This window comes from Telluria sp. ZB4P37 (assembly GCF_059685855.1).
This window is the reverse complement of the sequence record NZ_JCASID010000010.1, coordinates 57152-172121: the sequence shown is the minus strand read 5'-3', so window position 1 is coordinate 172121 and position 114970 is coordinate 57152. Positions and strand designations below refer to the sequence as shown.

The 114970-nt window shown below is 65.7% G+C and carries 97 protein-coding genes and 5 tRNA genes (2 of these 102 cut by a window edge); 54 read left to right on the top strand and 48 right to left on the bottom strand.

Translation table 11 applies throughout. The annotated features are described in order from the left end of the window. The 5 genes from AC56K1_RS16465 to AC56K1_RS16445 all read left to right on the top strand — a co-directional run. On the top strand, nt 1-338 hold the 3' portion of the coding sequence (locus AC56K1_RS16465; RefSeq protein ID WP_497158872.1) for a type VI secretion system Vgr family protein. Its footprint begins 2494 nt before the window's first position; only the last 338 of its 2832 coding nucleotides appear in the window; the start codon falls outside the window, past its left edge; the stop codon is at nt 336-338. Next, nucleotides 335-2041, top strand: a complete 1707-nt coding sequence (locus AC56K1_RS16460; RefSeq protein ID WP_497158871.1) for an esterase/lipase family protein — start codon at nt 335-337, stop codon at nt 2039-2041. The genes AC56K1_RS16465 and AC56K1_RS16460 overlap by 4 nt, the downstream gene beginning before the upstream one ends. A gap of 119 nt (nt 2042-2160) precedes the next feature. Next, entirely contained in the window at nt 2161-3744 is a 1584-nt protein-coding gene (locus tag AC56K1_RS16455; protein ID WP_497158870.1) for a T6SS immunity protein Tli4 family protein, read from the top strand. A 92-nt stretch (nt 3745-3836) separates the two neighbouring features. Next, nucleotides 3837-4973, top strand: a complete 1137-nt coding sequence (locus AC56K1_RS16450; RefSeq protein ID WP_497158869.1) for a T6SS immunity protein Tli4 family protein — start codon at nt 3837-3839, stop codon at nt 4971-4973. A gap of 39 nt (nt 4974-5012) precedes the next feature. After that, a complete protein-coding gene (locus AC56K1_RS16445) occupies nt 5013-7367 on the top strand; it encodes a DNA internalization-related competence protein ComEC/Rec2 (protein WP_497158868.1) in 2355 nt (784 codons plus the stop codon). Here AC56K1_RS16445 and AC56K1_RS16440 read toward each other — a convergent pair. From AC56K1_RS16440 to AC56K1_RS16430, 3 genes are all read right to left on the bottom strand, one after another. After that, nucleotides 7364-8800 (bottom strand): sensor histidine kinase, encoded by a 1437-nt coding sequence (locus tag AC56K1_RS16440; protein ID WP_497158867.1) that lies wholly within the window; start codon nt 8798-8800, stop codon nt 7364-7366. The two genes, AC56K1_RS16445 and AC56K1_RS16440, sit on opposite strands and share 4 nt — an antisense overlap. 1 nt (nt 8801) lies before the next feature. Continuing rightward, nucleotides 8802-9488: a response regulator transcription factor gene (locus AC56K1_RS16435; protein ID WP_497158866.1), complete on the bottom strand. Its 687-nt coding sequence runs from the start codon at nt 9486-9488 to the stop codon at nt 8802-8804. 119 nt (nt 9489-9607) lie between these two features. Continuing rightward, nucleotides 9608-11749 carry a DUF4214 domain-containing protein gene (locus tag AC56K1_RS16430; protein WP_497158865.1) on the bottom strand — a complete coding sequence of 714 codons (2142 nt, stop codon included), beginning with the start codon at nt 11747-11749 and terminating at the stop codon, nt 9608-9610. 195 nt (nt 11750-11944) lie between these two features. Here AC56K1_RS16430 and AC56K1_RS16425 point away from each other — a divergent pair, with 195 nt between their 5' ends. The 3 genes from AC56K1_RS16425 (at nt 11945) to AC56K1_RS16415 (ending at nt 14123) form a co-directional block, all read left to right on the top strand. After that, a complete protein-coding gene (locus tag AC56K1_RS16425) occupies nt 11945-12781 on the top strand; it encodes an alpha/beta hydrolase (RefSeq protein ID WP_497158864.1) in 837 nt (278 codons plus the stop codon). 37 nt (nt 12782-12818) lie between these two features. Continuing rightward, entirely contained in the window at nt 12819-13385 is a 567-nt protein-coding gene (dcd, locus tag AC56K1_RS16420) for a dCTP deaminase (RefSeq protein WP_171088110.1), read from the top strand. Nucleotides 13386-13463: 78 nt separating this feature from the next. Then, entirely contained in the window at nt 13464-14123 is a 660-nt protein-coding gene (locus AC56K1_RS16415; protein ID WP_497158863.1) for a cation efflux transmembrane domain-containing protein, read from the top strand. An 86-nt stretch (nt 14124-14209) separates the two neighbouring features. Here the strand turns inward: AC56K1_RS16415 and AC56K1_RS16410 are convergent, their stop codons facing one another. The 13 genes from AC56K1_RS16410 to wrbA all read right to left on the bottom strand — a co-directional run bounded on the left by AC56K1_RS16410 (nt 14210) and on the right by wrbA (nt 28574). Continuing rightward, complete coding sequence (locus tag AC56K1_RS16410) at nt 14210-16471, bottom strand: Orn/Lys/Arg family decarboxylase (protein WP_497158862.1); 2262 nt, start codon at nt 16469-16471, stop codon at nt 14210-14212. 185 nt (nt 16472-16656) lie between these two features. After that, nucleotides 16657-17295, bottom strand: coding sequence for a DUF4337 domain-containing protein (locus AC56K1_RS16405; RefSeq protein WP_497158861.1), 639 nt, complete (start codon nt 17293-17295; stop codon nt 16657-16659). Further along, nucleotides 17296-17796 (bottom strand): dihydrofolate reductase, encoded by a 501-nt coding sequence (locus tag AC56K1_RS16400; RefSeq protein ID WP_497158860.1) that lies wholly within the window; start codon nt 17794-17796, stop codon nt 17296-17298. It lies immediately after the preceding gene. 138 nt (nt 17797-17934) lie between these two features. Next, on the bottom strand, nt 17935-18729 hold the full coding sequence (thyA, locus tag AC56K1_RS16395; RefSeq protein WP_497158859.1) for a thymidylate synthase: 795 nt from the start codon (nt 18727-18729) through the stop codon (nt 17935-17937). Between the two features lie 76 nt (nt 18730-18805). Next, nucleotides 18806-19891: a threonine aldolase family protein gene (locus AC56K1_RS16390; protein ID WP_497158858.1), complete on the bottom strand. Its 1086-nt coding sequence runs from the start codon at nt 19889-19891 to the stop codon at nt 18806-18808. 67 nt (nt 19892-19958) lie between these two features. Continuing rightward, nucleotides 19959-20108, bottom strand: coding sequence for a hypothetical protein (locus AC56K1_RS16385; RefSeq protein WP_497158857.1), 150 nt, complete (start codon nt 20106-20108; stop codon nt 19959-19961). A 107-nt stretch (nt 20109-20215) separates the two neighbouring features. Further along, on the bottom strand, nt 20216-22051 hold the full coding sequence (locus AC56K1_RS16380; protein WP_497158856.1) for an ABC transporter transmembrane domain-containing protein: 1836 nt from the start codon (nt 22049-22051) through the stop codon (nt 20216-20218). Nucleotides 22052-22088: 37 nt separating this feature from the next. Then, nucleotides 22089-23159, bottom strand: coding sequence for a lipocalin-like domain-containing protein (locus AC56K1_RS16375; RefSeq protein WP_497158855.1), 1071 nt, complete (start codon nt 23157-23159; stop codon nt 22089-22091). Next, entirely contained in the window at nt 23159-25708 is a 2550-nt protein-coding gene (locus AC56K1_RS16370; RefSeq protein WP_497158854.1) for an FtsX-like permease family protein, read from the bottom strand. Before AC56K1_RS16370 ends, AC56K1_RS16375 begins: the two co-directional genes overlap by 1 nt. Continuing rightward, nucleotides 25696-26130, bottom strand: coding sequence for a DUF4124 domain-containing protein (locus AC56K1_RS16365; RefSeq protein ID WP_497158853.1), 435 nt, complete (start codon nt 26128-26130; stop codon nt 25696-25698). The genes AC56K1_RS16370 and AC56K1_RS16365 overlap by 13 nt, the downstream gene beginning before the upstream one ends. Nucleotides 26131-26159: 29 nt before the next feature. Then, nucleotides 26160-27569 (bottom strand): FAD-binding oxidoreductase, encoded by a 1410-nt coding sequence (locus AC56K1_RS16360; protein ID WP_497158852.1) that lies wholly within the window; start codon nt 27567-27569, stop codon nt 26160-26162. Continuing rightward, nucleotides 27562-27963 (bottom strand): DUF2069 domain-containing protein, encoded by a 402-nt coding sequence (locus AC56K1_RS16355; RefSeq protein ID WP_497158851.1) that lies wholly within the window; start codon nt 27961-27963, stop codon nt 27562-27564. Before AC56K1_RS16355 ends, AC56K1_RS16360 begins: the two co-directional genes overlap by 8 nt. Continuing rightward, the gene (gene wrbA, locus AC56K1_RS16350; protein ID WP_497158850.1) at nt 27960-28574 is read right to left on the bottom strand and encodes an NAD(P)H:quinone oxidoreductase; all 615 of its coding nucleotides are present in this window, start codon (nt 28572-28574) and stop codon (nt 27960-27962) included. Before wrbA ends, AC56K1_RS16355 begins: the two co-directional genes overlap by 4 nt. 73 nt (nt 28575-28647) lie before the next feature. Here wrbA and AC56K1_RS16345 point away from each other — a divergent pair, with 73 nt between their 5' ends. Continuing rightward, a complete protein-coding gene (locus tag AC56K1_RS16345) occupies nt 28648-30021 on the top strand; it encodes a YihY family inner membrane protein (RefSeq protein WP_497158849.1) in 1374 nt (457 codons plus the stop codon). A gap of 9 nt (nt 30022-30030) precedes the next feature. Here the strand turns inward: AC56K1_RS16345 and AC56K1_RS16340 are convergent, their stop codons facing one another. From AC56K1_RS16340 to AC56K1_RS16330, 3 genes are read right to left on the bottom strand one after another with little or no spacing between them, the layout of a single operon-like run. Next, complete coding sequence (locus tag AC56K1_RS16340; RefSeq protein ID WP_497158848.1) at nt 30031-30336, bottom strand: Mpo1-like protein; 306 nt, start codon at nt 30334-30336, stop codon at nt 30031-30033. Between the two features lie 15 nt (nt 30337-30351). Then, the gene (locus AC56K1_RS16335; protein WP_497158847.1) at nt 30352-31161 is read right to left on the bottom strand and encodes an alpha/beta fold hydrolase; all 810 of its coding nucleotides are present in this window, start codon (nt 31159-31161) and stop codon (nt 30352-30354) included. 1 nt (nt 31162) lies between these two features. Then, on the bottom strand, nt 31163-32473 hold the full coding sequence (locus AC56K1_RS16330; RefSeq protein ID WP_497158846.1) for an O-acetylhomoserine aminocarboxypropyltransferase: 1311 nt from the start codon (nt 32471-32473) through the stop codon (nt 31163-31165). Between the two features lie 181 nt (nt 32474-32654). Between AC56K1_RS16330 and AC56K1_RS16325 the strand changes: the two genes are divergently transcribed. Continuing rightward, nucleotides 32655-33107, top strand: coding sequence for a CBS domain-containing protein (locus AC56K1_RS16325; RefSeq protein ID WP_497158845.1), 453 nt, complete (start codon nt 32655-32657; stop codon nt 33105-33107). Nucleotides 33108-33132: 25 nt separating this feature from the next. Here the strand turns inward: AC56K1_RS16325 and AC56K1_RS16320 are convergent, their stop codons facing one another. Continuing rightward, the gene (locus tag AC56K1_RS16320) at nt 33133-35448 is read right to left on the bottom strand and encodes a GGDEF/EAL domain-containing response regulator (protein ID WP_497158844.1); all 2316 of its coding nucleotides are present in this window, start codon (nt 35446-35448) and stop codon (nt 33133-33135) included. 216 nt (nt 35449-35664) lie between these two features. Between AC56K1_RS16320 and aroC the strand changes: the two genes are divergently transcribed. Next, nucleotides 35665-36759, top strand: a complete 1095-nt coding sequence (gene aroC, locus AC56K1_RS16315) for a chorismate synthase (RefSeq protein WP_497158843.1) — start codon at nt 35665-35667, stop codon at nt 36757-36759. Nucleotides 36760-37068: 309 nt separating this feature from the next. On the opposite strand, the gene AC56K1_RS16310 is transcribed toward aroC, so the two are convergent. Both AC56K1_RS16310 and AC56K1_RS16305 read right to left on the bottom strand, forming a co-directional pair. Beyond that, nucleotides 37069-38562, bottom strand: a complete 1494-nt coding sequence (locus tag AC56K1_RS16310; protein ID WP_497158842.1) for an HDOD domain-containing protein — start codon at nt 38560-38562, stop codon at nt 37069-37071. After that, complete coding sequence (locus AC56K1_RS16305) at nt 38559-40304, bottom strand: putative bifunctional diguanylate cyclase/phosphodiesterase (protein ID WP_497158841.1); 1746 nt, start codon at nt 40302-40304, stop codon at nt 38559-38561. The genes AC56K1_RS16310 and AC56K1_RS16305 overlap by 4 nt, the downstream gene beginning before the upstream one ends. 361 nt (nt 40305-40665) lie before the next feature. Here AC56K1_RS16305 and AC56K1_RS16300 point away from each other — a divergent pair, with 361 nt between their 5' ends. The 4 genes from AC56K1_RS16300 to AC56K1_RS16285 all read left to right on the top strand — a co-directional run bounded on the left by AC56K1_RS16300 (nt 40666) and on the right by AC56K1_RS16285 (nt 44008). After that, the gene (locus AC56K1_RS16300; protein ID WP_497158840.1) at nt 40666-42348 is read left to right on the top strand and encodes an isovaleryl-CoA dehydrogenase; all 1683 of its coding nucleotides are present in this window, start codon (nt 40666-40668) and stop codon (nt 42346-42348) included. A gap of 115 nt (nt 42349-42463) precedes the next feature. Continuing rightward, nucleotides 42464-43114 (top strand): uracil phosphoribosyltransferase, encoded by a 651-nt coding sequence (gene upp, locus AC56K1_RS16295; protein ID WP_497158839.1) that lies wholly within the window; start codon nt 42464-42466, stop codon nt 43112-43114. Nucleotides 43115-43116: 2 nt separating this feature from the next. After that, nucleotides 43117-43464 carry an Hpt domain-containing protein gene (locus AC56K1_RS16290; RefSeq protein WP_497158838.1) on the top strand — a complete coding sequence of 116 codons (348 nt, stop codon included), beginning with the start codon at nt 43117-43119 and terminating at the stop codon, nt 43462-43464. A gap of 340 nt (nt 43465-43804) precedes the next feature. Next, entirely contained in the window at nt 43805-44008 is a 204-nt protein-coding gene (locus tag AC56K1_RS16285) for a cold-shock protein (RefSeq protein ID WP_027867533.1), read from the top strand. 116 nt (nt 44009-44124) lie between these two features. On the opposite strand, the gene AC56K1_RS16280 is transcribed toward AC56K1_RS16285, so the two are convergent. Continuing rightward, nucleotides 44125-45030 carry a LysR family transcriptional regulator gene (locus tag AC56K1_RS16280; RefSeq protein WP_497158837.1) on the bottom strand — a complete coding sequence of 302 codons (906 nt, stop codon included), beginning with the start codon at nt 45028-45030 and terminating at the stop codon, nt 44125-44127. Between the two features lie 157 nt (nt 45031-45187). Here AC56K1_RS16280 and aceB point away from each other — a divergent pair, with 157 nt between their 5' ends. Further along, complete coding sequence (gene aceB / locus AC56K1_RS16275) at nt 45188-46777, top strand: malate synthase A (RefSeq protein ID WP_497158836.1); 1590 nt, start codon at nt 45188-45190, stop codon at nt 46775-46777. 60 nt (nt 46778-46837) lie between these two features. Here aceB and gloB read toward each other — a convergent pair whose 3' ends face one another. After that, nucleotides 46838-47638, bottom strand: a complete 801-nt coding sequence (gloB, locus tag AC56K1_RS16270; RefSeq protein WP_497158835.1) for a hydroxyacylglutathione hydrolase — start codon at nt 47636-47638, stop codon at nt 46838-46840. A gap of 23 nt (nt 47639-47661) precedes the next feature. Between gloB and AC56K1_RS16265 the strand changes: the two genes are divergently transcribed. The 5 genes from AC56K1_RS16265 to AC56K1_RS16245 all read left to right on the top strand — a co-directional run bounded on the left by AC56K1_RS16265 (nt 47662) and on the right by AC56K1_RS16245 (nt 50144). Beyond that, nucleotides 47662-48435, top strand: coding sequence for a class I SAM-dependent methyltransferase (locus AC56K1_RS16265; RefSeq protein WP_497158834.1), 774 nt, complete (start codon nt 47662-47664; stop codon nt 48433-48435). Beyond that, entirely contained in the window at nt 48432-48905 is a 474-nt protein-coding gene (rnhA, locus tag AC56K1_RS16260; protein ID WP_497158833.1) for a ribonuclease HI, read from the top strand. Before AC56K1_RS16265 ends, rnhA begins: the two co-directional genes overlap by 4 nt. Nucleotides 48906-48990: 85 nt before the next feature. Further along, nucleotides 48991-49698 (top strand): DNA polymerase III subunit epsilon, encoded by a 708-nt coding sequence (gene dnaQ, locus AC56K1_RS16255; protein ID WP_497158832.1) that lies wholly within the window; start codon nt 48991-48993, stop codon nt 49696-49698. 37 nt (nt 49699-49735) lie between these two features. Continuing rightward, nucleotides 49736-49810 (top strand) — tRNA-Val (locus AC56K1_RS16250). A gap of 259 nt (nt 49811-50069) precedes the next feature. Next, nucleotides 50070-50144, top strand: a tRNA-Val gene (locus tag AC56K1_RS16245). Nucleotides 50145-50241: 97 nt separating this feature from the next. Here the strand turns inward: AC56K1_RS16245 and AC56K1_RS16240 are convergent. Together AC56K1_RS16240 and AC56K1_RS16235 are read right to left on the bottom strand one after the other, a co-directional pair. After that, on the bottom strand, nt 50242-51291 hold the full coding sequence (locus AC56K1_RS16240) for an AI-2E family transporter (protein ID WP_497158831.1): 1050 nt from the start codon (nt 51289-51291) through the stop codon (nt 50242-50244). A gap of 288 nt (nt 51292-51579) precedes the next feature. Further along, nucleotides 51580-51831, bottom strand: coding sequence for a helix-turn-helix domain-containing protein (locus AC56K1_RS16235; protein ID WP_497158892.1), 252 nt, complete (start codon nt 51829-51831; stop codon nt 51580-51582). Between the two features lie 349 nt (nt 51832-52180). On the opposite strand from AC56K1_RS16235, the gene AC56K1_RS16230 reads away from it, so the two are divergent. Further along, nucleotides 52181-53140, top strand: coding sequence for a diguanylate cyclase domain-containing protein (locus AC56K1_RS16230; RefSeq protein ID WP_497158830.1), 960 nt, complete (start codon nt 52181-52183; stop codon nt 53138-53140). Between the two features lie 243 nt (nt 53141-53383). Next, a complete protein-coding gene (locus AC56K1_RS16225) occupies nt 53384-55375 on the top strand; it encodes an MHYT domain-containing protein (RefSeq protein WP_497158829.1) in 1992 nt (663 codons plus the stop codon). 30 nt (nt 55376-55405) lie between these two features. Here the strand turns inward: AC56K1_RS16225 and AC56K1_RS16220 are convergent, their stop codons facing one another. Further along, nucleotides 55406-57466, bottom strand: coding sequence for a GGDEF domain-containing protein (locus AC56K1_RS16220; RefSeq protein ID WP_497158828.1), 2061 nt, complete (start codon nt 57464-57466; stop codon nt 55406-55408). A gap of 340 nt (nt 57467-57806) precedes the next feature. Between AC56K1_RS16220 and bcaP the strand changes: the two genes are divergently transcribed. The 4 genes from bcaP to cphA (AC56K1_RS16200) all read left to right on the top strand — a co-directional run bounded on the left by bcaP (nt 57807) and on the right by cphA (AC56K1_RS16200) (nt 64286). Continuing rightward, on the top strand, nt 57807-59207 hold the full coding sequence (gene bcaP, locus AC56K1_RS16215; RefSeq protein WP_497158827.1) for a branched-chain amino acid transporter BcaP: 1401 nt from the start codon (nt 57807-57809) through the stop codon (nt 59205-59207). A 142-nt stretch (nt 59208-59349) separates the two neighbouring features. Further along, nucleotides 59350-59967 carry a nicotinamidase gene (locus AC56K1_RS16210; RefSeq protein ID WP_497158826.1) on the top strand — a complete coding sequence of 206 codons (618 nt, stop codon included), beginning with the start codon at nt 59350-59352 and terminating at the stop codon, nt 59965-59967. 163 nt (nt 59968-60130) lie between these two features. Next, nucleotides 60131-61579, top strand: coding sequence for an iron-containing redox enzyme family protein (locus AC56K1_RS16205; RefSeq protein ID WP_497158825.1), 1449 nt, complete (start codon nt 60131-60133; stop codon nt 61577-61579). A gap of 79 nt (nt 61580-61658) precedes the next feature. Continuing rightward, nucleotides 61659-64286, top strand: coding sequence for a cyanophycin synthetase (cphA, locus tag AC56K1_RS16200; RefSeq protein ID WP_497158824.1), 2628 nt, complete (start codon nt 61659-61661; stop codon nt 64284-64286). Nucleotides 64287-64403: 117 nt separating this feature from the next. Here cphA (AC56K1_RS16200) and AC56K1_RS16195 read toward each other — a convergent pair whose 3' ends face one another. The 5 genes from AC56K1_RS16195 to AC56K1_RS16175 all read right to left on the bottom strand — a co-directional run bounded on the left by AC56K1_RS16195 (nt 64404) and on the right by AC56K1_RS16175 (nt 70100). Further along, nucleotides 64404-64934 (bottom strand): porin family protein, encoded by a 531-nt coding sequence (locus AC56K1_RS16195; RefSeq protein ID WP_497158823.1) that lies wholly within the window; start codon nt 64932-64934, stop codon nt 64404-64406. Nucleotides 64935-65138: 204 nt separating this feature from the next. Beyond that, nucleotides 65139-67727 (bottom strand): cyanophycin synthetase, encoded by a 2589-nt coding sequence (cphA, locus tag AC56K1_RS16190; RefSeq protein WP_497158822.1) that lies wholly within the window; start codon nt 67725-67727, stop codon nt 65139-65141. Next, nucleotides 67724-68605 carry a cyanophycinase gene (locus tag AC56K1_RS16185; RefSeq protein WP_497158821.1) on the bottom strand — a complete coding sequence of 294 codons (882 nt, stop codon included), beginning with the start codon at nt 68603-68605 and terminating at the stop codon, nt 67724-67726. The genes cphA (AC56K1_RS16190) and AC56K1_RS16185 overlap by 4 nt, the downstream gene beginning before the upstream one ends. Next, nucleotides 68602-69513, bottom strand: coding sequence for an isoaspartyl peptidase/L-asparaginase (locus AC56K1_RS16180; protein WP_497158820.1), 912 nt, complete (start codon nt 69511-69513; stop codon nt 68602-68604). Before AC56K1_RS16180 ends, AC56K1_RS16185 begins: the two co-directional genes overlap by 4 nt. A gap of 155 nt (nt 69514-69668) precedes the next feature. Next, nucleotides 69669-70100 carry a DUF2244 domain-containing protein gene (locus tag AC56K1_RS16175; protein ID WP_497158819.1) on the bottom strand — a complete coding sequence of 144 codons (432 nt, stop codon included), beginning with the start codon at nt 70098-70100 and terminating at the stop codon, nt 69669-69671. Between the two features lie 174 nt (nt 70101-70274). Here AC56K1_RS16175 and AC56K1_RS16170 point away from each other — a divergent pair, with 174 nt between their 5' ends. The 8 genes from AC56K1_RS16170 to AC56K1_RS16135 all read left to right on the top strand — a co-directional run bounded on the left by AC56K1_RS16170 (nt 70275) and on the right by AC56K1_RS16135 (nt 79678). After that, on the top strand, nt 70275-71540 hold the full coding sequence (locus tag AC56K1_RS16170) for an Hsp70 family protein (protein ID WP_497158818.1): 1266 nt from the start codon (nt 70275-70277) through the stop codon (nt 71538-71540). Nucleotides 71541-71583: 43 nt separating this feature from the next. Continuing rightward, nucleotides 71584-72273: a 3'-5' exonuclease gene (locus tag AC56K1_RS16165; RefSeq protein WP_497158817.1), complete on the top strand. Its 690-nt coding sequence runs from the start codon at nt 71584-71586 to the stop codon at nt 72271-72273. A 21-nt stretch (nt 72274-72294) separates the two neighbouring features. Continuing rightward, nucleotides 72295-72636: a hypothetical protein gene (locus tag AC56K1_RS16160; RefSeq protein WP_497158816.1), complete on the top strand. Its 342-nt coding sequence runs from the start codon at nt 72295-72297 to the stop codon at nt 72634-72636. Between the two features lie 79 nt (nt 72637-72715). Then, entirely contained in the window at nt 72716-74095 is a 1380-nt protein-coding gene (locus tag AC56K1_RS16155; protein ID WP_497158815.1) for a putative porin, read from the top strand. Between the two features lie 10 nt (nt 74096-74105). After that, complete coding sequence (locus AC56K1_RS16150) at nt 74106-75032, top strand: metal ABC transporter substrate-binding protein (protein WP_497158814.1); 927 nt, start codon at nt 74106-74108, stop codon at nt 75030-75032. A gap of 2 nt (nt 75033-75034) precedes the next feature. Then, nucleotides 75035-75799: a metal ABC transporter permease gene (locus tag AC56K1_RS16145; protein WP_497158813.1), complete on the top strand. Its 765-nt coding sequence runs from the start codon at nt 75035-75037 to the stop codon at nt 75797-75799. Nucleotides 75800-75946: 147 nt separating this feature from the next. Next, nucleotides 75947-77329 carry a tetratricopeptide repeat protein gene (locus tag AC56K1_RS16140; protein WP_497158812.1) on the top strand — a complete coding sequence of 461 codons (1383 nt, stop codon included), beginning with the start codon at nt 75947-75949 and terminating at the stop codon, nt 77327-77329. Between the two features lie 180 nt (nt 77330-77509). Further along, nucleotides 77510-79678: a prolyl oligopeptidase family serine peptidase gene (locus AC56K1_RS16135; RefSeq protein ID WP_497158811.1), complete on the top strand. Its 2169-nt coding sequence runs from the start codon at nt 77510-77512 to the stop codon at nt 79676-79678. A gap of 224 nt (nt 79679-79902) precedes the next feature. On the opposite strand, the gene AC56K1_RS16130 is transcribed toward AC56K1_RS16135, so the two are convergent. Next, the gene (locus tag AC56K1_RS16130) at nt 79903-80478 is read right to left on the bottom strand and encodes a helix-turn-helix domain-containing protein (RefSeq protein WP_497158810.1); all 576 of its coding nucleotides are present in this window, start codon (nt 80476-80478) and stop codon (nt 79903-79905) included. A 191-nt stretch (nt 80479-80669) separates the two neighbouring features. Here AC56K1_RS16130 and AC56K1_RS16125 point away from each other — a divergent pair, with 191 nt between their 5' ends. From AC56K1_RS16125 to AC56K1_RS16115, 3 genes are all read left to right on the top strand, one after another. Then, nucleotides 80670-81875, top strand: a complete 1206-nt coding sequence (locus AC56K1_RS16125; protein WP_497158809.1) for a glycine C-acetyltransferase — start codon at nt 80670-80672, stop codon at nt 81873-81875. 24 nt (nt 81876-81899) lie between these two features. Then, on the top strand, nt 81900-82856 hold the full coding sequence (locus tag AC56K1_RS16120) for an NAD-dependent epimerase/dehydratase family protein (protein ID WP_497158808.1): 957 nt from the start codon (nt 81900-81902) through the stop codon (nt 82854-82856). 63 nt (nt 82857-82919) lie between these two features. Further along, entirely contained in the window at nt 82920-84308 is a 1389-nt protein-coding gene (locus AC56K1_RS16115) for an L-serine ammonia-lyase (protein ID WP_497158807.1), read from the top strand. Nucleotides 84309-84403: 95 nt separating this feature from the next. Here AC56K1_RS16115 and AC56K1_RS16110 read toward each other — a convergent pair whose 3' ends face one another. Next, nucleotides 84404-85945, bottom strand: coding sequence for an alpha/beta hydrolase family protein (locus tag AC56K1_RS16110; protein WP_497158806.1), 1542 nt, complete (start codon nt 85943-85945; stop codon nt 84404-84406). Nucleotides 85946-85948: 3 nt separating this feature from the next. On the opposite strand from AC56K1_RS16110, the gene thrC reads away from it, so the two are divergent. Genes thrC through moaD form a run of 3 tightly spaced genes read left to right on the top strand, consistent with a single transcriptional unit; the run spans nt 85949 to nt 88914 of the window. Then, complete coding sequence (gene thrC / locus AC56K1_RS16105; RefSeq protein ID WP_497158805.1) at nt 85949-87424, top strand: threonine synthase; 1476 nt, start codon at nt 85949-85951, stop codon at nt 87422-87424. Nucleotides 87425-87437: 13 nt separating this feature from the next. Beyond that, complete coding sequence (locus AC56K1_RS16100) at nt 87438-88649, top strand: molybdopterin molybdotransferase MoeA (protein WP_497158891.1); 1212 nt, start codon at nt 87438-87440, stop codon at nt 88647-88649. A gap of 7 nt (nt 88650-88656) precedes the next feature. Continuing rightward, on the top strand, nt 88657-88914 hold the full coding sequence (gene moaD / locus AC56K1_RS16095) for a molybdopterin converting factor subunit 1 (protein WP_497158804.1): 258 nt from the start codon (nt 88657-88659) through the stop codon (nt 88912-88914). 33 nt (nt 88915-88947) lie between these two features. Here the strand turns inward: moaD and dctP are convergent, their stop codons facing one another. The 5 genes from dctP to AC56K1_RS16070 form a co-directional block, all read right to left on the bottom strand. Beyond that, entirely contained in the window at nt 88948-89988 is a 1041-nt protein-coding gene (gene dctP / locus AC56K1_RS16090) for a TRAP transporter substrate-binding protein DctP (protein WP_497158803.1), read from the bottom strand. Nucleotides 89989-90152: 164 nt separating this feature from the next. Next, complete coding sequence (locus AC56K1_RS16085; RefSeq protein WP_497158802.1) at nt 90153-90383, bottom strand: hypothetical protein; 231 nt, start codon at nt 90381-90383, stop codon at nt 90153-90155. Between the two features lie 11 nt (nt 90384-90394). Then, nucleotides 90395-91318 carry an alpha/beta fold hydrolase gene (locus AC56K1_RS16080; RefSeq protein ID WP_497158801.1) on the bottom strand — a complete coding sequence of 308 codons (924 nt, stop codon included), beginning with the start codon at nt 91316-91318 and terminating at the stop codon, nt 90395-90397. Beyond that, a complete protein-coding gene (locus AC56K1_RS16075) occupies nt 91315-91518 on the bottom strand; it encodes a helix-turn-helix transcriptional regulator (protein WP_497158800.1) in 204 nt (67 codons plus the stop codon). Before AC56K1_RS16075 ends, AC56K1_RS16080 begins: the two co-directional genes overlap by 4 nt. Beyond that, nucleotides 91515-91901: a hypothetical protein gene (locus AC56K1_RS16070; RefSeq protein ID WP_497158799.1), complete on the bottom strand. Its 387-nt coding sequence runs from the start codon at nt 91899-91901 to the stop codon at nt 91515-91517. The genes AC56K1_RS16075 and AC56K1_RS16070 overlap by 4 nt, the downstream gene beginning before the upstream one ends. A gap of 130 nt (nt 91902-92031) precedes the next feature. Between AC56K1_RS16070 and AC56K1_RS16065 the strand changes: the two genes are divergently transcribed. Beyond that, the gene (locus AC56K1_RS16065) at nt 92032-93279 is read left to right on the top strand and encodes a TIGR03862 family flavoprotein (protein WP_497158798.1); all 1248 of its coding nucleotides are present in this window, start codon (nt 92032-92034) and stop codon (nt 93277-93279) included. On the opposite strand, the gene AC56K1_RS16060 is transcribed toward AC56K1_RS16065, so the two are convergent. The 6 genes from AC56K1_RS16060 to hpnC form a co-directional block, all read right to left on the bottom strand. Next, a complete protein-coding gene (locus tag AC56K1_RS16060) occupies nt 93263-94069 on the bottom strand; it encodes a GIN domain-containing protein (protein WP_497158797.1) in 807 nt (268 codons plus the stop codon). The two genes, AC56K1_RS16065 and AC56K1_RS16060, sit on opposite strands and share 17 nt — an antisense overlap. Before the next feature lie 2 nt (nt 94070-94071). Beyond that, nucleotides 94072-94863, bottom strand: coding sequence for a DUF1700 domain-containing protein (locus AC56K1_RS16055; RefSeq protein ID WP_497158796.1), 792 nt, complete (start codon nt 94861-94863; stop codon nt 94072-94074). Nucleotides 94864-94882: 19 nt separating this feature from the next. Continuing rightward, nucleotides 94883-95032, bottom strand: a complete 150-nt coding sequence (locus AC56K1_RS16050; protein WP_497158795.1) for a hypothetical protein — start codon at nt 95030-95032, stop codon at nt 94883-94885. Between the two features lie 48 nt (nt 95033-95080). Next, nucleotides 95081-96490, bottom strand: a complete 1410-nt coding sequence (hpnE, locus tag AC56K1_RS16045; RefSeq protein WP_497158794.1) for a hydroxysqualene dehydroxylase HpnE — start codon at nt 96488-96490, stop codon at nt 95081-95083. After that, nucleotides 96477-97310 (bottom strand): presqualene diphosphate synthase HpnD, encoded by an 834-nt coding sequence (hpnD, locus tag AC56K1_RS16040; RefSeq protein ID WP_497158793.1) that lies wholly within the window; start codon nt 97308-97310, stop codon nt 96477-96479. The genes hpnE and hpnD overlap by 14 nt, the downstream gene beginning before the upstream one ends. An 81-nt stretch (nt 97311-97391) precedes the next feature. Beyond that, nucleotides 97392-98201, bottom strand: coding sequence for a squalene synthase HpnC (gene hpnC, locus AC56K1_RS16035; RefSeq protein WP_497158792.1), 810 nt, complete (start codon nt 98199-98201; stop codon nt 97392-97394). Nucleotides 98202-98304: 103 nt separating this feature from the next. Here hpnC and AC56K1_RS16030 point away from each other — a divergent pair, with 103 nt between their 5' ends. The 11 genes from AC56K1_RS16030 to AC56K1_RS15980 all read left to right on the top strand — a co-directional run bounded on the left by AC56K1_RS16030 (nt 98305) and on the right by AC56K1_RS15980 (nt 111938). Continuing rightward, entirely contained in the window at nt 98305-99459 is a 1155-nt protein-coding gene (locus AC56K1_RS16030) for an efflux RND transporter periplasmic adaptor subunit (RefSeq protein ID WP_497158791.1), read from the top strand. Beyond that, a complete protein-coding gene (locus tag AC56K1_RS16025; RefSeq protein ID WP_497158790.1) occupies nt 99456-102554 on the top strand; it encodes an efflux RND transporter permease subunit in 3099 nt (1032 codons plus the stop codon). The genes AC56K1_RS16030 and AC56K1_RS16025 overlap by 4 nt, the downstream gene beginning before the upstream one ends. A 275-nt stretch (nt 102555-102829) precedes the next feature. Then, nucleotides 102830-102916: transfer RNA gene (locus AC56K1_RS16020), tRNA-Leu, on the top strand. 31 nt (nt 102917-102947) lie between these two features. Beyond that, nucleotides 102948-104288 carry a trigger factor gene (tig, locus tag AC56K1_RS16015; protein WP_497158789.1) on the top strand — a complete coding sequence of 447 codons (1341 nt, stop codon included), beginning with the start codon at nt 102948-102950 and terminating at the stop codon, nt 104286-104288. 63 nt (nt 104289-104351) lie between these two features. Continuing rightward, entirely contained in the window at nt 104352-104969 is a 618-nt protein-coding gene (gene clpP / locus AC56K1_RS16010; protein ID WP_091875986.1) for an ATP-dependent Clp endopeptidase proteolytic subunit ClpP, read from the top strand. A gap of 158 nt (nt 104970-105127) precedes the next feature. Continuing rightward, nucleotides 105128-106396 (top strand): ATP-dependent Clp protease ATP-binding subunit ClpX, encoded by a 1269-nt coding sequence (gene clpX / locus AC56K1_RS16005; protein WP_497158788.1) that lies wholly within the window; start codon nt 105128-105130, stop codon nt 106394-106396. Nucleotides 106397-106667: 271 nt separating this feature from the next. Next, nucleotides 106668-109076, top strand: a complete 2409-nt coding sequence (gene lon / locus AC56K1_RS16000) for an endopeptidase La (RefSeq protein WP_497158787.1) — start codon at nt 106668-106670, stop codon at nt 109074-109076. Nucleotides 109077-109401: 325 nt separating this feature from the next. Next, nucleotides 109402-109674: an HU family DNA-binding protein gene (locus AC56K1_RS15995; protein WP_091875983.1), complete on the top strand. Its 273-nt coding sequence runs from the start codon at nt 109402-109404 to the stop codon at nt 109672-109674. Between the two features lie 64 nt (nt 109675-109738). Further along, nucleotides 109739-109815 (top strand) — tRNA-Asp (locus AC56K1_RS15990). Nucleotides 109816-109834: 19 nt separating this feature from the next. Next, nucleotides 109835-109911: transfer RNA gene (locus AC56K1_RS15985), tRNA-Asp, on the top strand. Nucleotides 109912-110015: 104 nt separating this feature from the next. Then, entirely contained in the window at nt 110016-111938 is a 1923-nt protein-coding gene (locus AC56K1_RS15980; protein ID WP_497158786.1) for a SurA N-terminal domain-containing protein, read from the top strand. Nucleotides 111939-112088: 150 nt separating this feature from the next. Here the strand turns inward: AC56K1_RS15980 and mnmH are convergent, their stop codons facing one another. Together mnmH and AC56K1_RS15970 are read right to left on the bottom strand one after the other, a co-directional pair. Beyond that, complete coding sequence (gene mnmH, locus AC56K1_RS15975) at nt 112089-113144, bottom strand: tRNA 2-selenouridine(34) synthase MnmH (RefSeq protein WP_497158785.1); 1056 nt, start codon at nt 113142-113144, stop codon at nt 112089-112091. Then, nucleotides 113141-113770, bottom strand: coding sequence for an arylesterase (locus AC56K1_RS15970; protein WP_497158784.1), 630 nt, complete (start codon nt 113768-113770; stop codon nt 113141-113143). The genes mnmH and AC56K1_RS15970 overlap by 4 nt, the downstream gene beginning before the upstream one ends. Between AC56K1_RS15970 and AC56K1_RS15965 the strand changes: the two genes are divergently transcribed. Beyond that, nucleotides 113769-114494, top strand: a complete 726-nt coding sequence (locus AC56K1_RS15965) for an ABC transporter ATP-binding protein (RefSeq protein WP_497158783.1) — start codon at nt 113769-113771, stop codon at nt 114492-114494. The genes AC56K1_RS15970 and AC56K1_RS15965 overlap by 2 nt on opposite strands. Here the strand turns inward: AC56K1_RS15965 and AC56K1_RS15960 are convergent. Further along, a protein-coding gene (locus AC56K1_RS15960) for an NAD(P)H-hydrate dehydratase (protein WP_497158782.1) crosses the window boundary here: on the bottom strand, nt 114491-114970 show its 3' end. The gene runs 1023 nt beyond the window's last position; only the last 480 of its 1503 coding nucleotides appear in the window; its start codon lies off the right edge, out of view; its stop codon occupies nt 114491-114493. The two genes, AC56K1_RS15965 and AC56K1_RS15960, sit on opposite strands and share 4 nt — an antisense overlap.

The following is a 114970-nucleotide window of genomic DNA, read 5'->3' as shown; positions in this document are numbered from 1 at the left end:
GGGACGCCGGCACCATTACCCACCAGTCGAACAACCGCCACGTGGTCAAGGCCGCGACGATCGAGCATGTGGTCGGCGGCGGGGGCGCACCGGTCGGGCTGGCGCTGCCGACCACCGAGCTCGAAACCGACGAGCGCATCATCGTGCTCGACCGCCAGACCGGCATGCCCGCCAAGGGCCGGCGCTACATCGCGCGCCACGAAGACGGCACCACCATCGAAGGCGTAACCGACGACGAAGGGCGCACCGATGTGCTTCACACCTATGCGATGGGCGACATCGAGGTGCGCCTGCTGCCGGACGACGACCTGGATCTTCCCGGTACAGGCCAGGCATGAGCGAGCCGACTCGCCCCATCCACCAGCCGAGAGTCGAAGCCGATGGCAGCCTGGTGGCACATACGGTTGCGACGCCGACCTCCTTCAAGGTGCGCGCACGCGTGACGGTTGGGTCGCGCAAGGTGATTCCGGTGATTTTTGTGCCGGGCATGATGGGTTCGAATCTGCGCGCCCGCCGGGACCTGAAACCCGCTCCCAACAACGCGCTGCAACCCGGCGAACCTGCATGGCGCCCGCCTGGCGGGGCGCTGGATGGATATCGCGAAGCCAGGAAATGGTCCGACCGCGATCCACTGCAACGGCAACGTATTCTCGATGCTGCAATTCTCGAGGTCGATGATGGCGGTGATCTCGCCTATCCGGCTTGCGCCCTCGACGATTCAGTCATGCGTGAACGCGGATGGGGAGAAATCCATGCGGCATCCTACGGGAGCCTTCTCAGCGGATTGCAGCGCCATCTCGACAAAACGTACTGGCGGTCTCCTCAGGGAGTATATGAAGTAAGGCCATCCTGGCGCCAGGTCATGCAGTATGATCCGAAGCGCTGGGGCGTACGCAATATTGCCCGGGTCACCGAACCGGAGCTGAAAAAGTACGCTGAGTATCAGTACCCCGTCTACGCCTTCGGCTATAACTGGCTGGACTCATGCGAACTTTCCGCCATGGCCCTGCGTCGGCGTATCAACAAGATCAAGAAGTTTTGGACTGATCGCAAGCACGATTGTCGGCAGGTGATATTGGTAACCCATTCAATGGGAGGGCTGGTGGCGCGCGCATGCGCCAGGCAAAGTCCGCCGGGGGATGGAAGCGCACCGGATATCGCCGGCATCGTTCACGGCGTCATGCCGGCATTAGGCGCCCCAGTCGCCTATCGCCGAATTGCATGCGGTACCGAAGGAGGGAATTTCTCCAACCGACTCACCGACAATGTCAGGGCAGCGAAGTTTGCCGAGATCGTGGGTGATACGAGTGCCGAAACGACGCCGGTAATGGCCCTCTCGAGTGGCGTTCTGCAGTTACTGCCAAACCATCTTTACCCGAAACCGTGGTTGACGATTAAGACAGTGCGAACGGTGAACAAAAATGACGAAGTGCGCGACCTGATAGAGCTGCCCGTCGGTAACCCGTATGACTTCTACCGTGACATGCAGTCGTGGTACCGCATGATCGATCCCGCACTTGCCGACCCCGCTGGAAAGTATGCCAAATCGAAGAATGGGGTCCGGCAAGCAATCCTCAAAAGCATCGATGCGGCAGAACGCTTTCACACGCAAATTCTGACGGTGGGCGGCAGTAATAAGGAAATCGGCAAACCATATTACCACCCGAATACCTATACATTTCACGGCACCGATCGTTCGCTCAAGACGTATGGCCAGATTCGATGGGTCGCACGGGAGTCTCGCAATAATCCGATTGCCTTGACGAAAGGCAATGTGAATTCGGGAAAGCTGATTGCTCTCGGAGAGGACGGGTCGCGCGAAGTCGAGATCGACCAAGGCCTGCGTCTGCGCTTCAAGGTCTGGCCGCAGGATGCCCACGGCGATGAAACGGTTCCAGTGCAGTCGGGCGCGGGACCCGAATCGCATGTGCGCCAGGTTTTTTCCGCGGGTGGATTCCGCCATCAGGAGAGCTTCGAGCATGCAGACATGCTCGTCCTGACACGTCATCTCATTGTCAAGATTGTGCAGGATGTGCAATGAAGTGGCCAGGCAGGCGGAGAGCACGATGGACAGCAGGACTTCTGGCGTTGGCGATGACGGTTGTATCCGTGCTCGCAAGTTCCGTGCAAGCGGTACAAGACAGGCAAAAGGTAGCGCAAATGACGAAGAAGATGAAAACAGTGTGCGTAGGGCGGTTTCTGATCGATCTCCCGGCCGAAGCACAGGTGAGTATTGGGCGCGGCTTTGTCGGGGGTTACGACATTTCGAGTACGGCTGACGAAACAGACGAAGAGTTTGCAGCTCGTCTGCGCCATACCGAGACCAAGCTGAAGGAGCAGCAAGGTGAAGATGGCCGTCCCAGCCTGGAATCCGTGAAGCAGCTTGCCATCGGCAATGCGCAAGGAAAAATATTCGTCTATAACCGCCAGCGCACCAAGGTTCCGGAAGGTGACCGCATGACGATGAGCGAGACGGTCAGTGCTCGCAGCATGTTGCGGCTCCCAGGAGTAAGCATCACTGCCAATGTCGACTGGATCGATCCCGACCAGGTGGGCGATCTGGCGCGTCTCTTAGCCCAAGTCGCCCCGATCGAGGCCGAGCAGGTGCCGCGCCAGCCCGGATTTTGTTTTGACCGTGCCATCGTGCTGGACCCTTACGAACATCTGGGTACCGAGAGCCTGGTACTTTTCGCAGGATTGCCGGGTCATGCGGACGTCAACATCGTTTTTTCGTCAATGTCTCGCATGGCTTCGGCGCCCGGGCTATTGGAGCGTAATGCAAAGGCGGCTGAAAGAGAGCCGATCTATATGCGGCTTGCATTCACGACCTTACGAGAAGCCGAGCGTGCGATCAATGGCCTGGAAGGCCAGGAGCTTGTGCTGCGCGTGCGTGAACCGAACCTCACGACCGGATATTCATTTCAATGGGAGATGCCTGGCAAGCGCAAGGACATCTATGCGCCCCTCCTGACGCTGGAGCTTGACTCGGGTACGAATCCCGTTAGCGGCGGCAAGCCGGTACAGTCGACGCTATCGGAAGAAGCACTGTTCGCATTGTGGGAACGCATCGCCAGCAGTATCCGACCGAGACCGACTGAAGATGCCCAGGCTGCGGCGCCAAAAGCGGTCGTGACCGCGCTGGGTACGACCGCGTTCTCGGGCGAAGCTTGTCCACACACCGGATGGTGGCAATGCTGCGACGGCGGAAGCGGCGTGGATGTCCTTGGCGGACAACGCCAGTATCTTCGGGCCGGACAGCATATGCCACAAGCGCTGTTGCTGCCACCCCAAACGCTCTGGGAACGATTGCGCGGCGTGCGGCCCAGTTATGAAAGCGGCAGTCGAACCATGTGGAAGCTGGCCGATAAACGCAGCTCCGCGCGATTGCAACCGTCCCCAATACTGGCACACGCAATGGCTGGGTCGGAAAACGGGAGTGTGCCTGCCGGCGTCGTGCCATATGGCTTGTCCCAGGCGCCAATCGGCAGCGTTGCGAAAACGGGCACGACCTGTCCTGCATCCGGTTGGTGGCGTTGCGAGGACAGTCATGCGCTGGATGGGACAAGATGGTTCGCCGCGGGAAGTTCGCTTCCGCCCGCCACATTCCGGGCGCCGGTGCCGGTGAAAGGATCTTCCCATCCTGAACACATCCATCGGCGCAGCGCCTGGCAACTGGTACGACACGAACAGAACGGCGACGAAGGCGCATACCGCGCAGACGACACGGCGGCGCGCAACGCATAGCGCAGTTATTCGGAGCCGGGCCTGCCCAAGCGGTGAGGGACGGTGGAAATGGACGAACGCCTGTCTCCACGTACCGATTTCGAGGAGCGGTAATGCACCGGATTCTCCGTAGGAAGATGGTAAAAGTATTCGTCGGAATCGCCTGTGCGGCATTGGCCGCCGCTTGGGCCGTCGGTCAGATGCCGGATAAGCATGAGGTGGCGCACGTGGAGGTGCAAAAGCCGGCAGGAGTAACCAAGAAAATGATGTCAGCCTGTGTCGGCAGGTTCCTGCTCGACCTGCCTGAGGCAGCGCAGGTAGAACTTTCCCAGGCTCGCATTGATGGCTTTGCCATCGCGGCTTTTATTGAAAGCACCGGCGAGTTTCAACAGCGTCTTGCCGAACGAGAGGCACAGATCAAGGCCAAACCGGACCGGCGTGGCGGTAACGGAAATCTTGAATCGGCAAAGGATGTGACGACCGACAGCGGCGTCGCCGGAAAGATCTTCGTTCACAGCCGCGCTGTGACGGAAGGCACTGCGACGAATGGTCTGGAACTTGAGCGCTACCGGTATGAAGGTGTTGCGGCTGAGGCGCTTGCGCACGTCGCCGGAATCAGTATCGATCTGGCGGCCGACGATTACTGCCCTGACCAGGTTGGCAGACTCCCGAGGCTTGTCCCTCAGCTGGTTCCGAACCCGAGGAACGACATTCCCATGGAACCCGGGTTTTGCGTTGGTCGCGTTTATTCCCGCGGTCCGCTCATCGCCAATCAGGGCGAACGGATAACGATATTGGCGCGCTTGCCGAGTCACCCCGACATCGATCTGATGCTGATGTTGTCAGCCGGACTCAAGCCCGATGAGCATGGCCTTCTGGCCAGGTCCGAGTCCGCGCTTGGTCGGCTGTCCATCGGAGAAAGAATGCGCGTCTCGAAGTTACAGGCGGCGCCGCGGCAAACTAGCGGCCTGGCCGGCGAAGGATTGCTTGAATCGATAGTCGAGAAAAACAAGGCGCGTGTCTACAGCTCCTGGTGGGAAGTAGGCGGAACAGAGGATGATGTACTCATTCCCCACCTTGTTTTCAGGATGAACACGGGCACCGGCATTGCTGGAACAGTTCCACCCTCATTATCGGAGGGCGCCGCACTTGACCTATGGGACATGATCACGTCCAGCATTCGCTTGCACGCAGCAACATCGCAACGGATTGGCCAGCTCGAGTGGCCGCCAACCCAGTTCGGGAACTAGGGCAGCGCCGGCAAGCAGTGCCCGACCGCCCATTTGCCAATGCGCTGCGCCACCCTCGCATTCCTGACCGGCACCTGCACGCTCCAGATGGCCGCCGAGCTGCCACCGTCAAAAGCAATCCTCGCGGCAACCGCCATCGCCTTCCTCCTGTTCGCCCTCAAACGCCGCATGACCAGCCTGCTTGCCGCCGCACTGCTCGGCGCTGCCTGGGCCGCATTCGTTGCAACGCTGGCACTCGCCGACGCGCTGCCGCGCGATCTCGAAGGCAAGGACGTCGAAGTCATCGGCACGGTCGCCAGCCTGCCGCACGAGTTCGACGGCGGCACGCGCTTCAATTTCCAGGTCGAGCAGGTCGTTACGCCAAACGCCACGATCCCCAAACGTATCGCCCTGTCATGGTATGGCCGGATGATGGCGCGAGCCGAAGGCGCGCAAGTCGAACCGGGCGAGCGCTGGCGCCTTGTGGTGCGTCTCCAGCGCCCGCACGGCAACGCCAACCCGCACGGCTTCGACTACGAAGCCTGGCTGCTGGAGCAGGGCGTGCGCGCGACCGGCTATGTGCGTCCGGCTGGCGGCTACAACAAACGTCTGGACAGCTTCGTCCCATCCGCCGGCCACGTCGTGGAGCGTTCCCGTGCATCGCTGCGCCGCCACATCCTGGCGGCGCTGGAGGGCAAACGCTATGCCGGTGTCATTGTTGCCCTGGTCATCGGCGACCAGCGCGGCATCGACCAGTCGGACTGGGACGTCTTCAACCGCACCGGCATCAGCCATCTGGTGTCGATTTCGGGCCTGCACGTGACCATGGTGGCCGGGCTCGCGGCGTGGGCCATGTCTGCCCTGTGGCGCCGTTCCTTCTTTATCGAGGGCGCCGCACTGCCGCTGGTCCTGCCGGCGCAAAAGGCCGCGGCGCTGGCGGGGGCACTCACGGCACTGCTGTATGTGCTGCTGGCCGGCTTCGGCGTTCCGGCCCAGCGCACCTTCTACATGCTGGCCGCCGTCGCCATCGCGCTCTGGAGCGGGCGGGTGGCCGCGCTGTCGCAGGTCCTGTGCCTGGCGCTCGCCGTGGTCATCGTGCTCGATCCGTGGGCCGTATTGTCGGCCGGTTTCTGGCTCTCGTTCGGCGCGGTGGCCGTCATCGTGTACGCGAACCTCGGGCGCGTGCAACCTAGCAAAGGTTGGCGCCGCACGCTGGGCATGGCTGCCCGGACCCAGTATTCGGTCACGGTCGGCCTGGTGCCGCTGACGCTCTTCCTGTTTTCGCAGGTGTCGATCGTCAGCCCGGTTGCCAATGCCGTCGCGATCCCGGTCGTCAGCCTGGTGGTGACGCCGCTCGCACTGGCCGGCGCGCTGCTCCCGGCGCCGCTGGCGGGATGGGTGCTCGGTCTGGCGCACCTGCTGGTCGAGCTGCTGGCGCACGCCCTGGCCTGGCTCGCCGCAGGCCCGCTGGCCGTGTGGAGCGCCCCCGCGCCGCAGCCATGGGTGTTTGCACTGGCCCTGGCCGGCACCGCCTGGATGCTGGCCCCGCGCGGCTGGCCGCATCGCTGGGCGGGATTGGCGGCCTTGGCGCCCATGCTTACCCAACTGCCGGCCGCGCCCTATGCGGGCAGCTTCACGGTGACGGCCTTCGACGTGGGGCAGGGCATGGCGCTGCTGGTGGAAACGCACTCGCACCGCTTGCTCTACGACGCCGGCCCGCAGTACGCGCCGGGCGCCGACGCCGCCGGCCGCATCATCCTGCCCTACCTGCGCGGGCGCGGGATCCGGGCGCTCGACGGGCTGGTAGTCTCGCACAGCGACACCGATCACGCGGGCGGCGCGCGTACCCTGCTGAAGGGGACGGTCGTGGCAACGGTGCATTCGTCGCTCGCCGCCGGCCATCCTGTCGTGCGCGAGGCGCGCAGCCACCGCCGCTGTGCGGCGGGCCAAGCCTGGAACTGGGATGGCGTGCGCTTCGAGATGCTCGGTCCCGCACCCGGCTCGTATGCGGACGCCGGCTTGACGCCCAATGCGCGCAGCTGCGTGCTGCGCGTGAGTGCAGGCGGCAAGGCGATCGTTCTTGCGGGCGATATCGAAGCGGCCCAGGAGGCGCGGCTCGTGGAGCAGGTGCCGGGGTCGCTGCGCGCCGACGTGCTGCTGGCCCCGCACCATGGCAGCGGCACGTCATCCACCACGGGCTTTCTTGCCGCCGTGCGTCCCGCGGTCGGCGTGTTCCAGGTCGGCTACCGGAACCGCTACCGCCATCCGAAGGCGGAGGTCTATGCGCGGTACCACGCCCTCGGCATCCACCGCATCCGCACCGACGAATCGGGCGCGGTCACGATCAGCTTCGGCAGCACGATCCGGCTGGAGCCGTACCGCGCCAGCCATCCCCGGTACTGGTACGGCCGCTAAGCCCTCACGCCCCCCGTCGGCAGGGTGACCGTCACCCGCAGCCCGCCGCCGTCGCGGTTGGCCACGCGGATCTGGCCGCCGTGGGCCAGCACCACGCGCTGGGCGATGGCCAGGCCCAATCCGTGACCGTCGACGCTGGCGCCGCCGGGGTTCGACCGGAAGAAGGGCTCGAACACCGAGGCCAGGTCAGCCGGGGCGATCCCGGGGCCGCGGTCCAGCACCTCGACCTGGGCCGCTCGCCCGTCGCTGCGCAGCACGGCGCGCAGCTTGCCGCCGCTGCCTCCGTGCCGGACCGCGTTGCGCACGATGTTTTCCAGCGCGCTCCACAACAGGTCTGGATCGCCCTGCACGATCACCGGGCCGGGCGCCTCGACGCGCATGCGCACGGGGGCGGTGCCGGGCAGGTCGCTGCCGGCCTCGAAGCGCGCATCGGCGACGATTTCGTCCATCAGTTCGGCCAGGTCGATCTGCTCGCGCCGCACGATGGCGGGCGAGGCTTCCAGGCGCGACAGGGTCAGCAGGCCGCCGACCAGTTTGTCCATGCGCATGCTCTCGCGCTCGATGCGCTCGAGCGTGGACGCGATCTTGTCCGGCTGCTGGTGGGCCAGGCCGACCGCCGCCTGCAGCCGCGCCAGCGGCGAGCGCAGCTCGTGCGAGACGTCGTGCAGCAGGCGGCGCTGGCCATCCATCAGGGCCCGCAGCTGCGCGCTCATGCGGTCGAAATCGCGCCCCAGGTCGCTCAACTCGTCGCCGCCGCGCGCACCGCCCCGGCCATTGCCGGTAAAGCGCGGCGCCAGGTCGCCGGCCGAAGCGGCCTCGAAGGCGCTGCGCAGGGCGCGGATCGGGCGCGAGAAATACCAGGCAAGGAGGGCGGCGAACAGCAAACTGGCCAGGATGCCGGCGACGATGCCGGTCACCTGGCCGACGCCGCGGCTCAGGCCGGGGCCGTGCCCGTGCCCGAAACCGCGTGGCGGGCGCCCGCCCGTGCTCACCAGCACGGGAGAGCTGGCCACGCGCGCGGCCATCCCCATCCTGTGGTTGGGACGCTGTACGAATGCCAGGTAGCGCTCGCCGTTCGGGCTTTCAAGATAGCGGATGCCGCGCAGCGCTTCGCCCGAGGCCAGCTTGCGGTCGACTTCGGCCAGCAGTTCGGCCGGCACCGCGCGTCCCAGCAGCTCATGGCGGCGCGCGTCGAGCACGAAGACCTGCGGGCGTTTGAGCTCGCCGATCATGCCGCGCAGCGCCGTCATGCCGCCGTGCTTGAGCGTGGCCGCTGCGGCGTCGAGGGCGACGAAGGCGGGCGGGCCGGTATCGAGTTCGGCCGCGCGGCTGCGGGACTGGTCATACAGCCAGAAGGCGCCGCCGATGCCGATGGTGGAGGCCACCTGGGCCAGCAGGATACACAGGAAGAATTTCCAGAACAGGCGTCCCATGCTAATCCCGGATCAGCTGGTAGCCCTGGCGGTAGATCGTCTGCAGGCAGGAGCGGCCGTCCGGCAGGGGCCCCAGCTTGTGGCGCAGGCTGCTCAGGTGGACGTCGATGTTGCGGTCGAAGCGCGCCAGCGGCCGGCCCAGGCCTTGTTCGGACAGCTCGTTCTTGCTGACCGGGCGCCCGGCCTGGCGCGCCAGTACTTCCAGCAAGTTGAATTCGGTGCTGGTCAGGTCGACCGGCACGCCGTCCCAGGTCACGCGGCGCTGTTCCGGGTACATGGTGAGCTTGCCGACGGTAATGGCCGCGGCCGCACTGTCGTCCTGCGTGGCCTGGGTGCGGCGCAGGATGGCGCGCACGCGGGCCGTCAGTTCGCGCGGGGTGCAGGGCTTGGCGACGTAGTCGTCGGCGCCCAGTTCGAGGCCGAGGATGCGGTCGGCGTCGTCGCCGCGGGCGGTGAGCATCAGCACCGGGATGCGGCTGCCGGCACGGATCCGGCGCAGGGCCTCGATGCCGCTCGTCCCCGGCATCATCACGTCGAGGATGGCGATCGCATGCTCGCCGCCCAGCGCCGCGCGCGCACCGTCGTCGCCGTTGTGGACGCAGGTGACCCGGAAACCCTCCTGCTCCAGGTATTCGGAAAACATCCCGACGAGTTCGACGTCGTCGTCAATCAGCAGCACACGGTTCATGAGACGCAGGATAGCAAACCGGCCGCGCCAGCCTGTTGCAAAAAAGGAAGATTTACCCGCTTTTACACCCACCCTTCACCGTGGGGGTGTCGCCCTGACGTACGAAGCCCGGCGCCGGTTCATCCGAACGGCGTGTAGGCGATGCCGCCTTCGAGCACGCCCGCCAGCGCGGCGATGTTCTCGCCGCTCTCGCTGAACTGCGCCAGCACGTCGGTGGCGCTCAGGCCCGCGTTCATCACGCCGAGCCAGTAGTCGAACCCGGCCTGGTCGGGCGCGCGATGCAGGATGTTCTGGTAGACCTTGGACAGGAAATCGCCGTTGGCCGGCCGGGCCCCGTACATGCCGATGAATTCCTGCGAGCCGATGAAGGCTGCGGCCACCTCGGTCAAGCCGGCGCCCAGCTCCATGCGGCCGATCCAGTAGCCGAGGCCAGCCAGGTCCGGGGTGCGGTTGAACGCCGCCTGGTAGAGCCGGTAGGCCTGGCCCGCGACGCCGTCGATCTCGAGGCTCACCGTAGCGTCGTCGAACTTCAGCCCTTCGATGCCGGCCAGGGCATCGACGTCCGGCTGGCCCTTGGTCGTGACCGTGCTGCCGTCCTTGCCAATCCTGATCGCGTAGTCGGCGAACCTGCCGGCGTAGAGCGCGACGTCCCGTCCCAGGCCGCCGTCGAGCGTATCGCTGCCGGCGCCGCCGGTAAGCAGGTCGTTGCCGGCCCCGCCCTCGATGCGGTTGGCGACCTCGTTGCCATGCAAGCTGTCGTTGCCGGCGCCGCCGCGCAGGTTTTCGATGACGGTGCCGAAGTTGACCGTCACCTGGGCCGCCTTCACGATCGAATCGGCCTGCTTGCCGAGATAGCCCCAGTAGCCGGGGCGCAGGTCGACCACCACGCCGCCGCCGAAGGCGCTGGCGTCGAGCGTATCGCGCCCGCTGCCGTCGCCGATGATGTTGGCGTGCTGCGCGCTCAGCACCCAGTTGGTGTCGCCGGCCGCCGCCTGCAGCGCCGGGCCGTACATGTACTGCAGCGCGGCCAGGTCGAGCGGGCTGTAGGCCAGCTGGTAGGGATTTTCTTCGGTGTTATACGACATCAGGGTGAAGCGCCCGTCGTCCTCGAAACCGCTCAGGAAGGGGCCTTCGCCGATATCGCCGTCCGCGTCCTCGTGGTCGAACGGGTGCTTGAGACCGAGGACGTGGCCAATCTCGTGCAGCAGGATCTCGACGCCCGCATTGCTGGTGGTCGGCGCCATGTTGCCCCTGACGTCGGTGGTCAGCATCAGGTGCCGGTTGCTCGCATAGCCCGAGGATTCTGGCTGCAGGTTGTTGGCCAGCACCAGCACGCCTTCGTCGTCGAGTCCACCGGACTCGCGGAACTGCACGTTCACCACGGTGCTGACGTAGTCGAAGACCTGGCGCGCGAACACGCGCTGGGCCGCATTGAAGGGCTCGAAGCCGGCCTTGTCCTCGTCGCTGAAATACGCCGCCGGGGTCTCGGCGAAATGGTAGTCGATGATCCTGGTCTCGCCGCTGGCACGGGTTCCAGGCGGCTCGACCGCGAGCGCGGCGATCCAGTTCGGCAGCTTCTGCACGCCCGGGGCCCAGGTCCAGCTCTCGATACTGCCGATCGGCAGGACCCAGTCGGCGTAAATGATGCCCTTGTCGTTGCCGCCTTCGTCCCAGATGTAGTCCAGCGCGCTGCGCACGATATAGGTGTCGTCGCCTTCGCCGCCGGCCAGCACGTTGGCGCCGCTGCCGCCATCGAGCAGGTCGTCGCCCGCGTCGCCCGAGAGCACATCGTCCCCGGCGCCGCCGAGCAGGGTGTCGCCGGCCGCGTCGCCGTAGATCGTGTCGTTGCCGTCGCCGCCGTCGAGCAGGTCGCCGACCAGGTCGACTTCGAATTCGTCGGTGAGCGGGTTCCAGGGCGGGCCGTTGTACAGGATGTCGTCGCCGGCGCCGCCGAACAGCTGGTCCTTGCCGCCGCCCCCGTACAGGTTGTCGTCGCCGGCGCCGCCCAGCAGGATGTCGTCGCCGGTAGCGCCCGACAGCTTGTCGTTGCCATTGCCGCCGTCGAGCGTGTCGCCTTTGTTGTCCTTGACCCAGGTGTTGGTCGCCGCGTCCAGCATCAGGCCGCTGTTGAGCTTGTCGTTGCCGTCCAGGCCCTGCAGGATGTCGGCCCCGCCGGCCCCGGTCAGGGTGTCGTCGCCGTTGCCGCCCGTAAGGGTTTCATCGGCCGGGGTGCCGACCTTGGTGATTGCCAGTGCTGCCATCTTTTCGCCTGGGAAAATTTTCGTGGCGCGATGGTAGCATCAACATGCTTCTAGGAAACATTCGCCCTGCATAATCGGAGGCCTGGATTGATTCCGGTCGCGGCTGCCGCTGTAGGTGTTTCCCTCTAAACAAAGTCCTGGAAGCGGGTTCTTTCATTACAATGGAAATCCGTTGTCATTGAAGCCAGCCCGTCCATGAGCAAACCATTGCTGCATTTCTCCCACGGGAACAGCTATCCCGCCGGTACCTACAACCGGCTGTTCCAGGCCCTGGGCACGCATTACGAAGTGCACGCCCACGACATGTACGGCCACGATCCGCGCTTTCCGGTGGGCGATGGCTGGCATGCGCTGGTGGACGAACTGATTCATCATCTCGAGGCCTACGAGCAGCCGCCGGTCCTGGTCGGGCATTCGCTGGGCGGCATGCTGAGCATGATGGCGGCCCGGGAGCGGCCGGAGCTGGCGCGCTGCGTGATCATGCTCGATTCGCCGGTGGTGGCCGGCTGGCGCGCCTTTCTCTGGCGCCTGGTCAAAAGCCGCGGCATGGGCTCGCGCTTTTCGCCGGCGAAGTTCTCCGAGCGCCGCCGCAACGTCTGGCCCGACCGCCAGGCCGCCTACCAGCATTTCATTTCCAAGCCGATGTTCCAGGCCTGGGCGCCGGGCGCGCTCGACGACTATCTCGACCACGGGCTGGTGCCGCACCCGGACGGCGTGCAGCTGCGTTTCGACCGCGCAGTGGAGACCCTGATCTACAACACGCTGCCGCACCACATGGGCGACTTCCTGCGCGAGCCTTATCCGCTACCGATCGGCTTCATCGCAGGCACCACTTCGGAAGAACTGCGCCAGGCCGGTCTCGACGCCACGCGCAAGCTGGTCGGCGGGAACCTGGTGATGATCGAAGGCGGCCACCTGTATCCGCTGGAAAAACCCGAAACGACGGCGCGCCTGACGCACCAGATGGCCCAGCGCCTGCTGGGCTCGAGTTTGCCGACAAGCATCGGCTTGGCACGAGGGGCGGCCAATTAGTTTAAAATTGCGGAATTGATTTCTTGGAATTTCGACAATGGCCATCAAAAGTGATAAATGGATCCGCCGCATGGCGGAATCAACCGGAATGATCGAACCCTTCGAGCCGCAGCAGGTCCGCGAGCTCGACGGCCGCAAGGTCATTTCCTTCGGCACTTCTTCGTACGGCTACGACATCCGTTGCGCCGACGAATTCAAGATCTTCACCAACATCAACAGCACCATCGTCGATCCGAAGAACTTCGATTCGAACTCGTTCGTGGACGTGAAGAGCGATGTCTGCATCATCCCGCCGAATTCCTTCGCGCTGGCCCGCACCATCGAATACTTCCGCATCCCGCGCAACGTGCTGACGGTCTGCCTGGGCAAGTCGACCTATGCGCGCTGCGGCATCATCGTCAACGTCACCCCCTTCGAGCCGGAGTGGGAAGGCTATGTGACGCTCGAATTCTCGAACACCACGCCGCTGCCGGCCAAGATCTATGCCGGCGAGGGCTGCGCCCAGGTGCTGTTCTTCGAGTCCGACGAAGTCTGCGAGACCTCGTACAAGGACCGCGGCGGCAAGTACCAGGGCCAGCACGGCGTCACGCTGCCGAAAACCTGATGCATTTTTTCGTGCTAGGCTGTCAGGACTGAATCATATTGATGGGTTCGCTCGGCCCCGTCATGAAGGATGACTGCGATGTCCGATTGCTGCAGCGGCGGCTGTTCTTCAGGTAGGCCGCCCGCCGATCCGCGCTACCGGCGCATTCTCTGGATCGCGCTCTGGGTCAACGCGCTCATGTTCGGCGTCGAGATCGTCGGCGGCTGGGCAGCCGACTCCGTTGCGCTGCTGGCCGATGCGGTCGATTTTCTGGGCGACGCGGCCAACTACGGTATTTCCCTGTTCGTCCTCGCCCTGGCGCCTGTATGGCGCTCGCGCACCGCGCTGTTCAAGGGCGCGACCATGGGCGCCTACGGCGTCTTCGTCCTCGCCAGCGCCTTCTGGCAGCTGCGCACCGGCACCGTGCCGGAAGCGCACACCATGGGTCTCATCGGATTTGCCGCCCTGGGTGCCAACTGCCTGGTCGGCGTCCTGCTCTACGCGTACCGCAACGGCGACGCCAACATGCGCTCGGTGTGGCTGTGCACGCGCAACGACGCGATCGGCAACGTCGCCGTGCTGATTGCGGCACTGGGCGTGTTCCAGACGGGGAGTGGGGTGCCGGATTTGCTGGTGGCGACCATCATGGCGCTGCTGGGGCTGTCGGCGGCGCGAACGGTGATCAATCAGGCGCGTGGGGAGTTGCGGGAGGCTGCGCTACCTGCGCCGGTTGCGCCGGTCGAATTGAAGCGGCGCTGAAGCCGTGCTGCGAAGGCAGCCGCTGCGGTATGAACTTGGGGGAATAACGCCAGTGGCGTTGTTCCCCCAAGTTTGCTCAGGACACCTTACCCCGCGTCCTGCATCACGCAGTCCACGAAATAGCCCCGCTTGCCATCCACCTCGCGTTTCACCAGCCCATGCACGTCGGTCTCGAAGCCCGGGAAGCGCTCGTTGAAGTCGCGCGCGAAGCGCAGGTAATCCACGATGGTGCGGTTGAAGCGTTCGCCCGGGATCAGGAGCGGGATGCCCGGCGGGTAAGGCGTGAGCAGGATGGCCGTGATGCGGCCTTCCAGCTGGTCGATCGCCACGCGCTCGATCTGGCGGTGCGCCATCTTGGCGAAGGCGTCCGACGGCTTCATCGCAGGCACCATGTCCGAGGTGTACATCTCGGTGGTCAGGCGCGCCACGTCGTGCTCCTTGTAGATCAGGTGGATCTCGGTGCACAGGTCGCGCAGGCCGCGGGTTTCGTAGCGCGGGTTGGCCGCGGCGAACTGCGGCATCACGCGCCACATCGGCTGGTTGCGGTCGAAGTCGTCCTTGAACTGCTGCAGCGCCGTGACCAGGGTGTTCCAGCGGCCCTTGGTGATCCCGATGGTGAACATGATGAAGAACGAATACAGGCCGCATTTCTCGATGATCACGCCGTGTTCGGCCAGGTATTTGGTCACGATCGAGGCCGGGATGCCGGTCTCGCCGAACTTGCCGTCCAGGGAGAGGCCCGGGGTGACGATGGTCGCCTTGATCGGGTCGAGCATGTTGAAGCCTTCGGCCAGCGGGCCGAAGCCGTGCCAGTCGTCGTCGGCATGGATCATCCAGTCCCCTTGCACCCCGATGCCTTCTTCCGACAGCACGTCCGGGCCCCAGACCTTGAACCACCAGTCGTCGCCGAATTCGGCGTCGACCTTCTTCATGGCGCGGCGGAAGTCGAGCGCTTCCAGGATCGATTCTTCCACCAGCGCGGTGCCGCCGGGCGCTTCCATCATGGCCGCGGCGACGTCGCAGGAAGCGATGATCGAATACTGGGGCGAAGTCGAGGTGTGCATCAGGTAGGCCTCGTTGAAGGCGTCCTGGTCGAGCTTGACCGAGTCGGATTCGCGCACCAGCACCTGCGAAGCCTGCGACAGGCCGGCGAGCAGCTTGTGGGTCGACTGGGTCGAGAAGATCATCGACTCCTTGGCGCGCGGGCGGTCGCGGCCGATCGCGTGCATGTTCTTGTAGAAATCGTGGAAGGTCGCGTGCGGCAGCCATGCTTCGTCGAAGTGGAGGGTGTCGATCTTCCCGTCCAACATCTCGCGCAGGGTCTCGACATTGTAGACCACGCCGTCGTAGGTCGACTGGGTGATGGTGAGGATGCGCGGTTTCTTGTTGACGGCTTCACGCGCGAACGGATTGGCTTCGATCTTGCGGGCGATCGATTCGGCGGTGAACTCTTCCAGCGGGATCGGGCCGATGATGCCGAGGTTGTTCCGGGTCGGCATCAGGAACACGGGAATCGCGCCGCACATGATGATCGAGTGCAGGATCGACTTGTGGCAGTTACGGTCGACCACCACGATGTCGCCCGGCGCCACGGTGGAGTGCCAGACCATCTTGTTCGAGGTCGAGGTGCCGTTGGTGACGAAATAGCAGTGGTCGGCGCCGTAGATGCGCGCGGCATTGCGCTCGGACTTGGCGACCGGGCCGGTGTGATCGAGCAGCTGGCCGAGTTCCTCGACCGCGTTGCAGACGTCGGCACGCAGCATGTTCTCGCCGAAGAACTGGTGGAACATCTGGCCGACCGGCGACTTCAGGAAGGCGACGCCGCCCGAGTGTCCCGGGCAGTGCCACGAGTAGGAGCCGTCATAAGCGTAGTTCACCAGCGCGCGGAAGAAGGGCGGCGCCAGGCCGTCCAGGTAGGACTTGGCTTCGCGGATGATGTGGCGCGCGACGAATTCCGGCGTGTCCTCGAACATGTGGATGAAGCCGTGCAGCTCCTTCAGGACGTCGTTCGGGATGTGGCGGCTGGTGCGGGTTTCGCCATAGATGTAGATCGGGATGTCCGAGTTCTTGTGGCGGATTTCCTTCACAAACGCGCGCAGGCGGGTCAGCGCGGTATCGGTCTCCTCGATCGAGCCGCTGCCGAATTCCTCGTCGTCGATCGACAGCACGAAGGCCGAGGCGCGCGACTGCTGCTGGGCGAACTGGGACAGGTCGCCGTAGCTGGTCAGGCCGAGCACTTCCATGCCTTCCTGCTCCATCGCGGCTGCGAGTGCGCGGATGCCGAGTCCCGAGGTGTTCTCGGAACGGAAGTCCTCGTCGATGATGATGATGGGAAAACGAAATTTCATGGACAGCTCCAAAGCGAAGCGCCGTGGAAGCGGCCGGCCCGGATGGGGCGATCCGCCGGCCACGGCACCGGAAAAAAGAGGAAACGGATTTTCGCAGAAATCGCGGGCGCCGGTGCGATTATTTTTGCAATCTTGTTTACATGCCAGCCCAGAGACTAACGGCTGCGCCCAATTGGCGGCGCACTCTAGCTGGTCAGCTTCTGGCCGAGGCGCCGGAACACCTCCGTCAGGCCGGCGGCGCCCAGCGCGGCCAGCAGCGGCACGGCCGAGAAAGGCGTCGGGTCGGCCTTGATCGTGGCGAAGAAAGCGAGCGTGACGCCGAAGGCGGCGACCGCGCAGGTCAGGGTCAGCAGCCAGGTGCGGCGCGACAGCAGGGTGATGGCGGCCAGCGAGATCGCGATCTGCTGGGCGACCGAGGCGGCGCCCCACTGGCGGTGGCGGTGCAGCTCCTGGTCGGACATCTCGTTCCATTTCGTCGATGCCGCCTCGAAGGCCTCGGCCTCCTTGCGGATGCCATCCTTCTCGACGCCGTAGCGCCGGATCTCGTCGCGGTAGTGGGCCTGGTTCACGCCCGGCAGGTTCGACGCCAGCTCGGCCAGGTTCTGGCGGCTGGCCTTGGCCTGGTAATGGGCCCAGGCGTTGGCGGCGCTGGTCTTCTCCATCGCCGCATTGCTCTTGTAGAGCGCCGCATTGTTGTGCGAATCGCTGCCAATGAAACCGAACATGGTGCCCAGCGTGGCGAGGATGGCGATCAGGACCGCCACTTTGCCCGCGAAGCCGTCGCCGCCGCGTGTACCCGGGGTACGAATTGCCTGTGCCGTCATTTAGCGCTGCTCCTTGCGTGCATAGGTCACGAAAGCGTAGCCGAAGCCCGCGCTTTCCGAATGGTGGGTTTCGCGCGCGGTTTCGACCCACGCGGCCGGGTCGAGCGGCGGGAAGAAGGTGTCGCAGGCGAAGCTGTGGTCGATCTCGGTGACGATCATGGCGTCGGCCACGGCCATCGCTTCGCCAAAGACCTGGGCGCCGCCGATGATGCTGGCCGGCTCGCCTCCCAGCAGGTCGATCGCGGCCTGCAGCGAACCCGCGGTTTCCACGCCTTCGTGCGACCAGTCGCGGTTGCGGGTGATGACGATGTTGCGGCGCTTGGGGAGCGGGCGGCCGATCGAATCGAAGGTCTTGCGGCCCATGACGATGGGTTTGCCCAGCGTGACGCGCTTGAAATGGGCCAGGTCTTCCGGCAGGTGCCAGGGCAGCTGGTTATCGATGCCGATGCCGCGCTGGGCATCGATCGCCACCACCAGGGTCAGGTGTGGCTGTGCGTTCATGCGGTCACCGGCGGGCGAGGGAGTTCAGTGGCGGAGGAGCGCATGGTTGTAACCGTTCTGGACACTTTTGTAATTATAAGTCTGAAATGTTGTCGCTTTGCAAGGGTGCTGTCAAGCGATATGTCGGCCCGCGGTCGTTTATACGGCAACCGGTGCGCGGATTGCCGGGTCAGGGTCGTAGCCGGTGACCTCGAAATCCTCGAAGCGATAGTCGAACAGCGAGTCCGGCTTGCGGTGGATGACCAGGCGCGGCAGGGCTTTCGGGGTGCGCGACAGCTGCAGTTCCACCTGTTCCAGGTGGTTGCTGTACAGGTGGCAGTCGCCGCCGGTCCAGATGAAGTCGCCCACTTCCAGGCCCGCCTGCTGGGCCATCATGTGGGTCAGGATCGCATACGAGGCGATGTTGAAGGGCACGCCCAGGAAGATGTCGGCGCTGCGCTGGTAGAGCTGGCAGGACAGCTTGCCGTCGGCGACGTAGAACTGGAACAGCGCGTGGCAGGGCGGCAGCTTCATGTTCGGCACGTCCGCGACGTTCCAGGCGGAGACGATCATGCGGCGCGAATCCGGCGTGTTGCGGATCTGGTCCAGCACCTGCGAGATCTGGTCGATGTGCTGGCCGTTGTGGGCAGGCCAGCTGCGCCACTGGTAGCCATAGACCGGACCGAGGTTGCCGTTTTCGTCGGCCCACTCGTCCCAGATAGTGACCTTGTTTTCCTTCAGGTAGGCGATGTTGGTCGAGCCCTGCAGGAACCAGATCAGTTCATGGATGATCGACTTGAGGTGGACTTTTTTCGTGGTCAGCAGCGGGAAGCCGGCAGCCAGGTCGAAGCGCATCTGGTGGCCGAAGACCGACAGCGTGCCGGTGCCGGTGCGGTCTGTCTTGACGGCGCCATGTTCTTTCACATGGCGCATGAATTCTAGGTATTGGTGCATTGCGGTGGCTAATAGGTGCAGTGCGATATTGTAACGTAGCGCGCCTGATAATTCCGGCCACGAAGAAGGGAAATATTCAGGCCTCCAAGGCCCGCGTAAGCCGGGCCAGCGCCGCGCGCACCTGCTCGTCCGACGCTGCCAGCAGGTTGTCGCCCACGTACAGCTCGAACGAACTAGTGCCCGGCAGCGCCGCGCCGGCAATACGGTTGAACATCCAGATCCCATGCTGCTCGGCGAGCTCCTGCCGGATCGCCAGCGCGCGTTCGCTGGACACCGGCAGGTGCAGGTGCAGCATGTTGACCTGGGGTGCGGCCGGGTTCACGCGGATGATCGGATGCGCAGCCAGCGCCTCGTAGAGAAAAGCGGTGCGCTCCAGGTAATCCGCCATCGCGGCCATGCGTTCGTCGAACTGCATCGCCGCCGCCACCACATAGGGCGAGCGGTGAATGACGTTGCCCCCTTCGCGCCGGAACCATTCGGCGGCGCGCTCCACGAAATCGCGCGAGCCGGCCAGCATGGCGCCTCCGAGCCCGCCGATGCCCTTGTACAGCGAGACATAGGCCGAATCAAAGCCGGCGGCGACCTCGTTCAAAGGCTTGCCGTAGCCGGTGGCCGCTTCCCATAGCCGCGCGCCATCCATGTGCAGGTGGGCGCCGCGCGCGGTGCAGTGGGCCTTGATGGCCGCGAGCTCGTCCCAGTTCGACAGCTGCCCGCCGATCTCCCGCAGCGGCAGTTCCAGGCCGACCGCGCCCAGGCGGTCGGGAATCGCGGCCAGGTCGGCAACAAGCCAGGGACGATGGCGGTCGCCCGCCTGCAGCGCCTTGAAGTGGCCGAGCAGCTGGTAGTTGGAGCGTTCGTGCACGAAGATGTGCGAGGTGGGATGCAGGGCCACCAGGTCGCGGCCACGGTCCTGGCAGGCCAGGCGCAGCGCGGTCGCCGAGGCCATCGTGCCGCTGATGCAAAAGACGGCCGCTTCGAAGCCGAGCAGGCGCGCGACCTTCGCTTCGAATTCCTGCAGCAGGCTGCCCGCGCCGTAGACGTCGTGCTCGACGCCGTTCGTTTCGCACCACGCCGCCATCGCCGCGAACAGTTCGGCGGGACGGCGGGCGCGGTGGCCGGGAAAGATGGTGTGGCAGCGGCGTTGCAGTTCGGCGTCGGTCAAGGCAGGCTCCGGGGCTTGGGCGAGCCTGCCACTTTACACCGAAGCGCGCTGCCCCGGAAGGCGGCGGTCAGCCGCGGTCAGCGCCGGACGGCGGCCTGGCGCCGCGACACCATGGGGCGACCAGGCCGACATAGGTCTGCCCGGCGCGCAGCGCGGCGCAGGCCGGGCACTTGCGGTTCAGCTGGGTCCCGACGGCGCGTAATGGAACAATAAGCAAATCAATCTGCCAGCGCCCGGGGTTACTGAGCAATAGGCTTGCGGTAAAGTCAACGGAGAGCGTAAAACTTCGCTACGGTTTTCAATGATGTATGCATGCCGAAGAGATCACCCCAGCTGTTCCACCGGGGGCGCCGGCTGGAACTGCAGCGCCGCCAGGTTGGCATACACGCCGCCATGCGCCACCAGCGAGGCATGGGTGCCGGATTCGACCACCCGGCCGTCGTCCAGCACGACGATGCGGTCGGCCCGCTGCACGGTGGCCAGGCGGTGCGCGATGATGATCGTGGTGCGATCGACCATGGCTGCCTCGAGCGCGCGCTGCACCAGGCGTTCGGATTCGGCGTCCAGCGCACTGGTGGCTTCGTCGAGCAGCAGCAGCGGCGGGTTTTTCAGCAGCGCGCGGGCGATTGCGATGCGCTGGCGCTGGCCGCCCGAGAGGCGCACCCCGCGCTCGCCCAGGAAGGAGGCATAGGCCTCGGGCAGGCGCTCGATGAATTCGTGGGCCGCCGCCATCTTCGCCACCGCGATCACTTCCTCGTCGGTGGCGTCGGGACGGCCGTAGCGGATGTTTTCCATCGCATTGGCCGAGAAAATGACGGTGTCCTGCGGGACGATGCCGATCGCGTCGCGCAGCGTGTGCAGGGAGAGGTCGCGGATGTCCACGCCATCGAGGTGCACGGCGCCCGACTGCGGATCGTAGAAGCGCAGCAGCAGCTGGAACAGCGTGGTCTTGCCGGCGCCCGAGGGGCCGACCAGGGCCACGGTTTCGCCGGCGCGGATGTCGAGCTTCAGGTGCGACAGGGCGGCCGTCTGCAGGCGCGAGGGATAGTTGAAACTGACATCGAGCAGGGACACGCGCGCGCCGTTGGCGGTGCGCGGTGGAAGCTGCTGCGGGTGCGCCGGATCCTGGATGCTTGACCTGGCGGCGAGCAGCTCCATCAGGCGCTCGGTGGCGCCGGCGGCGCGCTGGGCTTCGCCCATCACTTCCGACAGCGCGCCGACCGAGCCGGCCACGATGGCCGCGTACAGGATGAACTGCCCCAGCTCGCCGCCGGTCATGGTGCCCTGCAGGACCGCATGGGCGCCGAGCCAGAGCACGAACACGATCGAGCCGAACACCAGCACGATGGCCAGCATGGTCAGGGTGGCGCGCGCGCGGATGCGGCGGATCGCGGTCTGGAAGGCGCTGTCGCTCGATGCCTGGAAGCGCCCGGATTCGATGTCCTCGTGGGTGAAGGACTGCACCGTGGGCATTGCGTTGAGGATCTCGCCGGCCATGGCCGAGGCGTCGGCGATGCGGTCCTGCGAGTCGCGCGAGAGCTTGCGCACGCGGCGGCCGAACAGCACGATCGGCAGCACCACCAGCACCAGCATCCCGAGGATGATGGCGGTGAGCTTGGGGCTGGTCACGAACAGCATCACCAGGCCGCCCACGAACAGCAGGGTATTGCGCAGCGCCAGCGAGATGCTGGTGCCGACCACGCTCTGGATCAGGGTGGTGTCGGTGGTCAGACGCGACAGCACTTCGCCGGTGCGGGTGGTTTCGAAGAATTCGGGGCTTTGGTGCACCACGTGGCGGTAGACGGCGGAGCGCACGTCGGCCGTCACGCGCTCGCCCAGCCACGACACCATGTAGAAGCGCGCGGCGGTGGCTACCGCCAGCACCGAGGCGACGCCGAACAGCGCCAGGAAAGTCGCGTCCACGTGCTCGATGCTGGTGATCGCGGAGCCGGCCCCGAAACCGAGGTCGATCATGCGCTTGAAGGCGGCGGGAATGGCCAGCGTGGCGCCGGCCGCCAGCAGCAGCGCGATGCCGGCCAGCAGAAACTGGCGGTGGTAGGGCCGCAGGAAGGGAAGCAGGCCCTTGAGGGCCGGAAGGCTGCCTTTGCGGGAGGTGTCGGTATCAGTATTTCCGGTGCTGCCGGTGGAGCGTGAGGTCATCGTCTGCTTGCGCGTTCTTGTTCGAAAGTGCGTTCGTCTAAAGCTTCATCGGGCGGACATAGCCCGTCATTTCCAGGTAGCCGCGGCCCAGGCGCTTGCCGTCGCGGCTAATGGTCACCGCGCCTTCCCAGTACACCGCGCCGGTCGAGCGGCGCGAATCCAGTTCCTGGTCCTGCTGGAGGGGACGGAGCTGCCAACGCAGGCTGCCCGTCGCGATCTCCATGGCGACCGGGTACACGGCTTTGGTGCGCGGGGAGGTCCAGTGCGCGGTGGGCGTAAACACCACCTGGTCGGGCGCGTAGCGGGTGACCTTGCCGGCGCCGTCGCGATGGGTCGCGTGCGCCCATAGTTTACCACCTCCCTCCTTGCGGATCTGGAAAGCCATCAGGGCGCCGCCGCCATCGAGGTTGGCGCCGACCCAGTCCCACCCGGTGGCATCGGGCTGCAGGGCTTCGCTCGACCATTCGTGATCCAGCCAGGCGCTGCCCGTCACCTCGACCTGCGCGCTGCCCGTGCGCCCGACGCTGCCGCTTACCTTCAGGTGCGGCTCGCTGTAGTAATGGCTGGCGTGCTGCGGGCTGGCGCCCTTGCGCGAATAGCCGCCTTCGCCCTGCACCAGCACCGGCTGGGTCGGCTGCAGGCGCAGTTCCAGCGTCAGTTCGCTCGAGCGGATGGTGACGCGGTAGCTGCCCGAGCTTTCCCGCACCATGCGCCAGTCGTCGAGCTTCAGGTCGGTGTTGCCGGTGCGGGTCCAGGCCAGGCCGAAGCCTTCGCGCGCGCTGCGCTGGTCGTGCACCAGCCGGCCCAGTTCCGGGTCGGACAAGGCGGCATGGCCGATCACTAGCTGGCGCGGGGCAAAGGCGCTCGGGTTCTTCTGGTCGATCTCGGTGCGGCTGCGGAAGAAGGTCACCTGGAAGCCGAGCGGCTTGCCGTCCGGGGTGTCGACCCAGCCGGTGGCATACCACCACTCGGTGCGGAATTCCGGATGGGCGCCGTAGTCGCGCGGGAAGGACAGCTTCGTGCCCGCCGTGACGGGGGCGAATTCCGGCGGCGCAGCATGGCAGCACTGGCAGATCAACAGTAAAAATCCCATCAGCGCAGCGCGCATTACCAATCCTCCCTGACAGCGCGTACCGGACCACCCGACAGCGCATAGCGTCCCGACACCAGCGCCGTGGCGACCGAGGCCCCCACGAGCACTGCCGCCACGCTGCCCAGCAGATTCCACGGCAGGTGCAGCTGCATGGTCCAGTGGAAGGACTGCGGGTTCACAACATAAACCAGGATGAGGCTGATGACCAGCCCCAAGGCAAAACCGCAGGCCACGCCCAGCAGCGTGAGCAAGCCGCCCTCGAAGGCGAGGATCTGCAGCACCTGCCCGCGGGTGACGCCGACGTGGCGCAGCATCCCGAATTCTTTCGCGCGCGCCAGGGTCTGGGCCGAGAAGCTGGCCGCCACGCCCGACAGCCCGATGGCGATCGCGATCGCCTCGAGCAGATAGGTGACGGCGAAGCTGCGGTCGAAGATCCTGAGGCTCATGGCGCGGATGTCGCCGGCCGACATCAGCTGCAGCGCCGCGCCGAAGGGCAGGGCGCGCACCGACTGCACGAGCTGCTGCGCGCTGCCGCCGCGCCCCGCGTACAGCGCGGCGTCGGTGACTTCGGCTTCGCCGGTGAGCGCGCGGTAGTCGCCAAGGCGGATCACGACCGAGCCGCTCTGGTTGGCATAGTCGCGCCATACGCCGGCGACAAAAAATCGCGCCTGGCCCCCGCCCAGCGGCAGCGCCAGGTACTGGCCGACGCGTGCGCCGTACAAATCAAGCATGGCTTCGGACACCCAGGCCGGCCTGCTACCCGCGGGCACCGGGGCCGTTTCGCCCACCAGGGCCAGCAGCTTGCCCGGCGCGCCCGCGTCGATGTCGCGCGCGATGACGATCACGTTGGGGCGATCAGGCAGAAGCGATACCGGCCGGGTACGCAGGAACTGGGCTTGGGCGACGCCGGGCGCCGCGCGCAGTGCCGCCTGTTGCTGCGGCGTCAGGAAGCCGGTATTGCCGCCCATGGCCGTGCGCACGTACAGGTCGGCCGGCAGGATATGGCCCATCCAGTCATCCACCGAGACCCGGAAGCTCGACACCATGATGCCCATCGCCACCATCAGGCTGAAGCTGGCCAGCACGCCGCCCAACGCGATCGAGGCCTGGCCGGGGGCGTTCGCCAGCCGCGACAGCGCCAGCGACAGGACCGGCGGCGCGCGGCGCATGCGCAGCACCAGGCGTTCGAGGCATCGGAAGGCGCTAGCTGCCAGGCGCGGCATCAGGCCGATGCCCCCGATGAGCAGAAGCGCAATGGCGAAGTAGCCGAACAGCGGCAGTTCGAACACCGGCGGCGCGAAGGCGAGGATAGATGCCAGCACCAGGCAGACCACTGAGGGCCAGATGCGGCCAAGACCCGACAGGGCCGCTTCGTCGGCCCCCGACTTGATCGCCACGGCCGGTCGGGCCCGCGCCGCTTCCAGGGCCGGCGCCAGGCAGCCGAGCAGGGCGACGCCCAGGCCCAGCATGAAGAATACGGCGGCGGCCACCGGCGTGAACGCTACCTGCGGCCGGATGCCGGGAAAATAACCGGCGCCCAGGTCACCCCCAAAAAAGCGCAGCGCCAGCGCCGCCAGCGCATAACCGACCGCGATGCCCAGCGCCGCGCCCACCACGCCCAGGCTCGCGCCTTCCAGCAGCACCTGGCGCAGCAACTGGCCACGTTCCAGGCCCAGCACGCGCAGCAGCGCGAACTGTCCGCGCCGCCGCATCACCGACAGGGCTTGCGTCGAGAACACCAGGAAGGCGCCGGTGAACAGGGCCACCAGCGCCAGCACGGTCAGGTTGACGCGGTAGGCGCGGCTCAGGTTGGCGTTGCGATCTTCCTGGTCGCTGTCGTCCGGCTGGCGCACCACGAAGCGGCCGGGATGGGCGGCATCGAGTTCGCGCTTGAGCGCGGCCAGGTATGCGGCGCGGTCGACGCCGTCGCGCAGCTTCAGGTCCACCCGCGAAAGGCGCCCGAGCTGGCGAAAGCGCCATTGGGCCGCGCCGATATCCATCACGGCGATGCGCTGGCCGGCGCGCGCCCTCGCGACCGGCCCGGCCACGCGCAGCGCCACGTCCCCGGTGCCGGCGCGCAGCACGAGCGTGTCGCCGCGCCGCTTGCCCAGCCAGCTTTCGGCGGCCGGCGACAGAAAAATCGCATCATCCTGCAACACGTCGGTCATGCGGCCATCGAGCGGCACGCCGGTCAGGTCGGGCGAGATGAAGCCGGCGCGAAAAGGATCGATACCGACGATGCGCAGCGCACCGGGAGCACTTGCCACGCCGGCGGAGAGTTCCAGCACCGGCGAGGCCACCACGACATCGGGGTGCCCGGCCAGGCGCGGATAGATCGCTTCGTCGAACAGGGGCTCGGTACCCAGCACCTGCACGTCGGCCTGGCCCGACAGGCTCTTGACGGCGGCGGAGAATTCGTTGAAGGCGGCGGCATTGATCAGGTGAATGGCAAAGCCCATCGCCACCCCGACCGCGATAGCGGCGACCGCCAGCAGGGCGCGCACGGGATGGGCGCGCCATTCGCCCAGCAGCAGCCAGCGTGACAGGAGATTCAGGCCGGGCATTCCACCGCCAATGCCTCGCCCTGGCGCCTTGCCTTGATGCGCGCGCGCTCCGCTTCCTCGCGGCCTGCGCGCGCGATGTCTTCATCGGCCCATTTACGCTGCAGGCGCAGCTTGTCGCAGCGGCGGCGCTCGAGGGCGGCGGCGCGCTGGGCGCGGGCGGCGTCGCGCGCATACGCTTCTGCCTGCTCCGCGCGCTCCTTCTCGATTCCTTGCAGCAGGGCGCGCTCGCGTGCCAGGCGTTCGATCGCCTCCTTGGCGCCGGCCGGCGCGCCAGGGGCGGCCAGCACGGCCGCCGTGGCCCCGCAGGGCCGGTCGTGATAGCTGACCTTGCCGCCGTCGATGCATTTATAGATGCTTGCGCCGGACGCCGCGCCGGATACCGCGCCGGATACCGCGCCGGCCAGCAGGCAGAGCACTGCCATGGAAACCTGCTTGAGCATTGCCTTCCCCCTCACAAAATTTTGCCAGGGTTCATAATGCCGAGCGGGTCCAGTGCGGCTTTGACGGCACGCATCATGTCCAGTTCGACGGCGCTCTTGTAGCGCGCCAGCTCGTCGCGCTTGAGCGCGCCAATGCCGTGCTCGGCCGAGATCGATCCCTTATAGATGGCGACGCTGTCGTGGACGATGCGGTTGACCGCCTCCTGGTGGGCCAGGAAGGCGTCGTGGCCGGTGCCCTCGGGCGGGGCGACGTTGTAGTGCAGGTTGCCATCGCCCAAGTGCCCAAAGCACACAAGCTGGCAGCCGGGAAAGGCGGCCTGCAGCGCCGCGTGGGTCTGCTCGATGAAGGCGGGAATGCTGGAGACCGGCAGCGAAATATCGTGCTTGATGTTCTTGCCGGCCGCCGCCTGGGCCAGCGGGATGTGCTCGCGCAACTTCCATAGGCCCAGCGACTGCGCACTCGACGTCGCCAGCACCGCATCGAGCGCGATGCCGGCGTCCAGCGCCGCCCCGATCGCGTTCTCGACCAGGTCGGCGGCGTGGTCTTCCGATTCGGTGCTCGACAGCTCGACCAGGGCGTACTGCGGATAGTGGGCGGCGAAGGGCCGCGGCAGGTCGGGGAACTGCGCGGCCACCAGGCGCAGGCAGAAATCCGACATCAGCTCGTAGCCGGTGAGCGAGGCGCCGCAGCGTTCCTGCATCAGCGCCAGCAGGCCCAGGGCCGCTTGCGGCGACTCCAGCGCCACCAGCGCGCTCAAGACCGCCTTTGGCTCGGGGTAGAGCTTGAGCACGGCCGCGGTGATGACGCCCAGGGTGCCTTCGCTTCCGATGAAGAGTTCGCGCAGCGCATAGCCGGTATTGTCCTTGCGCAGCCCGCGCAAGCCGTCCCATACCTGGCCCTGGGCCGTGACCACTTCCAGGCCGAGGCAGAGCTCGCGCATATTCCCGTAGCGCAGCACGGCGGTGCCGCCGGCATTGGCCGACAAATTGCCGCCGATGGTGCAGCTGCCTTCGCTGGCCAGCGACAGCGGGAACAGCATGCCGGCTTCCATGGCCGCCTGCTGGACGTCGTACAGGATGCAGCCGGCTTCCACCGTCATGGTGCGGTTAGCCGGATCGATGGCGCGGATGCAGCTTAGCCTGCGCAGCGAGAGCACGATGGCCTCGCCGCTGGCATCGGGCACGCTGCCCAGCACCAGGCCGGTGCGCCCGCCCTGCGGCACGAGGGGCACGCGTGCTTCGGCGCAGGCAGCCACGACACGTGCCACTTCGCCGGTGTCTGCAGGCAGCACGACGGCGCGGGCGCGGCCGGTAAAACGGCCGCGCCAGTCGGCCAGGTAGGGCGCCATGGCGGCCGGGTCAGTGACCAGGTGGGCTTCGCCGACGATCTCCCTCAGCGAACCCAGCAACAAATCAGTCATGCGGTACTTTGACCTTGTCGAGCAATTCCTTCGCCATGCGCTTGGCTTCCTTCTTGTACGGGTGCAGGAACAGCAGCGCGCAGGCGAAATACACCAGCACCAGGCAGACTTCGCCCAGCGCCATCATGCGCGAGGCTGCCAGGGTGTCGGCCCAGGCCCGCACCGCGCCTTCGGCGAAATAAATCAGGATGACCATCGACGACCACTGCAGCGTGTACAGGTCGCGCTTGATCACGCCGCGCAGCGGCAGCAGCAGTGGCAAGGCCTTGAGCGCGAGCAGCGACCCGCCCGGGCGTAGCGGCGCGACGAAGACTTCCCAGGCCACCAGCCAGCAGATCAGCCAGATCAGGCTGGCAATGGCCCCGGCGTGAAAGACTTTTGCGGTATCCATCATTGCATCCCGTGCAGTTTGACTGCGGCAGTGGCCAGGCGTTTCCCGAGCGCGACGGCAAGCACGCGCTCGTCTTCGGTGAGGCCTTTCTTGCCGTCGGCGCCGGCCCAGTGCGAGGCGCCGTAGGGGCTGCCGCCGCTGGCCGTATTCATCAGTTCCGGGTGCGAGTAGGGCAGGCCCATGACCAGCATGCCGTGGTGGAGCAAGGGTATCATCATCGACAGCAGGGTCGATTCCTGGCCGCCGTGCAGGCTGCCCGTCGACGTAAATACAACGGCCGGCTTGCCCGAAAGCGTGCCGTTGACCCAGTCGGCCGCGGTGCCGTCGAGAAAGTATTTAACGCTGGAAGCCATGTTGCCGAAGCGGGTAGGCGAGCCCAGCGCCAGGCCGGCGCAGTCATGCAGGTCGCTGAGCTCGACATACGGGGCGCCGTCAACCGGGATGTCGGGCGCGGTGGCCTCGGCCACGGTGGACACCGCCGGCACGGTGCGCAGGCGCGCCTCGGCGCCGGGCACGCTCTCGATGCCCTGTGCGACCAGTTCGGCCAGTTTGCGGGTGGCGCCGTGGCGCGAGTAGTACAACACGAGGATGGTCAGGTGGGTGGGCTTCATCATTGGTATTATAGGGCGCTTTGCTCAAATGACATGCCCCCGCGAGGGGAAATCGACGCCGCTTTCTACTCACCAGATGCTATCAAAAACCGTGCACTCGCTGTCGCGCTCCACTTCCGACATGTTCGCCTTCGGCGTGGACCGTGCCCGCTGGCTGACGCTTGGGGAGGCGCGCGACCTGGTGCGCTTCGCGCGGCGCCGCCTGCGCGAGGAAAAGCTGCCGCAGGTGGCGGGCAGCCTGACCTTCACCACCACGCTGGCCCTGGTGCCCTTGCTCACCATCGTGCTGGCCATCCTGACGATCTTCCCGGTCTTCGGCCAGCTGCGCAGCGCGCTCGACACCTGGTTCGTGCAAACCCTGATGCCCAAGGCGATCGCCAACACGATCAGCTACAACCTGACCCAGTTCGCCAGCAAGGCCAAGGGCCTGTCGCTGCTGGGCGCGGTGCTGCTGCTGGTGACCACGACCACCATGATGGGCATGATCGAGCGCGCCTTCAACCAGGTCTGGGGCGTGCGCCGGCCGCGGCCCTGGTCGCAGCGGGTACTGGTCTATTGGGCCCTGATCACGCTCGGGCCGATCCTGTTCGGGCTGTCGCTGAGCGCGACTTCGCAGCTGTTTACCGCCACCGGCGGGCTGGCCAGGTCGATGCCCTTGCTGGGGACGCTGTTCTATACACTGGTGTCGGTGTTGCTTACCACCGGGGCCTACACGCTGCTCTACATGGCGGTACCGAACCGCCGCGTGTTCTGGCGCGACGCGCTCTGGGGCGGGCTGGCCGCAGCTCTCGCCTTCGAGCTGGCCAAGCGCCTGTTCGCGCTCTTCATCCGCCAGTTCCCGACTTATGCCCTGATCTACGGCGCGCTGGCCGCGCTGCCGCTGTTCCTGCTGTGGATGTATATCTCGTGGCTGATCACCCTGGTCGGCGCTGTGCTGGCGGCCGCGCTGCCGGTGGTGAAATACGAGCGCTGGTGGTACCAGCCGGTGCCGGGCAGCGCGTTTGTCGATGCGATGGCGGTGCTCAAGGTGCTGCATGGCAGTTCGCAGGCGACCGGCACGGCCCTGGTGCCGAGCGCGGCGATCCGCGCGCATACGCGCATCGGCTACGAGGAGATGACGATGCTGCTGGAAAAGATGGTGGAAGCCGGCTGGGTCGGGCGGGTGCAGGACGAGTTGCCCTCCCGCTCGCGCTGGGGGATCGGCGCGCACGCCAATATCGACAGCTGGGTGCTGCTGGCCGATCCCAACGCGATCCGGCTGGCCGACGTCTATCGCCTGTTCGTATTCGATGCGGCCGGCGCGGATGGCGTCAGCCGCAACGAGCCAGCCGTGCCGGTGCCGGCCACGCCATTGGCACTCGACACGGCGGCGCTGGCGCGCCAGGTGGAAGGGGCGGTGGAGCAGGGGCTGGAGCAGACGCTGGCGCAGCACTTCGGCCGGCCGGCCTGAAGCAGGGGCTTACCAGCTCAGCTTCCCTGTCAGCATTTGCCAGTACATCACCCAGTCAGCCCGGAACGACAGCCAGGGCTGCGCGAACGAGGCCGGACGGTTCTTCTCGTAAAAGAAATGCCCGACCCAGGCGCCGCCATAGCCGCTGACCACGGCAAACAGCAGCCACCACGGGTTCAGGCTGTCGATGTACTGGGCGATCGAGGCGATCGCCGACGAGGTGCCGATGAAGTGGGCGCGGCGGCAGCGCCGGTCGGCGTGCTGGGTGAGGTAATAGGGATAGAACTCCGCAAAGCTCGCATACCGTGCCGTCATGGCGTCTCCTCCGTGCTATGTGATCGTGGCGGCGAACCCGGCCAGGGCGTCGAGCACCGCATCGGGCGCTTCGGACATCATCTGGTGGCCGGCGTCCACGCTGACGATTTTGCCATGGGCGAGGGCGCCAGTCAGCAGTTTCGTCGAGCGCGGCGGCGTCATCATGTCTTTTTTGCCGAACACAAACAGTACCGGGCACTGCACGGCCGCGGCCGCGGCTTCTCCGCCCCCGTAGCTGTTGCAGGCCGTGAAGTCGGTATGGAACAGGTGGTCGGGATTGCGTGCCGACATCCGCTGCATCAGCCGGCGCGCGCCGCCCATCACCGAAAAGCCCGGTCCCGGGCAGGACGGCTTGTGCGCGATCGAGGAATGCGACCAGATGTTGACCATGTCGATCGCCGCTTGCTCATCGCTGCGCGAGGTCTCGAGCAGGGCGCTTGATACCTTCATCGGGTAGGTCGTGCCGAGCAGAGCCAGGCCTGCGACCAGCTCCGGCGCGCGCTGGACGGCTTCGAGTGCGATCAGCGAGCCCATGCTGTGGCCGGCGAGGATCGCGCGCTGCACCCCCATCGCCTCGAGCAGGGCAAGGACCCAGTCGGCCATCGCTTCGACGCTGGTGAGAGCCGGTCCGGCGCTCCTGCCATGGCCGGGCAGGTCGACTGCCAGCACCGAGTAGCCGTGATGCGCCAGGTAGCGGCTTTGCAGCGCCCACACCGAATGGTCGTTCTGGGCGCCGTGGATGAAGACCACCGTCGTCAATGCAGGGTCGAAGGCTTTGCCGCCGGTATAGGCGTAGGCCCGGGCGCCATGGAGGTCGATCTGCACTTCAAGCTCCTTTCTGCGCAAGTTTCAGCGCGCGCTTGAGGTCTTCGATCAGGTCGTCGGCATCTTCCAGGCCCACCGACAGGCGCATCGTCCCCTCGGTAATGCCGGAGGCCGCCAATTGGTCGGCCGGGACGCGGAAGTGGGTGGTCGAGGCAGGGTGGATCACCAGCGACTTGGCATCGCCCACATTCGCCAGGTGCGAGAACACCTCCAGGCCGTCGGCGAAACGGCGGCCGGCCGCGCGGTCGCCCTTGAGATTGAAGGTGAACACGGCGCCGCAGCCTTTCGGCAGCAGGCGCCCGGCCAGCGCGTGGTCCGGGTGCGATTCCAGCTCCGGGTAGGAGACCGAGTCGACCGCCGGATGCGAGAGCAGGAATTGGACCACGCGGCGGGTATTGGCGACGTGGCGGTCCATGCGCAGGCCGAGCGTCTCGATGCCTTGCAGGATGGCGAAGGCGTTGTGCGGGCTCATGGCCGCGCCGAAGTCGCGCAGGCCTTCGCGGCGCGCGCGCAGCGCGAACGGGGCCACGGTCGATTCTTCGGCGAACACCATGCCGTGGAAGCCCTCGTAGGGCTCGCACAGTTCCGGGAAGCGGCCGCTGGCGGTGTGCGCGGCATCCCAGTCGAAGGTGCCGCCGTCGACCAGCAGGCCACCGATCGCGGTGCCGTGCCCGCACAGAAATTTGGTGGCCGAGTGGAACAGCAGGTCGGCGCCGAGGTCGAACGGGCGTTGCAGCCAGGGCGTGGTAAACGTGGCGTCGACCATCAGCGGCAGGTGGTGCTCGTGCGCCAGCGCGGCGATCGCCGGGATGTCCAGCACGTCCAGGCCCGGGTTGCCGAGCGTCTCGCCGAACAGGATTTTCGTGGTCGGGCGGATCGCGGCGCGCCAGGCGTCGAGGTCACGCGGGTCGACAAACGTGGTCTCGATGCCGAAACGGCGCAGCGTGTAGTGCAGCAGGTTGTGCGAGCCGCCGTACAGCGCGCGCGACGCAACAATGTGGCTGCCTGTGCCGGCGATGGTCGCCAGGCCCAGGTGCATCGCGGCCTGGCCGCTGGCCGTGGCGATGCCGGCCACGCCGCCCTCCAGGGCCGCGATGCGTTCTTCCAGCACCGCATTGGTCGGATTCGAGATGCGCGAATACACATGGCCGGCGCGCTCCATGTTGAACAGCGCGGCCGCATGGTCCGAATCGCGGAAGGCGAACGACGAGGTGAAATGGATCGGCGTGGCGCGTGCGCCGGTGGCCGGGTCGGGCGCGCTGCCTGCGTGCAGGGCCAGCGTATCGAAGCCGGGGTACTGGGGACCGCTCATGGGTGAACTCATCCATCAATCAAGATGGGCGGCATCGTAGCATTGTTTTAAGTTTGCGCAACGCCCCGAGGGTCCTGATTTGGTGCAATGCTGGATTTTTTGGTGGGCATCGGCTACAGTCGGCGTTATGCGTAATACAAATATTTCTGGCATTACAAACCAACCGGACGGGGTGGCCAATATGAAAGTCTCCGAGATCCTGCAGGTGAAAGGCGAAATCCTCTATACCGTCACGCCCGACATGCCGCTGGTACAGGCTGCCGCGACGATGGCGGAGAAGGATATCGGTTCGCTGGTCGTCATGGAATACGGCGACCTGGTCGGAATGCTGACCTTCCGCGAGGTGATCAAGGAGCTGCACGCCCAGGGCGGCACCATCGGCGCCGGCACCGTGCGCAAGGTGATGGACGACAGCCCGATCACCGTCACCCCCGACACCGAAGTCAACGAGGTGCGCCGCATCATGCTTGAAAAGCATGCGCGCTACCTGCCGGTGATGAATGCCCGCACCCTGCTGGGCGTGATCTCGTTCTACGACGTGGCCAAGGCGGTGCTCGAAGCGCAGCAGTTCGAGAACCGGATGCTCAAGGCGTATATCCGGGACTGGCCGGCTGAGCAGGCGGCTGAGGATTGATTTCGTAGGGCGGGGGGTACTCGACTTACGCGGCCTCGATCAAGCCCTGGTTCCCCAGCCACTCCACCAGCGCCTCCGGCGTCAAGGGCCGCGAGAACAGGAAGCCCTGCGCCAGCGGGCAGCCCAGGCTGCGCAGGATGTGGGCCTGGCGCTCGTCCTCGACCCCTTCCGCGATCACCGACAGGCCCAGGTTGCGGCCCAGCTGGATCACCATTTCGGCAATGCTGCTGCCGCGCGCCGAGCCGGTAATCTCGGTTACGAAGGTGCGGTCGATCTTGAGGCGGTCCACCTGCAGCCGCTGCAAATGCGACAGCGACGAAAAGCCCGTTCCGAAATCGTCGATCGCGATCGACACCCCGGTGCGCTTGACCTGGGCCAGCTTTTCCACCAGCAGGGCCGGTTCTTCCATCGCCATCGATTCGGTGATTTCCAGTTCCACGTATTCGGGCGGCGCGCCGGTGTCGTCCAGCGCGCGGCGCAGCATGTCGACGAAATGCGGGTGGCGGAACTGCACCTGCGAGACGTTGACCGACATCGTGAACTTGCGGTAGCCGGCCGCGCGCAGTCGAACCAGCTCTGTCAGGGCCTGGCGCAGCACCCATTCGCCGATATCCACGATCAGGCCGGAATACTCGGCGATCGGGATGAAGCGGTCCGGCCCGATCAGGCGCCCGTCCTCGGTGCGCCAGCGCAGCAGCGCTTCGGCGCCGAAGGCGGCGTTGGTGGACAGGTCGACCTGCGGCTGGTAGGCCAGGAACAATTCGCCGCGCTGGAAGCCGCTGCGCAGGGCGTGCATCATGCGCACGCGCTCGCGGATCTCGACGCCCATGCTGCGCGAAAAATAGAAGTGGCCGGCGCGCTGCTGCGACTTGGCGCGTTTCAGCGCAATGTCGGCGTCCTTGAGGGCATCGGCGCCGCTGCCGTCGTGCTCCGCCAGGCGCACCAGGCCGAGCGTAGCTGATACCTGCACGTCCTGCCCGTCGATGTGGAAGGGCTCGCGAAACAGCGCCTGGATCGACGCCGGCTGCACGCTGGCGGCGTTGCCCAGCACGCAGAAGATGTCGCCGCCGATGCGCGCCACCTGCAGGCCCGGATTGACGTCGGAGCCGAGGCGCGAGGTGAGGCGCTTGCCGACGGCGGCGAGCAGCAGGTCGCCGAAATGGTGGCCGAGCGCGTCGTTGGTCTCGGCAAAATGGTCGAGGTCCACCAGCGCCAGCGTGACCGCATCGCGTCCGGCGCCGGCGAGGAGTGCATCGAGCAGTTCGACCGCGCGGGTACGGTTGGGCAGGCCGGTGAGCTGGTCGCGGAAGGCGGCCTGGTTCAGGTGGGTGACCAGTTCGACGTTTTCGAGGCCGACCGCAACCACGCTGGCGAAGACCCCCAGCAGGCGGCGCTCGATGTCGCCGAGCGTGCGGCCGGATGGAATGCAGGCGGCGAAATCGCGGCCTTCCTTGCCGGAGAAATGCAGGGTCAGCCAGCCGTCGGTGTCGATGGCGCGGCGCTCGTGCAGGGTGCGCGCGGCGGCGGCCGCCAGGGCCGGGTCGCGCTGCGCGCTCAGTTCCCCGCCTTCGAGAGGGCTCTGTTCGCCGGCCGCCGCCACCACGCGCAGCACGTCCGGCCGTGCGCGGCCGGTCTCGCGCACGCACAGCACGCCCCCTAGCGGCTGGCCCAGCAGGGTCGCCGCTTGCTGCAACACACCCTGGCCCACGTCGCGCACGCCGTGCAGGGCCATGAGCTGGGTGCCGGCCGACAGGATGTGCTCGAGACCGGCGCTGCTGGCCTGGATGGCGCGCAGCTGCTGGTAGGAGCGCACGGCGGCCGCCACCGCGGTGTAGAGCTTGGTGCGGGTCAGTTCGGACTTGGTGCGGTAATCGTTGATATCGTAGCCGCGGATCGCTTCGAGTTCCGGCGCATAGCCGGGCTGGCCGGTGCGCAGGATGATGCGCACCTCGTGCATGCCCAGCACTTCGCGGATCTGGCGCACCAGCTGCAGGCCGGCGTCGGGGCGTTCCATCACCACGTCGAGCAGCACCACGGCAATCCCGGCTTCGCGCTCGAGCACGGCGCGCGCCTCGAACGCGGTATACGCATGCAGGAATTCCAGCGGGCGGCCCTGCATCTCGACGTTCTTCAGCGCGAACAGCGTGGTCGAATGCACGTCGGCGTCGTCGTCCACGATCAGGATCCGCCAGGTCGGCAGCTGTAGCGCCTCGCCGGGTAATGCTGCGCCGGTCTGGAACGGGCCGGCGGCATGGGGCGCGGGCGTTTCATCGACGAAGACCAGGGTCTCGTCGTCTCGCGCATCGGTCTGGTTGCCTGGTGGCGTCATCGAGGCAGGCATGTGCTACGTCTCCAGTTGAGCTGGGCTTTGATACTCCCCAGTATATATGCAATTGCCAATACAAAACCCCCAAGCGCTGCCTTAAGCATAAAATATGTATCCTCTCGGCAACTGTTTGATGGAATATCTGGCATATACGCCACAGGTCCTTCGCCGATCGCCCGATGGCGGGACTGGTAGAATGCCAATTCCACTATTTTGCATGCAGAGCGATCCATGTCCGGCAACTCCTTTGGCAAGCTGTTTTCCGTCACCACCTTCGGCGAGTCGCACGGTCCGGCCATCGGCTGCGTCATCGATGGCTGCCCGCCCGGCATGGCCCTGAGCGAAGCCGACATCCAGCCAGATCTCGACCGCCGCAAGCCCGGCACCTCGCGCCATGTGACGCAGCGCCAGGAAGCGGACCGGGTCCAGATCCTGTCCGGTGTGTACCAGGGCGTCACCACCGGCACTCCGATCGCGCTCCTGATTCCCAACGAAGACCAGCGCAGCAAGGACTACGGCAACATCGTCGAGACCTTCCGCCCGGGCCACGCCGACTACACCTACTGGCACAAGTACGGCGTGCGCGATCCGCGCGGCGGCGGGCGCTCGTCGGCGCGCCTGACCGCGCCCGTCGTCGGGGCCGGGGCGGTGGCCAAAAAGTGGCTGCGCGAGCAGCACGGAACCGAATTCTTCGGCTGCATGCGGCAGCTGGGCAGCATCGATGTGCCGTTCCAGTCCTTCGAGCACGTGCATGCCAATCCCTTCTTTGCGGCCACCGCCGATGCGGATCTCCTGGAGCGCATGGAAGCGGCGATGGACGAGTTGCGCCGCGCGGGCGACTCGATCGGCGCGCGCATCGACGTGGTGGCGCGCGGCGTGCCGGTGGGCTGGGGCCAGCCGATCTACGACAAGCTCGATGCCGACATTGCCTACGCGATGATGGGGATTAATGCGGTCAAGGGCGTGGAGATCGGCGCCGGCTTCGCCTGCGTTGCGCAGAAGGGCTCCGAGCACGGGGACGAACTGACACCGGAAGGCTTCGTAGGGAACAATGCAGGCGGCGTGCTGGGCGGGATTTCGAGCGGCCAGGACATCACCGTCTCGATCGCGATCAAGCCGACGTCCTCGATCCGCACCCCGCGCCGATCGATCGACAAGGACGGCAATCCGGTAATGGTCGAAACCTTCGGTCGCCACGACCCCTGCGTGGGGATCCGGGCCACGCCGATCGCCGAGGCCATGCTGGCCCTGGTGTTGATCGACCACGCGCTGATGCACCGGGCGCAGTGCGGGGACGTGAAGGTGGGAACGCCGAAGCTGGGGTGAGATGCTGCAGACAGTAGCGTATGACGTGGCGTCGTCCAGTCTGCGCCACCGAAGTCGGCACCTTTGAACACCACGGCACTTTATCAACGTCGTCCCCGCGCAGGCGGGGAACGATGCCATTGGCATCGTTCCCCCAAGTTTGCCGCATCCCGTCAGCGCGGCGCGGATGCGTTCGCAACGACTCGTCGAAATCGGGTTTCCGCCTTCGCGGGAACGACGGTTTAGAGGGCAGTGGCCCGAACTAATCTGCGACCGCGAAGCTGTTGATGTCCGCTCGTACAGGCGTCCGGCCGCAGGCCGCGGCCATGCTCACGCCCGCGTCGCCACCGCTTCCGGCTGGTGCCGCCGCTCGACGGTGCGCACCACCAGCCCGCGCAAGTCGTTCAGCAGCGAGAATTCCGTCTGGCTCAGCGCCACCGACGGGAAGCTGCCGTCCCACTCGCCATAGATGAAGCCGGCCGGCTGCCCGTGGGCGCACAGCGGGATCACGACGAAGCACCTGGCCTCGCCCAGTGTGCCTTTCCACCAGCCCGGCAGCTTGGCCGCGAAGCGTTCGTCCTGCGCGTTCTCGATGAAGATCACGCGGTCGTTTCCGAGCGCGGCGTGGAAGACGTCCGGCTCGTAGGCCTCGTCGAACACCAGGTTCGGCAGCAGTGCCATGCTGCCTTCGCCGAGGCCCAGTCGGGCCGCATACCTGGCTTCGCGGCGGTTGCGCAGGAAGGCAAACGAGCGCGTAAACGACAGGCCCTTGTGCATGGTTTCCAGCGCCATCGACATCATCTGGCCCGGGGTCGCGGCCAGGCCGGCGTCGCGCATGTCGGCCACGCCGCTCATCAATACCTTGTTGCCGGCCGTGCGGCTGCGGTTTGCGGCCACCTGCTGCTCGCGTTTTTCCTGTGGCTTGGCCAGCGGTGCAATCGACAGGTCGGCCGCGGCGGTTTCGCGCGCCTTGTCGATGGCGCCGAGCAGGCTGGCAGCTTCCACGCCCAGCATCGGCGCGAAGCTCGCGGCCAGTTCGGCAACGCGGGCGGCGCCCGTGTCGTCGTCGTGCCAGAGCGCCTCTGCGGCCTGGGTCGACATGGTGCCCAGCGCCGCCAGCCAGTCGTCGTGGCCGAAGCCGTCGAAGCGCTCGCTCGGCTCGACCCGGCGCATGCCGGCGACCAGGTTGCGCGGCAGGCCCCAGTGCTCGGCGGTGGCGCGCCCGATCGCCTCCAGCGACAGGCCCAGGTGCGTCTCGGCCGCCGCTTCCTCGCGGCCGGCGCCCGCGCTCTCGCGCATCTGGCTCCAGCGCTCGGGCATATAGAAGGTGATCATCATGCGGCCCAGCGAATGCAGGATCGAGCACACCACGGCTTCTTCCGGGTCGCGCGAGACGGCGCTGGCGGCCACCTGCTGCGCCACCATCCCGGCCAGTACCGCTTTTTCCATCTCGATGTGGGCGTTCTCGGTGTTCGGCGTGGATTTGGACAGTTCCTCGATCAGCTTCAGTCCCAGTGCCAGGTGGCCGATGGCCTCGGTGCCGAGCACCAGCACCGCTTTCGAGACAGTGTTGATGCGCTGGCCGAAGGCCGAGTACATGCCGCTGTTGGCAAGGCGTAGCACCTTTTGCGTCAGGACCGGGTCGGACAGCACCGTCTGGGTCATCGAGAACTCGCGCTCATCCTCGCCGCGCATGGAGGCGAGGATGGCATTGATGGCCTTGGTGAAGCCCGGCATGTCGCCCTGCCGGCGGATGCGTTCCCACAGCAGGGAGAGGGTGGCTTCGGCCCGCGGCGGGCGATTGGTATCGCGAGTTGTCGTCATGGTGTGCCCGTCCGTTTGTCGGCCGGCAGTAATTCGGTATAGAGATTCTCTTTCAGGGCGGCCATCGCCACATGCGCCGGCATCGGCTTGCCGGTCAGGTAGCCCTGCACGTAGTGGCAGCCCAGGTTGTCGAGCCAGGCCAGCTGCTCTTCGGTCTCGACGCCTTCCGCGACCACCGACAGGTCGAGGTGCCTGGCGATGTCGAGTACCGCGCTGCAGATCGCCCCATCCTTGTCGGCATGCGGCAGGTCCTTCACGAAGGCGCGGTCGATCTTCAGCACCGAGATCGGGAAGCGTTTGAGGTAGGCGAGCGACGAATAGCCGGTGCCGAAGTCGTCGATCGCGATGCGCGCGCCGCGCTCGGCCATCTTGCCGAGCACCGCTTCGGCGTGCACCGGGTCGACCATCAGCGTGCCTTCGGTAATCTCGAGCACCAGCTTGCGGCCCGGCGTGCTGGAAAGCGCGAGCGCGTCGTCGAGCACCGTCAGGAATTTGTCGCTCCTGAACTGACGCGGGCTGATGTTGACCGAGATGTACAGCTCGCGGCCGGCCACTTCCTCGAACTGGCGGATCTGCATGCAGGCGGCCTTCAGGGCCCAGCCCCCGAGCAGGTTGATGAGGCCATTGGTTTCGGCTATCGGAATGAAGCGGCTTGGGGGCACCATGCCCAGGGTCGGGTGCTTCCAGCGCATCAGGGTCTCGAAGCCCTCGATGGTGCGGCTGCGCGCGTCGACGATCGGCTGGTAGTACAGCTGGAATTCGCCTTCGCGCACCGCATTGAACATCGCCGCCTCGAGCGAGATGTCGTGCTCGGGTGGTCCCTGGTCGCTCGGGCTATAGGTGACGGCCCTGGCCTTGCCGGTTTCCTTGGCGCGCGACATGGCGGTATCGGCCAGCGTCACCAGCCGCACTTCGTCCTCGGCATGCTCCGGATAGGTGGCGACCCCGATCGAGCCCGCCAGGTAGATCGTGTGGCCGTCGATCTCGAAGGGCGACTGCAAGGTGGCCATCAGGCGCCCGGTGACCAGCTTGATCTGGGCTTCGCCGGCGGTGCCCGGCAAGACCGCGACGAATTCGTCGCCGCCGACCCGCGCCAGGGTATCGCTGTCGCGCAGGGTGCGGCGCAGGCGGCTGGCGGCCATGCGCAGCACCGCGTCGCCGACGCCGTGCCCGAGGCCGTCGTTAACCTTCTTGAAGCCGTCCAGGCCGATGGTGGCAACCGAAAAACCCTGGCCCGAGCGGCGCGCATTGGCGATCACCATGCGGATGCGGTCCGACAGCAGCACCCGGTTGGGCAGCTCGGTGAGAGCGTCGTGGGTCGCCATGTGGCGCAGGCGTTCTTCGGTCGCGTGCTGGGCCGACATGTCGCGGCCCACCACCAGCAGCGGCGCATCGTCGCCGCTCGGGATCAGTGCGATGCGCAGTTCGAACCAGAGATCGCGCTCGCCGCAGAGAAAGCGCGCCTCTACCACCTCCGGCGCGCCGCTGGTCCCGGCGCTGGCCAGGGCGTCGCGCAGCGCCGCCTGGTCGACGTCATGTACCAGCGACACCAGCGAACCGCTGCCCGAATCGACGCCGGCGAAGGTGCGCGCGCGGCGGCTCGCGGCGCGCAGCTGACCCTCGAGCGTGACGCGGAATACGGCGTCGCCGGCCGCTTCCAGCAAGCTGTCGAGCAAGCCCGGCGCCGGGCGGCGCGGATCTGGCGAGTGTGGCTGGTTAGCAGCGATCGAACTGGTGTGCATTCTCGGGGTTCTGCCTTGGGTTCTGCCTACTTGTTGCCGGCCGGGACATCCTTGCGCGCCTTGCGCCAGCCTTGTGTAAACCATGCAAGTCTATCAAACCAACAGCAACTGGTGCATTGAAAGATTCCAAAAGGCACTAAATAACACAATGGCCTGCCATGCCCGGTCGATCCTTGCGCTGGCGCAGCCGCTTGTGTTGATGTGTCCTTTGCGCTAGCGTACTTGTTGCGTAGTTGTTGCATAGACAAGCATACTGGCATTCGCCATTGTCGCCGATCCTTGCAAGAAAGCAAATTATTGGCTACAAGGGCATGCTGTTCTGATGCTGAGTTGCAACATCATTCCACGAGAGGGGCGAGAAATGAGTGCTTTCGATACCCACGAGGTTCTGAACCAGGCCGCAGCCTTCGCGGACGTCAACTTGTTCGGCTGCGACCCGGCGCTGCGCGAGGCGCTCGAGCGCGAAGGCGCCGGGTGGGCCGCGCCGCGGCTCGAGGCACTCGGCGCCACGCTCGGCCGCGCCGACATCCTCGACCTGGCGCGCCAGGCCAATGCTTCGGGGCCGCGCCTGATCAACTTCGACCGCGCCGGCCGACGGGTCGACGAGATCGAATTCCATCCATCCTGGCACACCCTGATGGCCATGATGATCGGGGCCGGCGCCCATTCCAGCCCGTGGCAGGACCCGCGCCCCGGCGCCCACGTGGCGCGCGCGGCCCAGTACCTGCTGTTCGGCCAGGTCGAGAACGGCGCCCAGTGCCCGGTGACGATGACCTTTGCTTCGGTGCCCGCGCTGCGCCGCCACCCGGTCCTGGGCGCGGAATGGTTGCCCAAGGTACTGTCGAACGAATACGACCCGCGCTCGCTCCCGGTCGCGCAAAAGCGCGGGGCCCTGATCGGCATGGGCATGACCGAGAAGCAGGGCGGCAGCGACGTGCGCGCCAACACCACCCGCGCCAGCGCGATGCTGCCGTCGGAAGCGAACGGGCGCTTCGGCGCGGCGGGCCAGGGCTCCTACCTTATCGTCGGCCACAAATGGTTCTTCTCGGTGCCGCAGTCGGACGCGCACCTGATCCTGGCCCAGCTGGACGAAGGCGGCAGCAGCGGGCTGTCCTGCTTCTTCGTGCCGCGGTACCTGCCCGACGGCAGCCGCAATGCGATCCGCGTGCAGCGTCTGAAGGACAAGCTGGGCAACCGCTCCAACGCCTCGTCGGAAGTGGAGTTTCAGGATGCGGTGGGCTGGATGATCGGCGCGCCGGGGCGGGGCATCCCGACCATCCTCGAGATGGGCGGTTACACCCGGCTCGATTGCGTGCTGGGCAGCGCCGCCATCATGCGCGCGGCGCTGTGCCACGCCCTGCACCACGCGCGCGGCCGCAGCGCCTTCGGGCGGGTGTTGGCCGAGCAGCCCTTGATGCAGAACGTGCTGGCCGACCTCGCGCTCGAATCCGAAGCGGCAACCGCGTTCGCGCTGCGCCTGGCGCGCTGCTTCGACGCAGGCGACGACCCGGTTCAAGCGCTGCTGGGGCGCATCCTGACCGCGGCCGGAAAATACTGGATCTGCAAGCGCGGACCGGCATTTGGTGCCGAGGCGATGGAGGTCATGGGCGGCAACGGCTATGTCGAGGATGGCCCCCTCGCGCGCCTGTACCGCGAGTTTCCCGTCAACTCGATCTGGGAGGGTTCGGGCAACGTGATGTGCCTGGACCTGCTGCGCGCGCTCGGCAAGTCACTGACGGAGGCGCAAGCGGCCCTGGCGGGGGAGCTTGAACCGGCGTATGGCCTGGACGCGCGCTTCGCCGATTTCGCCACGCGCCTGCTCGACGACCTGCCGGTGCTGGTACAGGAGGAGGGCGGCGCCCGCCTGCTGGCCGAGCGCATCGTCCTGGGGGTGCAGGGTGCGCTGCTGCTGCGCCATGCCCCTGGCTTCGTTTCGAGCGCGTTTGTCGCGTCGCGCATCGCTGTGGCGCCGGGCGGCGCTTTCGGGCGGCTGCCGGCGCCCTGCGATTGCGCGGCGATCCTGGCGCGGGCGCTGGTGACCTAGGATTCGACGGCAGCTTCAGCTTTCTTGTCGAAATGTGCAGAAAAAAAGGACAAACCGGCGCTTGGCTGGGATAATGCCGGTCTACCGCACCACACCCATTCCGTTGATACCGACCATGAAACAAGATCCGCGTTTCCCCAACCTCTACATCCTGAACCACCCGCTCATCCAGCACAAGCTGTCGCACATGCGCGAGCACGACACCTCGACGCGTACTTTCCGCGAGCTGCTGCGGGAGATCACGCTGCTGATGGGGTATGAGATCACGCGCGACCTGCCGCTGACCACGCGCCCGGTGCGGACCCCGCTGGTGACCATCGACGCGCCTGTGATCGCGGGAAAGAAGCTGGCCATCGTGCCGATCCTGCGTGCCGGTATCGGCATGAGCGACGGCCTGCTGGAACTGGTGCCGTCGGCGCGCGTCGGCCACATCGGCGTCTACCGCGACCCGGACACCCACGAGCCGGTCGAATACCTGGTGCGCCTGCCGGACACCAACGAGCGCACCTTCATTCTGTGCGACCCGATGGTCGCCACCGGCAATTCGGCGGTGCACGCCGTCGACGTGCTGAAAAAGCGTGGCGTTCCGAGCGAGCAGATCATGTTCCTGGCCCTGGTGGCCGCGCCGGAAGGCATCGAGATGTTCCAGAAGTCGCACCCGGACGTGAAGGTCTACGTGGCCTCGCTCGACTCGCACCTGAACGCCGACGCCTATATCGTGCCGGGCCTGGGCGATGCGGGCGACCGCATCTTCGGCACCAAGTAAGCATGCACGCGGCCGACAAGGGATTCTTCTCGCGACTGGCGTCCTTCAACGACAGCTTTGCGAGCAATCTGCCTGCCACGCTCGAGCGCATGGCCGCGGTTGCGGCCGGCCTCGACCCACGCGAACCGGCTGCCGCCGCCGATGAATTGCAGGCCATGCTGCACACGGTGGCGGGTTCGGCCGCCACCTTCGGCTACCGCGGCCTGGGTCACCACGCACGCGCGCTGGAACAGCGCCTGCGCGTGCTGATGACCTTCGATGCCGTCGCCGCCAGCGATTGGGCCAGCTGGACATCGGAGCTGGAACAATTCGTCGAAGCAGGGCGCCGTGATCCGCGCGGATTCAATTAATTACTGCATCCATTTTGCCGGCGGCATAATGCCGTAGCGCAATAAGCCAATGATGGAAGGTTTGATCCCGCGCAAACTTGGCTTCACTCATTGCCCTATATTTTCTCTACTACCGAAAGCAAAGCGCGACCGTAAGAGTTGAAGTAAGGAATTTTTATCGAGATAGTTGCGAGCGCGAGAATTTTTATTTTGCGAACATGGTTTTTATTTGTTTTTATTCGGTATAATACGGGATCGTTGGGTTGTAGGTAGTAGTGCAGTCTGTCTGTCATTCCTTTCTTGCTTCTTCAAACGATCTTAAACGGGCGCAAGCCCAACTTAACTGAAATAGGAAATTGTAATGGCAACTGGCATCGTAAAATGGTTCAATGATTCGAAGGGTTTTGGCTTCATCACCCCTGATGAAGGCGGCGAAGATCTGTTCGCTCACTTCTCGGCGATCCAAAGCAACGGCTTCAAGTCGCTGCAAGAGAACCAGCGCGTTTCGTTCGATGTGACCACTGGCCCTAAGGGCAAGCAGGCCGCGAACATTCAGCCGCTGTAATCGCTTTCCAGCGATAGCAAAATCCCCGGACTGCCGGGGATTTTTTTCGCCTGATGGTTTGTGGTGAACTGCGAGTCGTCGTGTCGCGTAGGGTTCCGCCCCGCGACTGTCGCAGGCTAGCGCACCTGCCAATACTCCGGCTGCTCATAACTCCTCCGCAAGAAATCCACGAAGGCCCGTATCCGCAACGGCAAATGCTGCCGCTGCGCGAACACCGCATGGATGTCGTTCCCCGGCGCCGCGTAGGCATCCAGCACCGTGCACAACTCGCCCGCCGCGATCTGCGCGCCCACTTCCCACATCGAGCGCCAGGCCAGGCCCTTGCCGGCCAGCGCCCAGGCGTGCAGCACCGCACCGTCATTGCATTCCATATTGCCCGCGACCTTGAGCGCCGCCGGCTTGCCGTTGTCGAGGAAAGTCCAGCCGCGCTGGCTGCCTTGGCTGCTGATCGCCAGGCAGTTGTGCTTGGCCAGGTCGGCCAGGACCTGCGGCGTGCCGTGCCGCTTCAGGTAGCTGGGCGAGCCCACCACGACGCGGTGGTTGTCGGCCAGCTTGGTGCCGACCAATGTCGAGTCGCTCAAGCTGGCGATGCGGATCGCCACATCGACGCCTTCGCCGACCACGTCGACCAGCCGGTCCGTCAGGTTCAGGTTGACCGTCACTTCGCGGTGCTCGGCGAGGAAGGAGGGCAGCAGCGGCGCCACGTGCTGGCGCCCGAAGCCGGCCGGCGCCGACACCAGCAGATGACCGCTCGCGCGCACGCTGCGCTCGGCGGCCGCCGCCTCGGCTTCCTCAAGCTCGGCCAGGATGCGCCGGCAGTCTTCAAGAAAGGAGGCGCCTTCGTCGGTCAGCACCAGCCGGCGCGTGGTCCGCTGCAGCAGTTTTACGCCCAGCCGGCTTTCGAGCGCATCGAGGCGGCGGCCGATCATCGCCGGCGCGATCCCTTCGGCTCGCGCCGCGGCCGACAGGCTGCCGCGCGCCACCACTTCGACGAAGGTCGAGATCTGCCTGAATTTGCCCATCCATTCTCCTTATTTGATATAAAAAAGCACAGATGTAGTGAGAAAATGTATCGTTTAGCTATCTTCAAGTGAATATACTTGATGCTTAGACAAACGCCAAGGCGCCGCAACGGCCGCCCGGCGAGCATCGGTTTTTACACTTACTGGAGAATGCGCAATGACAATCGCCACCCCCGCCGGCATGCAAATCACGGGCCCCATCAAGCCGGGCTATGAACAAGTCCTGACGCCGGAAGCACTTGCCCTCGTCACGAAACTGACGCGCGCCTTCGAGCCACGCCGCCAGGAATTGCTGGCTGCACGCTCCGAGCGCGCGCGGCGCCTCGATCTAGGGGAGCGCCCCGACTTCTTGGCGGAGACGGCGCACATCCGCTCAAGCGACTGGAAGATCGCGCCGATCCCGAAAGCCCTCGAATGCCGCCGCGTGGAGATCACCGGCCCGGTCGAGCGCAAGATGGTCATCAATGCGCTGAACTCCGGCGCCGACAGTTACATGACCGACTTCGAGGACTCGAACACACCGAACTGGGACAACCAGATCACCGGCCAGATCAACATGGTCGACGCGGTGCGCCAGACCATTTCGCTCGAGCAAAACGGTAAATCCTACAAGCTCAACGACACAGTCGCGACCCTGGTCGTACGCCCGCGCGGCTGGCACCTGGATGAAAAGCACGTGCTGGTCGACGGCAAGCGCGTTTCCGGCGGCATCTTCGACTTCGCGCTGTTCATGGTGCACAACGCCAAGGAACAGCTGGCACGCGGCGCCGGGCCTTACTTCTACCTGCCGAAGATGGAATCGCATCTGGAAGCACGACTGTGGAACGATATCTTCGTGATGACCCAGGAAGAACTTGGCCTGCCGCGCGGGACCATCAAGGCGACCGTGCTGATCGAGACCATCCTGGCCGCTTTCGAGATGGACGAGATCCTGTACGAGCTGCGCGAGCATAGCGCCGGCCTGAATGCGGGCCGCTGGGACTACATCTTCTCGTGCATCAAGAAGTTCAAGCTGGACAAGGACTTCTGCCTGGCCGACCGCGCCAAGGTGACGATGACCGCGCCCTTCATGCGCGCCTACGCGCTGCTGCTGCTCCAGACCTGCCACAAGCGCGGCGCCCCGGCCATCGGCGGCATGGCGGCCCTCATCCCGATCAAGAACGACCCGGAGAAGAACGAGGCCGCAATGGGCGGCGTGCGCAACGACAAGGCGCGCGATGCGACGGATGGCTACGACGGCGGCTGGGTCGCGCACCCGGGCCTGGTCGAGCTGGCCATGACGGAATTCACCAAGGTGCTGGGCGACAAGCCCAACCAGATCGACAAGCAGCGCCCGGATATCCAGGTAAGCGCAAAAGACCTGCTCGACTTCAAGCCGGAAGCGCCGATCACCGAAGCTGGCCTGCGCTATAACATCAACGTCGGCATCCATTATCTCGGCGCCTGGCTGGCCGGCAATGGCTGCGTACCGATCCATAACCTGATGGAAGACGCGGCCACCGCCGAGATCAGCCGCTCGCAGGTATGGCAGTGGATCCGCTCGACCAAAGGCGTGCTGGAAGACGGGCGCAAGGTGACTGCCGAGATGGTGCGCGCGATGATTCCGGAAGAGCTGGCGAAGGTAAAGGGCGATGCCGCCAATGGCGACAACCCGAGCTATGCGCGGGCGGCGGAGATTTTCGAGCAGATGTCGACGTCGGAGACGTTTGCGGAGTTCTTGACGCTGCCGTTGTACGAAGAGATTTGAGCGGCTGGAGCCGAGATAACCCATAGGGTGGGCAGTTTCCTGCCCACCCTATGGACCTCGTCAGAACACGTTCTTCCATTCTCGCAACGCTGCAAACGCCTGCACCGGCGATGCACCCGCTTCGAGCCTGCCCGTATCCACCAAACTCTGCACCACCCCCGGCTCCGTATAGCGCAGAAACGGATTCGTCCCTTTCTCCAGCCCGATCGTCGACGGCACCGTCGGCAACCTGGTCCCGCGCCTGGCCGTCGCATCCTGCATCCGCAGCGCCAGTCCCTGGTTGCCCGGCTCGACCGCCTGCGCAAACGCCAGGTTCGCCACCGTGTACTCGTGCGCGCAATACACCAGCGTATCGTCCGGGAGTGCCGCCAGCTTGGCCAGCGAATCCGCCATCTGCGCCGGCGTGCCTTCGAACAGCCGCCCACAGCCGCCCGCGAACAGCGTGTCGCCACAGAACAGCCAGTCGGCTCCAGGCGCGCGCCGGACGTAGGCGATATGCCCGAGCGTATGCCCCGGGACCTCGAGCACGTCGAGCTCGAGGTCGAGGCCCGCCACCCGGACGCGGTCGCCTTCCCCGAGCGCCTCGGTAACAAAGGCGATCCCGTCGTTGCGCGGCCCGTAGACCGGCACCTGCCACTCGGCCAGCAGGCTGGAAACTCCACCAATGTGGTCAGCATGGTGATGGGTGAGTAAAATGGCGGAAAGCGACAGCTTGTGCGTGGCCAGCGCTTCACGGATCGGTCCGGCATCGCCCGGGTCGACCACGGCCGCGTGGACGCCGTCGTGGATGATCCACAGGTAGTTGTCGTGGAAGGCGGGGACGGTCAGGACCGCCAGGGCCGGGTAAGATGGGGTCGTCATATGAAGTTAGCGGAAGGGATGGCATGGACAGCGCAGTATCCGAGAAATCCATTATAGCGCTCGACCACTGGCTGCAATCGCCCGCGGGGGACTACGTGCGCGCCTTCGAGCAGGCCTGCCTCGACGAACTCACCGCGGACATCTTCGGCTTCAACGCGCTGCAGGTCGGCGTGCCCCAGCTCGATGCTCTGGCCGCCAACCGCATGCCGAACAAATGGCAGGCTGCCACCCGCACCTCCACCAGCGACGAGCTGGCCTTCGCCGCCGGCGGCAAGCAGATCGCCGTCGCGCTCGATTTTTCCGAACTGCCCTTCGCCTCGCACAGCATCGACCTGGTGGTGCTGCCGCACGTGCTCGAGTTCGCCACCGAGCCGCACCAGGTGCTGCGCGAAGTCGAGCGCGTGCTGATCCCAGAAGGGCAGGTGATCATCTGCGGCTTCAATCCGGCCAGCCTGTGGGGCATGCGCCAGGGCGTCGGCCGGGTGACCAACAACGGCTACCTGCCGGCATCGGGCGAATTCATTTCTATGCCACGCCTGAAAGACTGGCTAAAATTGCTCAATCTCGGCGTGACGCGCAGCCATTTCGGCTGCTACGCGCCGCCGTGCCGGACAGCCCACTGGCTGAGCCGGTTCGCCATGATGGAAACGGCAGGACAACGCTGGTGGCCCTACCTGGGCGCCGTCTACGTGGTCCACGCCATCAAGCGGGTCAAGGGCATGCACATCATCGGACCTGCATGGAACAAGAAAACGAACAAGCGGCCGCAAGCAGTTCCGGCCGCGAACAGAGAATGAGCGACATGCAAGAAAACGAAGTCAACGCAGGCACGACCAAGGTCGACATCTTTACCGACGGAGCCTGCAAGGGCAACCCGGGCACGGGCGGTTGGGGCGCTTTGTTGGTCGCTAATGGCCACGAAAAGGAGATTTTTGGGGGCGAGCCGAACACCACCAACAACCGCATGGAATTGCGCGCCGTGATCGAGGCGCTGGGTGTGCTCAACCGCCCGTGCGAGGTCGTGCTGCATACCGACAGCCAATACGTCCAGAAGGGCATCTCCGAATGGATCCATGGCTGGAAGGCGCGCGGCTGGAGAACCGCGGCGAAAGAACCGGTCAAGAACGACGACCTGTGGAAAGCGCTCGACCTGGCGCAACAGCAGCACGCCGTCGAATGGCGCTGGGTGCGCGGCCACAACGGCCATCCGGGCAACGAGCGGGCAGACGTACTGGCCAACCGCGGCGCCGCGTCCGTGCGCCGTTAAGCCGTCCTGGGGCAGGGCGAGCCTGTTATACTTCGGCCCGCCTGCATCACCGTTTATCCACGATTTACCCTCCTAAGTACCGCCCATGCGCCAGATTGTCCTCGATACCGAAACCACCGGCCTGAATCCCAGAACGGGCGACCGCGTCATCGAGGTCGGCTGCGTTGAAATCTTCAACCGCAAGTTGACCGGAAATAACTTCCACCGCTATATCAACCCGGAACGCGATTCGGACGAGGCCGCGCTGGCGGTCCACGGCCTGACCACCGAATTCCTGCGCGACAAGCCGAAATTCCACGAGATCGCCGAGGAATTGCGCGAATTCGTGCAGGGGGCGCAAGTGATCATCCATAACGCGCCTTTCGACCTGGGCTTCCTGAACGCCGAGTACACCCGCCTGGGCCTGCCGCCGTTCAGCACCTATTGCGCGGGCGTGATCGACACCCTGGTGCAGGCCAAGGAACTCCACCCGGGCAAGCGCAATTCGCTGGACGCGCTGTGCGACCGCTACGAAGTCTCGAACGCCCACCGCAAGCTGCACGGCGCGCTGCTGGACTCGGAACTGCTGGCCGACGTCTACCTGTCGATGACGCGCGGGCAGAATTCGCTGACGATGGATGTCGCGGCCGAAACCAATGCCGGCGGCGAGCTGGTCGAAGCGGGCCCGCTGGGCGAGATCATCGTGGTGGCGGCAAGCAGCGACGAGCAAGCCGCGCACGAACTGGTGCTGGCCGGCCTCGACAAGAATGTGAAAGGCAGCTGCATCTGGCGCAATTATCCTCCGCAGGGGTGACGGCGGCGTGATTCTGTGCCATAATACGCCTCGTTTTGGGAGGTTAGCTCAGGGGTAGAGCACTGCATTCACACTGCAGGGGTCGCAAGTTCGAAACTTGCACTTCCCACCAGAATTCATCATCTCGATTTATCCGGTCCGGCTGTGGCCAGAATCGACAGCAAGATCAAGAAGCGTTGCACGCGAAAGCGGAGCAGCGCTTTTTGCATTTGCAAACGCATGCTTACGACAAAACCTTGTCGCCCGCGATCGGCGCTGCCGTTCGGCGCGCCGACAGGATCATGACCATGGACGGGTGGAGCTCGTCCTGACGGGGAATGCAGGTTTAGATATTGAAATTCCTCAACAGTTGCGGCATAATACGGGCCACCGGGAGGTTAGCTCAGGGGTAGAGCACTGCATTCACACTGCAGGGGTCGCAAGTTCGAAACTTGCACTTCCCACCAGATTCGTTGTCGACAGAAGGGCTTGCACCGCTAGGTAGCAAGCCCTTTTGTCATTCCCGGCCTGCCGGTAACGGGCGGCGCGCCGGGAGGAGCAAGGCTAGGCAGGGCTTTGTTCCGCCCGCAGCCAGCCGTACAACACGGCCATCATGAAGGGACCGACGAACAGGCCGATCACGCCCAGGGTCGAGACGCCGCCCAGCAGGCCGAACAGCACGGCCAGGAAAGGCAGGTTGACGCGGTGCCCGATCAGCTTGGGGCGGATGAATTTGTCGACCATGAACAGCTCGACCGCGCCCCAGGTGAACAGGCCGAGCGCCGCGCCGGGATGGCCCTGGCCGAGCAGCAGAAGCGACACCATGGTGAAGGAGAGCGGCGCCCCGCCCGGGATCAGGGCCAGGTAGCCGGTGATCACGCCGAGCAGGGCCGGCGCCGGCGCGCCCGCGATGGCATACGCGATGCCGAGCACGACCCCTTCCAGTACGGCGATCGAGCACAGGCCCAGCGCCGTGCCGCGCACCGACAGCGGCAGGATGCGGCGCAGGTTGCAGTAATGGCCAGGCAGCAGGCGCACGCCGGCGCCGTCGACATAGCGCACCACGGCCGGCCCGTGCAGGTAGAGGATGAACAGGGTCAGCAGGGTCAGGAACAAATACAGCGCATTGGCCAGAATGGTCGAGCCCCAGAAGCGCGCCGCGCCCGACAGGTGGGGCAGGACGTCGCCGAGCGTGGTCTGGATCAGGGCCTTCAGTCCGCCGGGAATCGCCAGGTGCTCGTTCCACCAGGCGATCACACGCTCGGACACCAGCGGCAGTTGCGCCAGCCAGCCAGGCGCTTCGACCCCGACTTCGTTCAGGCGCGCCAGCAGGCGCTGCACGCTAGTGAGTTCGTGCCCGAGCGCTTTAATCAGGAGCAGCGACGGCCCGAAGAAGCCGACCAGCAGCAGCGCCAGCAGCATGGCGGCGGTGGCCAGCGGCGGGAAGCCGCGCGCCACCAGGCGCTCGCGCAGCGGCCAGGTAATCACGGCCAGCAGGCCGGCCCAGGCGAGCGAGCCGAGGAAGTGCTGCAGCAGCAGCCCCAGGGCGATGGCGAACAGCACCGGTATGAGGAGTGAGCCGTAGCGTAGTGTGGATCCGGGTCTCTGGTCCACGGTTCAGCCTCCCCGGTGGGGGCGGTGGCTGCCCGGGTTGACGCCGGCGGGCTGCAGGCGGGCCGGAATACCGGGGACGGGCGGGTGCGCAAGCCTGGTCGCGCTGGGAAATGCGATGCGTTTCATGGTTCCGAAGTGCTTTATCAAGAGGTGCAGGGCGGACGCGTGGGCGCAATTGCCGATGCCGAAGGATAAAGCACGGAGCTCGTCCGGTAAAAGCGAATATTACCGAAAGATTACTGCGGAAAAGCAGAAAGCGGGCTGAGGCGGCGCAGGGGCCGCCGTGGATCAGCCCTGCAGGTCGTCGTCGGTGAGCGTGCCGCTGGCGTACAGGCGCAGCAGAATGGCCACCGGCGGCGGGATCAGGACGCCGGTTTCGAAGCGGCTGCCGCTGGACTGGGTGACGCCGAAGCGGCTCCAGAACTTTTCCTGGCTTTCGCGCTTGCGGATGCGCAGGCGGCGCAGGTCGTGCGGGGCGGCCGGCCAGGGCGCGGCTTGCGCCGGTACAGCCGAGACTTCCATGCCAAATTCTTCTTCCATCATCTTGCCAGCCATTGCCGCATCCTTCCGTTGATCCATCATGTTTTCGCTTGCGCTCCGGGCCCTTGCCGGGACAACGCGGTAAGACTGGATCGTAATCGGAAAGGGCAGGCCCAAGGCTCTCGAAATGTCACTGCCGAGTAATTACTCTAATAAAGATCTTTTGGTACAGTAAATTGCCGGAAACGCTAAGGTGGCGGGACGGCGGCGACCGTCGCCTCCGAATGCCACGCTTGCCCCATGCCCCCAGGTTCGAGCTCTCAAAAAGCCATCGACTGAGCTGACCCGCGAGGCGCCAATCTCAGGTATGATCGTTAAGTTTCTTTTCGACAGTAGTTCTCTTTCAGCAATGAACCCAAAGACCGAATTTGCGAGCCCCTTCGCCGCTCGCGCTGTCAACCTTGCCAACTCCGGCCTGGTGGTGCTCGATGCCGCCCAGGAGATCGTGCTGTGGAACAGTTGGATGGTGCCGCGCTCGGGCTATTCGGTGGCGCGGGTGCGGGACCGAGGGCTGTTCGAGGTCTTCCCGGAGTTGCGTGGCTCGCGCGTGGAGGCAGCCGTGCTGGCCGCGCTGACCGAAGAGGTGGCGACCACGGTTCCCGCCTCGACCGGACGGGCGCCGTTCCCGCTGCGCGAAGCGGGCAGTTTCGATGGCGAGCGCATCGACCAGGCCGTCACGGTAACGCCATTCAGCGAAGACGGCGAGCGCTATTGCCTGGTCGAGATCCGCGACGTCAGCGGCACCGTCGACCGCGAGCGGCGCCTGCTCGACCATGCAGAATCGCTGCGCGCCCGCTCCTATGTCGACGGCCTGACAGGCATCGCCAACCGCCGCCACTTTGACGTCGCGCTCGACCGCGAGCTGCGCCGGGCCCAGCGCAGTGGCGGGGCGCTCTCGCTGCTGTTGATGGACATCGATTCGTTCAAGGCCTACAACGACCACTTCGGTCACCAGGAAGGCGACGCTTGCCTCACCATTGTGGCCCAGGCCCTGGCCGGCATGCTCAAGCGGGCCGGCGACGTTGCCGCGCGCTACGGCGGCGAGGAATTCGCGGCGATCCTGCCCGATTCCACCATCCAGCAGGCGCGCGTGCATGCGGAGGCGATCCGGGCTCACGTCGCTTCGCTGGCGCTGCCGCATGCACCAGGCGCTCTGCGCCCGCACGTGACCCTGAGCATCGGCGTCGCCACCTTCGACCCGCAGCGCCTGAATGATGCCGCGACCCTGATCGAGGCGGCCGACAAGGCGCTGTATGCCGCCAAGCGCGGCGGCCGCGACCGCGTGGTGGCGGACGGCGACGGGCTGTAAGCCCTGGCAGCGCCGCGCGCGTGGTAAATGTGTGACATGCGCGCATCGCGGGCGTGCACGCTTCCCCCCATCCTGTAGAATTGCCATGGAGAAATGAATTCCTTCGGCGGCATGCACCGGCCCGCCCGCGATTCGCCTGGCAAAGTCGGTAGCGCCGAGTCCGGCACTGCTCGTGTACACTCGTCTTGCCAGGGCGCCCGCCGCGCTGGTGTGCACCAAAACGGGAAACGCGACCCATCTTCTATGCTTAACGGCCACTACGAACCAACGCTGGTGCTGCTCTCGATCCTGGTCGCGATGTTCGCGTCCTATACGGCCCTGAGCCTGGCGGTCCGGGTCAGGCAATCACACGGACACGCCCCGCATGCCTGGATGGCGGGCGGCGCCTTTGCCTTGGGCAGCGGCATCTGGGCCATGCATTTCATCGGCATGCTGGCTTTCCGCCTGCCGATGCCGGTCGGTTACGATCCGCTCATCACCTTCGTGTCCTGGCTGCTGCCGGTGGTCGTATCCGGCCTGGCCCTGTGGCAGCTGCGCCACCGCGAGCTGGGCGGGCGCCACCTGGCCTGGGGCGCGGTCCTGATGGGCCTGGGCATTAATGCCATGCACTACACCGGCATGGCCGGCATGCGCATGGATCCGCCGATCACCTACGATCCCCGGCTGTTCCTGGCCTCGGTCGCGATTGCGATCGGGGCCTCCGCCGGCGCGCTCTGGATCGGCTTTCGCCTGAGCGAACACCTGCGCCGTCCGCGCCTGCTGCAGGCGGGAGCTGCAGTGATGATGGGTGGCGCGATCGCCGGCATGCATTACACCGGCATGGCCGCCGCCCACTTCGAGGCTGCCAGCATCTGCCGCGCCGCAGTTGATGGGGTCAACCAGGACCACCTGGCGATCCTGGTCGCGGTCGCGACATTCGCGGTCTTGAGCATCGCGCTGCTGGCGGCGATCTTCGACACCCGGCTGGCGTCGCGCAACCGCAGCCTGGCCGCTTCGCTGGAGACGGCGTCTGCGCGCCAGGCGCTCTACCTGCGCGAGCAAAAGGCACGGGTCGAAGCCGAGCACCTGAGCCAGTTGAAGGACGAGTTCCTGGCCACGCTCTCGCACGAACTGCGCACGCCGCTCAATGCGATGCTGGGCTGGTCCCAGCTGCTGCTGCAGGGCGCGCGCGACGAGGCCATGTCGCGGCGCGGGCTGGAAACGATCGAACGCAATGCGCGCGCCCAGTCGCAGCTGATCGAGGACATGCTCGACATGAGCCGCCTGATCACCGGCAAGGTACGGGTTGAGGCGCGGCCGGTCAGCCCAAGCGAATTCGTCAACGCGGCCCTCGAGACCGCGCGCCCGGCGGCGATCCTCAAGCAGATCCAGCTCTCGGCCGACGTCGACTACGACGCCGGTCCGGTGACCGGCGATCCCGGCCGCATGCAGCAGGTGATGTCGAACCTGGTGTCGAATGCGATCAAGTTCACCGATCCTGGAGGCCGGGTGGCGGTGAGCGTGCGCCGCGACGGCGAGCAGGTGGCGATCGACGTCACCGACAGTGGGGTCGGGATCGATCCGGAATTCCTGCCGTATGTGTTCGACCGCTTCCGCCAGGCCGATGCCTCGTCCTCGCGCCGCCACGGCGGCCTGGGACTGGGCCTGGCCATCGCGCGCCAACTGGTCGAACTGCAGGGCGGCACGGTCACGGTGTCCAGCCCCGGGGCGGGGCGCGGCTCCACCTTCACCCTGCACCTGCCGATCCGGCAGGCCGTCTCGGCGCGCGCGCCTGGCCCGCCGGCGCCGGCGCCGGATTCCGGCATGCCAGACGCGGGTCCGGCCCAGATCGGCGCCGTGCTGGCCGGCTTGAGCGTGCTGGTAGTGGAAGACGAACCCGATTCGCTGGAACTGGTGCAGCAGGTGCTGTTTGAAACCGGCGCCACCATTCTGACGGCGAGCAGCGCGCACGATGCGCTGCTGGTATTCGAGCGCGGGGCGCCCGACCTGTTGATCAGCGATATCGGCATGCCGCTGGTGGACGGCTTCCAGCTGATCCGCCAGGTGCGCGCCCTGCGCGACCGGCAGGCCGCAAGCATCCCTGCGATCGCGCTGACGGCCTTCTCGCGCCGCGAAGACCAGCAGCGCGCGCTGGAAGCGGGTTTCGACGAATTCCTCGCCAAGCCCTTGCGCCCCGCGGTGCTGGTGCAGGCAGTGGCGGCGCTGGCCGGGCAGCGCGCCCTGATGCGGGCTTGATGCCGCGGGAAACCGCGCCTGGCGTGGCGCCTATAGCGCCGGCTGCCAGGACATGTCCGGCATTACCAGCTGCAGGCGCAGCTCGAGCTCCGCGCCCGGAGCCTGGCCGGGCAGGGCGCTTTCCACGATGAAGCCGCGGTTGCGGCCCGCTTCCTTGCCCTTGTAGAGCGCGCGGTCGGCCAGCGCGATAGCCTGCTCCCAGCCGAAGGCCGGATCGGGCCTGGGGGGCAGCGCCACAGCGCCCGCCGTGGCGCTGACGGCCAGCGCGCTGCCGTCGTCAAGCACCACCGGCGCGGCATTGATCGCATTCAGGATGCGTTGCACCAGCAGCGGATATTGAAGCGCGCTCACGCCCTGCGAATACACGAGGAATTCCTCGCCGCCCCAGCGCAGCACCATGTCCGAATCGCGCACCGCTTCGTTCAGGCGCCGGCCCACTTCGATCAGCACCAGGTCGCCGGAGGCATGGCCGTGCTGGTCGTTGATGCGCTTGAAGTGGTCGATGTCGAGCAGGATGAAGCAGTCGATCGACCCGGCCTGCCCGGGGTCGCCCGTGCGCTGCTCGATGGCTTGGTGCTCGCGCTCGCGCATGCGATCGCCGAAGGAACGCCGGTTGTACAGGCCGGTGAGAGGATCATGCGCCGAGCTGTGCGCCAGTTCGGCATTGAGCTCGGCCAGGCGCCGCCCGGTGCGCTGCGATTTCCGGTACAGCATGAAGACGACGCCCGACAGCACCAGCGCGAGCGCGGCGCCGAGCGAGGTGACGGCCTGGCGCAGGGTGCGGTTGCGGATCTCGGCATCCTTCACCGCGTTTTCCTGGCGCAGGGCGGCGATCTGCGCGGCGCGCTGCTTGGCATTGAACTGCTCCTGCAGGGCTGCGAATGCCTTGTCGCGCCGCTCCACCGCCAGCTCTTCGATGACGCCTTCGCGCTCGCGCACGGTCTGCAAGGCCTGTTTGTACAGCCCGGCCTTTTCCAGGGCCGCGCCTTTCTCTGCCAACAGGTTGGCCACGCCCGGCAAGGCGCCGGCCTTGCGCAGTTCGAGCGTGATCCGGTCGATGTAGGCGCTGCCTTCAAGCATCCGGCCCTGGCCGAACAGGGCGAAACCGAGGTTGGCATAGGCCATCTGGATGGCGCTCTGGTCGTCCACGCTTTCGGCCACGACAACGGCGGCGCGCGCACTGCGTTCGGCTTGCGGGTAGCGGTGCTCCTTGAGCCAGGCATCGGCGACGTTGCCCAAAATGTTTGCCTCGAGCCAGTTCAGTTCATTGCGGCGGGCCAGCGCCAGCGCGCGTCCGAACGACACGTGGGCCTGGCGCAGTTGGCCGAGCGAGACGTAGGCGCGGCCGTCCATGAAATGCATCGAGGCTTCCACCCGTGCCGGCATGGCGCCGCCCGCCTCGCGGTAGGCACGGGTCGTGTCGAGCGCCATGGCGGCGTCGCCGGTATTCACGTACAGGCGCGCCAGCGCCAGCACCAGGTCGGATTCGCGCGGGGCCCACAGCCCGGGATGGCGCTGCACCAGTTCGAGCCCGTGCAGGTAGTGGCGGAAGGCGCGGTCGTGCTGGCCCATGACGTTGTAGATGGCGCCATAGGCGACGTCGGCGCTGGCCGTGAATTCGACGTTGCCCAAGGCCTGGTACTGGACGTTCAGGCTTTCCAGCAGGGCCATGGCCGCGGCCGGGTCGTTGTCGTTGAGGAGCTTGTGCACGCGCCCGAGGCTGGCCAGCGCGGTCTGCTCCGCATCCTTCTGGGCATGCGCCAGGCCAATGAGCTGCTCATCCACCGCATAGGCATCACGCAGTTTGCCGGCGTCGGCATGGGTGCGGCGCAGCAGGCGCAAATACGCGATCCGAATCGCATACGGCAGGTCGGCGCGCAAGCCGGCTGCTTCCCGGACCAGCAGGGCGCGCGCCTCCGGATTGTTTTTCTCGGCCAGTTGGGCCAGTTCGCGCAGGCGGGCCTGCGCCGCGCGCCCCTGGATGCCATCGGCCGGGGCGGCCGCACATGCCGACGCCAGCACCAGCAGTAGCGCAGGCGCAGCGCTGCGCCAAGTGCTCATCGCCATGCGGGACGGCAGCGGGGTCGTCATGGGGTGTTCGGCCGGGGCCAAATGAAGGTCTGCCGATTATGTTCTGTTGATTTACGGAAATCAAGCGCGGCCTGAAGATGAGCATGTTTGCGCAACGCAATATTTATTTTGTGTCAGAACAAGCGAAATGACCGGTTTCATGCTTTTACTTTGATTCAAAACAACAATCTGGTGATAATGTTACGTCTGCGAAATGCAAGCCCGCAGGCAAGGCGAAGTCGGTTCCACGGCCGGCATGGCGGTCACCACCGCGATGCACGGAGCGCAAGGGCGAGAACCGCCCGGGCGACATAATTACACGCCGTGGAGCCACACTATTTTTTTGATTGGAGAACAAGCAGTGAGTCTTTTCAGAACCAAGAATCTCGACACGATGTTGGCGACAGCCCAGAAACCGGGCGGCCTCAAAAAGGTGCTCGGCCCGTTCGACCTCGTCCTCATGGGCATCGGGGCCATCGTCGGCACCGGCATCTTCGTGCTCACCGGCACCGGGGCCGTGACTGCAGGGCCGGCCCTGACGCTCTCCTTCATCATCGCCGCGCTGGCCTGCGGTTTTGCCGCCCTGTGCTATGCCGAATTCGCGTCGAGCGTGCCGGTGGCCGGCTCGATCTATACTTACAGCTATTTCACCCTGGGCGAAATCGTCGCCTGGATGATCGGCTGGGACCTGCTGCTCGAATACGGCCTCGCCACATCGACGGTCGCGGTCGGCTGGTCCGGCTATTTCCAGTCGCTGCTCAAGGGCATCGGCGTGGTGCTGCCGGAAGCCCTGCGCGCCGCGCCGGGTGCACAGCCGGGCGTGGAGACCCTGTTCAACCTGCCGGCCTTCCTGATCATGATAGTCCTGACCTGGATGCTGTCGCTGGGCGTGCGCGAATCTGCCCGCATCAACAACGTCATGGTGCTGATCAAGACCGGCGTCGTGATCCTGTTCATCGTGGTCGGCGTCAACTACGTCAAGCCTGAAAACTGGCAGCCCTTCATGCCCTTCGGCTTCGGCAGCGTGATGAGCGCCGCGGCACTGGTGTTCTTCGCCTTCATCGGCTTCGATGCCGTGACCTCGGCCGCCGAAGAAGTGAAGAACCCGTCGCGCGACCTCCCGATCGGCATCATCGGCTCGCTGGCCGTCTGCACCGTGCTGTACGTGATCGTGGCCTCGATCATGACCGGCATTGTGCCCTTCATGAACTTCAAGGGCGTCGACCATCCGGTCTCGCTGGCCCTGCAATACGCCGGCCAGGACTGGGTCGCCGGCTTCGTCGACCTGGCAGCGATCCTGGGCATGAGCACCGTGATGCTGGTGATGGCCTACGGTCAGACCCGCATCCTGTTCGCCATGTCGCGCGACGGCCTGCTGCCGAAGAAACTGTCGGAAGTGCACCCGAAATACGGCACCCCGTTCTTCGCCACCTGGATGGTCGGTATCGTCTTCGGCCTGATCGCCGCGGTCGTGCCGCTCGACGTGCTGGCCGAACTGGTCAACATCGGCACCCTGGCCGCGTTCTCGCTGGTCTCGGTGGCCGTGATCATCCTGCGCAAGACCCGCCCGGACCTGCCGCGCGCCTTCCGCTGCCCTGGCGTGCCGGTGATCCCGGCCCTGGCCATCGTGTTCTGCGTCGCGCTGATGTCCTTCCTGAGCTGGCATACCTGGGTGGCCTTCGTCATCTGGCTGCTGATCGGCCTGGGGGTCTATTTCGGTTACGCCCGCAGCCGTTCGCTGCTGAACGGCACGAACCAGTAATCCCGTCGCCGCATTAGCGGCCACACCCGGCGCCCGGCCCGCACTGCAGGCCGGGCGTTGTCGTTTCCGCGCCCGGCACGTGATTGCCCGTGCTAAGCTTTCCTTCCAGGCCAGGTCCGGGCCTGCCAACCTGGAGACGAACATGAGCGCCATCGTGCTCGGCAGCAGCGACGCCCTGCTGGTCATCGACATGCAGAACGACTTCCTGCCCGGCGGCAGCCTCGCCGTGCCGCAAGGCGACCGCGTCATTGCCCCGATCAACGCGCTCATCAAGCTGTACCACGGCCGCGCCCTGCCGGTGTATGCCTCGCGCGACTGGCATCCGGGCGACCATTGCTCGTTTGCCGACCAGGGCGGTCCCTGGCCGCCGCATTGCGTGGCCGGCAGCGAAGGGGCGCACTTCTCCAGCGAACTCCACTTGCCCGACGACGCCATCATCGTCTCCAAGGCCGATACGCAGGCCAAGGACGCCTATTCGGCCTTCAACGAGACCGGGCTGACGCGCAGCATGCGTGCCGAGGGGGTCAAGCGCATCGCCGTCTGCGGCCTGGCCACCGATTACTGCGTGCTCAATACGGTGCTGGACGGGATCGAGGCCGGTTTCGAGGTGCTGCTGGTGCTCGGCGCCATGCGTGCGGTCGAGGTCAAGGCGGGCGACGGCGACCGTGCGATTGCACGCATGCTCACCGCGGGAGCGGTGCCGGTCAAGCTCTCCGGGGGCCTTCTCGCGGCCGACCTCGCGCTCGGGGCCCGGCCTTAAGCTAAAAAATTGACCATCTGGCAAACCTTTGTCAGCTCGTCCATTGTCAGTTTTGTAATCTCTCTCTTACATCCTCGCAGCGCGCCTACCGATTCTCGTGAAACAATTCAGTCTGGATAATGGACGGATCGTCTTCCCAGACCAACATTATTATTCGAGAGACATGAATTCGATGCTGTTAGACGCCACGACAGTCGCTGCCAATGCCGCTCCCGCGATCCGGGAGCGTGCCAAAGACCTGTACTTCTCGCTCTACGATAACCCGGGCGCCAATCCAGACGCGGCGCGCGCCTACGTCGCTGACCAGGTGGCGGCCGTGCAGGACTTGCCTGCCGACCTGCCGCCGACCCTGGCACAATTGCCGGCCTGGGTCGAGGAGCGCACCGACGCCGTCGGCCAGCAGTACCGCGACTACCTTGCCGCGCGCAAGAACGGCGCGCCGCGCCGCTATTTTTCCTGCCGCTCGCATGCGCTGTATTTCATCAAGGCCGTGGCTCCGACCAAGCTGGTCGATGGCGCCTGGCTGTATGGCCTGCTCCGGCACTGGGACAACCCGGCCTACCACGGCCTGATCAAGACCTATATCGAAGAGCTGGGCGAGGGCGTGCCCGACAAGAACCACGTCACGCTCTACCGCAAGCTGCTGGCCACCCACGGCTGCGACGGCTGGGAAGCGCTCGACGCCGACCATTTCGTGCAGGGTGCGCTGCAGCTCGCGCTCGGCCACCATGCCGACCATTTCCTGCCGGAAATCATCGGCTACAACCTCGGCTACGAGCAACTGCCGCTACACCTGCTCATCACCTCGTACGAGCTGAACGAATTCGGCATCGACCCGTATTACTTCACCCTGCACGTCACGGTGGACAATGCCGCAAGCGGCCACGCCCAGAAGGCAGTGCAGGCGCTCGTCGACCTGATGCCGCGCGTGGGCGCCCGCGATGCCTTCTACCGCCGCGTGCTCGACGGCTACCGCCTCAACGACCTGGGCGCCAGCACCAATTCGGTGATTGCGGAATTCGATTTGCAGGCCGAACTGGTCGACCTCCTCGCGGCCAAGAGCAAGACAGGCAAGAACATGCACTCGGATTACTGCCGCGTCGCCGGGCGATCCGTGAACGACTGGCTGGCCACGCCGGCCCAGGTCCCGGACTTCCTGGCGGCGCTGGAAAAGGCCGGCTGGATCAAGCGCGGCGAAGATGTCGAGCACAGCCGCTTCTGGGGCCTGGTCAGCGGCGAGAAGGCCGAGATGTTCGGCGTCTTCAGCGCCTACGAGCTGCAGGTGCTGCGCGACTGGATCACCACCACGCCGGACGGCAAGCCTGCCGAAGGCAAGCGCGTGATGACCTGGCGCGCGCGCCAGCGCACCCTGGACAACCTGGGCCAGCAGCAGGATCGCAGCGCCGCCTTCCCGGAGCGCGGCCTGATCCGCCGCCACCCGCGCCTGGAAGACGCCGACAACGAACTGCGCCTGCTGGAAGAACAGGTCGCGGGCGCCGCCGGCAAGCAGGAAGCGATGGCCCTGCTGGGTGGCCTGATGTCGCCTGAAGTGCACCACACGGCGGCAGGCCTGATGGCCACCCGCATGTACACCCAGCTGTTCGATGCCTGAACGCCGGGCGGATTGATGCTTGCCTGCGGCGCCGCACGCTGGTGCGGCCCGCACCCATAATTATTACAAGGATCTATTCGTGCAAATCCTGGAACAGCGCTTCTTGCGCGGACCGAACGTCCACGCCGATTCACCCTGTCTGCTCAGCATCATCGACCTGGAAATCCTGTATGGCGTCTCTTCCAGGGACATCCCCGGCTTCAACGAGGCCCTGCTGGCGGCGCTGCCTTCGCTGCATGGCCAGCTGCCGACCGGGCAACGCGGCGGCTTCGCCCAGCGCCTGCGCGAAGGCACCTATCTCGGCCGCGTGATCGAGCAGGTCACGCTCGACCTGCAGACCCGGGCCGGCGCGCCCGCAAGCTATGGCCGTACCCGTCCCGTGATTGGCCGCCCCGGCCAGTTCCGCATCGTCTGCGCCTATGAGCAGGAACGCCTGGCCCAGCCGGCCTTCCAGCTGGCGGTCGACCTGGTCGAGGCGCTGGGCAACGAAGAAGACTTCGACCTGGCCCCGCGCCTGGAAGAGCTGCGCGAGATCGCGGCGCGCTATGCGATCGGCACCAGCACCGCTGCCGTTCTGGCAGCGGCCCACGAGCGCGGCATCCCGACCCAGCGCATCATCGAAGACGCCAACTTGTTCCTGCTGGGCTGGGGCGTGAAGCAGAAGCGCCTGCAGGCCACCACCACCGGCGACACCAGCTTCATCGCGGTGAAGATCGCCAGCGACAAGCAGCTGACCAAGTCGCTGCTCAAGGAAGCCGGCGTGCCGGTGCCCGAAGGATCGGTGGTCACGAGCCTCGACGACGCCCAGCAGGTGGCCGCGCGCATGAAGGCGTCGGTCACGCTCAAGCCGCTCGACGGCAACCATGGCAAGGGCGTGACCGTCGACGTACGTGATGCAGAGGGCGTAGCGCGTGCCTATGACTTCGCGCGCGAGTATGGCCGCCGCATCATCGTCGAACGCTATGTCGAAGGCCGCGACTACCGCGTGCTGGTGGCCAACGGCCAGGTCGCGGCCGCCTCCCGCCGGCGCCCGGCCCACGTGGTCGGCGACGGCACGGCGACCATCCGCGAACTGGTGGAGCGCGAGAACGCCAACCCGGCGCGCGGCGCCGGCCACACCAACATCCTGACCAGAATCGCGATCGACGAGCACGCGGCGGGCATGCTGGGCAAGCAGGGCTTCACCTTCGACAGCGTGCTGCCCGTGGGCGTGGCGGCCGAATTGCGTGGCAATGCCAACCTGTCCACCGGCGGCACCGCCGAGGACGTGACCGACCTGCTGCCGGAATCGACAAGATTGCTGTGCGTGCGCGCCGCGGCCAAGATCGGCCTGGACGTGGCCGGCATCGACATCGTCTGCCAGGACATCGCGCTACCGCTGGACGCCCAGCTCGGCGCCGTCATCGAAGTCAATGCCGCGCCGGGCATCCGCATGCACCAGTACCCGAGCAGCGGTACGCCGCGCGATGCAGGCGACGCCATCGTGCAGGGGCTGATGGGTGACTCGGACGGGCGCATCCCGACCATCGCCGTGACCGGCACCAACGGCAAGACCACCACCACGCTGCTGATCGGCCACACTGTGCGCATGGCAGGCAAGGTGGCGGGCGTGACCACCACCGAGGGCGTCTTCATCGACGGCAAGCAGATCGCCAAGGGCGACTGCACCGGCTACTGGTCGGCCCGCACCGTGCTCGGTTCACCCGAGGTGGAAATCGCGGTGCTGGAAACCGCGCGTGGCGGCATCCTCAAGCGCGGCCTGGCTTTTGATCGCTGCGACGTCGGCGTGGTGCTCAACATCGCCGCCGACCACCTTGGTCTGGATGGCGTGGACACGGTCGAAGAGCTGGCCCAGGTCAAGGCGGTGATTGCTAGCTCGGCTTCGAAAACCGCGGTGCTCAATGCCGAAGACCCGCTGTGTGTGGCGATGGCGCGCCGCGTCAAGCCCGAGACCGAGGTCGTCTACTTCTCGATGGACCCGGAAAATCCGACTTTGCTGGCGCACCTGGAAGAGGGCGGACGCGCCGTCTACCTGCAGGACAATGCGGTGGTCGTGGCCGACGCCAACCTGCACCAGGAATTGCTGCGGGTCGAGAGCATGCCGGTTGCTTTTGGCGGCCGTGCGCGCTTCAATATCGCCAACAGCCTGGCAGCTGCCGCAGCCCTGATGGCATCCGGCTTTACCAACCTGCAGATCGCGACGGGTCTCTCGACCTTCGTGTCGAATGGCCGCACCAATCCGCTGCGCACCAATATGTTCGACATCCGCGGCGTGACCGTGATCGTCGACTATGCCCATAATCCGGCCGCCTACCGCGCCATGGCAGAGATGGCGCGCGCCATGCTGCCGGGGCAACTGGTGGGAATTGTCACGGCGCCGGGCGACCGCCGTGACGAAGACCTGATCGAAGTCGGGCGCGTCTGCGGCGAGCGTTTCGACGAGCTGGTGGTGTACGAGTCGCAAAGCCGCGGCCGCGAAGTCGGCGAGGCAGTCGACCTGATCCTGGCGGGCGCCGAGGAGGCGGCCGGCATCAGCGACACGCTGCACCGGGTGATCGAGGTGGGCGATGCAATCCGCCACGGCCTGAGCCTGTGCCGCCCGGGCGACGTGCTGGTGTTCGCCTGCGGTTCTTCGCTGCAGGTGTTCGTGGAAGCGCTGCGGGTGAATGATCCGGAAAGCGCGGATCGGGTGGCGTCGCAGGTATAGGGTGTTACACGGCGCCGCCGCTGTTCGTAGGGTGGGTGGGCAGAATCTGCTCACCCTGCGATCCTCGATCCATCGGCGGATACGGCCTGCGGGCCGCTTTTTCTATCCTGGCCGGACTTAAAACGCGAAGTTGATCCCGAGCGTCCAGGCATCGGCCTTCGCCCCGGTCTTCTTGTCCTTGCCGTAACGTTCATACTCGGCGATCAAGGCCACGCCCGGCGTGATCGAATATTGCAGGCCGAAGGCGCCGTAGATGCCGGTGTCCGAATCCTTGCGCACGATGCCGGTGTTGCTCACCTTGCGCTGGTTGTGCGCCACTCCCAGCTTGCCGTAGGCCGAGAGCTTCTCGGTGAACGGGCGCATCAGGCGCGCCGCGACATAGGTGCCGAAGCCGCCCAGGTCGATGGTGCGCGCTTCCGGGGCGGCCGTGGCCTTGCGCAGGTCGATATAGCCGCCTTCCACTGCCAGGCTGTCGCTGAAGGCGACGCCGCCGAATACTTTCGGATTGATCTTGTTGCTCCCGCCATTGTGCTCGACGGCGCTGGCGGCCACGCCGGCGTAGGCCTGCGGTGAACCGCCGAGCGGTGCGGCCAGCGCCGTGCCGGCAATGCCCAGGCCAAAGAGCAGGGCGGCGAAAAGTTTCTGCATTCCGTTTTGTTCCGTCTTCATGTGCAAGTTTTACTATTTTTCAATTGCGAGTCGGCAAGTGAAGAAAGGATACACGGCTGCAACGCGGAAGTTGTAACAAAATGCTAGAAGACAGGCTTCTAGACAGCTAGGCATCTATCAGTTTAAGTAATACCTAAGGGAAAAGCCCCACGCAGGGGCTTTTTCGGCTGGGAACGAACGGGTTCAGATTGCTTCGGCCTCGATGCGGCGCGCCAGTTCCGGCTTCGTCGGGCGCAGCGCCTCCGCCAGTTCCGAGATCGAGGAGCCGCAGCCGAACGCCAGCACGTCGCCCGGCTGGCAGAGCGACAATCCGTGGCGGATTGCCCGGTGCACATCCAGTTCCACGGTCAAGGCGTCGGCCTCGATCATGCCCAGCTTTGCTCCGCGTACCAGCAGCGAGGCGGTTTCGCCTTCGGGACGGCCGCGGTTCTCCGATTCGTAGACCACCAGGTCATCGAAACCCGCGGCGCAGGTGCGCCCGATGTCGACCAGGTCGGCGTCGCGGCGGTCGCCGGGCGCGGCCACCACGCCCACCAGCCGGCCCGCGCTCATGGCGCGCGCGCTCTCCGCCAGCGCGGCATAGGCTGCACAATTGTGGGCATAGTCGACGATGACGGTCACGCCCTCGACGTCGAACAAGTTCGAGCGCAGCGGATTGCTCTTGCTGTCGGAGACGAAACTGCGCAGGCCGTCCGCGATTTCGGCGTTGCCGAAACCGGTCGCGCTCAGTGCAGCAGCGGCCGCCAGCGCGTTGGCAATGTTGTAGCGCGCTGCGCCCCCCAGCGAGACTGGCATCCGGCGTGCGTCGATCAGGGCTTCATGGCGTGCGCCATTGGCCAGCACCAGGGTGTTGTCCTCGAGATAGACGCCGCGGCCGCCGTTTTCCAGGTGGCGCAGCAGGGTCGGGTTGTCGGCGTCGAGCGAGAAGTAGAGCACTTCCACGCCTTCGCGCAGGTCCTTGGCCATCGCGACGCAATAATCGTCTTCGGCATTGAGCACCACCGCGCGCGCGGCGCGCCGCGCGACGACCGCCTTGACCCTGGCCAGGTCGCCCAGGGTCTCGACGCCATCCAGGCCGAGGTGGTCGCTCGAAACATTCAGCACCACGGCCACGTCGCAGCGGTCATAGGCCAGGCCGCGTTTCAGGATGCCGCCGCGCGCCGTCTCCAGCACGGCGAAATCGACGCTCGGGTCGGACAGGATGCTGCGCGCCGAATGGTAGCCGGTGCAGTCGCCCTTCAGGGTAGGCTGGCCGTCGACGCGCACGCCTTCGGTGGTGGTCACGCCGGTGCGCAGGCCGGCCATGCGGGTGGCGTGGGCGATCAGCAGCGAGGTCGTGGTCTTGCCGTTGGTGCCTGTAATGGCGATGGTCGGGATGCGGCCGTCGCAGTCGCCGAACAGGGCGTCGACGATGGCGGCGCCGGCATCGCGCGGGGCGCCTCGGCTCGGGTACTGGTGCATGCGGATGCCCGGCGCGGCGTTCACCTCGATGATGCCGCCTTGCTGGGCGCGCAGAGGCTGCGCGATGTCCTGGCAGACGATGTCGATGCCGGCGATATCCAGGCCGACGGTACGCGCGGTGCGGATGCAGATCTCGCGGGTTTCTTCCGGCAGCAGGTCGGTCACATCCTCGGCGGTGCCGCCGGTGGACAGGTTGGCATTGCCGCGCAGGTCGGCGCTGACGCCCGCGGCCAGCACGGTGTCGAAGCCATAGCCCTGTTTGGCGAGCGCCTCTTCGGCCAGCGCATCCATCGGGATCTTGGTGAGGATGTTGGTATGGCCCACGCCGCGCGCCGGGTTGCGGTTCTCGAGTTCGACCAGCTCGCGGATGGTCGAGTGGCCGTCGCCCGTCACGCCGGGCGGACGGCGCCAGGAGGCCGCGGCGACCTTGCGGCCGGTGACCAGCACGCGGTAGTCGCGGCCCATCAGGTGCTGCTCGACGATGATGCGGCGGCCATGGCGGCGTGCGTGCTCGAAAGCGCGCGCGACTTCGTCAGGCGTGGCGCAGTTGGTGGTCACGCCCTTGCCCTGGTTGCCGTCGAGCGGCTTGATGGTGACCGGGCAGCCCAGGCGGCGCGCCACGCGCTGCGCGTCTTCCAGCGTCGAGACGGTCGAGCCGTCCGGGACCGGCACGCCAGCCGCTTCCAGAAGGGCCTTGGTCAGCTGCTTGTCGCTGGCGATGCCGACCGCGATCGAATTGGTGGCGCCGGTGATGGTCGCCTGCAGGCGCCTCTGGCGGCTGCCCCAGCCGAGCTGGAACAAATTGGCTTCGTCGGTCATGCGCTGCGCCGGGATGCCGCGCCGGACTGCCGCCTGCACCACGGCGCCGGTGCTGGTGCCGATGGCATAGTCTTCGGCGATCTCGTGCAGGCGTTCCACCGCGGCGGCGAGGTCGAAGTCGCGCTCGCTGGCGACGGTGTCGATCAGTTCGATCCCGGTGCGCAGGGCCGCTTCGGCCACCTGCTCGGTGGTGTAGCCACAGACGACACGGCGCGCGCGCGCGGCGCCCGCCACGGCCAGGGTGGCACTGAAGCTGCCAGCGGCGCCGGCCAGGCGCTGGAGTTCCATCACGACCGGTTCGAGTGCTTCCACCGGCAGCGCCGCGTCGGCCAGGCGCACGGCTGCTTCCGGCGGCAGGGCCGGCAGCAGGGCCAGCAGGCGGGCGGCGAAACCGGCCGCCTTGGTGGTTCCGTCTTCGATGACTGCCATCAGGCAGGGGCTGTCGGCGTACAGGTTGGGGCCGCGCAGCAGGCGTTTTTCCTTGAGTTTCATTGGATCGGGTTCCGTTTGGTCACGCTTTCTAAGAAATCGAGCAGTGGCGGCGGCAGGCCTTCGCCGGGCGCGGTGTCCACGGCGGGCAGGTCGAACCTGCTGCCGGCCGGGAGCAGGTGCAGGCGCACGTCGATCAGCTCCGGCGTGTCGCGGTCCCTGATGTGGGCGACGTTGGTGATCATGGTGCGGCCGTCGACGATGGTGACCGCGCCCTGTCCCAGCACTTCGATCCCGGTGCCGATACCGACCACCAGGGCGGTGTCCTCGTCGATGCCAATGCCCTGCAGGTAGGGGTTCTGGGCCACTACGCTGAGCAGGCGCGAGAGCCGCTGGCGCTCCGAGAAATGCTGGTCGATCACGACGCGGTGCAGGAAGCCCAGGCCCGCGGCCAGGCTGACCGAGCCTTTTTCGGGCAGGGTCTCGGCGCGGCCCTGCGCCAGCATGTGGCCGGACATGGCCGACGCGCCCGCACTGGTGCCGCCAATGGTGGCGCCGCGCAGCTTGAGCGCCACATGCATGGCCGAGTCCAGGGCGCTGCCGCCGATCAGGGCCAGCAGGCGCTTCTGGTCGCCGCCGGTCATGAAGATGCCGGTGGCTTCGTCGACCAGGCGCACGAACTCCTCGCTGTTGGCATCCTGGCGGCTGTCGATGAAGAGGTGGCTGCAGCGCTTCACGCCCAGGGCCCCGAAGGCCTGGTCGTAGACCTCCCATATCTCGTCTGCGATCTGGCTGGCGGCGGTGATGACGACGATGCTCGCATCAATGCCGCCCGCCAGTTCAACGAAGCGGCTCAGGATTTCCATGTCGTGCTGGCGGTCCTCGTGGCCGCCGATGATGACGAGGTGGCCGCCCTTGTCGTTCTGTGCTTGTTCGCTCATCGCTGGGTCATCTTCGAATAAGGCATGCCCTGGTTGGAATGGGCATAGGCTTCGGTACGGGTCACGGCGATCAGGCCGACGGCGACGTCCTTGTCGAACAGGGCGATGCCGCGTTTCAGGGCTTGCTCGAGCGGCATGCCGTCTTCGATCCAGCCGTAGACGGTGCGCGCGAGCAGGTGGCGCATGATGTGCTCGCCGACGCCGGTGGCCGCGACGGCGCCGGAGGGGCCGGCATAGAAGCCGCTTCCGATGATCGGGCTGTCGCCGACGCGGCCCAGCAGCGAAGGCGCCGACCCGCCGGTGGAGCAGGCCACCGCAAAATGGCCGTCCGGGCCGCGCACCACTGCGCCGACCGTGTCGCAGGCGGTCGATTTCGGCAGCTGCAGCGGGGTCTTGTAGTTCCAGAAGCGGTCGAACAGGCGGTTGTCGATGCCCGGCATCAGCGGCACCGAGCCGGCCAGTTCGCTCATCAACTGGCGGTGGTCGGCGCGCTGGCGTTCCGAGATCGGCGCGCTTTGCGGCATGCCGATGCTGCGCGCAAATCGCTGGGCGCCTTCGCCGGCCAGCATCACGTGCGGGGTGTCGGCAATGGCGCGCGCCAGGCGTACCGGGTTCTTCACGTCGCGCACGCAGGCAACCGCGCCCAGGCGGCCGCGCGTATCCATGATCGAGGCGTCCATCTCGATGGTCGCGCCGTCCAGGCACAGGGTCGAGCCGTTGCCGGCATTGAAGCGGCCGTCGTCTTCGAGGGTGGTGACTGCTTCGATGGCGGCATCGAGCGCATCGCCGTTGGCTTCGAGTTGCGCCAGTGCGCGGCGCGCTGCCAGCACACAGCCGTCCTCGTGCTCACACGACGCGCCGGCGCCGCCATGGACCACGACGGCGCCGGCTTGTTGGGTATTGCTCATGGGTTGGGTAATCCTGTGTTGTGTTGTGCTGTGCTATGCGTGAAAATATTGTCACGTAGTCAATAACGCATTATCCGCAACAAGCCCGGCGCGCCATATCGGTAGTGTTGCCGTGCTTTTGTAAGAAGTTGCTTACAGGACTGGCCGCGCGCGGGCTAGAGGAGTGAGCCGCCACGCAGGGCGCGGCGCAGGGTACGCACCAGTTCCAGCCGCCCGGAGGGTGTCAGATAACGCCCTATCTCGACCTGCACGCCGCGCGCCTCGACCACGACCAGGGTACGCATCCGGGTGTCCGGCAGGCTGACCCGTGTGTGATGCGGGTCGAGACGCACCACGCGGCGGCGCGCGCCGTCGGCATGTTCGACCAGCAGCGCGCCCTCTGCCAGGCAGATGCGCTCGTGGTCGAGCGCGTGGCGGCTGTAGTGGAGAAAGGCGGCGCCGACCGCCGCGCTCTCCAGGAGCGCGAAAGCCAGCACCATCCAGGCGCCGCGCAGCGTGAACACCAGGGCGATGCCGAGCGTGGTGCAGCACAGCAGCGCGTAGACCAGCAGCGCCTGGCGCGGCGTCATCGAACAGTTGCGCTTCATGAGCCACTCCGCCGGGAGGGGGCAAGCGCCTGGACTGGGGACAGAGCTCATCGCTGGATGGGTGTCAATACCAATGTTTACCAGTTTGCCACAGCCCTGAAAATAGGCCCGCCCGGGCAGTTGATGCCGCCCGTTATCTGTTACCATACCGCCCCTTCAAAGACAAAGGTTCTTATGGCGCTCGCTTGCGGCCTTGATTTCGGCACCTCGAATTCCACAGTCGGCTGGCTACCCGGCAGCAGCCTGCAGCCGGGCAGCCAATCCCTGCTGGTAATGGAAGACGGCAAGGCCACCTTGCCCTCGGTCGTGTTCTTCAATGCCGACGACGAACAGGTCAGCTATGGCCGCGCGGCGCTGGCCGACTACCTGGAAGGCTATGAAGGCCGGCTGATGCGCTCGCTCAAGAGCCTGCTCGGCACCAGCCTGATCGACGGCCAGACCGAGGTCGCCGGCCGCGCGCTGCCCTTCAAGGCCTTGCTGGGCCAGTTCATCGGCGAGGTCAAGCGCCGGGCCGAAGCCCAGGCCGGGCGCGAATTTTCCAGCGCCGTCCTCGGCCGCCCGGTGTTCTTCATCGACGACGACCTGGAAGCCGACCGCCGCGCCCAGGACACCCTCGAGGAAGTGGCACGCTCGGTGGGCTTTCGCGAGATCTCCTTCCAGTACGAGCCGATCGCCGCCGCTTTCGACTACGAGTCGCAGATAGACCGCGAGGAACTGGTCCTGATCGCCGACATCGGCGGGGGTACTTCGGACTTTTCGCTGGTGCGCCTGGGACCTGACCGGGCCGGACGCATCGAGCGCCGCGACGACATCCTGGCCAATGGCGGCGTGCACATCGGCGGCACCGACTTCGACAAATACCTGAGCCTGGCGAGCGTGATGCCGCTGCTGGGTTTCGGCAGCAGCATGCTCTCGGGTGCGGCCATCCCGTCCAGCTACTACTTCAACCTGGCCACCTGGCATACGATCAACCAGGCCTATACGCGCAAGAGCATCGCCCAGCTGGCCGACCTGGCGCGCGACGCCAGGGAGCCGGCCAAGCTGGCGCGCCTGCAGAATCTGATCGACGAACGCGCCGGCCACTGGCTGGCCATGCAGGTGGAAAGCGCCAAGATCGGCTTGTCGAGCAGCCCGCAGGTACGGCTGGAACTGGACCGCCTGTCCCCAAGCGAATCGCTGCTGGTGGAGCGCGCCGGCTTCGAAGCGGCGATCGCCCAGCTGGTCGACAGCGTCGGCGCCACCGTGCTGCGCCTGTTTTCGGAAGCCGGGGTGGAGCCAGGCGATGTCGATACGGTATTCTTCACGGGTGGCTCCAGCGGCGTGTCGCTGCTGCGCGAGCGCATCGCGGCCGTGGTGCCCGGCGCGCGCAAGGTCGAGGGCGACCTGTTCGGCAGCATCGGCGCCGGCCTGGCGCTCGACGCGCTGCGCAAGTTCGGTTAAGCAGCTCCTTCAGTAGCACCTGTAAGCGACAAGGAAAAACAAGATGAGTGTGTTTGAACGCCCGATCGTGATGCTCGACTTCGAGACCACCGGCCTCTCGCCCGACATGGGCGACCGCATCACCGAAGTGGCCGCGCTGCGCATCGTCGGCGGCGAGATCCGCGAACGCTATGTCTCGCTGGTCAACTGCGGGGTGCGGATTCCCTCGTTCATCACCCAGCTCACCGGCATCACCCAGGAGATGGTCGATTCGGCCCCGTCCGCCGGGCATGTAGTGCCCGAACTGCTCGACTTCATCGGCAGCGACATGCTGTCGGCCCACAATGCCAGCTTCGACGAGAAATTCCTGAAGGCCGAAGGCTGGCGCATCGGCCGGCCCACCGCGCACACGGGGCTGGTGTGCTCGCTGAAACTCTCGCGCCGTCTGTTCCCCGGTCTGCCGAGCTACAAGCTGGGCAATCTCTCGAGCCGCCTGGGCATCCAGTTCCGCGGTACGGCCCACCGGGCCGAGGCCGATGCGGAAGTCGCTGCGGAAGTGCTGCTGCACGCGGCGCGCCATCTTGGATCGACCCACGGTCTGGAAAGGGTCGCGCCCGACCTGCTGGTCTCGGTGAACAAGGTGGCCGCCGCCAAAGTGCCGGTCTTCCTCGATAAATACATGAAACTCGAGCGGCAGCGGATGGAAGAGGCGCGCGCGCGGCGTGATGCAATAACGCTTACATTGCTGACCTAATCGCATTAAAATGCGGGCATCATGATCCGCCGTTCCGTGTTCCGTGTGCTGTTGTCGCTCGTTCTGCTGCTGTCGCAGCAGATGGCGATGTCGCACGCGCTGAGCCACTGGGCCAGCCAGATCGGCGGCCCGGTCGCGCAGCAGACGGCGGAAGACTCCGAACTCTCCAGCGCCTTCGCGCATGACCGCAGCTGCGCCCAGTGCCTTGGCCTGGCGCAGCTCACGGTTCCCCTCGTCAGTTCCCCACGCCAGTTCGTCGCCCCCGAGATGGCGTCTGGCCACGCATCGGGCGCCGCAGCACTGGCCTGGCGTGTCCAGAAAACCCGCGCCTACGATTCGCGCGCACCTCCCGTTCTCGGATAACCCTGCTATTGCCTGAGCCCGTCCCGGCAGCATTGCTCCTGGACGCGGCTCGTCTATCCCGATCGAACAGGAACACAAGATGTCCAGGAAAACCGTATTGACCGCGGCGCTGGCTGCCGCATTCGCCGTATCCCATCCAGCTTCGGCTGCCGACGACAAGGACCTGGCCGCGATCCGCGCCGAGATCCAGGCCATGAAGGCCAGCTACGAAGTGCGCCTGGAAGCGTTGGAGCAGCGCCTGCAGGAAGCGCAGGCGGCCGTGGCCCAGGCCCAGAACGCCGCCGCCCAGGCGCCCGCCGCCGCCCCCGTGGTTGCCGCCGCCCCTGCGCCTGCTGCGACCGGCGCCAATGCCTTCAACCCGGCGATCTCGATGGTCCTGGGCGGCAGCTTCACCAACTTGTCGAAAGACCCGGGCCAGTACCGCTTCCAGGGCTTCGTCCCGCCTGAGGGCGAAATCGGCCCGGGCGCGCGCAGCTTCAACCTGGGCGAGTCCGAGCTCACCATCTCCAGCAACATCGACCCGAACTTCGCCGGCCAGGCGACCTTTGCCATCACCGGCGAGAACGAGATCGAGGTCGAAGAAGCCTATGTCCGCACCCGCGCGCTGGGCAATGGCCTGAACGTCAAAGCGGGCCGCTTCATGTCCGGCATCGGCTACCTGAACAGCCAGCATGCCCACACCTGGGATTTCGTGGATGCGCCACTGGCTTACCAGGCCTTCTTCGGCGGCCAGTACAAGCCCGATGGCATCCAGGCGCGCTGGCTGGCCCCGCTCGATACCTTCCTGGAATTCGGCGTGGAGCTTGCCAGCGGCCGCAACTTCCCCGGCAATGACCGCAACAAGAATGGCGTCGGCGCGGCGACCGTGTTTGCCCACGCGGGCGGGGACATCGGCGACTCGGCGAGCTGGCGTGCCGGGCTGTCCTACTTGCGCACCCGCGCGGCCGAGCGCGAGTTCGACCAGGACGGCATGCCGGCAGCCTTCAGCGGCCGCTCGCAGATACTGGTCGCGGATGCGGTCTGGAAATGGGCGCCTGGTGGCAACCCGACCCGGCATAATTTCAAGCTGCAAGGGGAGTGGCTGCAGCGCCGCGAGTCCGGCAGCCTGGCGGCAATGGACGACACGGGCGGCTACCGCAGCCGCCAGTCGGGCTGGTACCTGCAGGGCGTCTACCAGTTCGCGCCGAACTGGCGCACCGGCCTGCGCCACGACCGTCTGTCGTCCGGCAGCACCCGTATCGGCCTGGTGGACGACGGCATCCTCGGCATGGAGGCCTTTCCGGCGCTGGCGGCCTACAACCCGCGCCGTTCCAGCGTGATGGTCGATTTCAGCCCCACGGAATTCTCCCGCCTGCGCCTGCAGTTCGCGCGCGACCAGTCGCGCCCCGAGGCCAACGACAATCAGCTGTCCCTGCAATACATCATGAGCCTCGGCGCCCACGCCGCGCACAACTTCTAAGGAGCGCAGCATGGTCCGACTTCACACCACCTTGATCGCCGGCGCCTTCGCCATCGCCGGCCTGCTGGCAAGCGGCAGCGCCGCCGCCGCCGTCAATATCCTGGCCTGCGAACCCGAATGGCAGGCGCTGGCCGAGGAAATCGGCGGCGACAAGGTTCTCGCCACCAGCGCTACCTCCGCCCTGCAAGACCCGCACCGCGTTGAAGCCCGGCCCGGCCTGATCGCGCGCACCCGCAAGGCCGACCTGCTGGTCTGCACCGGGCTCGACCTGGAGGCGGGCTGGCTGCCGCTGCTGGTCCAGCAATCGGGCAACGACAAGATCGAACGCGGCCGCCCGGGCTATTTCGAAGCCGGCAGCTTCGTGCCGCGCCTGGACGTGCCAGCCCGCCTGGACCGCGCCGACGGCGACGTCCATGCGTTCGGCAACCCGCACGTGCACCTCAATCCGCACAACATCGCCTTGGTCAGCACCGCGCTGGCCAAGCGCCTGGGCGAGATCGACCCGGCCAATGCGGCCTTCTACGCGCAGCGCCAGCTGGACTTTGCCGCGCGCTGGAAAACGGCGATGCGCAAGTGGGAGCAGCAGGCGGCCCCGCTGCGCGGCGCGGCCGTGGTCGAGCACCACAAGAACATGGCCTACCTGCTGAACTGGCTTGGAATGACATCAAGCGGTACGCTGGAAGCCAAGCCGGGCGTCGAACCGAGCGCGGCCCACCTGGGCGGCTTGCTGGCCCAACTGCAGGGGCGTCCCGCGAAACTGGTGCTCCGCGCGGCTTATCAGGACCCGCGCGCCTCCCTCTGGCTGTCCCAGCGGGCGAAGATCCCGGCCGTGGTGATCCCCTATACCGTGGGCGCCGACGAGGCATCGACCAACCTGTTCGCGCTGTTCGACACCACCGTGATGCGCTTGACGCTCGCAGCCGGGGCGGCCAGGTAAGCATGGGCGATTTCGACTTCATGATCGTGCTGCCGGCTTTCCTGGCCGGCCTGCTGGTGCTGGCCACCCACATCCCGCTTGGCGCCCAGGTGCTCAAGCGCGGCATCGTCTTCATCGACCTGGCGATTGCCCAGATCGCGGCACTGGGCGTGATCGTGGCCGGGGCAGGCGGACTCGATCCGGCCGGCTGGACAGTGCAGGTGGCGGCCGGCGTCGCCGCCGTGCTCGGGGCTTTGCTGCTGACCTGGACCGAGAAGCGCTGGCCCGACGTGCAGGAAGCGCAGATCGGCGTGCTGTTCGTGCTGGCGGCCAGCGCCGGCCTGCTGCTGGTGGCGCACAACCCGCATGGCGGCGAGCACCTGCAAGACCTGCTGGCCGGGCAGATCCTGTGGGTCAGCTACGGCCAGCTGGCCATGCCGGCACTGGGCGCGCTAGTCATCCTGGCGCTGCTGGCGCTTGGAGGCGAGCGCCTGGGCAGGCTCGGCTTCTACCTGGTGTTCGCGCTGGCCGTGACCGCCTCGGTGCAGCTGGTCGGCGTCTACCTCGTGTTCGCCAGCCTGATCGTGCCGAGCCTGGCGGTGCGCCATTATCCCGATCGGCGCAAGCTCCTGTTCGCCTACCTGGTGGGCATCGGCGGCTACGGCACCGGCCTGGTGCTGTCGGTAGTGCTCGACCTGCCGTCCGGTGCGCTGATCGTCTGGTGCCTGGCCGCGCTCGCCATCCTCGCGTATTCGCTCGGCCCGCGACCGCAAAACACGCCTGTGTAAATACGATCCGCCGGCACGATTGTTCCCACGCAAACCCTGGACGCACAACTCTCTTAAAATTTTAGCAACGATGGGAGCTTCTGGTTCGAGCTGCTTCCCGCGTTGCCGGAATCGCCGAGCGTGCCGCCAGGGTGGAGGGGGGAAGGGATGAATCGCCAGAACGCTGCCCGCGACGGGTACGAAGTCTTCCTGTGGTTCCATCCCGCTGCCGTGCGCGGCAATCCCTACGCGCAGTACAACCTCGGCCTGCTGTACAAGCAGGGCGAGGGCGTCGAGCGCAACGAAACCCTCGCCCTCAAATGGATGAGGCTCGCCGCCAGCCAGGGGTTGGCGGCGGCGCAGAACCATCTCGGCGCCATGTATTGCAACGCCAAGGGCGCCCAGCGCAGCGACGAACTCGCCGCCTGGTGGTTCGGACGCGCGGCCGCGCAGGGCGATCCATCGGCCCAGCAGAACCTGGGCCTGCTCTACCGTAAGGGGCGCGGCGTGGCGCAATCCCACGACATGGCCTTCGGCTGGTTCTACCGCGCCGCCGAGCAAGGCCTGGCCAGCGCGCAGAACCTGCTGGGCGAATGCTATCTGCGCGGGCTGGGCGTGCCGGTCAGCCATCCGCTTGCCATGGCCTGGTTCCGCAAGGCCGCGCGCCAGGGCCATGCACCGGCCCAGCTCAACCTTGCCCTCATGTACCGGCGCGGCGAAGGCGTCGAGGCCGACGACGCCCAGGCGCTGTGCTGGTTCCGCCAGGCGGCGGCGCTGGGCGATCCGGTGGCCCAGCGCTATCTTGGCGCCGCCTACGCGCAAGGGCTGGGCGTGCGGCCAGATCCCGAACGCGCGGTCGCCTGGCTCGAACGGGCCGCCCTGAAAAACGACACCGACGCCCAGTATGCGCTGGCCACCTTGCTCGCGGCCGGCCACGGCTCGGGCGACGACGAGCGCGCGCTGTCCTGGTTCGTGCGCGCCGCCGATCGCGGCCATGCCCAGGCCCAATATTGCGCCGGCGCCATGCTGGCCAGCGGCCGCGGCGCTCCGTGCAACCCCGGGCGCGCGTTCGAATGGTATCTGCGCGCCGCCGAGCAGGGCGCGGCAAATGCCCAGTTCAGCCTGGGCGTCATGTACGCCAAGGGCGAGGGCGTGGCGCGCGACGAGGCGCGCGCGGCCGAATGCTACCGGCGCGCGGCCCAGCAGGGCGACGCCAGCGCCCAGAACAACCTCGGCGTGCTGTACGCCAACGGCCAGGGCGTGCCGCACGACGACACCCTGGCCGCCTACTGGTACCGCCAGGCGGCCGAGCAGGGACATGCGCTGGCCCGGTACAACCTGGGCGGCATGGTCAACAGCGGGCGCGGCGTCGAGCGCGACCCGCTGCGCGCCTACATATGGATGCTGCTTGCCGCCGGTGCCGAACAAGGCAGCCGCCGCCCGCGCGGCCCGAGGCTGGGCAAGCCGGGCACCGGCGGCGCCTGGGGCAGGGCGCTGGCCAGCCAGGTGCAGTCGGCGCGCCGCCAGCGCCGTCCGGGCGCGAGCCACTGAGGTCCAGGTCGCCTCATCCATGCCTTCCGGGTACGCGCCCGGCGCGCCCGTATTGACGGGCCTTCCCATGCATAGGCGGGCGCCGAAATTCGCGTTATGATGACCTGCGGCACCAAGAGCGCCGGGCAAAAATTGTCCGGTGCTCTACGCCGACCCATGAATAACTCGAACGAGAACCACATGACCCTGAGACACGCAACGCTCGTCACCCTGCTGGCTGCGGCCTTCGGCGCCAACGCGGCGCCGGCACAATGCCCCGCCAACGGCACGGCACTGACCTACCCGGTCACCAAACAGCTTCCGCAGATTGATAACTACCACGGCACCACGGTGGCCGACCCCTACCGCTGGCTCGAGGACGCGAACAGCGCCGAGACCAAGGAATGGGTCGCGGCCCAGAATAAGGTGACCCAGTCCTACCTTGCCCAGATCCCGCAGCGCGCGGCGATCCGCGAGCGCCTGACCAAGCTGTGGAACTACGAGCGCTTCAGCGTGCCGGGCAAGGAAGGCGGCCGCTACTTCTACACCCGCAACGACGGCCTGCAGAACCAGTCGGTCCTGTTCACCCAGAAGAGCCTGGGCGACACCCCGCGTGTGCTGCTCGACCCGAATACCCTGGCAGCGGACGGTACCATTGCCCTGGCCGGCATCGAAGTGAGCCCCGACGGCAAGCTGCTGGCCTACAGCACCGCCGCCTCAGGCTCGGACTGGAACGAGATCCGCGTGCGCGACATCGAGTCCGGCAAGGATCTCGTTGACCACGTCAAGTTCGTCAAGTTCTCGAACACGGCCTGGACCCGTGACGGCAAGGGCTTCTTCTACAGCCGCTACGACGAGCCGAAGGAAGCCACCAAGCTGGCCGATGTCAACTACTTCCAGAAGTTGTACTTCCACCGCATCGGCACCCCGCAAAGCGCCGACACCCTGGTATACGACCGCGCCGACCAGAAGGAATGGGGCTTCGGCGGCCAGACCACCGACGACGGCCGTTACCTGATCATCACCACCACCAAGGGCACCGCGCCGAAATACCGCGTGTCCTACAAGGATTTAGCCAAACCGGATTCGACAGTCATCGACCTGGTCGACAACTTCGACGCCGGCTACACCTTCATCGACAACGTCGGCAGCGTATTTTACTTTTCCACCGACCGCAATGCGCCGAAGAAGCGCATCGTCGCGATCGACGTGAACAAGCCTGCGGAATCCAACTGGAAGGTGATTGTTCCCGAAAACGCCGACACCCTGGCCGGCGCCGACATCATCAACAACCAGCTCGTGCTGGAATACCTGAAGGATGCGCGCAGCGTCGTGCGCGTGCACGATCTCAAGGGCAAACCGGTGCGCGAAATCGCGTTGCCGGGCATCGGCTCGGTGGGCGGCCTGTCAGGCAAGCGCAATGAGTCGGAAACCTTCTACTCCTTCACCGGCTTCACCACCCCGACCACGATCTACCGCCTGGATATGAAGACCGGCAAGAGTACCGTGTTCCGCCAGCCGAAGGTCGATTTCAACCCGGCCGACTATGAAACGCGCCAGCAGTTCTACACCAGCAAGGACGGAACCAAGGTGCCGATGTTCATCGTGTCGAAAAAGGGCCTGAAGATGGATGGCTCGAACCCGACCTACCTCTACGGCTATGGCGGCTTTAACATCTCGATGACCCCGGGCTTCTCGCCGGCCAATCTGGCCTGGATGGAAATGGGCGGCGTCTACGTGGTGGCCAACCTGCGCGGCGGCGGAGAATACGGCGAAGCCTGGCACCAGGCCGGCACCAAGCTGCAGAAGCAGAACGTGTTCGACGACTTCATCGGCGCCGCCGAATGGCTGGTCGCCAACAAGGTGACCTCGCCGAAGAAGCTGGCGATCGGCGGCGGCTCCAACGGCGGCCTGCTGGTGGGCGCGGCCATGACCCAGCGCCCGGAACTGTTCGGCGCGGCGATTCCTGCGGTCGGCGTGATGGACATGCTGCGCTTCCACAAGTTCACCATCGGCTGGGCCTGGACCTCGGACTACGGCTCGTCGGAGAACCCGGAAGAGTTCAAGGCGCTTGTGAAATACTCGCCGCTGCATAACCTCAAGGCCGGCACCTGCTACCCGGCGACCATGGTCACCACCGCCGACCACGACGACCGCGTGGTCCCGGCGCACAGCTTCAAGTACGCCGCAGCGGCCCAGGCCGCGCAGGCAGGCAGCGCACCGATCCTGATCCGCATCGATACCAAGGCGGGCCATGGCGCGGGCAAGCCGACCACCAAGCAGATCGAGGAAGTGGCGGATCGCTGGGGCTTCCTGGCGCGCGAGCTTCGCATTGGTGAAGGCGAGAAGGCGGTTGGGGGTAGTAATTAAGCAGTCAGTTTGATGTGAAAACGGCCGCCTGGTGTCCCGGCGGCCGTTGTTGTTTTCATGCGGTGGCGGTTTGCAAGGAACTTGGGGGAGGATAATGCCAGTGGCATTATTCCTGCCTTCGCCGGAACGACGGTCTTTGGTATGTTGGCATTAAAACCGTCATCGCGGCGCAGGCCGGGATCCAAGTTTGCGTGAGCCGCAAACAACGCAAACGCGCAACGCAGTTACCGTTGCACCACCACCAACAGCGCCTTCGCCTCCGTCTTCCCCGCGTTGCGAATCACATGATCATGATCCGCCGGATACCGCGCCGTCCCCCCATGCTTGATCTTGCGCTTCTCCGCTCCCACCTCCAGCTCGATCGCGCCTGTCAATACCGTCAGGTGCTCGCTGGTTCCCGGATCATGCGCCTGCGATTTGAGCTCGCCCCCGGGCGCCAGGGTCAGCTCGTACCATTCGTACTTGCCCGCCAGGTCCATCGGGCCCAGAATGCGCAGGGAATAGCCGGCGTGCGCGCCGGGCAGGGTAGGCGTCTCGTGGGCGTCGACCACGCGGATCAGGTCCACCGAACGCACCTCGGAGGACAGCAGTTCGCCGATCTCCACGCCCAGGGCATTGGCCAGGCGCCAGGTGATGGCAATGGTCGGATTGGCTTTTTCGCGCTCGATCTGCGAGAGCATCGACTTGGACACCCCCGCGATACGCGACAGGTCTTCCAGGGTCAAGCCTCGCGCCAGGCGCATGCGCTGTAGCGTGGCGCCAACCTCGGGCGGGGCATTATTTGTTATGGTTTTCGTCATTGCCGTAGTCGATCACTGCGTTTGCCCCTGCGGCTTGCCAAGTACATTAGCTAGGGGTAATATTCAATATATTGAATTTTCGTTCGACATACAGAACTCGGTTCTATCAATCGAACGGATCCAACGGTACAACACTGCCAGGCGCCGGTCAAGCCGCCCCTGGCCAAACCAGACCATCAGGAGTGGGACACATGAGCGATCAAGCATTCTATAGCGGCCTCCAAGGCAAACTCGAGACGCTGCGCAGCGACGGGCTGTTCAAGCCGGAACGCGTGCTGGCCTCGCGCCAGGGCGCCGAAGTCGTCGCGCAGGACGGCCGTACCCTGATCAACATGTGCGCCAATAACTATCTGGGCCTGTCGGGTGATCCGGAGACTCAGAAGGCCGCCGCCGCGGCGCTGGAAAAATACGGCTATGGCCTTTCCTCGGTGCGCTTCATCTGCGGCACCCAGACCGTGCACAAGGAACTCGAAGCCAGATTGTCCGAATTCCTCGGCACCGAAGACACCATCCTGTACGCCGCGGCTTTTGACGCCAACGGCGGCGTGTTCGAGCCACTGTTCGACGAGAACGATGCGATCATCTCGGACGCGCTGAACCACGCCTCGATCATCGACGGCGTGCGCCTGTGCAAGGCGGCGCGCTACCGTTACGCCAACAACGACATGGCCGACCTGGAAAAGCAGCTGATCGCCGCAACCGAAGCCGGCAAACGCCACAAGATCATCGTCACCGACGGCGTATTCTCGATGGACGGAACCATCGCCCAGCTGGACAGGATCGTCGCACTGGCCGAGCAATACGGCGCCCTGACCATGATCGACGAATCGCATGCCTCCGGCTTCATGGGCGCGACCGGCCGCGGCACCCACGAACACTGCGGCGTGATCGGCAAGATCGACATCATCACCGGCACCCTGGGCAAGGCCCTGGGCGGCGCGATGGGCGGCTTCACGTCCGGGCGCAAGGAAGTCATCGAGACCCTGCGCCAGAAATCGCGTCCCTACCTGTTCTCGAACACGCTGGCGCCGATGATCGCCGGCGCCTCGCTGGCGGTGCTGGACCGCATCTCGAAGTCGACCGAGCTGCGCGACCGCCTGCACGAGAACACCGCCTACTTCCGCAAGGAGATCGAACGCATCGGCTTTACCATCAAGCCGGGCACCCACCCGGTGGTGCCGGTGATGCTGTTCGAGGCGCCCGTGGCCCAGAAATTCGCCGCCCGCATGTTCGAACTGGGCGTGCTGCTGTCGGGCTTCTTCTACCCGGTGGTGCCGATGGGCCAGGCGCGCGTGCGTGTGCAGCTCTCCGCCGCCCACACCCGCGAGCAGCTCGACACCGTGCTGGCCGCTTTCGAGCAGGCCGGCCGCGAACTCGGCATCCTCAAGAATAATTAATCAAAGCTTAACAACGGAAATCACATGGAACGCATCCTCATCATCGGCGCGAACGGCCAAATCGGCAGCGAACTGGTCACGGCACTGGCAGAGCAGCACGGCCAGGACAATGTGATCGCCTCGGACATCAGCACGACCAATGTGTACGGCGCGGCGCGCTACATGCAGCTGGACGTGATGGACAAGGAGCGCCTGGCCGGCCTGGTCGATGCAGAGGGCATCACCCAGGTCTACCAGCTGGCGGCGTTGCTGTCGGCCACCGGCGAAAAGGCGCCGCTCAAGGCCTGGTCGCTGAATATGGACGGCCTGCTCAACATCCTGGAAGTCGCGCGCGAGCGTGGCGAGGCGGGTAAACCGCTGAAGGTCTTCTGGCCGTCGTCGATCGCCGCCTTCGGCCCGAATACCCCGGCGGAAAACACGCCGCAGTACACGGTGATGGACCCGACCACGATCTACGGCATCAGCAAGCTGGCCGGCGAGCGCCTGTGCGAGTACTACCACAGCAAGTACGGCGTGGACGTGCGCTCGATCCGCTATCCGGGCATCATCAGCTACAAGTCACCTCCGGGCGGCGGCACCACCGACTACGCGATCGCCATCTTCCACGCAGCGCTCAAGGGCGAGACCTACGAATGCTTCCTGGGGCCGGAAACGACCCTGCCGATGATCTACATGCCGGACGCGATCCGCGCTACCATCGAGCTGATGGATGCGCCATCCACCAAAGTCGCGATTCGTTCGTCGTACAACGTGGCGGGCGTGTCCTTCAACCCGCGCGAACTGGCGGCGGCCATCAAGAAGGCGCTGCCAGAATTCGAAGTGGCTTATGCGCCGGACAGCCGCCAGGCAATCGCCGATTCCTGGCCGAAGAGCCTGGACGACAGCCGCGCGACCGCCGACTGGGGCTGGAAGGCCGGCATCGGCATCGAGGAGATGGTCGCCAGCATGCTGAAGAACATCGACGTCGGCGTTAGTGTGTAAAAGCGCGCCTGAACGTCAACATAAAATCACAACAATAAAAACCAGAATAGTCGAGACAAACAGATGGACATGAGTGTATTTGATCTGTTCAAGATCGGGATTGGCCCATCGAGCTCCCATACCGTGGGCCCGATGGTGGCGGCGCGCCGCTTCCTGCTGGAATGCGGTTCGCTCGAGAATGCGGTCGGCGTCGAAGCCCACCTGTATGGTTCGCTCGCCCTGACCGGCGTCGGCCACGCGACCGACAAGGCCGTGATCCTCGGCCTGATGGGCGAAACCCCGCAGGACATCGATCCCGACACGGTCGAGGACAAGCTGGCCGAAGCGGAGCTGGACGGCGCTATCCGCCTGCTGGGCATGAAGGAAGTGCCCTTCACGCAAAAGGCCAACCTGGTCTGGCACAAGGCTTCGACCCTGCCCGAGCACCCGAACGGCATGCGCTTCGTGCTGCGGCTGCTTGACGGCAGCCTGATCGACCGGGTTTATTACTCGGTCGGCGGCGGCTTCATCACGGCGGCGGGCGAAAGCCAGGCGCGTGCCGAGCAGTCTGCATCAAGGGATATCCCGTTCCCGTTCGCGACCATGGAGCAGCTCCTGGCGCTAGGCAGGCAGCACGGCCTGTCGATCCCGCACATGCTGCGTGCGAACGAACTGGCGCGCATGACCGAAGCCGAGCTCGATGCGGGCCTGGACCGGATCTGGGTCGTGATGCGCGACTGTATCGCCCATGGCCTGGCCACGGAAGGCCAGCTTCCCGGCGGCCTGAACGTCAAGCGCCGCGCGGCCAAGCTGTGGAAAGCGGCGCATTGCGACCTTGGGAACCGCATCAACGAATTGCCGCACGACGCCACCCACCAGGTGACGCTGTACGCGATGGCGGTGAACGAGGAAAACGCAGCCGGAGGACGGGTCGTGACGGCGCCGACCAATGGCGCGGCCGGCATCATTCCTGCCGTCGTGCGGTATTACGCCGAAGACTGCCGCCCGAGCGACGCGGTGGCCGGCATCCGCGTCTTCCTCCTGACGGCGGCGGCCATCGGCATGCTGTGCAAGAAAAATGCTTCGATCTCGGGCGCAGAAGTCGGCTGTCAGGGCGAGGTCGGCGTGGCCTGTGCCATGGCGGCGGCCGGCCTGGTGGCGGCGCTGGGCGGCTCCAACGAGCGCATCGAGAACGCAGCCGAAATCGGCATCGAGCATCACCTGGGCATGACCTGCGACCCGATCGGCGGCCTGGTGCAGATTCCCTGCATCGAGCGTAACGGCATGGGTGCGATCAAGGCGATCACCGCGGCCTCGCTGGCCCTGAAAGGCGACGGCACCCACTTCGTCAGCCTCGATAACGTCATCGAGACGATGCGCCAGACCGGGGCCGACATGCAGGTGAAGTACAAGGAAACCTCGCTGGGCGGGCTGGCGGTGCATGTCATCACCGTCAACCACGCCGCCTGCTAAGGCCGGACAATTCCCCCGACGGCTGCGTTGCATCTCTCGCCGTACTGGCGTACCGCTGTCGATGATGCGCCTTGCCCTCGGGGTTTTGTCCGGCGTTAGTGCTTCTGCTTCTTGACGAAGGCGGCGATCCGCGCCAGTGCCTCCGGCGCGATCGTTTCCTCGATCTTGTCGTATTCGCTGGTAGCACCGGTCTTCGCTGTCTGGAATACGTGGTTCAGCGAGGGCAGCACCTGTGATTCGACCTGTTGGTTGCCGCCGGCCCTGAGCGCGCCGACGATGCCCGCGAGGTTCTCCTCGGCGGGCACCTGGTGATCCAGGCTGCCGTTCAGGGCCAGCACCGGCGCTTTCACCCGGCGCCAATCCGGCTGCGTATTGTGCAGCAACAGGGTGCGCAGATGGGGTTCTTTGGCTTCCGCCAGTGAGAGCGAACCGACGTTCATTTCGTATTTTTCCACCAAGGCCCGATCCTGCGCCGGCAGGCTTGCGTATAGCGCCTTCAGCGCCGCGATACGCGGCTGTGGCTCGGCATGTGCGAGGATGGTGTCGTAGAACGCCCGCACATAGGCCATCAGCTGTTCCACCTCGGCCGGCCCGGCGCCGTTGTCCCTTGCGACGATGCGGTCCTGCAGCAGGAGCAGTTCCAGCCCTGGCAGTCCGACCCCGGCGAGCGACACGATGAAATCCACCGTTTCCGGCTGCCGCGCGGCCACCGCGGCGGCAATGCCGGGCCCTTCGCTCAGACCGACGATGCCCACGCGCCCGAACCCCGTCCGTGCATCCATCGCCTTCATGATGGCGCCGAGGTCGCCGACAAGCTGGCCCGTTGTGAGTTGCGCGTAGTCGCCGGTCGAGCGGCCATTGCCGCGCTTGTCGTAGCGCAGTACCGCGATGCCCTGGCGCGTCAGGTAGTCAGCCATGACCAGAAACAGCTGGTGGCCGGCCATCTCGCCGTTGCGCGTCGCAGGACCGGTCCCGCCCACCAGCACCACGAGGTTCGGAGGCGTTTTGCCGCCCGGGATCGTCAGGGTCGCGCTGAGCAGCGCGCCATCCGGGGCGGTTATCGTCAGCTCCTGGTCCCGGTAGGGGAAAGGGCTCCTCGGCGTTTGCGGGCGTAGTTTGCGGGGAAACTCCGCGACGCGATGCAGCGCAAACGGGAAGGCCCTGCCCCCTTGGGAGAACAGGCCATCGAAGTGGTCGTTCGCCCAGGTCATCTTCAGGGTGGCGACGTTGAGGTCGATCTCGACCGTATTGCCATCTTCCTTGACGCTCGATACCGGCTGGTCGTAGGCCCCCTGGTCGGGACTGGCGATGCTCGCCCACAGCGAGCCATCGGCGCGGGTGTAGAACTCGGCGCCGATCTTGAGGGTCGGACCTTTGGGGATGACCATGTCGCCCAACCAGCGGCCCTGGTGGTCCTTGACGGGACCGGCGTGGACGGCAAAGGGAAGGGCGAGCAGGAGGGCCAGGCCGAGTGCGCTGCGAAGTAGAGGCATCTTGTCTTTTCGTTCAGGTGGGTTGATGGGGAGTGCGACAAGCTCATCTTGTCGCTCGAATGTGGAGGAAAGATGGAGCGCCGAGGGGCCTTCGCGGTAGGCGCTATAATAAGTTTCAACTTGTGCCACCACCGGATCGTCCAACGTATGCAATATGTGTCCACCCGCGCGACGAGCGCGTCCGCAGCACGCAATCCCCAGCACTTCTCCGACATCCTGCTCGCCGGGCTGGCCCCGGACGGCGGCCTTTACCTGCCTGAAGACTACCCGCAGGTTTCCAAAGCCGAGCTCGATGCCTGGCGCGCGCTGTCCTATGCCGACCTGGCCTTTGAGATCCTGCGCAAGTTCGCCACCGATATCCCTGATGCCGACCTGCGCGCATTGACCGCGAAAACCTATACGCCGGAGGTCTACCGCAACGCCCGTCCCGACGAATCGTCCGGCGAGATCACCCCGCTGCGCGTGCTGGAGGAAGGCCCGCACGGCAAGCTGGTGCTGCAGGCGCTGTCGAACGGTCCGACCCTGGCCTTCAAGGACATGGCCATGCAACTGCTCGGCAACCTGTTCGAACATGCGCTGGCCAGGAACAACGATGCGTTGAACATTTTCGGCGCCACCTCCGGGGACACCGGCAGCGCCGCCGAATACGCGATGCGCGGCAAGCGCGGCGTGCGCGTGTTCATGCTGTCGCCGCATGGGAAGATGAGCGCCTTCCAGACCGCCCAGATGTTCAGCCTGCAAGACCCGAACATCTTCAATATCGCTGTGGAGGGCGTGTTCGACGACTGCCAGGACCTGGTCAAGGCGGTGTCGAACGACCTGTCCTTCAAGGCGCGCCACAAGATCGGCACCGTCAACTCGATCAACTGGGCGCGCGTCGTCGCGCAAGTGGTCTACTACTTCCGCGGCTATCTCGCGGCCACGACGAATAACGACCAGAAGGTCTCGTTCACCGTCCCATCGGGGAATTTCGGGAACATCTGCGCCGGCCATATCGCGCGCATGATGGGCCTGCCGATCGACAAGCTGGTCGCCGCCACCAACGAGAACGACGTGCTCGACGAATTCTTCCGCACGGGCCGCTACCGCGCGCGCAAGGCTTCCGAGACCTATCACACCAGCAGCCCGTCGATGGACATCTCGAAGGCATCCAATTTCGAGCGCTTCGTGTACGAGCTGGTAGGCAGGGACCCCGAGCGCACGCATGCGCTGTTCCGCAAAATCGATACCCACGGCGGCTTCGACCTGTCGGGTGGACCGGGCAGCGACGGCGATGAATGGAAACTATGTGGCCAGTACGGCTTCGCGTCGGGCAAATCCACGCACCTTGACCGCCTGCAGACGATTCGCGACGTGGCGGACGACTACGGCATCACGATCGACACCCATACCGCCGACGGCATCAAGGTCGCGCGCGAACATATGCAGCCGGGTGTGCCGATGATCGTGCTGGAAACCGCGCTGGCCGCCAAATTCAACGAGACCATCCTCGACGCGCTGGGCACGGATGCCGAGCGTCCGCCTGGCTTCGAGGACATCGAATCGCTGCCGCAGCGTTTTGTCGTGATGCCGGCCGACGTCGTGCGCATGAAGGCGTATATCGCCGAGCATACGGGGCTGTGAGATGAAGCCGCCCATGCTCTCCGTGCGCGAAGCACTGGCCCAGCTGCTTGACGCCGCGCGCGCCGTCGAAGGCATCGAGCTCGTCCCGACCATCGAGGCCAACGGCCGCGTGCTGGCGCAAGACCAGCGCTCGCTTCTCAACGTGCCCTCGGCCGACAACACCTCGATGGATGGCTATGCCGTGCGCGCTCTGGACTGCGCGAGCGGCAGCGCGACCCTGCGCGTAGCCCAGCGCATCCCGGCCGGCAGTGTCGGCCAGCCCTTGGAGCCGGGCACCGCCGCGCGCATCTTCACCGGCGCCATGATTCCGGCAGGTGCGGACGCGGTAGTGATGCAGGAGCAGTGCGAGGCGGTGGGCGACAGCGTCACCGTGCACCACGCGCCGCGCGCGGGCGAATGGATCCGTCGCAGCGGCGAGGACGTGGCCGAGGGTGCGGTAATCCTGCCGGCCGGCACCCGCCTGCGCAGCCAGGAACTGGGGCTTGCAGCATCCGTCGGGCTGGCCGTATTGCCGGTGCTGCGCCGGGTGCGCGTCGCCGTGTTCTTTACCGGCGATGAACTGGCCATGCCGGGCGAGCCGCTCAAGCCGGGCGCGATCTACAATTCCAACCGCTTCCTGCTCCGCGGCCTGCTGGAGAATTTCGGCTGCGAGATCAGCGACTTCGGCATCGTGCCGGATTCGCTGGAGGCCACGCGCGCCACCCTGCGCCGCGCCGCGCAGGAGCACGACCTGATCATCACATCGGGCGGCGTGTCGGTCGGCGAGGAAGACCACATCAAGCCGGCGGTCGAGGCGGAAGGGCGGCTGAACATGTGGCAGATCGCCGTCAAGCCGGGCAAACCGCTGGCCTTTGGCGAGGTGCGCCGGGCGGAAGAAGGTTCTGCGTACTTCATGGGGTTGCCGGGCAATCCCGTGTCGAGCTTCATCACCTTCCTGTTGTTCGTGCGGCCTTTCCTGCTGCGCCTGCAGGGGGCCAGCGGGCCGGTGGAGCCGCGCGGCTATGCCGTGCGCGCCGATTTCAGCTTGAGCAAGGCCGACCGCCGCAACGAATTCCTGCGCGTGCGCCTCAACGCCGCCGGGGGCCTGGACCTGTTCCCGAACCAGAGCTCGGGCGTGCTGACCTCGACGGTCTGGGGCGACGGGCTGGTGGACAATCCGCCGGGCCAGGCGATTGCAGCGGGCGACCTGGTACGCTTCATCCCGTTCGCGGAACTACAGCATTAGGAAGAGCATGAAAATCACGTTACGGTATTTCGCGTCGGTACGCGAAGCGGTGGGGATGGGGCAGGAAGCGATTGAATTGCCGGGCGAGGCCGTCACGGTCGGGGACGTGCGTGAGGCATTGGTCGCGCGCGGCGGCGCGTGGGCGGAAGCCCTCGGCCCGGACCGGGCGGTGCGGATGGCCCACAAACAGGTGATGTGCGGGCCGGAGACGGTGGTTGAAGACGGAGCAGAAGTCGCGTTCTTTCCCCCCGTGACGGGCGGGTAACAAAATGGGCGGGGACCCCGCCCATCCGGTACATCAAATCATCGCGATCGACTGTTCGGCCAATTCGAGCAGCTTCGCGCAATTCGCATTACGCTCGCCGAACTCGCGCCAGGCACTGGTGCGGGCAATCGACTGCCATTTGCGCAGCGCTTCCGCGTTCATGTCGACGACCCGGGCGCCGGTGTTCTGGTAGACCGAGGCCACGGCCGCATCATCCGCACGCGCGGCCTTGAGCGCAAAGGTCTCCAGGTCCGCACCGACGGCCATCACGGCCGCCTGCTGCTGCTTGCTCAGGCGGTCGAATACCGTGCGCGACATCATCAGGGGCTCGAACATGAACCAGTAGGCGCCGCCGCGTGCGGTGGTGAGGGCGCGTGCGCTGTCCTGCAGGCGGAAGGACATCAGCGAAGTCGACGAGGTCAATGCCGCGTCGAGTGTCCCGGCGCGCATCGCGGCATGGATCTCGTTCGATGGCATGTTCACGACCGTGGCGCCGGCGTCCGCCAGCAGGCGGTCCATCTCGTGCGAGCCGCCGCGCACCTTCAGGCCGGCCACGTCTTCCGGGTGCAGGATCGGCTTGCCGCGCGAAGCGACGCCGCCGGCCTGCCAGATCCAGCTGACCACCACCAGGCCCTGTTCGTTCAGGATGCGGGTCAGCTCGCGCCCGACCGGGGCGTTCTTCCAGCCGTAACCCTGCTCGTAAGAGGTCACCAGGCCGGGCATCAGGCCGATGTTCGCTTCCGGCGCCTCGGTGCCGGCATAGGACAGCGGCACCAGGGCCATGTCCAGCGCGCCGCTGCGCAGTGCCGGGAACTGGGCGTTCGCACCCATCAGGGACGAGCCGGGATAGATCGAAAATTTCAATGCGCCGCGGGTGCGGCGTTCGACGTCGGCCGCGAACATGCGGCACAAGCGGTCACGGAAATCGCCCTCGGCGATGCTGCCGCCGGGGAACTGGTGCGAGATCTTCAGATTGTTTGGCTGCGCCCATGCGGACTGCATCCATAGCGGCGTGGTCGCGATTGCGCCCAGCATCGCCCTGCGGGACATTGCTGCCCTGGTCATTACCGACATACACATCCTCCAAGATGATAAAACAACACGCTCGCGGAATCGTGGCGGCCTCGTTGTACGGGCGTCATCGTTCCTTGTAGCGGGTACAAGAATATTCCTGCCAGATCTATTGTCAAGCGGAATCTTGTAGATATGGCAAATGGATACCGTGGAAGATGAAAGGCTCAGCGCTTTTTCGCCGGCTTGTCGGGGCGAACGACGCAGGGTGCGCCCCGTTTCGCCTGGTAGTAGCGCGAGCCGATGAAGATCGCCGCCGCCAGCACTGCCCAGGCCAGCGATTCGCGCCAGGCCGCCCCGAAGGTTTCGCCGCGCAGGGTATCGACCGCTTCGATCAGCAGGAACATCGAACTGGCGGCCAGCAGGTACTGGCCGCTCCAATGGATGAGTTGTCGCATGGCGTGCTCTTTCAGGGACGGTTGAGGAAACGGCGGACAGCCTCGGCAAATGCCTCGGGCTGGTCGATCATGAGGAAATCGCGGGAGTCGTCAATGGTCGCTACCTCGAGGCGCGGCGTGCCGGCCATCTGGCGCCGATACTGCTCGGCCTTCATCGGCGCCGTGATGCCTTCGCGGCTGGCGTCGATGGCGAAATAGGGCGCCAGCACCAGCACGGGCGCGGCGATCTTCGGCAGGCCGGGGCGCAGGTCGAGCGCGAACAAAGCGGCCACGTAGGCGCTGACGGCCGCCCGGTCGCTGCGCAGCATCAGCGCAGCGGCGTCCGCAGCCTTGCCCATGTCGACCATGCCGCCGGTGTACATGTATTCGCGCTGCTGCTCGGCGAAAGCCGCGGGTGGGGCCGCATTCATGCGCCCGCGGATGGCGTCCGCCGCTGCGGCGCGCTGTTCGAGCGGGACGTCTTCGCTGTCCGGGAAGACCGGCAGGCCGTCGACCGAGATCACGCCGCCCACCTGCGCGGGAAGGTCTTGCGCCACTGCCAGCGCGAGCGTGCCGCCCATGGCGTGGCCGACCAGGACCGGGCGCACAAGGCGGCGCGCGGCCAGCAGTTCCTTCAAGGCCGCGCGCGCCGCATCGAGCGGTGCGCCGGCAGGCAGGGGGCGGCCGTCGAAGCCGGGCAGGGTCACTGCATAGAGGGTGTGCTCGGCGCTCAGGCGCCGGATCAGGTCTTGCCAGACCCAGGGCCCGCAGGCGATCCCCGGGATCAGCACCAGCGGGCGGCCGCCGCTGCCGTGGCGCTCCACCAGCATGCCGTCCACCTCGAAGCGCTCGGCCGGGGCAATGCCGCGCTCGAACCGGTTGGGCTGGCGCGGTGCTTCGGCCGCCAATGCGGGAGCCGCGGCAAGCGCCAGGGCCAGGAAGAGGGCTGCTTTCATGGAGTCTCCGCATCAGGGATGAAAATCGATTCTATCGCCTGGCCGAACAGGCGAGCAATCGCAAAGGCGAGAGGCAGGCTGGGATCGTAACGGCCGGTCTCGATGGCGTTGACGCTCTGGCGCGAGACTTGCAGCATTTCGGCCAGTTCGGCCTGGCTCCAGCCGCGTTCGGCCCGCAGTGCCTTGACGTGGTTGTTCATCGGCCCTTCAATCGGCGCAGCACGCAGGCGACCATGGTGGAGAGGCACAGCACGATCCAGACCGAGAACATCGACAGCTGCGGGAAGCCCGCGTTCTCGAGGAAGCCGTAGGTGAAGGTGAGGCCAGCCGTGATGCCCGCGCCCAGGCTGACCGACTCGAGGATCAGCCGGCGGATGTATTCGTCCACGCGCCCGATGTGGCGGGCGATCGCCCAGAGCATCAGGCCGAAACCGATCATTGGCGAGACCAGCAGCAGCGTGCGCGCCATCCCTTCCTCCATCGGGCGCCCAACGCGGATGGCCAGCAACAGCAGGGCGCCATAGACCAGGACCGCGACCAGCATCTCGCGGAAGTAGGCATTCTTGATACGTTTCTCGTACATGGTGGCCTCGAGGTAAAGTATGCTTTACATCGTAGGCCCGGGATTTTATGATGTCAAGCTCCCTTTACATTTTTTAAGCGGGGCGCATTTCGACTACAATGCCGCTCCTTTCCCGCCCTTCGTTTTCGCCATGACCGAGCCTTCCCAGCCCACCCAACGCGTTGCCGTGATCGGCGGCGGCCCCGCCGGCCTGATGGCGGCCGAAACGCTCAGCGCGGGCGGGGTGCAGGTGGACGTGTATGACGCGATGCCGTCCGTCGGGCGCAAGTTCCTGCTGGCCGGGAAGGGCGGCATGAACATCACGCATTCGGAAGCCCTGCCTGACTTTTGCCGCCGCTATGGGGCCCGCGAGCCGGAGGTGGCGCGCTGGCTGGAGGCTTTCGAACCGCAGGCGGTGCGCGACTGGATCCACGGGCTCGGCGTCGATACCTTCGTCGGCACATCGGGCCGCGTGTTCCCGACCGACATGAAGGCTGCACCCCTGCTGCGCGCCTGGCTGCACCGGCTGCGCGAATCCGGCGTGCGCTTCCACATGCGGCATCGCTGGCTCGGGTGGCAGGATGGGAAGCTGCGCATGGACACCCCGGAGGGCGAATCCCTGGTCGACGCCGACGCTACCCTTCTGGCACTGGGCGGCTCCAGCTGGCCGCGGCTCGGCTCGGACGGTGCCTGGCTGCCCCTGCTGGAAGAACGCGCCGTCGAGGTCGCGCCGCTGGTGCCGTCCAACTGCGGTTTCGACGTCGACTGGAGCGCGCATTTCAGCGCGAAGCATGCGGGCGCGCCGCTCACCACCGTGGCGATTGCCTGGCGCGGGCGCGACGGTGCATTGGAGCGGCGCCAGGGCCAGTTCGTGGTGACGCAGTCCGGCGTCGAGGGCAGCCTGGTGTATGCGATCTCGGCGCCCCTGCGCGACCAGATCGCCGCGAGCGGCAGCGCCACCATCTGGCTCGACCTGCTGCCCGACCTCGATGGCGCCCGCGTCCTGGCGGAGGTCGAGCGCCCGCGCGGTTCGCGCTCGTTGTCGAGCCACCTGCAAAGCCGGCTCGGAATCAAGGGCGTCAAGGCCGGCCTGTTGCACGAATGCCTGTCGAAGGACGATTACGCCGATACCGGGCGGCTGGCGGCTGCGCTCAAGGCGCTGCCGGTGGTCTTGCGGCGCCCGCGCCCGATCGAGGAGGCGATCAGCAGCGCCGGCGGCGTGCGTTTCGAAGCCCTGGTGGACGGCAGCGCGATGCTGCGTGCGCTGCCGGGAGTGTTCGTGGCGGGAGAGATGGTCGACTGGGAAGCGCCGACCGGCGGCTATCTGCTGACCGCCTGCTTCGGCAGCGGGCGCGCCGCGGGGCGCGACGCGCTCGATTGGTTCAATCGGAGAAGGTGACGCTGCCGGTCCCGGTGCGGCTCACGCTGCGCTCGGCCGGATTGCCGATCACCTCGACGTCGCCGCTGCCTGAAATCGCGGCCGCCACGGTTTTTCGTGCCTGCACCGTCGAGCTGCCGGAACCCGTCTGGCCGACCTTGACGGCATCGGCGCGCAAATGGCGGGCATCGAACTCGCCCGAACCGCTGGCGTTGGCTTCCAGTTCACGGGTGCTGCCCACCACCGTCATGTGGCCGGAGCCGGACAGGGCCGCTTCGAGGCGCTCGACGCCGGCGCCGGCATTCAGGTCCAGCTCGCCGCTGCCGCTCAGTGCGGCGTTCACGTGGCGGAAGCGCCCGTTGAAGCGCAGGCTGCCGGGGCCTTCCATGCGGACTTCGATGCGCTCGCCCGAGAAGCCGTTGACGCTGCTCTCGCCGCTGCCGTCCACCGTCACGCCGGCCAGGCTGGGGAGCACCAGTTCGACTTCGAGCGGGCGGCGGTGGCGCAGCACCATGCCGCGAATATCGATGTGCAGCACGGCGCCTTCGGCGTTCACGTCCACATTGCCCAGCAGGCGCGATTCGCCGCTGACCTTGAGCGAAGGGGTGGCGCCGTAGCGTAGCGTGAGGTCGATCGGGCCGTTCAGGTCCACCGCATTCACGCCGGGAGGCAGTTCGCGGGTTTCGGTCGTCACCTGGCGGCCCTCGGCGGCGGCCGCGACGCCGTTCGCGCGCAGCATGCCGTAGCTCAGGCCGATCAGCACAAACGCCAGCAGCAGCAGGCTGAAGCCGACTTTCAGGAGGGCGCGCATGGTCAAGCTCCCTTCAAGAGCGACAAATTCATGCGGACATAGCGCTTCAATCCGATGAAGGTGTATTTGGTAACGACCAGCGACAGCAGGAACAGCAGGATCGCGCCGAGCACGAGCCCCAGGCCGACGATGGTCTGGGTGGTGCGCGACTGGCCATCCATGTCGGTGCTGATCTGGATGCCGCCGTCGGCCACTTTCCCGGCGCGCCGCATCACCACAGCCGACCCGGCGCCGTCTTTGGTCTCGTCGATCGCCTCGACCGGCTCGGGCTCGTCGTCGGAGATATTGATACCCTGTTCGCTGATCGACACACGCGTGCGCCGGTTTTCGCTGGTTTCGTGGCGCACGCCATCCTCGCCGATCTCGACCCGGTGCAGCGGATTGTTCAGCACCAGCTCGTTGGCGCCGGCCAGGCCGCTGGCCGTGATCGCGATGCCGGACACATAAAAGCCCAGCGCGCAGGCATAGGCCGCGACCAGCAGCGCCCCATAGACCGCGGCTGGAATCGCCATGAACAGGTTGAACACCAGGAGGCCGGCGCCGGCAACGATCATGCGCAACGCATTGGTCGGGGACTTCTTTTCCTTGAAGGCGTCCATGTGGGCGCTGGCGCGCAGCGTGACCGCGACCTTGCGCGGGTCGCCCAGCTCCTCCGCGATGCTGTCTTCACTGCGGCCGGCCGCGATGCCGTCGACGAAGCGCTGCTCGTACCAGGCCAGCGTCTTGGCCTGCGTTTCCGGCGGCAGGCCCGTCATGGCGCGCTTGAGCGCGTCGAGATATTCCAGTTTGCCCATGTGTTGCATACCTTTTGATTCAGTGGTGGCCGACGACCGGGATGCTGCCGATCGCCATGGCGGTGGCTGTCGCTGATCCGCCGATGAGCTCAGGCTGCACCAGCACCGCCGTGCTGGCGGCGACAAAGGCTAGCAGGACAAGCGTGCGTACACCGAGTCGGATGTTCATGTTGTCAATTCCCGTAAAGAGAGCGCAGTAAAAGCAGTACCTGTACTGCTACTTTACGAAAGCCTGCTCCTGGCCGCCACCGTCGTGCGACGGGCTGCGCTTTTCGCGGGGCAGGGCGCCGCGGGCCCGGATAAGCGCGGCGGCTGCCACGCCGCTGCGCACCGCCGTCTCCAGCGTGGCGGGATAGTCGCCGGCCGTGTAGTCGCCCGCCAGCACCAGTCCCGGCAGTGCCGTCGCGTTGCCGGGGCGCGCCAGGCCGGGCGTGCACGAAAAGGTCGCGCGCTTCTCGGTGATCACCTGGGTCCACCGCGGAGTGGCGAGATCGGGACGCTGCAAATCCTGCGCCAGCTGGGTGGCAATCTGCGCGGCCAGCGCGTCCTGGCCGAGCTGGGCGGCATCGCCGGCGGCGCTGACCACGACCGCCAGCAGGCCGGGCTGGGCAGCGTCGAGCTGGCCGCGATCGAAGGCGAACTGGCCCCAGCGACCGCAATCAGGGTCGTCCAGCAGCGCGTAGAAAGGCAGGTCAAGGCGCAGCGACGCATCGTATTGCAGGTAGCAGGTGGCGATCGGCTCGTAGCTGAAGCTTGAGAGCTGGGTGCAGAGCTCCGCGGTTTCCGGATGGGCATCGAGCAGGGCCGCCGACTGGCTGGCGGGCGTGGCCAGCACCACCGCATCGAACGAGGCGCGGTAGTCGCCCATCGCCGCCTGCCAGCCGTCGCCGTCGCGGGCGAGGGCAGTGAGCTTGACACCCGTGCGCACACTGCCGCCATGCGCCTCGACATAGCGGGCCGCGGCCTGCGGGAACAAGGCCCCCATGTCCATCCGCGGCAGCAGCATGTCCGAAGCCGCCCGCCGCTTCGCGCCCAGGCTGTCGCGCAGCACGGCCAGGAACGCCTTGGCCGAGGCGCGCGCGGGCGGCGTATTCAGGGCGGCGATGCATAGCGGATGCCACAGCAGGCGGTTCAGGCGCGGGGTCTGGCCGAAGCGCTCCAGCAGTTCGTCCACCGTGCAGTCCTGGTAGAGCACCCAGCCCATCCACTTCGCGGCGCTGTGAAAGCGCGCCAGCGCGAGCTTGTCGGCGCGCCCCAGGCCTGTGGCGCGCAGCAGCGCACCAAACAGGTGAAAGGGCGCCGGCCAGCGCGGCGCGACGAAATCCATGCCGCCGCTGCCCTCGGGGTAACGCATCTGCACGGGCAGGCGCAGCAAGGCCTGGTCCGGGTCGATGCCGACCTGCCGCAAGAGGCGCAGCGTCTCCCCATAGGCGCCGAGCAGGATGTGCTGGCCGTTGTCGAGCATCTTGCCCTGCACCTCGACCCCGCGCGCGCGGCCACCCAGGGTGCGAGAAGCCTCGACCAGCGTGACCTCGGCTCCACCACGCGCGAGTTCCACCGCAGCGGCGCAACCGGCCCAGCCGCCACCCGCGACCAGGACCCGCTGCCCACCGCTAGGTGCGGACATAGGTCTTCCAGGCCAGCCACAGCTTGCGCAGGGGCGTGAGTGAAATACGCTGGTTCAGGACGTGGAAGCCGTCGCGCTCGATTTCCTCCAGCAGGGTGCGGTAGATCGCGGCCATCATCAGGCCCGGGCGCTGGGCGCGCCGGTCTTCCTTCGGCAGCAGGGCAAACGCCTCATCGTAGGTGCGCTGGGCGCGTTCCGTTTGAAAACGCATCAGCGCCTCGAATTTCTCGCTGTGGCGGAACTTGAGGAGGTCGGCGGCGGTCACGCCGAACTGCTGCAATTCGTTGACCGGCAGGTAAATGCGGCCCTTGCGCGCGTCGTCGCCGACGTCGCGGATGATATTCGTGAGCTGGAAGGCCAGGCCGAGCTTTTCGGCATAGGCCAGGGTCTGCGGGTTGGTATGGCCGAAGATGCTCGCCGAGAGGATGCCGACCACGCCCGCCGCGCGCCAGCAGTATTTCTGCAACCCGGGGTAATCGAGATAGCGGCTCTGGTCGAGATCCATCTCCATGCCGTCGATGATGGCCTGCAGGTGCTGCTCTTCGAGCCGGTAGACGGCGATGTGCGGCTGCAGCGCCTTGGTCACCGGATGAGTCGGGGTGCCCTTGTACATGCTGGAGACTTCGGTGCGCCACCAGGCCAGCTTGATACGCGCCACCGACGGGTCGGTCGCTTCGTCCACCGTATCGTCCACCTCGCGGCAGAAGGCGTAGAGTGCGGTGATCGCGCGCCGGCGCTCCTGGGGCAGGAACAGGAAGCTGTAATAGAAGCTGGAGCCGCTCTGGACGGTCTTTTGCTGGCAGTATTCGTCGGGGGACATGTAATGATTGCTTGTTAGGGTGGCGATGCAAACCCGCTATTCTATCGCCGATGCGCCTCCCGGTGCGAGAGGACGCCAGAGCTACATGCGCAGCGCGCCCCAGCCCACCGCCAGCCAGTCGGCCGCGGCCAGGGTGGGCCGGCGTCCGAAGACGTCGTAATCGGCGCGCTCGATGGCGTCCAGGATGCGCATGCCACCCTGCACGATCAGGCGCAGCTCCCAGCCGATGCGGCCCGGCAGGCGCCGCGCCAGGGGCGCGCCGCCCAGCATCAGGCTGCGCGCGCGCTCGACCTCGAAGCGCATCAGGGCGCGCCAGGCCGGGGTGGCCGGGTGGGCCAGCAGGTCGGCCTCGCCCAGGCCATGGCGTTCCAGGTCTTCCAGGGGCAGGTAGATGCGGCCCTTGCTGAGGTCGATCGCAACGTCTTGCCAGAAATTGATCAGCTGCAGGGCAGTGCAGATCGCGTCGGAATCGCGCAGGTTGCGCTCGTCCACGGCGTCGTAGAGTTCCAGCATCAGGCGCCCGACCGGGTTGGCCGAGCGGCGGCAATAGTCGAGCAGGGCGGTGTAGTCGGGATAGCGGGTGGTGACCACGTCCTGGCGGAAGGCCGACAGCAGGTCGTGCATCGGCGCCACCGGCAGCCGGAACTCGGCCACCACGCCCGCCAGCCGGGCAAACATCGGGTCCGCGGGAACCGAGCCGCGCTCGATGGCTTCCAATGCCTGGGCATAGCTTGCCAGCGCTGCGAGGCGCTCGGCCGGCATGGCATCGCCTTCATCGGCGATATCGTCGGCGCTGCGGGCGAAGGCATAGATCGCCTCGACGGCCGGCGCCAGGCGGCGCGGCAGCAAGAACGATGCAACCGGAAAGTTTTCGTAATGCTCGACGGGCATATTTGACTGTTGCCTCTAAAGCCAGTTTTTTGGGGGTTTCCAAGATTATAATTGCTCGATAACAAATGCCCTAAATGGGCACGACAACGCCAAGGGGTCCACCGTGTTCCAATCCTCCCGCCTCACGCGCGCCGCCCTCGTGGCGCCGCTCATTCTTGCCATGCTTGCCGCATGCGACGAGCCCGCCCCCAGGACCGAAGAAGTGCGCCCGGTACGCGTGATCCGGCTCGCCGCCGGGAACGGGACCGAGCACGTGGAATTCTCGGGCGACGTGCGCCCGCGCTACGAGTCGCGCCTGGGCTTTCGGGTCGGCGGCAAGATCGTCGAGCGCAAGGTGGACGTGGGCGCCAGCATCAAGGTTGGGCAGGTCCTGATGCGGCTCGACCCGCAAGACCTGCGCCTGGCCGAATCCCAGGCCCGGTCCGCGCTGCGCGCCGCCGAAACCCAGCGCGACCTGGCCCAGGCCGACTTCAAGCGGCACCAGAACCTGCGTACCCAGAATTTCGTCAGCCAGGCGGTGCTGGACGCCAAGCAGTCGGCCTTGCGCGCGGCCCAGGCCAATGTCGATGCGGCGCGCGCGCTCTTGCGCGGCCAGTCCAACCAGGCCGGCTATGCCGTTCTGGCCTCGGACGTGGAGGGTGTCGTTACCGCCATCGACGCCGAAGTCGGGCAGGTGGTGGCGGCCGGCACGCCGGTGCTGCGGGTCGCCCGCACCCTCGAGAAGGAGGTCGTGATCGGTGTTCCCGAAGACCGGGTCGGCCAGCTGCGCGAGGTGAGCGGCGTGAACGTGCGCCTGTGGGCCAATCGCGACCAACGCATTCCCGGCAAGATCCGCGAAGTCTCGCCGGTGGCCGATCCCGCTACCCGCACCTATGCGGTCAAGGTGGCGCTCCCCCCTGGAGCAGACGCGCGCCTGGGCATGACCGCCACCGTGGAGCTGGCAACGGGCGCCGCCGCCAACGGATCCGCGCTGCGCCTGCCGCTCAGCGCCCTGGTGCAGGACAAGGGCGCGACCAGCGTCTGGGTGGTCGAAAAGGAGGCCGTGCAGCTGCGCCGCGTCCAGCTGGCCGGCCAGTCCGGCAACGACCTGCTGGTATCGAGCGGCGTGCAGCCCGGCCAGACGGTCGTCACGGCCGGCGTGCACCTGCTCAAACCGGGCCAGAAGGTGCGCATCTTGAGCGCCGACGTGGCGCGCCGGGGCGACACGGAAGCCGCGGCGGTCGGCGCCGGCATGGCGGCCACGGGAGCAGGCAAGTGAGGGATTTCAATCTCTCGCGCTGGGCGCTGGAGCACATCCCGCTCACGCGCTACCTGATCGCCGCGCTGCTCATCGGCGGTATCCTCAGCTACCAGCAGCTCGGCCAGGACGAAGACCCGCCCTTCACCTTCCGCGCGATGGTGATCAGCGCCGTCTGGCCGGGCGCCACCGCCCTGCAGATGGCCGAGCAGGTCACCGACCCGCTCGAGCGCAAACTCCAGGAAACGCCATACATCGACCGCATCCGCAGCTTTTCCAAGCCGGGCGAGACCACCATCATCATCGAGCTGCGCGAATCGACGCCGCCCGAGGACACCGCGCCGACCTGGTACCAGGTACGCAAGAAAATCGGCGACATGGCGCGCACGCTGCCGCAAGGCGTGACCGGTCCCTTCTTCAACGACGAATTCGGCGACACCTACGGCTCGATCTTCGCCCTGTCGAGCGACGGGTTCTCGCAGGCCGAGATGCGGGACTATGCCGACTTCGTGCGCCAGCAGCTGCTCACCGTGCCGCTGGTCTCGAAAGTCGAGCAGTTCGGCGTGCAGGAGGAGAAGGTCTATATCGAATTCTCGAGCAAGAAATTCGCCCAGCTGGGCATTCCCTTCGAGCAGATCGTCAACCAGATCGCCACGCAAAACCAGGTCGAGGCCAGCGGCGTGCTGGTCACGCCCACGGACTACCTGCAGGTGCGCGTGACCGGCGCGCTCAAGACGGCGGACCTGCTGGAAAACCTGCAGCTGCGCGCCGCCAATACCACCTTCCGGCTGGGCGACTTCGCGACCATCAAGCGCGGCTACCAGGACCCGCCCAAGGACAAGATGCGCTTCAACGGCAAGGAAGTGCTCGGCCTGGGCGTGTCGATGGAGAAGGGCGGGAACATCATCCGCCTGGGCGAAGGCCTGGATGCCACCGTCGCCCGCATCCGCGCCCAGTTGCCGGTCGGCATCGAGCTGGAGCGCGTGACCGACCAGCCGGCGGCCGTTACCGCTTCGGTCAACGAATTCGTCAAGGTGCTGGTCGAGGCAGTCATCATCGTGCTGGCGGTCTCGTTCATTGCGCTGGGCCTGCATACCAAGCCCAAGCTGCGCATCGACGTGCGCCCGGGCCTGGTGGTGGCGCTCACGATTCCGCTGGTGCTGGCGATTACCTTCCTGTTCATGCGCCTGCTGGATATCTCGCTGCACAAGATCTCGCTCGGCGCGCTCATTATCGCGCTGGGCCTGCTGGTGGACGACGCCATCATTGCGGTCGAGATGATGGTGCGGAAGATGGAAGAGGGGATGTCGCGCTTCGAGGCGGCCACCTTCGCCTACACCTCGACCGCGATGCCGATGCTGACCGGTACCCTGATCACGGCCGCCGGCTTCCTGCCGATCGGCCTGGCGAAATCGGCCGCCGGCGAGTACACCTTCACAATGTTCTCGGTGAACGCGCTGGCCTTGTTGATCTCGTGGGTTGCGGCGGTGGTGTTTACGCCCTATATCGGCTACGTCCTGCTGCGGGTCAAGCCGCACGGCCAGGGCGAATCCTCGCACGAGGTCTTCGACAGCCCGGCTTATGTGCGCTTCCGCCGCCTCGTGCACCGCTGCGTCGAGTGGCGCAAGACCACGATCGCGCTCAGCCTGGGCGTGTTTCTGCTTGGCGTATTCGGCTTCAATTTCATCGAGAAGCAGTTCTTCCCCGACTCCAGCCGCCCTGAGCTGATGGTGGAAATGTGGTCGCCGGAGGGCACCAGCTTCGCCGCCAACGAAGCGGTGGTGAAGCGTTTCGAACATTTTCTGAACCAGCAAAAGGGCGTGCAAAGCGTGACCAGCTATGTCGGCACCGGCAGTCCGCGTTTCTACCTCCCGCTCGACCAGATCTTCCCGCAGTCGAACGTCGCCCAGCTGGTCGTGCTGCCCGTCGATGCGGCCGCGCGCGACGCCTTGCGCTTGAAGATCGAGGAGGTCTTCCGCAATGATTTTCCCGAGGTGCGCGGCCGCGTCAAGCTGCTCCCGAATGGCCCGCCCGTGGCCTATCCGGTGCAGTTCCAGGTGCTGGGGCCCGATATCGGCATCGTGCGCACCCTGGCCGATCAAGTGAAGGACACCCTGCGCGCCAACCCGAACACGGTGGGCGTCAACGACAACTGGAACGAGGCGGTGAAAGTGCTGCGCCTGGACCTCGATCAGGACAGGCTGCGCTCCCTTGGCGTGACCTCGCAGGCCGTGCGCCGCGTCGTCAACACCACGCTCACCGGTACGCCGGTGGGGGATTTCCGTGAGGCCAACCGCCTGATCGACATCGTGGTGCGCCAGCCTTTGGCCGAGCGCTCGACCATCACCCGGCTGTCGGAAGCGCTGGTGCCCACCACGGGCGGGCGCTTCGTCCCGCTCGGTCAGGTGGCGCGGGTGCAGTTCGTGTGGGAACCGGGCGTGGTCTGGCGCGAGGGCCGCGAGTGGGCCATCATGGTCCAGTCCGACGTGGTCGAAGGCATCCAGGGCCCGACCGTCACCGCCCAGGTGGACGAAAAGCTTGCCGCCATCCGCGGCAAGCTGCCGGCCGGCTACCGCGTGACGGTCGAAGGCGCGGCGGCCGACAGCTCGGACGCCGAAGCCTCGATCATGGCCAATGTGCCGCTGGTGCTGTTCATCGTGTTCACGCTCCTGATGCTCCAGCTGCACAGCTTCTCGCGGGCGCTGCTGGTATTCCTGACCGGGCCGCTCGGGATTGCCGGCGCGGCGATGGCGCTCCTGGTGTTCGGCCGGCCCTTCGGCTTCGTGGCCAACCTGGGCGTGATCGCGTTGTTCGGCATGATCATCCGCAATTCGGTGATCCTGGTGGACCAGATCGAGCAGGATATCGCGGGCGGGGCCGAGGCCTGGGATGCAATCGTCGAGTCGGCGGTGCGGCGCTGCCGTCCGATCCTGCTCACGGCCGCAGCCGCGGCGCTGGCCATGATTCCGCTGTCGCGCTCGGTGTTCTGGGGGCCGATGGCGGTGGCGATCATGGGTGGGCTGCTGGTGGCGACGGCGCTGACGCTGTTGTTCCTCCCAGCGCTTTACGCCGCGTGGTTCAGGGTCAAGAAGCCGGTCGGCCCGAAAGTCGCGTGATTCGGACGTAAATTGACCGCGTGGGCAAGTCCCTTGCCCACGCGGTTAAATTACACATGCATATGGCAGCGTGACCAACATTGCATACCGCAGAGTTCTCATCTCACTATACAGAAGAGCCCCATCCCCCGCACGCCAAGCAAAAAACGCCCAATAGTGACAGAAAATCCAGTAAAATAATTGGCTGAAGTTGTAGCCCATAAACAGAGGAGTGCAGGGCGGCCGGTTTCACTGTCGGGCGCCCTTTGTTTTTGTGGCAGAAAATGCAATCCTGCGCGAGGATGGCGAAATTGGTAGACGCACCAGGTTTAGGTCCTGACGCCAGCAATGGTGTGGGGGTTCGAGTCCCCCTCCTCGCACCACGAATAATTATTTTTTTGGACGATTTTTATAATGGCAACTGCAGTCGAAACCCTGGGTAAACTCGAGCGTCGCTTGACGATCTCTTTTCCGGTAGCTGACGTCCGTACGGAGGTCGAAAAGCGCCTCAAGCAGCAGGCCAAGACGGCAAAAGCCCCTGGCTTCCGCCCTGGCAAAGTGCCGCTCAAGATGGTCGCGGCGCAATACGGTTACCAGATCGAATCGGACGTGTTGAACGACAAAGTCGGCCGCGCGTTCAACGAAGCAGCCAACGAGAACCAGCTGCGCGTTGCCGGTTTCCCGAAAATCGAGCCGAAGCAGGACGCGCCGGAAGGCATGCTCGAATTCGACGCGACCTTCGAAGTCTATCCAGAAGTCGTGCTGGCCGACCTGTCCACGATGGAAGTCGAAACCGTCGCTGCCGACGTGACCGACACTGAAATCGACAAGACCATCGACATCCTGCGCAAGCAGCGCGTGCACTACCACGCCAAGGGCGTGGCAGGCGAGCACGGCGACGGCGGCGAGCCGGTGGCTGCCAACGGCGACCGCGTCACCGTCGACTTCGTCGGCAAGATCAACGGCGTCGAATTTGACGGCGGCAAGGCCGACAACTACGCCTTCGTGCTGGGCGAGGGCCGCATGCTGCCGGAATTCGAAGCAGCGACCATCGGCCTGAAAGTCGGCGAAAGCAAGACCTTCCCGCTGGCCTTCCCTGAGGATTACCACGGTAAAGATGTCGCCGGCAAGACCGCCGACTTCACCATTACCCTGAACAAGCTCGAGTGGGCGCACCTGCCTGAAATCGACGCCGAGTTCGCCAAGTCGCTCGGCATCGAAGACGGCGCCGTCGAAAAGATGCGCGACGACATCAAGACCAACCTCGAGCGTGAAGTCACCGCCCGCGTCAAGGCCCGCAACAAGGAAGCCGTGATGGACGCGCTGGTCAAGGCGACCGACATGGAAGTGCCGAAGGCCATGATCCAGCAGGATTCGGAGCGCCTGGCCGATATGACCCGCCAGGACATGATGCAGCGTGGCATGGACGTCAAGGCAATGCCTTTCCCGGCCGAGATGTTCGCCGACAAGGCAGAGCGCCGCGTGCGCCTGGGCCTGATCCTGTCGCAGTTGGTTAGCGATAACAATCTGCAGGCATCCCAGGAACAGGTCAAAGCCCAGATCGAAGACTTCTCGCAAAGTTACGAAGATCCAAAAGAAGTCCTCAAGTATTATTACAGCGACCGTCGCCGCCTCGGCGAAGTCGAAGCACTTGTTTTGGAAGAAAACGTCGTTAACTATGTGCTCGGTAAGGCAAAGGTCAGCACCAAGACCATCGCTTTCGATGAACTGATGGGTGGCAACGCTCAGGGTTAAGAAGATGCCGGCCCTCAGGGCCGGCTTTTTCTTCAGCCTCTTTTAACAAGGAACGAGACAGGTATGATTCATAATCCGGCATTGGATACTCAAGCACTCGGCCTCGTGCCGATGGTGGTCGAACAAAGCGGCCGCGGCGAGCGCGCCTATGACATCTATTCGCGCCTCCTGAAGGAACGTGTGATCTTCCTGGTCGGTCCTGTCAACGACCAGATGGCCAACCTCATCGTGGCCCAGATGCTGTTCCTGGAAAGCGAGAATCCGGACAAGGACATCTCGCTCTACATCAATTCGCCTGGCGGTTCCGTCTCGGCGGGCCTGGCGATCTTCGACACGATGAATTTCATCAAGCCGGACGTCTCCACGCTGTGCACCGGCCTGGCGGCCTCGATGGGCGCCTTCCTGCTGGCTGCGGGCGCCAAGGGCAAGCGTTTCTCGCTGCCGAACTCGCGCGTCATGATCCACCAGCCGTCCGGTGGCTCACAGGGCATGGCCTCGGACATCGAGATCCAGGCCAAGGAAATCCTGTACCTGCGCGAGCGCCTGGCGCGCATCATGGCCGACAATACCGGCCAGACGATCGAGCAGATCCACAAGGACACCGACCGCGACCGCTTCATGTCGGCGGAAGAATCGGTCGAGTACGGCCTGATCGACCGCGTTCTCACCAATCGCGCCTAAGTAGACGCGTTGCGACGCCGTGAAGGTGTTGCCAAAAAACGCCCGGACGCATGACGTTCGGGCGTTTCGTTTTTATTTCGGGTAGCATGTTCGTACGCGCACTTGTTGCGTGTCCGTATTAGCGTTATATTCAAGCAACTAAATAGATAAGCTGCCCCATGTCTGACAAAAAATCCTCCAGCGGCGAGAAACTTCTGTACTGCTCGTTCTGCGGAAAGAGCCAGCACGAAGTCAAGAAGCTGATCGCGGGACCGTCGGTATTCATCTGCGATGAATGCATCGATCTGTGCAATGACATCATCCGCGACGAGACTTCCAATGTCGAGTCGGTGGCGGGCGCCAAGTCCGACCTGCCGACGCCTCACGAAATCACCGAACTGCTCGACCAGTACGTGATCGGCCAGCAAACGGCCAAGCGCATCCTGTCGGTGGCGGTGTACAACCATTACAAGCGCCTCAAGCACCTGGGCAAGAAAGACGAAGTCGAACTGGCCAAGAGCAATATCCTGCTCGTGGGCCCGACCGGCTCCGGCAAGACCCTGCTGGCCCAGACCCTGGCGCGCATGCTCAACGTTCCTTTCGTGATCGCCGACGCGACCACGCTGACCGAAGCCGGCTATGTCGGTGAGGACGTCGAGAACATCATCCAGAAGCTGCTGCAAAGCTGCAATTACGAAGTCGACAAAGCCCAGCGCGGCATCGTCTACATCGACGAGATCGACAAGATCTCGCGCAAGTCCGATAACCCGTCGATCACGCGCGACGTGTCGGGCGAGGGCGTGCAGCAGGCACTGCTGAAACTGATCGAGGGCACCATGGCTTCGGTACCGCCGCAAGGCGGACGCAAGCATCCGAACCAGGACTTCGTCCAGATCGACACGACCAACATCATGTTCATCTGCGGCGGCGCCTTCGACGGCCTGGCCAAGATCGTGCAGAACCGCTCCGACAAGGGCGGCATCGGATTCGGCGCCACCGTCAAGAGCCAGAGCCAGCGTGCGGCCAGCGAAATCATGATGGAAGCCGAACCGGAAGACCTGATCAAGTTCGGCCTGATCCCTGAACTGGTCGGCCGCCTGCCGGTGGTCGCCACGCTCAACGAGCTGACCGAAGAGGCGCTGATCCAGATCCTGATCGAGCCGAAAAACGCTTTGATCAAACAGTACTCGAAGCTGCTTGAAATGGAAGGCGCCGAACTCGAAATACGTCCTGCGGCCCTGCACGCGATTGCCCGTAAAGCATTGGCGCGCAAGACCGGTGCCCGCGGCCTGCGTTCCATTCTGGAACACGCGCTGCTGGACGTGATGTATGAATTGCCGAGTCAGCAAAATGTCGTAAAAGTCGTCATTGATGAAAATACGATCACGAATGCAGCTAAACCTTTGCTTATTTACAGTGAATCGCCAAAAGCTTCCGGCGAAAACTAAAAAAAGACCTGCACGCTTGCAACAAAACTCTTGCCGTACGGATTCTTGAAGGTACAATTTACTTCAATAAAAGACGCAGGCTTCAATCGAAAAGCCACTCGCCGGGGTAAGCCCGGGCGGTGGCTTTTTCATTTGAAAAGCGGATTTTATTGGAACGGCTATATTCTTCGATAATTGATAAACTTTTACTTGAAGAAAATATTTTCGCAGTGGCCTTGAGATTTTCCCTGCGAGTGCCCAAGTTCAGCAACACGCTTTTATAAGGTACGCCATGACAACTCCGAAATTAACCGAGCAAACGACGCTGCCCCTTTTGCCGTTGCGCGACGTGGTCGTGTTCCCGCATATGGTGATACCTCTGTTCGTGGGCCGCCCTAAATCCATCAAGGCTCTCGAAGCCGCGATGGAGCAGGGCAAGAGCATCATGCTGGCCGCCCAGAAAGCCGCCGCCAAGGACGAACCTTCGGCCGAAGACATCTACGAAATCGGCTGCGTGGCCAATATCCTGCAGATGCTCAAGCTCCCCGACGGTACCGTGAAGGTCCTGGTCGAGGGGTCGCAGCGTGCGCGTATCGACACCATCACCGACGGCGCGACCCACTTTACCGCCGAACTGACCCCGGTCGATTCGGAAGTCGGCGACGACTCCGAAGTCGAGGCCATGCGCCGCGCGATCGTCCAGCAGTTCGACCAGTACGTCAAACTCAACAAGAAGATTCCGCCGGAGATCCTCGCATCGCTGGCAGGCATCGACGATGCCGGCCGCCTGGCCGATACGGTCGCGGCCCACCTGCCGCTCAAGCTCGAGCAGAAGCAGGTCATCCTCGAGATCTTCAACGTCGCCAAGCGCCTCGAGCACCTGCTCGGCCAGCTGGAAGGCGAGCTGGACATTCTGCAGGTCGAAAAGCGCATCCGTGGCCGCGTCAAGCGCCAGATGGAAAAGTCGCAGCGCGAGTACTACCTGAACGAGCAGGTCAAGGCCATCCAGAAAGAATTGGGTGAAGGCGAAGAGGGCGCCGACATCGAAGAGCTCGAGAAGAAGGTGATTGCCGCCAAGATGCCGAAAGAGGCACTGGAAAAGGCGCAGGCCGAAATCCGCAAGCTCAAGCTGATGTCGCCGATGTCGGCCGAAGCCACCGTCGTGCGCAACTACATCGACACCCTGGTGTCGCTGCCATGGAAGAAGAAGTCGAAGGTCACCATCGACCTCGAGAACGCCCAGAACGTGCTCGAAGCCGACCATTATGGCCTGGACAAGATTAAAGAACGTATCCTGGAATATCTTGCAGTCCAACAGCGCGTCGACAAGCTGAAGGCCCCGATCCTGTGCTTCGTGGGTCCTCCGGGCGTGGGTAAAACCTCGCTGGGCCAGTCCATCGCCCGCGCCACGAACCGCAAGTTCGTGCGCATGGCCTTGGGCGGCGTGCGCGACGAGGCCGAGATCCGTGGCCACCGCCGTACCTATATCGGCTCGATGCCCGGCAAGGTACTGCAGTCGCTCGCAAAAGTCGGCGTGCGCAACCCGCTGTTCCTGCTGGACGAGATCGACAAGATGGGCGCGGACTTCCGCGGCGACCCGTCGTCGGCCTTGCTGGAGGTGCTGGACCCGGAACAGAACCACACGTTCTCGGACCACTACCTGGAAGTGGACTTCGACCTGTCGGACGTGATGTTCGTGGCGACTTCGAACTCGTACAACATCCCGCCGGCGCTGCTGGACCGCATGGAAGTCATCCGCCTGTCGGGTTATACCGAAGACGAGAAGACCAGTATCGCCCAGCGCTACCTGCTGCCGAAGCAGCTGAAAGCCAACGGCCTGAAGGAAGAGGAGATCAAGGTCGACGAGACCGCGGTGCGCGACATCATCCGCTACTACACCCGTGAAGCGGGCGTGCGTTCGCTCGACCGCGAAATCTCCAAGATCTGCCGCAAGGTCGTCAAGATGCTGCTGCTGAAGAAGACGGAAAAGCGCGTGATCGTCAACGGCAAGAACCTGGACAAGTTCCTGGGCGTGCGCCGTTACGACTTCGGCGTGGCCGAGAAGCAGAACCAGGTCGGCCAGGTGGTCGGTCTTGCCTGGACCGAAGTGGGCGGCGATCTGCTCACGATCGAAGCCGTGAATGTGCCGGGCAAGGGCGCCATCATCCGCACCGGTACCCTGGGCGACGTGATGAAGGAATCGATCGAGGCAGCCCGCACCGTCGTGCGTAGCCGCGCACAGCGTTTCGGCATCAAGGCGGAAGCGTTCGAAAAGAACGACATCCACATCCACGTGCCGGAAGGCGCGACGCCGAAGGATGGTCCGTCAGCCGGTATCGGCATGACCACCGCCTTGGTCTCGGCCTTCACCGGCATCCCGGTCCGTGCGGACGTGGCGATGACCGGCGAGATCACGCTGCGCGGCGAAGTGCTGCCGATCGGCGGCCTGAAAGAGAAGCTGCTGGCGGCCCACCGCGGCGGCATCAAGACGGTCCTGATCCCCGAGCAGAACGTGAAGGACCTGGCCGAGATTCCTGACAACGTCAAGAACAAGCTCGAGATCGTGCCGGTACGCTGGATCGAGAAGGTGCTCGAGGTTGCCCTGGAACGCCTGCCGGAGCCGATCGTCGACGCACCGGCCACGGTGGCCGTGGCGCCTGCCGCGGCGGCGGACGGGCAGACGGATGTGGTCAAGCACTGATCGGTTGTAATTGATCGGTAAGACAGGCGCCTTCGGGCGCCTGTTTTTTTTGGGGCCGGGATGCGCGGAGGACTTGGGCGGAAAAATGCCGGTGGCAATATTCCGCCTCCCTTAAAACCGTCAGCCCGGCGGAGGCCGGCATCTCTCCCGCCGCTTGTCAGCGACGCGTTCAGCACCTCCCGCTCACCCAAACAACGACATATGCACGCCAACACCCTCATGCCCCACGCATGTTGCTTGACAGACTAATGTTGCCCTTGTTTAATACGCGCTTGCACTTTTGCATGTAGACGCATGAGCGTCGAACGAATAAACGAGGGTTAGAGTGAACAAGACAGAACTGATCGAAGAAATCGCGAAGTCCGCGGACATCACCAAGGCCTCGGCCACGCGCGCACTCGACGCGATGATCATCGCTGTGACGGAAAGCCTGAAGAAGAACGACAGCGTCACGCTGGTCGGTTTCGGCACCTTCACCGTCGGAGACCGCGCCGCACGCACCGGCCGCGATCCGCGCACCAAGGAACCCATCAAGATCAAGGCTGCCAAGGTTCCAAAATTTAAGGCTGGTAAAGCACTGAAAGATGCTGTAAACTAATGCCTTCTCTGCAGTGACATGCAGGGGAACTGCCTGAAAAGGTGGTGAATGACGTGTTTTTGTTGGAGCGGTAGTTCAGTTGGTTAGAATACCGGCCTGTCACGCCGGGGGTCGCGGGTTCGAGTCCCGTCCGCTCCGCCAACATCCACAACATTATTCTGGAGCGGTAGTTCAGTTGGTTAGAATACCGGCCTGTCACGCCGGGGGTCGCGGGTTCGAGTCCCGTCCGCTCCGCCAGAATTCAGAAGTACCCGGCCGCCTGCAAAAGCGGTGCGGGAAACAAGAAGGGGCGAACGCGAGTTCGCCTTTTTTTTTACATTATCAACCTTGAATGGCTGACCATGTTTGAATTTGTCCGTAACAACAAGCGCGTGATGCAGGGCCTGCTGCTCGTGCTGATCGTGCCGTCGTTCGTCCTCGTCGGTGTTGAGAGCTACCAGAACCGCGGCGACGCCGCATCCAGCGTGGCCACCGTCGCCGGCCAGCAGGTCACCCAGCAGGAATGGGAAGAAGCCCAGCGCCGCCAGATCGACCAGGCACGCCGCATGATGGGAGCGCAGTTCGACCAGAAGCTGTTCGAAACCCCGGAAGCCAAGCAGGCGATCCTGAACAACCTGGTGGCCGAACGCGCCGTCGCCGCCGAGATCGCACGCGGCAACCTGACCGTCAGCGACGCCGCCCTGCAAAAGAACATCCTGGCGATCGATGCCTTCCGCAAGCCGGACGGCACGTTCGACATGGAACAGTACAAGTCCGCGCTGGCCGCGCAGGGCATGACGCCGGCGATGTTCGACCAGCGCCTGCGCCGCGACCTGGCCGTGCAGCAGATCTCCAGCTCGATCGAGGCGACCGCCTTTGCCCCGCGCAGCGTGTCGACCCGCCTGTCGGACATCAACGACCAGGAACGCGAAGTCCAGGAACTGGTGTTCCCGGTCGCCGCCTACCTGCCGCAGGTGAAAATCACCGATGCGATGGTCAAGGCCTATTACGACAAGAACGCCCAGCTGTTCACCGTGCCCGAGCAGGTCAAGGCCGAATACGTCGTGTTCGACGCCGACGTCGTCGCCAGCCAGACCCAGGTCACCGACGCTGAAGTGGCCGACTACTACAACAAGAACGTCAAGAGCTACACGACGCCGGAACAGCGTACCGCCAGCCATATCCTGATCAATCTGGCGCGCGACGCGAAGCCGGCCGACCAGGCAGCGGCCAAGGCGAAAGCCGAAGCCGTGCTGCTTGAGGTGCGCAAGAACCCGGCCAACTTCGCCGAGATCGCCAAGGCGCAGTCGCAGGACCAGGGCTCGGCCCAGGCCGGCGGCGACCTCGGCGTGGTGGAGAAGGGCGCCTTCGTCAAGCCGGTCGAGGACGCGATCTACGCCCTGAAGGAGGGCGAGACGAGCGCGCTGGTGCAGTCGGAATTCGGCTACCACATCATCAAGGTCACTTCGATCAAGCCGGCCGCCCAAAAGCCGCTGGACACCGCGAAAGAGCAGATCGCCGCCGACCTGAAGAAGCAGAAGATGTCGAAGAAGTATTCGGAACTGGCCGAGATCTTCACCAACATGGTGTACGAGCAGTCGGACAGCCTGAAACCTGTCGCCGACAAGCTGGGCCTGAAGATCGAGACCGTCGACGCGCTGACCCGCACCCCGAGCCCGCAGATGGCCCAGGCGCCGTTCAACAACCCGAAATTCCTGACCGCGATCTTCGGCACGGATGCGGTCAAGAACAAGCGCAACACCGAAGCCGTCGAAGTGGCGCCGAGCGTGCTGATCGCCGGCCGCGTGGTCGAGTTCAAGCCGGCCTCCAAGCGTCCGCTGGCCGAAGTCGACGCCGCCATCCGCCAGCGCGTGACGCTGGAAGAAGCGGCGCGCCTGGCACGCCAGGCCGGCGAAGCCAAGCTGGCTGCCGCCAAGGCCTCGGGCGACGCTACCGGCTTTGGCGAAGCGAAGATGATCTCGCGCACCAAGGAGCCGACGATCAACACCACCGCGGCGATTGCCGTGCTCAAGGCCGACGTGACCAAGCTCCCGGCCTATGTCGGTGTCGACGTGCCGGGCCAGGGCTATGGCGTCTACCGCATCGGCAAGATCTCGCAGCCTGCCCAGCCGGACGCGAACCGCCGCAAGCAGGAAGCGCAGCAGATCTCGACCCTCGTGGGACAGGCGGAGATGTTCAACTATGTCGAAGCGCTCAAGACCAAGGCCAAGGCCAAGGTGGATGTGCAGCCGTCGCAGTTGGGTGTGAAGACCGACGCGCAGTAAGACCTGGCGCGTTAAAAAAGCCCGGCTGCGTGAGCATGCCGGGCTTTTTGTTTTTGTGTCGGAGCATCGTGTAGTCGACCGCGTGGGCAGGAGACCTGCCTACGCGCTCAACCAGCCAAGGGCCAGCCGCCACGATGGACTTTCGCGTCCCTACGCCGCATGCAACCTGCGCGCGGCCGCGACGAAATCATCTTCCGCAATATCGTTCAACTCCACGACCTCCCCCTTCGCCACCTGCACGAAATTCCGGTCGATCGAACGCACATACGCCGGATCGTAATGCTCCTCCAGCAGCTGCGCCACCAGCTCCGGCATGGCGCCGCCCTTGGCCATCGCATGCCAGGCGTCGATCTTGGCGCGCCCGTGCAGCTGCACCAGGTGATCGAGCTGGGAATTGAGCGCGTCCGGATCGGCGCAGAAGTGCTCGTAGTCTTCCATCAGCAGCCGCACGCGGTTCTCGCGCGACAGCGCCAGGGAGATGCAGGTCGAGGCGCGCATGCGCTGCATGACCGCGTCCGGCACGCGCAGGTTGCCGACCTTCTTGCTTTCGGATTCGACAAACACCGGTTTCGACGGATCGAAGCGGCGCAGCTTGTCCCAGATGAGGCTTTCGAACATCTTCTGGCTCGGCTGCGGTTCGTTCGGCAGGTGGCCCAGCACCGAGCCGCGGTGGGCGGCCAGGCGTTCCAGGTCGAGCACCTGGGCGCCGATGCTGTCGAGCGTCTCGAGCAGGCGGCTCTTGCCGCTGCCGGTGGTGCCGCACACGACACGGAAGTCCAGCCTTGACGGGGTCTCAAGGCTGCTTGCCACGTGCGCGCGATAGGCCTTGTAGCCGCCATCGAGCTGGATCACCGGCCAGCCGATCTTGGCCAGGATGTGGGCCATCGAGCCGCTGCGGTTGCCGCCGCGCCAGCAGTAGACGAGCGGCTTCCAGCCCTTGGGTTTGTCCGCCCACAGCGTCTCGACGTGGCGCGCGATATTGGCGGCCACCAGCGGGGCGCCGACCTTCTTGGCTTCAAAAGCGCCGACCTGCTTGTACAGGGTGCCGACCTTGATGCGCTGTTCGTCGTCCAGCACGGGCGCATTGATCGCGCCGGGAATGCGGTCTAAAGCGAATTCCGACTCGCTGCGTGCATCGATGATGGCGTCGAACGCGTCGAGTTCGGGAAGGATGTCGGCAAAACTCAGGACGGCAGGGTATTTCATTGTTTCTTCACGAGGGTGGCGAACTGCGGCCAGATGTTATTCAGGATGATCGGATGGGCGGCCGCGGTCGGATGCAGGCGATCCTGCTGGAACAAAGCGGGCTTGTCGGCCACGCCTTCCAGCATGAAGGGCACCAGCGGCGATTTGGTTTCTTTCGAAACCGTCTTGAACATGTTGAAGAAGCTGTCGGTGTAGGCGCGGCCGTAGTTCGGCGGCATGCGCATCCCCACCAGCATCACCCTGGCGTTCTTCTTGTGGGCCATGTCGATCATGGCGCGCAGGTTGCCCTCGGCCGAGGCCACGGGCAGGCCGCGCAAGCCATCGTTGGCGCCCAGTTCGATCACCACCACGCTTGGCCTGTGCTGGTCGAGCAGGGCGGGCAGGCGGGTGCGTCCGCCGATGGTGGTCTCGCCGCTGATGCTGGCGTTGATGACTGTTGCCTGGATCTTTTCTGCTTTCATCTTTCGTTCGAGCAGTGCCACCCAGCCCGCGCCGCGCGTGATGCCGTATTCAGCCGAGAGGCTGTCGCCCACCACGAGCACGGTTTTTGGTGCAGAATAGGCGCTCGCCGACGCTGCCAGCGTCAGGACCGCAACGACAGAATATTTTTTAAGAACAGCTAGCATGCGTGATAACTCCGAGGTTTCCAAGGGTGGTGCGACGGCGAATGCCGCAAGGTCGGGGCAGCCGCCTGCAATCGAAGTCAGCGGCCTCTCGAAGCGGGTGGCGGACGCCAGCGGCGAACTCACCATCCTGCAAAACATCGATTTTACCGTGCAACCGGCCGAGACGCTCGCGCTCGTCGGCGCCTCGGGTTCAGGCAAATCGACGCTGCTCGGCCTGCTTGCCGGCCTGGATACCCCGTCCGGCGGCAAGGTTTTGCTCGACGGCACAGATATCTTTGCATTAGACGAGGACGGCCGCGCCGCGTTCCGCAAGGCCAATCTGGGCTTCGTGTTCCAGTCCTTCCAGTTGCTGGCCCACCTGAATGCCGTCGAAAACGTGATGCTGCCGCTGGAATTGCGCGGCGACGGCGACGCCCGTGCCAAGGCGGAAGCCATGCTGGGCCGCGTCGGCCTGTCGAGCCGCCTCAAACACTACCCCAAATACCTGTCGGGCGGCGAGCAGCAGCGCGTCGCCCTGGCGCGCGCCTTCGTGACTGAGCCACCGCTGCTGTTCGCCGACGAGCCGACCGGCAGCCTGGACGCCGCTACCGGCGAGTCGATCATCGGCTTGATGTTCGAACTGAACCGCGAACGCGGCTCGACCCTCGTGCTGGTCACGCACGACCCGGCCATGGCGGCGCGCTGCGGCCGCACCATCACCATCGCGGCCGGCCGCCTGGTTTAATCGCCGTCGGCGGCGTCAAGCACGAGCATGTTCAGCACCGCCCGCGCCGCCGCGGGCAACTCGCCCGCCGTCATTCCGATCGGGCCGACGCCATTGGACACCAGGAGGTCGGCAGCGGCGCCATGGATCCAGGCCGCGCCGCACGCCGCTTCCCACGCCGGCCAGCCCTGCGCCAGCAGCGCTCCGCAAATTCCCGCCAATACATCGCCGCTGCCGGCGGTCGCCAGTCCGGCATTGCCGGTCGGGTTGATCACCACGTCGCCTTCGGGCCGCGCGATAACCGAGCCCGAACCCTTGAGGATCACGGTGGCATGCGTACGCACGGCCATCTCGCGCGCGGCCCGCAGCCGGTCGGCCTGGATCGCGCCGGCGTCTTGGCCGAGCAGGCGCGCGGCTTCCAGCGGGTGCGGCGTGAGCACCGTCGGCGCACTGCGCGCCGCCACGCGCGCCAGCAAGTCGGGACTGGCACCGATCAG

Bases quoted from the DNA above. Each gene is read 5' to 3' on its own strand.
- AC56K1_RS16440 (WP_497158867.1), bottom strand. From the start codon at position 8,800: ATGGGACGCCTGTTCTGGAAATTCTTCCTGTGTATCCTGCTGGCCCAG.
- AC56K1_RS16170 (WP_497158818.1), top strand. From the start codon at position 70,275: ATGGCGCTCGCTTGCGGCCTTGATTTCGGCACCTCGAATTCCACAGTC.
- AC56K1_RS16410 (WP_497158862.1), bottom strand. From the start codon at position 16,471: ATGAAATTTCGTTTTCCCATCATCATCATCGACGAGGACTTCCGTTCC.
- clpX (WP_497158788.1), top strand. From the start codon at position 105,128: ATGTCTGACAAAAAATCCTCCAGCGGCGAGAAACTTCTGTACTGCTCG.
- AC56K1_RS16125 (WP_497158809.1), top strand. From the start codon at position 80,670: ATGAGCGATCAAGCATTCTATAGCGGCCTCCAAGGCAAACTCGAGACG.
- hpnE (WP_497158794.1), bottom strand. From the start codon at position 96,490: ATGTCCGCACCTAGCGGTGGGCAGCGGGTCCTGGTCGCGGGTGGCGGC.
- AC56K1_RS16100 (WP_497158891.1), top strand. From the start codon at position 87,438: ATGCTCTCCGTGCGCGAAGCACTGGCCCAGCTGCTTGACGCCGCGCGC.
- AC56K1_RS16160 (WP_497158816.1), top strand. From the start codon at position 72,295: ATGATCCGCCGTTCCGTGTTCCGTGTGCTGTTGTCGCTCGTTCTGCTG.
- AC56K1_RS16235 (WP_497158892.1), bottom strand. From the start codon at position 51,831: ATGGAAGAAGAATTTGGCATGGAAGTCTCGGCTGTACCGGCGCAAGCC.
- AC56K1_RS16450 (WP_497158869.1), top strand. From the start codon at position 3,837: ATGCACCGGATTCTCCGTAGGAAGATGGTAAAAGTATTCGTCGGAATC.
- AC56K1_RS15980 (WP_497158786.1), top strand. From the start codon at position 110,016: ATGTTTGAATTTGTCCGTAACAACAAGCGCGTGATGCAGGGCCTGCTG.
- AC56K1_RS16285 (WP_027867533.1), top strand. From the start codon at position 43,805: ATGGCAACTGGCATCGTAAAATGGTTCAATGATTCGAAGGGTTTTGGC.
- AC56K1_RS15970 (WP_497158784.1), bottom strand. From the start codon at position 113,770: ATGCTAGCTGTTCTTAAAAAATATTCTGTCGTTGCGGTCCTGACGCTG.
- AC56K1_RS16455 (WP_497158870.1), top strand. From the start codon at position 2,161: ATGACGAAGAAGATGAAAACAGTGTGCGTAGGGCGGTTTCTGATCGAT.
- hpnC (WP_497158792.1), bottom strand. From the start codon at position 98,201: ATGCCCGTCGAGCATTACGAAAACTTTCCGGTTGCATCGTTCTTGCTG.
- AC56K1_RS16365 (WP_497158853.1), bottom strand. From the start codon at position 26,130: ATGGCAGTGCTCTGCCTGCTGGCCGGCGCGGTATCCGGCGCGGTATCC.
- AC56K1_RS16345 (WP_497158849.1), top strand. From the start codon at position 28,648: ATGCTATCAAAAACCGTGCACTCGCTGTCGCGCTCCACTTCCGACATG.
- AC56K1_RS16360 (WP_497158852.1), bottom strand. From the start codon at position 27,569: ATGACTGATTTGTTGCTGGGTTCGCTGAGGGAGATCGTCGGCGAAGCC.
- AC56K1_RS16355 (WP_497158851.1), bottom strand. From the start codon at position 27,963: ATGATGGATACCGCAAAAGTCTTTCACGCCGGGGCCATTGCCAGCCTG.
- AC56K1_RS16205 (WP_497158825.1), top strand. From the start codon at position 60,131: ATGAATTCGATGCTGTTAGACGCCACGACAGTCGCTGCCAATGCCGCT.
- AC56K1_RS15965 (WP_497158783.1), top strand. From the start codon at position 113,769: ATGCGTGATAACTCCGAGGTTTCCAAGGGTGGTGCGACGGCGAATGCC.
- AC56K1_RS16290 (WP_497158838.1), top strand. From the start codon at position 43,117: ATGCACGCGGCCGACAAGGGATTCTTCTCGCGACTGGCGTCCTTCAAC.
- AC56K1_RS16405 (WP_497158861.1), bottom strand. From the start codon at position 17,295: ATGACGGCACAGGCAATTCGTACCCCGGGTACACGCGGCGGCGACGGC.
- AC56K1_RS16135 (WP_497158811.1), top strand. From the start codon at position 77,510: ATGACCCTGAGACACGCAACGCTCGTCACCCTGCTGGCTGCGGCCTTC.
- thyA (WP_497158859.1), bottom strand. From the start codon at position 18,729: ATGCACCAATACCTAGAATTCATGCGCCATGTGAAAGAACATGGCGCC.
- clpP (WP_091875986.1), top strand. From the start codon at position 104,352: ATGATTCATAATCCGGCATTGGATACTCAAGCACTCGGCCTCGTGCCG.
- dnaQ (WP_497158832.1), top strand. From the start codon at position 48,991: ATGCGCCAGATTGTCCTCGATACCGAAACCACCGGCCTGAATCCCAGA.
- AC56K1_RS16175 (WP_497158819.1), bottom strand. From the start codon at position 70,100: ATGAAGCGCAACTGTTCGATGACGCCGCGCCAGGCGCTGCTGGTCTAC.
- moaD (WP_497158804.1), top strand. From the start codon at position 88,657: ATGAAAATCACGTTACGGTATTTCGCGTCGGTACGCGAAGCGGTGGGG.
- aceB (WP_497158836.1), top strand. From the start codon at position 45,188: ATGACAATCGCCACCCCCGCCGGCATGCAAATCACGGGCCCCATCAAG.
- AC56K1_RS16380 (WP_497158856.1), bottom strand. From the start codon at position 22,051: ATGACCTCACGCTCCACCGGCAGCACCGGAAATACTGATACCGACACC.
- lon (WP_497158787.1), top strand. From the start codon at position 106,668: ATGACAACTCCGAAATTAACCGAGCAAACGACGCTGCCCCTTTTGCCG.
- gloB (WP_497158835.1), bottom strand. From the start codon at position 47,638: ATGACGACCCCATCTTACCCGGCCCTGGCGGTCCTGACCGTCCCCGCC.
- upp (WP_497158839.1), top strand. From the start codon at position 42,464: ATGAAACAAGATCCGCGTTTCCCCAACCTCTACATCCTGAACCACCCG.
- AC56K1_RS16280 (WP_497158837.1), bottom strand. From the start codon at position 45,030: ATGGGCAAATTCAGGCAGATCTCGACCTTCGTCGAAGTGGTGGCGCGC.
- cphA (WP_497158822.1), bottom strand. From the start codon at position 67,727: ATGAAACTCAAGGAAAAACGCCTGCTGCGCGGCCCCAACCTGTACGCC.
- AC56K1_RS16325 (WP_497158845.1), top strand. From the start codon at position 32,655: ATGAAAGTCTCCGAGATCCTGCAGGTGAAAGGCGAAATCCTCTATACC.
- AC56K1_RS16400 (WP_497158860.1), bottom strand. From the start codon at position 17,796: ATGAACGCACAGCCACACCTGACCCTGGTGGTGGCGATCGATGCCCAG.
- AC56K1_RS16150 (WP_497158814.1), top strand. From the start codon at position 74,106: ATGGTCCGACTTCACACCACCTTGATCGCCGGCGCCTTCGCCATCGCC.
- AC56K1_RS16460 (WP_497158871.1), top strand. From the start codon at position 335: ATGAGCGAGCCGACTCGCCCCATCCACCAGCCGAGAGTCGAAGCCGAT.
- thrC (WP_497158805.1), top strand. From the start codon at position 85,949: ATGCAATATGTGTCCACCCGCGCGACGAGCGCGTCCGCAGCACGCAAT.
- AC56K1_RS16155 (WP_497158815.1), top strand. From the start codon at position 72,716: ATGTCCAGGAAAACCGTATTGACCGCGGCGCTGGCTGCCGCATTCGCC.
- AC56K1_RS16425 (WP_497158864.1), top strand. From the start codon at position 11,945: ATGAGCAAACCATTGCTGCATTTCTCCCACGGGAACAGCTATCCCGCC.
- AC56K1_RS16130 (WP_497158810.1), bottom strand. From the start codon at position 80,478: ATGACGAAAACCATAACAAATAATGCCCCGCCCGAGGTTGGCGCCACG.
- AC56K1_RS16370 (WP_497158854.1), bottom strand. From the start codon at position 25,708: ATGCCCGGCCTGAATCTCCTGTCACGCTGGCTGCTGCTGGGCGAATGG.
- AC56K1_RS16115 (WP_497158807.1), top strand. From the start codon at position 82,920: ATGGACATGAGTGTATTTGATCTGTTCAAGATCGGGATTGGCCCATCG.
- AC56K1_RS16225 (WP_497158829.1), top strand. From the start codon at position 53,384: ATGCTTAACGGCCACTACGAACCAACGCTGGTGCTGCTCTCGATCCTG.
- AC56K1_RS16060 (WP_497158797.1), bottom strand. From the start codon at position 94,069: ATGCGCGCCCTCCTGAAAGTCGGCTTCAGCCTGCTGCTGCTGGCGTTT.
- AC56K1_RS16310 (WP_497158842.1), bottom strand. From the start codon at position 38,562: ATGACGACAACTCGCGATACCAATCGCCCGCCGCGGGCCGAAGCCACC.
- AC56K1_RS16195 (WP_497158823.1), bottom strand. From the start codon at position 64,934: ATGCAGAAACTTTTCGCCGCCCTGCTCTTTGGCCTGGGCATTGCCGGC.
- AC56K1_RS16430 (WP_497158865.1), bottom strand. From the start codon at position 11,749: ATGGCAGCACTGGCAATCACCAAGGTCGGCACCCCGGCCGATGAAACC.
- dctP (WP_497158803.1), bottom strand. From the start codon at position 89,988: ATGTCGGTAATGACCAGGGCAGCAATGTCCCGCAGGGCGATGCTGGGC.
- aroC (WP_497158843.1), top strand. From the start codon at position 35,665: ATGTCCGGCAACTCCTTTGGCAAGCTGTTTTCCGTCACCACCTTCGGC.
- AC56K1_RS16300 (WP_497158840.1), top strand. From the start codon at position 40,666: ATGAGTGCTTTCGATACCCACGAGGTTCTGAACCAGGCCGCAGCCTTC.
- AC56K1_RS16375 (WP_497158855.1), bottom strand. From the start codon at position 23,159: ATGCGCGCTGCGCTGATGGGATTTTTACTGTTGATCTGCCAGTGCTGC.
- rnhA (WP_497158833.1), top strand. From the start codon at position 48,432: ATGAGCGACATGCAAGAAAACGAAGTCAACGCAGGCACGACCAAGGTC.
- AC56K1_RS16120 (WP_497158808.1), top strand. From the start codon at position 81,900: ATGGAACGCATCCTCATCATCGGCGCGAACGGCCAAATCGGCAGCGAA.
- hpnD (WP_497158793.1), bottom strand. From the start codon at position 97,310: ATGTCCCCCGACGAATACTGCCAGCAAAAGACCGTCCAGAGCGGCTCC.
- AC56K1_RS16340 (WP_497158848.1), bottom strand. From the start codon at position 30,336: ATGACGGCACGGTATGCGAGCTTTGCGGAGTTCTATCCCTATTACCTC.
- AC56K1_RS16220 (WP_497158828.1), bottom strand. From the start codon at position 57,466: ATGACGACCCCGCTGCCGTCCCGCATGGCGATGAGCACTTGGCGCAGC.
- AC56K1_RS16065 (WP_497158798.1), top strand. From the start codon at position 92,032: ATGACCGAGCCTTCCCAGCCCACCCAACGCGTTGCCGTGATCGGCGGC.
- AC56K1_RS16305 (WP_497158841.1), bottom strand. From the start codon at position 40,304: ATGCACACCAGTTCGATCGCTGCTAACCAGCCACACTCGCCAGATCCG.
- AC56K1_RS16185 (WP_497158821.1), bottom strand. From the start codon at position 68,605: ATGAGCGAACAAGCACAGAACGACAAGGGCGGCCACCTCGTCATCATC.
- AC56K1_RS16085 (WP_497158802.1), bottom strand. From the start codon at position 90,383: ATGCGACAACTCATCCATTGGAGCGGCCAGTACCTGCTGGCCGCCAGT.
- mnmH (WP_497158785.1), bottom strand. From the start codon at position 113,144: ATGAAATACCCTGCCGTCCTGAGTTTTGCCGACATCCTTCCCGAACTC.
- AC56K1_RS16075 (WP_497158800.1), bottom strand. From the start codon at position 91,518: ATGAACAACCACGTCAAGGCACTGCGGGCCGAACGCGGCTGGAGCCAG.
- AC56K1_RS16435 (WP_497158866.1), bottom strand. From the start codon at position 9,488: ATGAACCGTGTGCTGCTGATTGACGACGACGTCGAACTCGTCGGGATG.
- tig (WP_497158789.1), top strand. From the start codon at position 102,948: ATGGCAACTGCAGTCGAAACCCTGGGTAAACTCGAGCGTCGCTTGACG.
- AC56K1_RS16140 (WP_497158812.1), top strand. From the start codon at position 75,947: ATGAATCGCCAGAACGCTGCCCGCGACGGGTACGAAGTCTTCCTGTGG.
- AC56K1_RS16055 (WP_497158796.1), bottom strand. From the start codon at position 94,863: ATGGGCAAACTGGAATATCTCGACGCGCTCAAGCGCGCCATGACGGGC.
- dcd (WP_171088110.1), top strand. From the start codon at position 12,819: ATGGCCATCAAAAGTGATAAATGGATCCGCCGCATGGCGGAATCAACC.
- AC56K1_RS16210 (WP_497158826.1), top strand. From the start codon at position 59,350: ATGAGCGCCATCGTGCTCGGCAGCAGCGACGCCCTGCTGGTCATCGAC.
- AC56K1_RS16145 (WP_497158813.1), top strand. From the start codon at position 75,035: ATGGGCGATTTCGACTTCATGATCGTGCTGCCGGCTTTCCTGGCCGGC.
- AC56K1_RS16070 (WP_497158799.1), bottom strand. From the start codon at position 91,901: ATGTACGAGAAACGTATCAAGAATGCCTACTTCCGCGAGATGCTGGTC.
- AC56K1_RS16415 (WP_497158863.1), top strand. From the start codon at position 13,464: ATGTCCGATTGCTGCAGCGGCGGCTGTTCTTCAGGTAGGCCGCCCGCC.
- AC56K1_RS16180 (WP_497158820.1), bottom strand. From the start codon at position 69,513: ATGAGCAATACCCAACAAGCCGGCGCCGTCGTGGTCCATGGCGGCGCC.
- wrbA (WP_497158850.1), bottom strand. From the start codon at position 28,574: ATGATGAAGCCCACCCACCTGACCATCCTCGTGTTGTACTACTCGCGC.
- AC56K1_RS16080 (WP_497158801.1), bottom strand. From the start codon at position 91,318: ATGAAAGCAGCCCTCTTCCTGGCCCTGGCGCTTGCCGCGGCTCCCGCA.
- AC56K1_RS16445 (WP_497158868.1), top strand. From the start codon at position 5,013: ATGCGCTGCGCCACCCTCGCATTCCTGACCGGCACCTGCACGCTCCAG.
- AC56K1_RS16265 (WP_497158834.1), top strand. From the start codon at position 47,662: ATGGACAGCGCAGTATCCGAGAAATCCATTATAGCGCTCGACCACTGG.
- AC56K1_RS16165 (WP_497158817.1), top strand. From the start codon at position 71,584: ATGAGTGTGTTTGAACGCCCGATCGTGATGCTCGACTTCGAGACCACC.
- AC56K1_RS16320 (WP_497158844.1), bottom strand. From the start codon at position 35,448: ATGCCTGCCTCGATGACGCCACCAGGCAACCAGACCGATGCGCGAGAC.
- AC56K1_RS16050 (WP_497158795.1), bottom strand. From the start codon at position 95,032: ATGAACATCCGACTCGGTGTACGCACGCTTGTCCTGCTAGCCTTTGTC.
- AC56K1_RS16230 (WP_497158830.1), top strand. From the start codon at position 52,181: ATGAACCCAAAGACCGAATTTGCGAGCCCCTTCGCCGCTCGCGCTGTC.
- AC56K1_RS16330 (WP_497158846.1), bottom strand. From the start codon at position 32,473: ATGAGCGGTCCCCAGTACCCCGGCTTCGATACGCTGGCCCTGCACGCA.